This window comes from Tepidimonas sp., assembly GCF_036825565.1.
Taxonomy (GTDB): Bacteria; Pseudomonadota; Gammaproteobacteria; order Burkholderiales; family Burkholderiaceae_C; genus Tepidimonas.
Genome location: NZ_DAISXZ010000002.1, coordinates 1 through 101,582 on the forward strand (window position 1 = coordinate 1; position 101,582 = coordinate 101,582).

General features: G+C 68.9%; 85 protein-coding genes and 3 pseudogenes. 20 read left to right on the plus strand and 68 right to left on the minus strand.

The genetic code is table 11. The annotated features are described in order from the left end of the window. A pseudogene (locus tag V7026_RS00535) lies at positions 1-142 on the minus strand (microcin ABC transporter permease); the annotation flags it as partial. Positions 143-156: 14 nt separating this feature from the next. Further along, positions 157-1,956, minus strand: coding sequence for an extracellular solute-binding protein (locus V7026_RS00540; RefSeq protein ID WP_334153377.1), 1,800 nt, complete (start codon positions 1,954-1,956; stop codon positions 157-159). 220 nt (positions 1,957-2,176) lie between these two features. Between V7026_RS00540 and fabI the strand changes: the two genes are divergently transcribed. Continuing rightward, positions 2,177-2,983, plus strand: a complete 807-nt coding sequence (gene fabI, locus V7026_RS00545) for an enoyl-ACP reductase FabI (RefSeq protein ID WP_334153297.1) — start codon at positions 2,177-2,179, stop codon at positions 2,981-2,983. 16 nt (positions 2,984-2,999) lie between these two features. Here fabI and V7026_RS00550 read toward each other — a convergent pair whose 3' ends face one another. The 4 genes from V7026_RS00550 to aceE form a co-directional block, all read right to left on the minus strand. Next, positions 3,000-3,626: a c-type cytochrome gene (locus tag V7026_RS00550; RefSeq protein WP_334153298.1), complete on the minus strand. Its 627-nt coding sequence runs from the start codon at positions 3,624-3,626 to the stop codon at positions 3,000-3,002. Between the two features lie 179 nt (positions 3,627-3,805). Further along, complete coding sequence (lpdA, locus tag V7026_RS00555) at positions 3,806-5,560, minus strand: dihydrolipoyl dehydrogenase (RefSeq protein ID WP_334153299.1); 1,755 nt, start codon at positions 5,558-5,560, stop codon at positions 3,806-3,808. Between the two features lie 13 nt (positions 5,561-5,573). Continuing rightward, positions 5,574-6,941 carry a dihydrolipoyllysine-residue acetyltransferase gene (gene aceF / locus V7026_RS00560; protein WP_334153300.1) on the minus strand — a complete coding sequence of 456 codons (1,368 nt, stop codon included), beginning with the start codon at positions 6,939-6,941 and terminating at the stop codon, positions 5,574-5,576. Positions 6,942-6,959: 18 nt separating this feature from the next. Continuing rightward, positions 6,960-9,680, minus strand: a complete 2,721-nt coding sequence (aceE, locus tag V7026_RS00565) for a pyruvate dehydrogenase (acetyl-transferring), homodimeric type (RefSeq protein ID WP_334153301.1) — start codon at positions 9,678-9,680, stop codon at positions 6,960-6,962. Between the two features lie 168 nt (positions 9,681-9,848). Between aceE and V7026_RS00570 the strand changes: the two genes are divergently transcribed. From V7026_RS00570 to folD, 3 genes are read left to right on the plus strand one after another with little or no spacing between them, the layout of a single operon-like run. Next, on the plus strand, positions 9,849-12,422 hold the full coding sequence (locus V7026_RS00570; RefSeq protein ID WP_334153302.1) for a PAS domain-containing sensor histidine kinase: 2,574 nt from the start codon (positions 9,849-9,851) through the stop codon (positions 12,420-12,422). Continuing rightward, positions 12,419-13,048: a response regulator transcription factor gene (locus V7026_RS00575; protein WP_334153303.1), complete on the plus strand. Its 630-nt coding sequence runs from the start codon at positions 12,419-12,421 to the stop codon at positions 13,046-13,048. Before V7026_RS00570 ends, V7026_RS00575 begins: the two co-directional genes overlap by 4 nt. 7 nt (positions 13,049-13,055) lie before the next feature. Further along, positions 13,056-13,952 (plus strand): bifunctional methylenetetrahydrofolate dehydrogenase/methenyltetrahydrofolate cyclohydrolase FolD, encoded by an 897-nt coding sequence (folD, locus tag V7026_RS00580; RefSeq protein ID WP_334153304.1) that lies wholly within the window; start codon positions 13,056-13,058, stop codon positions 13,950-13,952. On the opposite strand, the gene V7026_RS00585 is transcribed toward folD, so the two are convergent. From V7026_RS00585 to rpsB, 21 genes and pseudogenes are all read right to left on the minus strand, one after another. After that, complete coding sequence (locus V7026_RS00585; RefSeq protein ID WP_334153305.1) at positions 13,932-14,414, minus strand: DUF4149 domain-containing protein; 483 nt, start codon at positions 14,412-14,414, stop codon at positions 13,932-13,934. The two genes, folD and V7026_RS00585, sit on opposite strands and share 21 nt — an antisense overlap. A gap of 11 nt (positions 14,415-14,425) precedes the next feature. Next, entirely contained in the window at positions 14,426-14,902 is a 477-nt protein-coding gene (gene greA, locus V7026_RS00590) for a transcription elongation factor GreA (RefSeq protein WP_334153306.1), read from the minus strand. After that, positions 14,884-15,009 (minus strand): annotated as a pseudogene (locus V7026_RS11415) (hypothetical protein); the annotation flags it as partial. The pseudogene V7026_RS11415 and the gene greA, both read right to left, overlap by 19 nt. Positions 15,010-15,041: 32 nt before the next feature. Then, positions 15,042-18,308 carry a carbamoyl-phosphate synthase large subunit gene (carB, locus tag V7026_RS00595; RefSeq protein ID WP_334153307.1) on the minus strand — a complete coding sequence of 1,089 codons (3,267 nt, stop codon included), beginning with the start codon at positions 18,306-18,308 and terminating at the stop codon, positions 15,042-15,044. Positions 18,309-18,312: 4 nt separating this feature from the next. Then, positions 18,313-19,485, minus strand: a complete 1,173-nt coding sequence (gene carA / locus V7026_RS00600) for a glutamine-hydrolyzing carbamoyl-phosphate synthase small subunit (RefSeq protein WP_334153308.1) — start codon at positions 19,483-19,485, stop codon at positions 18,313-18,315. Positions 19,486-19,623: 138 nt separating this feature from the next. Next, a complete protein-coding gene (locus tag V7026_RS00605) occupies positions 19,624-20,427 on the minus strand; it encodes a TrmH family RNA methyltransferase (protein WP_334153309.1) in 804 nt (267 codons plus the stop codon). Next, complete coding sequence (rnhB, locus tag V7026_RS00610; RefSeq protein WP_334153310.1) at positions 20,424-21,125, minus strand: ribonuclease HII; 702 nt, start codon at positions 21,123-21,125, stop codon at positions 20,424-20,426. The genes V7026_RS00605 and rnhB overlap by 4 nt, the downstream gene beginning before the upstream one ends. Next, positions 21,122-22,318: a lipid-A-disaccharide synthase gene (gene lpxB / locus V7026_RS00615; protein WP_334153311.1), complete on the minus strand. Its 1,197-nt coding sequence runs from the start codon at positions 22,316-22,318 to the stop codon at positions 21,122-21,124. Before lpxB ends, rnhB begins: the two co-directional genes overlap by 4 nt. A gap of 15 nt (positions 22,319-22,333) precedes the next feature. Beyond that, the gene (lpxA, locus tag V7026_RS00620) at positions 22,334-23,146 is read right to left on the minus strand and encodes an acyl-ACP--UDP-N-acetylglucosamine O-acyltransferase (protein ID WP_068606335.1); all 813 of its coding nucleotides are present in this window, start codon (positions 23,144-23,146) and stop codon (positions 22,334-22,336) included. A gap of 17 nt (positions 23,147-23,163) precedes the next feature. Continuing rightward, positions 23,164-23,607, minus strand: coding sequence for a 3-hydroxyacyl-ACP dehydratase FabZ (fabZ, locus tag V7026_RS00625; RefSeq protein ID WP_334153312.1), 444 nt, complete (start codon positions 23,605-23,607; stop codon positions 23,164-23,166). After that, positions 23,604-24,674, minus strand: coding sequence for a UDP-3-O-(3-hydroxymyristoyl)glucosamine N-acyltransferase (gene lpxD / locus V7026_RS00630; protein ID WP_334153313.1), 1,071 nt, complete (start codon positions 24,672-24,674; stop codon positions 23,604-23,606). The genes fabZ and lpxD overlap by 4 nt, the downstream gene beginning before the upstream one ends. Continuing rightward, entirely contained in the window at positions 24,671-25,189 is a 519-nt protein-coding gene (locus V7026_RS00635) for an OmpH family outer membrane protein (protein ID WP_334153314.1), read from the minus strand. The genes lpxD and V7026_RS00635 overlap by 4 nt, the downstream gene beginning before the upstream one ends. Next, the gene (gene bamA / locus V7026_RS00640) at positions 25,189-27,501 is read right to left on the minus strand and encodes an outer membrane protein assembly factor BamA (RefSeq protein WP_334153315.1); all 2,313 of its coding nucleotides are present in this window, start codon (positions 27,499-27,501) and stop codon (positions 25,189-25,191) included. Before bamA ends, V7026_RS00635 begins: the two co-directional genes overlap by 1 nt. Positions 27,502-27,522: 21 nt before the next feature. Then, positions 27,523-28,884: an RIP metalloprotease RseP gene (gene rseP / locus V7026_RS00645; protein WP_334153316.1), complete on the minus strand. Its 1,362-nt coding sequence runs from the start codon at positions 28,882-28,884 to the stop codon at positions 27,523-27,525. Positions 28,885-28,922: 38 nt separating this feature from the next. Then, complete coding sequence (locus V7026_RS00650; RefSeq protein ID WP_334153317.1) at positions 28,923-30,134, minus strand: 1-deoxy-D-xylulose-5-phosphate reductoisomerase; 1,212 nt, start codon at positions 30,132-30,134, stop codon at positions 28,923-28,925. 67 nt (positions 30,135-30,201) lie between these two features. Next, on the minus strand, positions 30,202-31,041 hold the full coding sequence (locus V7026_RS00655) for a phosphatidate cytidylyltransferase (RefSeq protein WP_334153318.1): 840 nt from the start codon (positions 31,039-31,041) through the stop codon (positions 30,202-30,204). A 35-nt stretch (positions 31,042-31,076) separates the two neighbouring features. Beyond that, positions 31,077-31,832 (minus strand): polyprenyl diphosphate synthase, encoded by a 756-nt coding sequence (gene uppS / locus V7026_RS00660; protein ID WP_334153319.1) that lies wholly within the window; start codon positions 31,830-31,832, stop codon positions 31,077-31,079. Positions 31,833-31,842: 10 nt separating this feature from the next. Continuing rightward, positions 31,843-32,406 (minus strand): ribosome recycling factor, encoded by a 564-nt coding sequence (gene frr, locus V7026_RS00665; RefSeq protein WP_334153320.1) that lies wholly within the window; start codon positions 32,404-32,406, stop codon positions 31,843-31,845. Between the two features lie 19 nt (positions 32,407-32,425). Beyond that, positions 32,426-33,136 (minus strand): UMP kinase, encoded by a 711-nt coding sequence (gene pyrH / locus V7026_RS00670; RefSeq protein ID WP_334153321.1) that lies wholly within the window; start codon positions 33,134-33,136, stop codon positions 32,426-32,428. Positions 33,137-33,264: 128 nt separating this feature from the next. Then, positions 33,265-34,161, minus strand: coding sequence for a translation elongation factor Ts (tsf, locus tag V7026_RS00675; protein ID WP_334153322.1), 897 nt, complete (start codon positions 34,159-34,161; stop codon positions 33,265-33,267). 110 nt (positions 34,162-34,271) lie between these two features. Further along, the gene (gene rpsB, locus V7026_RS00680) at positions 34,272-35,015 is read right to left on the minus strand and encodes a 30S ribosomal protein S2 (RefSeq protein ID WP_334153323.1); all 744 of its coding nucleotides are present in this window, start codon (positions 35,013-35,015) and stop codon (positions 34,272-34,274) included. A 215-nt stretch (positions 35,016-35,230) separates the two neighbouring features. Between rpsB and V7026_RS00685 the strand changes: the two genes are divergently transcribed. Further along, the gene (locus V7026_RS00685; protein ID WP_334153324.1) at positions 35,231-36,832 is read left to right on the plus strand and encodes an NAD(P)H-hydrate dehydratase; all 1,602 of its coding nucleotides are present in this window, start codon (positions 35,231-35,233) and stop codon (positions 36,830-36,832) included. Between the two features lie 23 nt (positions 36,833-36,855). After that, entirely contained in the window at positions 36,856-38,511 is a 1,656-nt protein-coding gene (locus V7026_RS00690; protein ID WP_334153325.1) for an acyl-CoA synthetase, read from the plus strand. A gap of 12 nt (positions 38,512-38,523) precedes the next feature. Here V7026_RS00690 and V7026_RS00695 read toward each other — a convergent pair whose 3' ends face one another. Further along, positions 38,524-39,120: a thermonuclease family protein gene (locus V7026_RS00695; RefSeq protein WP_334153326.1), complete on the minus strand. Its 597-nt coding sequence runs from the start codon at positions 39,118-39,120 to the stop codon at positions 38,524-38,526. Then, positions 39,117-39,959, minus strand: a complete 843-nt coding sequence (locus tag V7026_RS00700) for an IclR family transcriptional regulator domain-containing protein (RefSeq protein WP_334153327.1) — start codon at positions 39,957-39,959, stop codon at positions 39,117-39,119. Before V7026_RS00700 ends, V7026_RS00695 begins: the two co-directional genes overlap by 4 nt. Positions 39,960-40,117: 158 nt before the next feature. Between V7026_RS00700 and pobA the strand changes: the two genes are divergently transcribed. Then, positions 40,118-41,311: a 4-hydroxybenzoate 3-monooxygenase gene (gene pobA, locus V7026_RS00705; protein ID WP_334153328.1), complete on the plus strand. Its 1,194-nt coding sequence runs from the start codon at positions 40,118-40,120 to the stop codon at positions 41,309-41,311. On the opposite strand, the gene V7026_RS00710 is transcribed toward pobA, so the two are convergent. From V7026_RS00710 to V7026_RS00730, 5 genes and pseudogenes are all read right to left on the minus strand, one after another. Beyond that, entirely contained in the window at positions 41,269-43,653 is a 2,385-nt protein-coding gene (locus V7026_RS00710) for a YgiQ family radical SAM protein (RefSeq protein ID WP_334153329.1), read from the minus strand. The genes pobA and V7026_RS00710 overlap by 43 nt on opposite strands. Positions 43,654-43,739: 86 nt before the next feature. Further along, the gene (locus V7026_RS00715; protein ID WP_334153330.1) at positions 43,740-44,240 is read right to left on the minus strand and encodes a MaoC family dehydratase; all 501 of its coding nucleotides are present in this window, start codon (positions 44,238-44,240) and stop codon (positions 43,740-43,742) included. A 48-nt stretch (positions 44,241-44,288) separates the two neighbouring features. Then, complete coding sequence (locus V7026_RS00720) at positions 44,289-44,426, minus strand: DUF2783 domain-containing protein (protein WP_443082293.1); 138 nt, start codon at positions 44,424-44,426, stop codon at positions 44,289-44,291. 136 nt (positions 44,427-44,562) lie between these two features. Further along, a pseudogene (locus V7026_RS00725) lies at positions 44,563-45,391 on the minus strand (FAD-dependent monooxygenase); the annotation flags it as partial. Positions 45,392-45,410: 19 nt separating this feature from the next. After that, positions 45,411-46,382 (minus strand): alpha/beta hydrolase, encoded by a 972-nt coding sequence (locus tag V7026_RS00730; protein ID WP_334153331.1) that lies wholly within the window; start codon positions 46,380-46,382, stop codon positions 45,411-45,413. A 96-nt stretch (positions 46,383-46,478) separates the two neighbouring features. Between V7026_RS00730 and V7026_RS00735 the strand changes: the two genes are divergently transcribed. Next, entirely contained in the window at positions 46,479-47,627 is a 1,149-nt protein-coding gene (locus tag V7026_RS00735) for an iron-containing alcohol dehydrogenase (RefSeq protein WP_334153332.1), read from the plus strand. Between the two features lie 37 nt (positions 47,628-47,664). Here the strand turns inward: V7026_RS00735 and V7026_RS00740 are convergent, their stop codons facing one another. From V7026_RS00740 to V7026_RS00755, 4 genes are read right to left on the minus strand one after another with little or no spacing between them, the layout of a single operon-like run. Next, positions 47,665-48,765, minus strand: coding sequence for a patatin-like phospholipase family protein (locus V7026_RS00740; RefSeq protein ID WP_334153333.1), 1,101 nt, complete (start codon positions 48,763-48,765; stop codon positions 47,665-47,667). Then, positions 48,762-49,568 carry an HDOD domain-containing protein gene (locus V7026_RS00745; RefSeq protein WP_334153334.1) on the minus strand — a complete coding sequence of 269 codons (807 nt, stop codon included), beginning with the start codon at positions 49,566-49,568 and terminating at the stop codon, positions 48,762-48,764. Before V7026_RS00745 ends, V7026_RS00740 begins: the two co-directional genes overlap by 4 nt. A gap of 8 nt (positions 49,569-49,576) precedes the next feature. Further along, a complete protein-coding gene (locus V7026_RS00750) occupies positions 49,577-50,404 on the minus strand; it encodes an HDOD domain-containing protein (protein WP_334153335.1) in 828 nt (275 codons plus the stop codon). A gap of 12 nt (positions 50,405-50,416) precedes the next feature. After that, complete coding sequence (locus V7026_RS00755; RefSeq protein WP_334153336.1) at positions 50,417-52,783, minus strand: Tex family protein; 2,367 nt, start codon at positions 52,781-52,783, stop codon at positions 50,417-50,419. 110 nt (positions 52,784-52,893) lie between these two features. On the opposite strand from V7026_RS00755, the gene V7026_RS00760 reads away from it, so the two are divergent. Beyond that, the gene (locus V7026_RS00760; protein ID WP_334153337.1) at positions 52,894-55,434 is read left to right on the plus strand and encodes a chemotaxis protein CheW; all 2,541 of its coding nucleotides are present in this window, start codon (positions 52,894-52,896) and stop codon (positions 55,432-55,434) included. Here V7026_RS00760 and V7026_RS00765 read toward each other — a convergent pair. From V7026_RS00765 to V7026_RS00825, 13 genes are all read right to left on the minus strand, one after another. Further along, the gene (locus V7026_RS00765; protein WP_334153338.1) at positions 55,423-56,331 is read right to left on the minus strand and encodes an SDR family oxidoreductase; all 909 of its coding nucleotides are present in this window, start codon (positions 56,329-56,331) and stop codon (positions 55,423-55,425) included. The genes V7026_RS00760 and V7026_RS00765 overlap by 12 nt on opposite strands. A 17-nt stretch (positions 56,332-56,348) precedes the next feature. Then, positions 56,349-57,368, minus strand: a complete 1,020-nt coding sequence (locus V7026_RS00770; protein WP_334153339.1) for an NADP-dependent oxidoreductase — start codon at positions 57,366-57,368, stop codon at positions 56,349-56,351. A gap of 38 nt (positions 57,369-57,406) precedes the next feature. Next, complete coding sequence (locus V7026_RS00775) at positions 57,407-57,877, minus strand: PaaI family thioesterase (RefSeq protein WP_334153340.1); 471 nt, start codon at positions 57,875-57,877, stop codon at positions 57,407-57,409. Beyond that, positions 57,858-58,649, minus strand: a complete 792-nt coding sequence (locus tag V7026_RS00780; protein WP_334153341.1) for an SDR family oxidoreductase — start codon at positions 58,647-58,649, stop codon at positions 57,858-57,860. The genes V7026_RS00775 and V7026_RS00780 overlap by 20 nt, the downstream gene beginning before the upstream one ends. Before the next feature lie 59 nt (positions 58,650-58,708). After that, on the minus strand, positions 58,709-60,553 hold the full coding sequence (locus tag V7026_RS00785; protein ID WP_334153342.1) for an acyl-CoA dehydrogenase: 1,845 nt from the start codon (positions 60,551-60,553) through the stop codon (positions 58,709-58,711). After that, the gene (locus V7026_RS00790; RefSeq protein ID WP_334153343.1) at positions 60,553-61,728 is read right to left on the minus strand and encodes an acetyl-CoA C-acyltransferase; all 1,176 of its coding nucleotides are present in this window, start codon (positions 61,726-61,728) and stop codon (positions 60,553-60,555) included. Before V7026_RS00790 ends, V7026_RS00785 begins: the two co-directional genes overlap by 1 nt. Positions 61,729-61,757: 29 nt before the next feature. Beyond that, a complete protein-coding gene (locus tag V7026_RS00795; protein WP_334153344.1) occupies positions 61,758-63,875 on the minus strand; it encodes a 3-hydroxyacyl-CoA dehydrogenase NAD-binding domain-containing protein in 2,118 nt (705 codons plus the stop codon). Between the two features lie 123 nt (positions 63,876-63,998). Next, complete coding sequence (locus V7026_RS00800; protein ID WP_334153345.1) at positions 63,999-64,697, minus strand: ABC transporter ATP-binding protein; 699 nt, start codon at positions 64,695-64,697, stop codon at positions 63,999-64,001. Positions 64,698-64,733: 36 nt separating this feature from the next. Further along, positions 64,734-65,534, minus strand: coding sequence for an ABC transporter ATP-binding protein (locus V7026_RS00805; RefSeq protein WP_334153346.1), 801 nt, complete (start codon positions 65,532-65,534; stop codon positions 64,734-64,736). 1 nt (position 65,535) lies between these two features. Beyond that, on the minus strand, positions 65,536-66,828 hold the full coding sequence (locus V7026_RS00810) for a branched-chain amino acid ABC transporter permease (RefSeq protein ID WP_334153347.1): 1,293 nt from the start codon (positions 66,826-66,828) through the stop codon (positions 65,536-65,538). A gap of 19 nt (positions 66,829-66,847) precedes the next feature. Next, complete coding sequence (locus tag V7026_RS00815; protein ID WP_334153348.1) at positions 66,848-67,864, minus strand: branched-chain amino acid ABC transporter permease; 1,017 nt, start codon at positions 67,862-67,864, stop codon at positions 66,848-66,850. 150 nt (positions 67,865-68,014) lie between these two features. Beyond that, positions 68,015-69,316, minus strand: coding sequence for a branched-chain amino acid ABC transporter substrate-binding protein (locus V7026_RS00820; protein WP_334153349.1), 1,302 nt, complete (start codon positions 69,314-69,316; stop codon positions 68,015-68,017). Between the two features lie 142 nt (positions 69,317-69,458). Beyond that, positions 69,459-71,096 (minus strand): 3-(methylthio)propionyl-CoA ligase, encoded by a 1,638-nt coding sequence (locus V7026_RS00825; RefSeq protein WP_334153350.1) that lies wholly within the window; start codon positions 71,094-71,096, stop codon positions 69,459-69,461. A 182-nt stretch (positions 71,097-71,278) separates the two neighbouring features. Here V7026_RS00825 and V7026_RS00830 point away from each other — a divergent pair, with 182 nt between their 5' ends. Genes V7026_RS00830 through V7026_RS00855 form a run of 6 tightly spaced genes read left to right on the plus strand, consistent with a single transcriptional unit; the run spans position 71,279 to position 75,694 of the window. Beyond that, a complete protein-coding gene (locus tag V7026_RS00830; protein ID WP_334153351.1) occupies positions 71,279-71,962 on the plus strand; it encodes a Crp/Fnr family transcriptional regulator in 684 nt (227 codons plus the stop codon). Positions 71,963-72,008: 46 nt separating this feature from the next. Then, positions 72,009-73,574 (plus strand): protein adenylyltransferase SelO, encoded by a 1,566-nt coding sequence (locus V7026_RS00835; RefSeq protein WP_334153352.1) that lies wholly within the window; start codon positions 72,009-72,011, stop codon positions 73,572-73,574. 9 nt (positions 73,575-73,583) lie between these two features. After that, positions 73,584-74,003 (plus strand): peptide-methionine (R)-S-oxide reductase MsrB, encoded by a 420-nt coding sequence (msrB, locus tag V7026_RS00840; RefSeq protein WP_334153353.1) that lies wholly within the window; start codon positions 73,584-73,586, stop codon positions 74,001-74,003. A gap of 39 nt (positions 74,004-74,042) precedes the next feature. Beyond that, positions 74,043-74,576 (plus strand): septation protein A, encoded by a 534-nt coding sequence (locus V7026_RS00845; RefSeq protein WP_334153354.1) that lies wholly within the window; start codon positions 74,043-74,045, stop codon positions 74,574-74,576. After that, positions 74,573-74,854, plus strand: coding sequence for a BolA family protein (locus tag V7026_RS00850; protein ID WP_334153355.1), 282 nt, complete (start codon positions 74,573-74,575; stop codon positions 74,852-74,854). The genes V7026_RS00845 and V7026_RS00850 overlap by 4 nt, the downstream gene beginning before the upstream one ends. A 57-nt stretch (positions 74,855-74,911) precedes the next feature. Next, positions 74,912-75,694: a peptidylprolyl isomerase gene (locus V7026_RS00855; protein ID WP_334153356.1), complete on the plus strand. Its 783-nt coding sequence runs from the start codon at positions 74,912-74,914 to the stop codon at positions 75,692-75,694. Between the two features lie 25 nt (positions 75,695-75,719). Here V7026_RS00855 and V7026_RS00860 read toward each other — a convergent pair whose 3' ends face one another. After that, a complete protein-coding gene (locus V7026_RS00860) occupies positions 75,720-76,670 on the minus strand; it encodes a lysylphosphatidylglycerol synthase transmembrane domain-containing protein (RefSeq protein WP_334153357.1) in 951 nt (316 codons plus the stop codon). Positions 76,671-76,720: 50 nt separating this feature from the next. After that, a complete protein-coding gene (locus V7026_RS00865) occupies positions 76,721-77,743 on the minus strand; it encodes a glycosyltransferase family 2 protein (protein WP_334153358.1) in 1,023 nt (340 codons plus the stop codon). A gap of 223 nt (positions 77,744-77,966) precedes the next feature. On the opposite strand from V7026_RS00865, the gene V7026_RS00870 reads away from it, so the two are divergent. Then, positions 77,967-79,169, plus strand: a complete 1,203-nt coding sequence (locus tag V7026_RS00870) for a nucleotide sugar dehydrogenase (RefSeq protein WP_334153379.1) — start codon at positions 77,967-77,969, stop codon at positions 79,167-79,169. Then, positions 79,166-80,191, plus strand: coding sequence for an NAD-dependent epimerase/dehydratase family protein (locus tag V7026_RS00875; RefSeq protein WP_334153359.1), 1,026 nt, complete (start codon positions 79,166-79,168; stop codon positions 80,189-80,191). Before V7026_RS00870 ends, V7026_RS00875 begins: the two co-directional genes overlap by 4 nt. Positions 80,192-80,277: 86 nt before the next feature. Here the strand turns inward: V7026_RS00875 and clpB are convergent, their stop codons facing one another. The 7 genes from clpB to V7026_RS00910 form a co-directional block, all read right to left on the minus strand. Further along, positions 80,278-82,881, minus strand: a complete 2,604-nt coding sequence (clpB, locus tag V7026_RS00880) for an ATP-dependent chaperone ClpB (RefSeq protein WP_334153360.1) — start codon at positions 82,879-82,881, stop codon at positions 80,278-80,280. Between the two features lie 114 nt (positions 82,882-82,995). After that, positions 82,996-83,478: a molybdenum cofactor biosynthesis protein MoaE gene (locus V7026_RS00885; RefSeq protein WP_334153361.1), complete on the minus strand. Its 483-nt coding sequence runs from the start codon at positions 83,476-83,478 to the stop codon at positions 82,996-82,998. A 4-nt stretch (positions 83,479-83,482) separates the two neighbouring features. After that, a complete protein-coding gene (moaD, locus tag V7026_RS00890) occupies positions 83,483-83,734 on the minus strand; it encodes a molybdopterin converting factor subunit 1 (protein ID WP_334153362.1) in 252 nt (83 codons plus the stop codon). 78 nt (positions 83,735-83,812) lie between these two features. Further along, positions 83,813-85,147 carry a molybdopterin molybdotransferase MoeA gene (locus V7026_RS00895; protein ID WP_334153363.1) on the minus strand — a complete coding sequence of 445 codons (1,335 nt, stop codon included), beginning with the start codon at positions 85,145-85,147 and terminating at the stop codon, positions 83,813-83,815. Between the two features lie 11 nt (positions 85,148-85,158). Next, positions 85,159-86,589, minus strand: coding sequence for a threonine synthase (thrC, locus tag V7026_RS00900; RefSeq protein ID WP_334153364.1), 1,431 nt, complete (start codon positions 86,587-86,589; stop codon positions 85,159-85,161). Then, on the minus strand, positions 86,589-87,920 hold the full coding sequence (locus V7026_RS00905; RefSeq protein WP_334153365.1) for a homoserine dehydrogenase: 1,332 nt from the start codon (positions 87,918-87,920) through the stop codon (positions 86,589-86,591). Before V7026_RS00905 ends, thrC begins: the two co-directional genes overlap by 1 nt. A gap of 44 nt (positions 87,921-87,964) precedes the next feature. Beyond that, positions 87,965-89,200: a pyridoxal phosphate-dependent aminotransferase gene (locus V7026_RS00910; RefSeq protein WP_334153366.1), complete on the minus strand. Its 1,236-nt coding sequence runs from the start codon at positions 89,198-89,200 to the stop codon at positions 87,965-87,967. 104 nt (positions 89,201-89,304) lie between these two features. On the opposite strand from V7026_RS00910, the gene V7026_RS00915 reads away from it, so the two are divergent. The 3 genes from V7026_RS00915 (at position 89,305) to V7026_RS00925 (ending at position 92,033) form a co-directional block, all read left to right on the plus strand. Then, positions 89,305-89,688, plus strand: coding sequence for an Mth938-like domain-containing protein (locus tag V7026_RS00915; RefSeq protein WP_334153367.1), 384 nt, complete (start codon positions 89,305-89,307; stop codon positions 89,686-89,688). Positions 89,689-89,777: 89 nt separating this feature from the next. Then, positions 89,778-90,254 (plus strand): peroxiredoxin, encoded by a 477-nt coding sequence (locus V7026_RS00920; protein ID WP_334153368.1) that lies wholly within the window; start codon positions 89,778-89,780, stop codon positions 90,252-90,254. Between the two features lie 81 nt (positions 90,255-90,335). Further along, positions 90,336-92,033: a PhoH family protein gene (locus V7026_RS00925; protein WP_334153369.1), complete on the plus strand. Its 1,698-nt coding sequence runs from the start codon at positions 90,336-90,338 to the stop codon at positions 92,031-92,033. Positions 92,034-92,286: 253 nt separating this feature from the next. Here the strand turns inward: V7026_RS00925 and V7026_RS00930 are convergent, their stop codons facing one another. The 8 genes from V7026_RS00930 to V7026_RS00965 all read right to left on the minus strand — a co-directional run. Next, the gene (locus V7026_RS00930) at positions 92,287-95,364 is read right to left on the minus strand and encodes an efflux RND transporter permease subunit (RefSeq protein ID WP_334153370.1); all 3,078 of its coding nucleotides are present in this window, start codon (positions 95,362-95,364) and stop codon (positions 92,287-92,289) included. 21 nt (positions 95,365-95,385) lie between these two features. Then, positions 95,386-96,351, minus strand: coding sequence for an efflux RND transporter periplasmic adaptor subunit (locus V7026_RS00935; RefSeq protein WP_334153371.1), 966 nt, complete (start codon positions 96,349-96,351; stop codon positions 95,386-95,388). A 336-nt stretch (positions 96,352-96,687) separates the two neighbouring features. Beyond that, complete coding sequence (rnhA, locus tag V7026_RS00940; protein WP_334153372.1) at positions 96,688-97,125, minus strand: ribonuclease HI; 438 nt, start codon at positions 97,123-97,125, stop codon at positions 96,688-96,690. Beyond that, the gene (locus tag V7026_RS00945; protein ID WP_334153380.1) at positions 97,122-97,943 is read right to left on the minus strand and encodes a class I SAM-dependent methyltransferase; all 822 of its coding nucleotides are present in this window, start codon (positions 97,941-97,943) and stop codon (positions 97,122-97,124) included. The genes rnhA and V7026_RS00945 overlap by 4 nt, the downstream gene beginning before the upstream one ends. An 84-nt stretch (positions 97,944-98,027) precedes the next feature. Beyond that, a complete protein-coding gene (locus V7026_RS00950; protein ID WP_334153373.1) occupies positions 98,028-98,975 on the minus strand; it encodes a hypothetical protein in 948 nt (315 codons plus the stop codon). A gap of 106 nt (positions 98,976-99,081) precedes the next feature. Beyond that, the gene (locus tag V7026_RS00955) at positions 99,082-99,864 is read right to left on the minus strand and encodes a hypothetical protein (protein ID WP_334153374.1); all 783 of its coding nucleotides are present in this window, start codon (positions 99,862-99,864) and stop codon (positions 99,082-99,084) included. After that, entirely contained in the window at positions 99,861-100,853 is a 993-nt protein-coding gene (locus V7026_RS00960) for an MlaD family protein (RefSeq protein ID WP_334153375.1), read from the minus strand. The genes V7026_RS00955 and V7026_RS00960 overlap by 4 nt, the downstream gene beginning before the upstream one ends. A 3-nt stretch (positions 100,854-100,856) precedes the next feature. Continuing rightward, positions 100,857-101,582, minus strand: a 726-nt coding sequence (locus V7026_RS00965) for an MlaE family ABC transporter permease (protein WP_334153376.1), incomplete at its 5' end; no start/stop codon positions are given.

The following is a 101,582-nucleotide window of genomic DNA, read 5'->3' on the forward strand; positions in this document are numbered from 1 at the left end:
CCCCCAGCCCGGCACGGGCCTCGGCCAGATACTGATCCACCGGCCCACCGGGCACGAACTGGATCACCACGAACGTCAGCAACAACACCCCGAACAGCGTGGGAATCATCAGCAGCAAGCGCTTGAGAATGTAAGCCCACATGGATACAGCTCCCGTCAGCGCGCGGCCGGGGCGGCCGATGTCGCCCACCAGGTTTCGATCGCCCAGCCCTCGCCGCCGGCGTATGGGGGCATGTCGGCGGGGCGCGCCAACCGCCAGGCGTTGTAGGCCATGCGGTGCGTGGGCGCGGACCATTGGGGAATCAGCACCTGGCTGTGCGCCACCACACGCTCCAACGCCCGGCAGGCCGCCAAGAACGCGGGCTCGGTGTCCGCCTGCACCATGCGCGCAATCACATCGTCCACCGCCGGGCTGGCCAGTCCGCTGAAATTGCCGGAACCCTCGGTGCGGGCGGCCGCGCTACCAAACAGGTCCGCATACTCCGCACCCGGGCTGTGCGTACCCTGGAACGCCAGCGAAATCATGTCGAAGTCGAAGGTGCGCAGCCGCTGCTGGTACAGCGCAAAGTCCACCGGGCGGAAACGCAGCTCGATGCCGAGCCGCGCCAGGTTGAGCGCCCACGGCGTGACGACGCGCGCGCCGGCCTCGTTGCTATCTAGATACTCCAGCACCAGAGGCTGCCCTTGAGCGTTGCGCAGCGCCCCTTCGCGGTAGGTCCAGCCAGCCTGGCGCAGCAGCGCCTGCGCCAGGCGCAGGTTGGCGCGCAGCCGCTCGGGCGTGCCGGCCACCGGCGGCTCATACATCGGCCCGAACACCTCCGGCGGCAGCTGCGCGCGCCACGGCTGCAGCAGCTGGCGCTGCGCCGCATCCGGCTCGCCCTGCGCGGCGCAGGCGGTGTTGCCAAACAGCCCGCGCACGCGCTCGTAGCTGCCGTAGAACAGACGCTCGTTCATCCACTCGAAGTCCAGCGCCAGCGCCAGCGCCTGTCGCACGCGTCGGTCGTCGAGCGGTGGCCGGCGGGTGTTGAGCACGTAGCTTTGAAACCCCGTCGGCAGCCGGTGGCGGAACTCGGCCTTGACCAGCTCGCCGCTGTCGAAGCGCCGACCCTTGACGCGCCGCGCCCAGTCGCCGGCGGAAAAGAAGCGCATCAGATCGAACTCACCGGCCTTGAGCGCCTCCAGCCGCGCGGTGTTGTCCTTATAGATCTTGACCGTGATGCGGTCGAAGTTGAACGTGCCACGGCGCACCGGCAGGTCGCGCGCCCAGTAATCCGGGTCGCGCACATAGGTGATATCCTTGCCGAACTTGACCGGCCCGATGCGGTAGGGGCCGCTGCCGATCGGGGTGTCCATCACCACTTCGTTGAACGGCTTGCGCCGGCCGGTGGCCGGATCCACGCCCCAGTCGCGGCTGAAGATCGGAATGCCGCCCACCGTCAACGGCAGCTCGCGGTTGGGGCGCTTGAAACGAAAGCGCACCGTGCGCGCGTCCAGCACGTCCACGCCGTCCAGGTCGGCCAGGTCGGCCAGGATCGTCTTGTACACCGGCGAGGTGTGCGGTCCGAGCAGCGTCTCGAAGGTGTCGCGCACGTCCTCGGCCAGCACCGGTTTGCCGTGGTGAAAACGCGCCTCGGCCCGCAGCCGGAAGGTAGCGCTCAGCCGGTCCGGCGCCACCTGCACGTCCTGCGCCAGTAACCCGTAAGCGGCGCCAACCTCGTCGGCCGCGCCGCTCAACAGGCTGTCGAACAGCAGATCGGCCAAGTAAGCCGGGGCGCTGCCGCGCAGCGTGAACGGGTTGTATTTGTCGAACGTGGAGGTGCGCAGGTTGCTGACCAGCCGCAGCTCACCACCCTTGGGCGCGTCCGGGTTGACGTAGTCGAAGTGCGCGAAGCCCGGCGGATACTTCAGGTGCCCCCACAGCGCATAGCCGTGCGCGGCCCAGGCGGGGGCGCACATCCCCAACACCAGCGCCGCCAGCAGCCCCCCCACCGCACGGCCTACAGCGGCGGCTGCCCACAGGCCGCAGCGCCACGGGCCGCCCGACGTGCCCCCGGCCCCCACCCCGCCGCCATCGCAGCGAGGGGCGCGAGGGACGCGCGGAAGGCTCGGCGAATGGGGCCAGTCGTGCATGCGACAATTCTGCAGGATTTTTTCCGCACCACGAGGAGCACGAACAATGGGTTTTCTGGCCGGCAAAAAGCTGCTGATCACTGGGGTTTTGTCCAACCGCTCGATCGCCTACGGCATCGCGCGCGCCTGCCGCGCCCAGGGGGCGGAGCTGGCCTTCAGCTACGTCGGCGAGCGCTTCAAGGACCGCATCACGGAGTTCGCCGCCGAGTTCGGCTCCAACCTCGTGTTCGAGTGCGACGTCTCCGACGACGCCAACATCGAGCGCCTGTTCCGCGAACTGTCGGCCCACTGGCCGACGTTCGACGGCTTCGTGCACAGCATCGGCTACGCGCCGCGCGAGGCCATCGCCGGCGACTTCCTCGACGGCCTGTCGCGCGAGGCCTACCGCACCGCACACGAGATCAGCGCCTACAGCTTTCCCGCCATGGCCAAGGCGGCGCGCCCATACCTGAACGACCACGCCGCGCTGCTGACGCTGACCTACCTCGGCAGCGTGCGCATGGTGCCGGCCTACAACACGATGGGGCTGGCCAAGGCCAGCCTGGAGGCCAGTGTCCGTTACCTGGCCGAGTCGCTTGGCAGCCAACGGCGCGGCTGGCGTGTAAATGGCATATCGGCCGGTCCGATCAAGACCTTGGCCGCCAGCGGCATCAAAGGCTTCGGCAAGATCCTCGGCGTCGTGGAGCAAAACGCCCCGATCCGGCGCAACGTCACGATCGACGACGTCGGCCATACGGCGGCCTTTCTGCTCAGCGATCTGGCGGCCGGTATCAGCGCCGAGGTGATCTACGTCGACGGTGGCTTCAGCCAGGTGATGGGCGGGCTGGCGGCGGACGCCGCCGCCGAGGCGTGAACCGCACCGCGGGCAATCACTTGAGGTTGCCCAGATAGGCCGCCACCGCCTCGAGCTCCAGGTCGCTCAGGCGGTGCGACATCACGCGCATGATGGCGTTGTCGCGGCTCCCCGTGCGCTCCCTGAACGCCAGCACCTGACGAACGATGTACTGCGGGTGCTGGCCTGCCAAGCGCGGCAGTTCGGTGGTGCCGGTCGCGCCGGGCCCGTGGCAGGTGGCGCACGGCGGCAGGCCCGTGTGGCGGTTGCCTCGATCGTAGATGTAGCGACCCACCGCCAACAGCAGCTCGTCACCGCTGGGGGTGTGCCCCGGCCTCTGGCGCGCGTAGTACTCGGCCACCGCTTCGATGTCGCCGGGGCTCAGGCCCTTGACCTTCTCGGTCATCGCGGTGTCCTTGCGCTCGCCGCTGACAAAGGCCTGGAGTTGACGCGCCAAGTACTGGGTATTCTGGCCCGCCAGGCGGGGGAAGTTGGGCGCCACGCTCTGCCCGCACGGACCGTGGCAGACCGCACAGCGGTCCCGGGCAATGACCTCACCGATCACCAGCGGATCGGCGGACTGGGCCTGCGCCCCCCAAGCCGCCATACCCATGCCCACCGCCGCGATCGTGCGGCGCAGCGCCGTCTGCCAAGTCTTGCTCATGTGTTCCTCCAGGGATGAATACCGGGTCGCCAACGACCCCTGTCACCATCCTAGAGAAACCCCACAACGGGACTTTGACGCGCGTCAACGTGGCTGCATCGGCATGCAACGATGCGCGGATGCGTGCGGACGACGCGCAACGGGGCGCCTCGTCCCCCGCGCGTGGCCCCACCCAAGCCTCAGCGCGGCGGCGGCAGATCGGTGCAACTGCCGTGCGCCGCCTCCGCCGCCATGCCGATGCTCTCGCCGAGTGTGGGGTGCGGATGGATGGTCTTGCCGATGTCAACCGCGTCGGCGCCCATCTCGATGGCCAACGCGATCTCGCCGATCATGTCGCCCGCGTGCGTACCCACGATGCCGCCGCCCAGGATCTTGCCGTGGCCATGCGCCTCGGGGCGGTCGTCGAACAGCAGCTTGGTAAAGCCTTCGTCGCGACCATTGGCAATGGCGCGGCCCGAAGCCGTCCAGGGGAACAAGCCTTTCTTGACGGGGATGCCCTGCGCCTTGGCCTGGTCTTCGGTCAGACCCACCCAAGCCACCTCGGGGTCGGTGTAGGCCACACTGGGAATGACCCGCGCATTGAACGCACTGCGGGCCAGGGCGGCATCCCCGAGCAGTTCGCCAGCGATCACCTCCGCCGCCACATGGCCTTCATGCACGGCCTTGTGCGCCAGCATGGGCTGGGCGACGATGTCGCCGATGGCAAAGATGTGCGGCACGTTGGTGCGCATCTGGACATCGACGTTGATGAAGCCGCGGTCCGTCACGGCCACGCCGGCCTTGTCGGCAGCAATCTTCTTGCCATTCGGCGCGCGGCCCACGGCCTGTAGCACTAGGTCGTACAGGCCCTCGCTCTTGGTGCCGTCCAGCCCCTCGAACTGCACCTTGATGCCTTCGGGCGTGGCTTCGGCCCCCACCGTCTTGGTCTTGAGCATGATGTTGTCAAAACGGTGGGCGTTCATCTTTTGCCACACCTTGACCAGATCCCGGTCGGCACCGGGCATCAGGCCGTCCATCATTTCGACCACATCCAGCCGTGCGCCCAGGGTGGAATATACGGTGCCCATCTCCAGCCCGATGATGCCGCCGCCGATGATGAGCATCTTTTTCGGCACTTCCTCGAGCGCCAGAGCACCCGTGCTGTCCACCACGCGCGGGTCGTCGGGCAAAAACGGCAGCCGCACGGCCTGCGAACCCGCCGCGATGATGCACCGCTTGAACGCCACCACTGTCTTGCTACCGGTCTTGTCTTGGCCGCTGCCAGTGGTTTCTTCCACTTCGACGTGGTTGGGGCCGACAAAGGCCCCGTAACCACGCACCACCGTGACCTTGCGCATCTTGGCCATGGCGGCCAGCCCACGCGTGAGCTTGCCGATGACCTTTTCCTTGTGGCCGCGCAGCTTGTCGAGGTTGACGCTGGGGGCGCCAAAATCCACGCCCAGATCGGCCAGGTGGCGGACTTCGTCCATCACGGCGGCCACGTGCAGCAGTGCCTTGGACGGGATGCAGCCCACGTTGAGGCACACGCCACCGAGCGTGGCGTAACGCTCCACGATCACCACTTTCAGCCCTAGGTCGGCGGCGCGGAACGCGGCGGAATAGCCGCCCGGCCCCCCGCCCAACACCACCACGTCGCACGCCAGGTCGGCGCTGCCGCCGAAGCTGGCCGCTGTCGGCGCCGCCGCGGCCGCGTCACCCGCCACCTCCAGCGACAGGATGACCGCCCCCTCGCTGACCTTGTCGCCCAGCTTGACTTTGAGTTCCTTCACCACACCCGCGTGGCTGGACGGGATCTCCATCGACGCCTTGTCGGACTCCACCGTGATGAGCGACTGATCCACCTGGACCGTGTCGCCCGGCTTGACCAGCAGTTCGATGACCGCCACGTCCTTGAAGTCGCCGATATCGGGAACCTGGATATCGATCAGTGCCATGGTCGGACTCCCTTCACAGCAACACGCGGCGGAAGTCCGCCAGGATCTGGCCCAGATAGGCGTTGAAGCGCGCAGCGGCCGCACCGTCGATCACGCGGTGGTCCCACGTCAGCGACAGCGGCAGCATCAGGCGCGGCACGAACTGCTTGCCATCCCACTTCGGTTCCATCTGGCTCTTGCACACCCCCAGAATGGCCACCTCTGGCGCGTTGATGATGGGCGTGAAATAGCGCCCGCCAATACCGCCCAGGCTGGAAATGGTGAAGGTGGCGCCGCTCATGTCGGCGGGGCCCAGCTTGCCTTCGCGCGCCTTCTTGGCCAGATCGGCCATCTCTTGACTGATCTGCAGGATGCCCTTCTGGTCGGCGTCCTTGATCACGGGCACGACCAGGCCGTTGGGCGTGTCGGCGGCAAAGCCGATGTGCCAGTAGTGCTTGTAAATCAGCGCGTCGCCGTCCAGCGAGCTGTTGAACTCGGGAAATTTCTTGAGCGCGGCCACACAGGCTTTGATGAGGAAAGCCAGCATCGTGACCTTGATGCCGCTTTTCTCGTGCTCCTTGTTGAGCTGCACCCGGAAGGCTTCCAGTTCGGTGATGTCGGCATCGTCGTGGTTGGTGACGGCCGGGATCATCACGGCATTGCGCATCAGGTTGGCACCGCTGATCTTCTTGATGCGGCCCAGCTCTTTGCGCTCGATGGGACCAAACTTGGCAAAGTCCACCTTGGGCCAGGGCAGCAGATCCAGCCCGACGCTGGTGCCGGCGGCAGGCGACGGCGCTTGGGCGGCTTGGGCCTGCGTCTGCAAGGTGCCCGCCATGACGGCTTTGGTGAAGGCCTGCACATCTTCCAGTGTGATGCGGCCCTTGGGCCCCGAGCCTTTGACCTCGGCCAGCGGTACGCCCAGTTCCCGGGCGAATTTGCGCACCGACGGGGAGGCGTGCGGCAAACCAAGCACCGGGGCGGATGCGGGTTGGTGCGGCGCAACCGGCGACGGGGCAGCGGCAGGCGCCACCGTGGGCACCGGCGCTACGACCGGTGTGGGCGCTGGCGCGGGGGCAGGCACCGCAGTGGCCACCGGCGCGGCCACGGCAGGGGCAGCCACCGGCGCGGGAGCGGGCTCCGGGACGGCAGCGGCGGCGGCGCCTTCGGCCTCCAGCGTCAGCACCACCGAGCCCTCGCTGACCTTGTCGCCGAGTTGCACTTTCAGTTCTTTGACCACGCCGGCGTGACTGGAGGGGATCTCCATCGACGCCTTGTCGCTCTCCACCGTGATCAGCGACTGATCCACCGCCACCCGGTCACCGGGCTTGACCAGCAGTTCGATCACCGCCACGTCCTTGAAATCCCCGATGTCCGGGACCTTCACATCGATCACTGCCATTTCATCGTCTCCGGCCCATCAGGCGTACAGGGGGTTGAGCTTCTCGGTGTCGATGCCGTATTTGGCGATGGCCTCGGCCACCTTGGCTGCCGGCACGGTGCCTTCTTCGGCCAAGGCCTTGAGCGCGGCCACCACGATGTAGTGGCGGTTGACCTCGAAATGCTGGCGCAGCTTGCTGCGGAAGTCGCTGCGGCCAAAGCCGTCGGTGCCCAGCACCTTGTAGCTGCGCCCCTTGGGGATGAAGGCGCGGATCTGATCGGCATAGGCCTTCATGTAGTCGGTCGAGGCCACCACGGGGCCGGTGTGCTTGTCCAGCTGCTGGGTGACGAAGGGCACGCGCGGCGCCTCCGTCGGGTGCAGCAGGTTCCAGCGCTCGCAGTCCTGCCCCTCGCGGGCCAGTTCGTTGAAGCTCGGGCAGCTCCACACATTGGCGGCCACGCCCCAGTCTTTTTCCAACAGTTCCTGCGCAAACAGGCTTTCGCGCAGGATGGAGCCAGAGCCAAGCAACTGCACCCGCGGCGTGAGCTTCGCGCCTTCCTTGAACAGATACATCCCTTTGATGATCTGCTCCTCCGTGCCGGGGGTCAGGCCCGGCATGGCGTAGTTCTCGTTGAGCAGGGTGATGTAGAAGAACACGTTGTCCTGCTTTTCCACCATGCGCTTCAAGCCATGGTGGATGATGACCGCCACCTCGTGCGCGAAGGTGGGGTCATAGCTGATGCAGTTGGGAATGGTGCCCGCCAGGATATGGCTGTGACCGTCCTCGTGCTGCAGGCCCTCGCCATTGAGTGTGGTGCGCCCCGAGGTGCCACCCAGCAAGAAGCCGCGCGCTTGCATGTCGCCCGCCGCCCAGGCCAAATCCCCGATGCGCTGGAAGCCAAACATCGAGTAATAAATGTAGAACGGCACCATGATGCGGTTGTTGGTGCTGTACGACGTGGCGGCCGCGATCCAGCTGGCCATGCCGCCCGCCTCGTTGATGCCCTCTTGCAGAATCTGGCCGGCCTTGTCCTCGCGGTAGTACATCACCTGGTCTTTGTCCACAGGGGTGTAGAGCTGGCCCTTGGGGTTGTAGATGCCGATCTGGCGGAACAGCCCCTCCATGCCGAAGGTGCGGGCCTCGTCCACCAAAATGGGCACGACGCGCGGACCCAGGGCTTGGTCGCGCAGCAGCTGCGTCAAAAAGCGCACATAGGCCTGCGTGGTGGAGATTTCGCGCCCTTCGGGCGTGGGCTCCAGCACGGCCTTGAACGTTTCGAGCGACGGCACGGTGAACTGTTCATCGCTCTTGACCCGGCGCTTGGGCAAATAGCCGCCCAGCGCCTTGCGCCGCTCGTGCAGGTACTTCATCTCCGGCGTGTCGTCGGCCGGCTTGTAGAACGGGATCTTGGGCAGCTCGCTGTCCGGAATGGGAATGTTGAAGCGGTCGCGGAAGTAACGGATGTCCTCATCCGACAGTTTCTTGGTTTGGTGCGCGGTGTTCTTGCCCTCACCGGCGCGCCCCATACCGTAGCCCTTGACGGTCTTGACCAGTAGCACGGTCGGCTGGCCGGTGGTGTTGTAGTGCGCGCGGTGGAAGGCGGCGTACACCTTTTGCGCATCGTGGCCGCCGCGGCGCAGCGCCCAGATGTCCTCGTCGCTCATCTTGGCCACGAGCTCCAACGCCTTGGGATGGCGGCCAAAAAAGTTCTTGCGCACGAAGGCGCCATCGTTGGCTTTGAACGCCTGATAGTCGCCGTCGAGCGTGTCGAGCATGATCTTGCGCAGCACGCCGTCCTTGTCCCGCGCCAGCAGCGGGTCCCAGTTGCTGCCCCACAGCAGCTTGATCACATTCCAACCGGCGCCACGGAACTCGCCCTCCAGTTCCTGGATGATCTTGCCGTTGCCTCGCACCGGGCCGTCGAGCCGCTGCAGGTTGCAGTTGACGACGAAGATCAGGTTGTCCAGCCCCTCGCGCGCCGCCAGGCCGATGGCGCCCAGGCTCTCGGGCTCGTCCATTTCGCCGTCGCCGCAGAACACCCACACCTTGCGCTGGCTGGTGTCGGCAATGCCACGCGCGTGCAGATACTTCAGAAAGCGCGCCTGATAGATGGCCATCAGCGGCCCCAGCCCCATCGACACGGTGGGGAACTGCCAGAACTCCGGCATCAGCTTGGGGTGAGGGTAACTGGACAGTCCCTTGCCATCCACTTCTTGGCGGAAGTTCAGTAACTGATCTTCGGTCAGGCGGCCCTCCATGAAGGCACGGGCGTAGATGCCCGGGGCGCTGTGACCCTGGATGTAAATCAGATCGCCGCCGTGCGTGCCCCCCTGGTCGGTGTCGTCGGCGTGCCAAAAGTGGTTGAAGCCGCAGGCAAACATGTGCGCCAGCGACTGGAAGGAGCTGATGTGCCCGCCCAGGTCGCCGCCGTCGGGCGGGTCGAGCCGGTTGGCCTTGACCACCATGGCCATCGCGTTCCAACGCATGTAGGCGCGCAGACGGCCTTCGATTTCCAGGTTGCCGGGGCTGCGCTCCTCCTCATCCGGCTCGATGGTGTTGACGTAGCCGGTGGTGGCGGAAAACGGCAGGTCGATGCTGTGCTCGCGCGCTTCTTCGAGCAACTGTTCCAGCAGAAAGTGCGCGCGCTCGGGGCCCGAACGTTCGATGACGGCATCCAGGGCGTCGAGCCACTCGCGCGTCTCTTGCGGATCGGCGTCGGGGGCTACGAGCGGGGAAATCGGTGTGGTGGTTTGGGACATGGTGTCATCTCCTCGTTGGCACGAAAAAGGTACGGCGAAGGCGCTTTCGTGTCCACGAAGTTTCGCACGAAATCGGCCAATTTCCAAACTACGGTTATGCGTTTCACATCGCGAATTTTTGAAAGGTGACGGCATGGCGACGCTGCGGGTTTGCCCTAAACTGCCGGCATGGCCAGCCCGACATCCGACGCCCACGCCCCGCGCGGCCCCCGCTGGTGGGTGGCGCCGCGCCACTGGTGGCGCCAGTGGTGGGACCGGCTGCCGCCCAGCCGGCAGGACCGGCTCGCCGTCCTGGGGCCGCTGCTGTCCGTCCTGCTGTTTCTGACGGCGATCTTTTCGGCTCTGGCCTACTTCACCGATCAGGAGGCCAACCGCGAGCAGGAAGCCGTGATGCGCGACACCGAGTACGCGCAACAGCGTCTGCGCCTGCGCTTGCTGGAGCGGCAGGAACAGCTCATGCGCCTGGCGCGCGACATCGCCAACCGCTCGGTCGAGGAGACGGAGTTCGTCTTTCAGGCCGAGGCGTTGGTGATGCAAAACCCCGAACTGCTGTCGGTGCACTGGATCGGCCCGTTCCGGGAGGTGGTGACGGGCTACGCCTCGCCCAGCACGCCGGCGCACGCGCAGCGCCGCGCGGGCGATCTGCTGCCGCCCAACAGCACCGATGGCGCGTTCGAGCTGGCCCGCGACCTGCACCAACCGATCTACTCACGCCCCCTGCGCTGGCCCGACAGCGGCAGTACCATCGTGCTGCTGGTGCCCTTCGAAGACCGGCGCCGCTTTGGCGGCGCGGTGTTGGCGGAATATTCCGTCGAGGGGCTGCTGCGCTATGGCGTGCCGGCCGAGGTGCTGGCGCGCTACGCCGTCACGTTCGTCGGCGAAGACGGTACCTTGCACGCGGGCACGCCGCTCAAGCCCATCAAGACCCCGCTGTCGCGCCTGCCCTGGGCGGCGCAGGCACAGCGGCACGAACTGCCGATTTCTCCCATCGGCAACAGCCTGCTGGTGCGCGCCGAAGGCCTGCGCGCCGACCGTGACGCGGGCAGCGAAGCGTTTTTCTGGATCGTCGGCGCGATGAGCGTGGCGACGATCTGGATGCTGCTGGGCAATATGCGCCACACGCGCCGGCGCCTGCAAGCCCAGCGCGCGCTGGTGGCAGAGACCAACTTCCGCCGGGCCATGGAAAACTCCATGCTTACCGGGATGCGCGCTCTGGACATGGAGGGCCGCATCACCTATGTCAACCGCGCCTTCTGCAACATGACAGGCTGGAGCGAGGCCGAGCTGATCGGGACCACCGCCCCCTTCCCTTACTGGCCCGAAGCGGAACACGACACCCTGATGGCCCGCCTGCAGGACGAGATCGCCGGCCGCAACGCCCCGGGCGGCTTCGAGGTGCCCGTCAAGCGCAAAAACGGCAGCATCTTCTACGCGCGCATGTACGTCTCGCCGCTGGTCGACGCGCAGGGGCGGCAGACGGGCTGGATGACGTCGATGACCGACATCACCGAGCCCAAGCGCATCCGCGAAGAGCTGACGGCCTCGTACGACCGCTTTGCGACCGTGCTGGACAGCCTGGACGAGGCCATCTCGGTCGCGCCGCTGCACAGCAGCGAACTGCTGTTTGCCAACCACATGTACCAGCGCTGGTTTGGTCAGGGCGCGGCGGGCCACGAACGGATGCTGGAGCTGTGCGCTTCCGTCCCGGTGCTGCCGCCGCAGGACCACACCGACCACGTGGACAGTCTGGTCGGCCTGCCCGCCGATGCGCTGGTGGAGGCCATCGCCGAGCACACGCAGATCCTGGTGCCGGAGTTGGGCAAGTGGCTGGAGGTGCGCACCCGCTACCTGACCTGGGTGGACGGGCGGCTGGTGCAGATGCTGATCGCCAGCGACATCACCGCGCGCCGCCATGCGGAAGAACAAGCCGCCTTGCAAGCCGAGCGCGCAGAGACCGCCAGCCGCCTGATCACGATGGGCGAGATGGCCTCCAGCGTCGCGCACGAACTCAATCAGCCGCTGACCGCCATCAGCAACTACGCCAGCGGCATGATCAGCCGGCTGCAAAAAGGCCAAATGGGCCCCGAGGATCTGCTCGGCACGCTGGAAAAGACGGTGCGGCAGGCACAGCGTGCGGGCAACATCATTCAGCGCATCCGCGCCTTCGTCAAAAAAAGCGAGCCCAACCCGACGCTGTCCGACGTCGCGCAAATGGTGGCCAACGCCACTGAGCTGGCCGACATCGAGCTGCGCCGCCACATGGTGCGCCTCAACATCTACGTCGCGGCGCGCCTGCCGCGTTTGATGGTGGACCCCATTCTGATCGAACAGGTGCTGATCAACCTGCTGAAAAACGCGGGCGAGTCCATCCAGCATGCCCAGCGGCCGCCCGGCCAACGCCATGTGGAGTTGCAGGTCGTGCCGCGCACCGTCGAGGGCCGCGACGTGGTGGCGTTCACCGTCCGCGACAGCGGCAGCGGCATTCCGCAAGACCGCCTCGACCGCATCTTCGAAGCTTTCTACAGCACCAAGGCCGAAGGCATGGGCATCGGCCTGAAGCTGTGCCGCTCGATCATCGAATCCCACCACGGCCGGCTGCATGCGCGCAACCTCTACAATGGCAGCGAGGTCGCGGGCTGCGAGTTCACCTTCTGGATCCCGGTGTCGCCCCAGGACGCCGCGGAGTCCCGTGTTCATCCATCCTCTGTCAACGAAGCGCAGACGCCCGAAGGACAACGATGAGCTTGATCCCCAAACGCGGAACCGTGTACGTGGTTGACGACGACGAAGCCGTGCGCGACTCGCTGCAATGGCTGCTGGAGGGCAAGGAGTACCGGGTGCGATGTTTCGAGTCGGCCGAGGCGTTCCTGGCGCGTTACGACCCGCGCGAAGTCGCCTGCCTGATCGCCGACATCCGCATGGGCGGCATGAGCGGCATGGAACTGCAGGACCGGCTGCTGGAGCGTCACTCGCCGCTGCCGATCTGCTTCATCACCGGCCACGGCGATGTGCCGATGGCGGTGGAGTCCATGAAGAAAGGCGCGCTGGACTTCATCCAGAAGCCCTTTGACGAAAGCCAGCTCGTGGCACTGGTCGAGAAAATGCTCGACGTCGCGCGCGAGACGTTTGCCGTGCACCAGCAGGCCGCCACGCGCGAGGCGTTGCTGGCCAAGCTGACGACGCGCGAATCGCAAGTGCTCGAGCGCATCGTCGCCGGGCGGCTCAACAAGCAAATCGCCGACGACCTCGGCATCAGCATCAAAACGGTGGAGGCGCACCGCGCCAACATCATGGAAAAGCTCGGCGCCAACACCGTGGCCGATCTGCTCAAGATCGCGCTGGCGCCGATTCCCCCCTCCAAAGTCTGACCCCCTCATGACTGCCCAACTGATCGACGGCGTGGCGCTGGCGCGCCACTGGCGCCAGCGCGTGGCCGAACGCGCCGCCGCGCTGGCGGCCCGCGGCCACCGGCCGGGCCTTGCGGTGATCCTGGTCGGCGACGACCCCGCCAGCCAGGTCTACGTGCGCAACAAGGTCAAGGCCTGCGGCGAGGCCGGCATCCACTCGTTGCTGGAAACCTACCCCGCCACCCTGACCGAAGACGAACTGCTGGCGCGCATCGCCGCGCTCAACGCCGACCCTGCCATCCACGGCATCCTGGTGCAACTACCGCTGCCGGCGCATCTGAACGCCCAACGCGTCATCGAGGCCATCGCACCGGAGAAGGACGTCGATGGCTTTCACGTCGCCAACGCCGGGGCGCTGCTGGTCGGCCAACCCGCCTTCCGGCCGTGCACGCCCTACGGCTGTATGAAGATGCTGGAGCACATCGGCCGCACCGACCTGCGCGGTCAGCACGCCATCGTGGTGGGCCGCAGCAACATCGTCGGCAAGCCGATGGCGCTGCTGCTGCTGCAGGCCGGCGCCACGGTGACGATCTGCCACAGCGGCACCGCCGACCTGGCCCACCACACGCGCCAGGCCGATGTCCTGGTCGCGGCGGTGGGCAAGCCGCGCATGATCGGCGCCGACATGGTCAAGCCCGGTGCCGTCGTGCTCGACGTCGGCATCAACCGGCTACCCGACGGCAAACTGTGCGGCGACGTCGACTTCGACGCCGTGCGCGAGGTGGCCGGCTGGATCACCCCGGTGCCCGGCGGTGTGGGGCCGATGACGATTGCGATGCTGCTGCTGAATACGGTCGAGGCAGCGCAACGCACGGTTGGCAGACCCCCTTCAGCCGTTGGCGCCTCAGCGACCGTCCGACCCTGAGGCGTGTTGGCCCCGCCCGGCCAGCCACCACAGGCTGCGCAGTGCGCACAGCCACTGCAGCGCCACCAGCACCGTGCCCAAACCGTGCCACAGCGCCAGATTGGCGCCGGTCTGGCGGGCGGTGAGGATACGCTGGGCGACGCCAAACTCCTGCACCAAGCCGGCGAGCGCCCCGAGCAGCAGCCACGGCAACAGCGCCCAGCTCGCATCCCCGGCTTGCCCGCGGCCACGCTGCGCACGCCCCCACAGCAGCAGCGCCAACGCCGCAGCGACGCTCACCCACGACTGCACCTGAAACAGCCGCGCGGCCATGCCACCGGCCACCGCCGGGTTGTAGAAGTGCGAAAACAGCAGCGGCACGGCGACGAAGCTCCACGCCGTCACCGCGCCCCACCACAGCGCCGCCACCAGCAGCGGCCAGCGCTGCGTCCAGGCTGACCAGATTGGCCCGAGGGCTCGCACCGGCTGCGCCCTCACTCGTAGCGCACGGCCACGATCTCGTAGCGGCGCACGCCGTTGGGCGCCTGCACCTCGGCGATGTCGCCCTCCTCCTTGCCGATCAGCGCACGCGCGATCGGGCTGGAGACGTTGATCAGCCCGAGCTTGAGGTCGGCCTCGTCCTCGCCGACGATCTGGTAGGTGACGGTCTCACCGGTGGCCTCATCCTCCAGCTCGACGGTGGCGCCGAACACCACTTTACCGCCGGCGTCGAGCTGCGCCGGGTCGATGATCTGGGCCGCGGCGAGCTTGCCCTCGATCTCCTTGATGCGGCCTTCGATGAAGCCCTGGCGGTCCTTGGCGGCGTCGTATTCAGCGTTCTCGCTCAGGTCACCCTGCGCACGCGCCTCGGCGATGGCCTGGATGACGGCGGGGCGCTCGACAGTCTTCAGGCGGTGCAGCTCCTCCTTGAGCTTGTCGGCACCGCGCTTGGTCAGCGGAATGGTGGGCATGGAAGCAATCCTTGTCGCACAAAAGCAAACCGCCGAGCGTTGCCGTTCGGCGGTGTCGTATCGCTTGTAATGATAACCGGTTTACCGCGCAACCACCCAGCCGGACACGCCGCCCGGCGGGTGGTCGGTGGTCACCGCATCACACCAGTTGGGCGTGCAGCTCCGCCAGCGCGTACACCGGCAGGTCGTCCATCACCTTCATGCCCTCCACCGCGGCCTCGGCGCCGAAGATCGTCGTGAAGGTGGTCACGCGGTGGGCCAGCGACGCCACGCGGATGTAGCGCGAATCGGCGATGGCGTTGCGGCGTTCCTCCACCGTGTTGATGACCATGGCGATCTCGCCGTTTTTGATCATGTCGACGATGTTGGGCCGGCCCTCGGTGACCTTGTTGACCACGGCGCACGGCACGCCGGCGGCCTGGATCGCCGCGGCGGTGCCGCGCGTGGCCACGAGCTCGAAGCCCATCGCCGCCAGATCGCGCGCGATCGGCACCACGCGCGCCTTGTCGCCGGGCTTGACCGACAGGAAGATCTTGCGCACCGCGTCGGTGGGCCGCGGCAGGCGCACGCCGGCGCCGAGCTGGCTCTTGACGAACGCCTCGCCGAAGCTGCGGCCCACGCCCATCACCTCGCCGGTGGACTTCATCTCCGGCCCCAGGATGGTGTCCACGCCCGGGAACTTGACGAACGGAAAGACCGCCTCCTTGACGCTGAAGTACGGCGGGGTGACCTCGCGCGTGACCCCTTGTTCGGCCAGCGTCCTGCCGGCCATGCAACGCGCCGCGACCTTGGCCAGCGGGATGCTGGTGGCCTTGGAGACGAACGGCACGGTGCGGCTGGCGCGCGGGTTGACCTCCAGCACATAGATCACGTCGCGCTTGGCGCCGCCGTCCTCCACCTCCTGAATCGCGAACTGCACATTCATCAGGCCGACAACCTGCAGCGCCTCGGCCAGCGCCGCGGTCTGGCGCTTGATCTCGGCCACGGTGGCCGACGCCAGGTAATACGGCGGCAGCGAGCAGGCCGAGTCGCCGGAGTGCACGCCCGCCTGCTCGATGTGCTCCATCACGCCGCCAATCAGCACCTGGCCGCTCGCGTCGCGGATGCAGTCGACGTCGCACTCGATGGCGTCGTTGAGGAAGCGGTCCAGCAGCACCGGCGAGTCGTTGCTGACCTTGACCGCCTCACGCATGTAACGCTCCAGATCGCGCGGCTCGTGCACGATCTCCATCGCGCGCCCGCCCAGCACGTAGCTCGGCCGCACGACGAGCGGGTAGCCCAGCTCGGCGGCCTTCTCCATCGCCTCGGCCTCGGCGCGCGCAGTGGCGTTGGGCGGCTGCTTCAGGCCAAACCGGTGCAGCATCTGCTGGAAGCGCTCGCGGTCCTCGGCGGCGTCGATCATGTCGGGCGAGGTGCCGATGATCGGCACGCCAGCACGCTCCAGCCCCAGCGCCAGCTTCAGCGGCGTCTGGCCGCCGTACTGCACGATGACGCCCTCGGGCTGCTCCACCGCGACAATCTCCAGTACGTCCTCCAGCGTCAGCGGCTCGAAGTAGAGCCGGTCGCTGGTGTCGTAGTCGGTGGAGACGGTCTCCGGGTTGCAGTTGACCATGATGGTCTCGAAGCCGTCCTCGCGCAAGGCCAGCGCCGCGTGCACGCAGCAGTAATCGAACTCGATGCCCTGGCCGATGCGGTTGGGGCCGCCGCCGAGCACGATGATCTTGCGCCGATCGCTCGGCGCGGCCTCGCACTCCTGCTCGTAGGTGGAGTAGAGGTAGGCGGTGTGGCTGGCGAACTCGGCCGCGCAGGTGTCGACGCGCTTGTACACCGGCCGCACGCCCAGCGCGTGGCGGCGCGCGCGCACCTCGCCTTCGGTGGTGGCCAGCAACTTGGCCAGCCGCCGGTCCGAGAAGCCCTTGCGCTTGAGCGTGCGCAGCGTCGCGGCGTCCAGCGCCTCCAGCGCCCGCGCGCCGTGCTGCGCCGTGTGGCGGTCCAGCGCCAGCTCGATCTGCACGATCTCCTGGATCTGCACCAGGAACCACTTGTCGATCTTGGTGAAGTGGTGCACTTCCTCCAGCGACCAGCCCGCCGCGAACGCATCGCCGACGTACCAGATGCGCTCCGGCCCCGGCTCGCCGAGCTCGCGCTCCAGCGTCTCGCGGTCCTGGGTCTTTTCGTTCATGCCGTCGACGCCGACTTCCAGCCCGCGCAGCGCCTTTTGGAAGCTTTCCTGGAAGGTGCGGCCGATGGCCATCACCTCGCCGACCGACTTCATCTGCGTCGTCAGGCGGTCGTTGGCCTGCGGAAACTTCTCGAACGCAAAGCGCGGGATCTTGGTGACGACGTAGTCGATGGTCGGCTCGAACGACGCGGGCGTGGCCCCGCCGGTGATGTCGTTGCGCAGCTCGTCCAGCGTGTAGCCGACCGCGAGCTTGGCCGCCACCTTGGCGATCGGAAAACCGGTGGCCTTGGACGCCAGGGCGGACGAGCGGCTCACGCGCGGGTTCATCTCGATGACGATCATGCGCCCGTCGGCCGGGTTGATCGCGAACTGCACGTTGGAGCCGCCGGTGTCCACGCCGATTTCGCGCAGCACGGCGATGGAGGCATCGCGTATGCGCTGGTATTCCTTGTCGGTCAGCGTCTGCGCCGGCGCCACGGTGATCGAATCACCGGTGTGCACGCCCATCGGATCGAGGTTTTCGATCGAGCAGACGATGATGCAGTTGTCGGCCCGGTCGCGCACCACCTCCATCTCGAACTCTTTCCAGCCGACCAGCGATTCCTCGATCAGCAACTCCGAGGTCGGCGAGGCCTCCAGCCCGCGCTTGCAGATGGTCTCGAACTCCTCCGGGTTGTAGGCGATGCCGCCACCCGTGCCGCCGAGCGTGAAGCTGGGCCGGATCACCGCCGGAAAGCCCACCGTGCGCTGCACGGCCCAGGCCTCGTCCATGCTGTGCGCGATGCCCGAGCGCGCCGACTCCAGCCCGATGCGCGTCATCGCCTCCTTGAACTTCTGGCGGTCCTCGGCCTTGTCGATGGCTTCGGGGCGGGCGCCGATCAGCTCGCAGCCGTAGCGCGCCAGCACGCCGTGGCGCCACAGGTCCAGCGCGCAGTTGAGCGCGGTCTGGCCGCCCATGGTCGGCAGGATGGCATCCGGACGCTCCTTGGCGATGATTCTCTCGACCGTCTGCCAGGTGATCGGCTCGATGTAGACCGCATCCGCCGTGGCTGGATCGGTCATGATCGTCGCGGGGTTGCTGTTGATGAGGATGACGCGGTAGCCCTCCTCGCGCAGCGCCTTGCAGGCCTGCACGCCGGAGTAGTCGAATTCGCACGCCTGGCCGATGACGATGGGCCCGGCGCCGATGATGAGGATGCTATGAAGGTCGGTGCGCTTGGGCATGGAATCACTTTCCGGCAGCGGCCATCAGGGCCGTGAAGCGGTCGAACAGATAGGCGATGTCATGCGGGCCCGGGCTGGCCTCCGGGTGACCCTGGAAGCCGAACGCCGGGCGGTCGGTGCGCGCGATGCCCTGCAGCGTGCCGTCGAACAAGCTCACGTGCGTGGCGCGCAGCGTCGCGGGCAGGCTGGCCTCGTCGACCGCAAAACCGTGGTTCTGGCTCGTGATGCTGACGCGCCCGGTGTCGAGGTCCTTGACCGGGTGGTTGGCGCCGTGGTGGCCAAATTTCATCTTGAACGTGCGCGCGCCGCTGGCCAACGCCAGGATCTGGTGGCCTAGGCAGATGCCAAACGTCGGTACACCGCGCTCGATGACGGTGGCCGCGGCCGCGATCGCGTAGTCGCATGGCTCGGGGTCGCCGGGGCCATTGGAAAGGAATACGCCATCCGGGCGCAGCGCCAGCACCTCGGCCGCCGGGGTGCGCGCCGGCACCACGGTGACGCGGCAGCCGCGCTCGGCCAGCATGCGCAAGATGTTGCGCTTGACGCCGAAGTCGTAGGCGACGACGTGAAAGCGCGGCTGGGCCAGGCGCCCATAGCCGCGCGTGCCGTCCTCGCGCTGCAGCCGCCACTCGGTCTCGCTCCACTCATAGGGCTGCGCGGTGGTGACGGCCTGGGCCAGATCCAGCCCGGCCATGCTCGGCGCGCCACGCGCGGCAGCCACGGCCTCCGCACGCACGGTGTCGGTGAGGGTCTCGCCCTCGCGCAACGCAACGATGGCACCGTTTTGCGCGCCGTGCTCGCGCAGACGGCGCGTCAGCGCGCGCGTGTCCAGGCCCGCGATGGCGACGATGCCCTCGCGGCGCAGATAGTCGCCCAGGGACTGACCGGCGCGGAAGTTGGAATGGAGCTGGGGCAGGTCCTTGATGATCAGGCCAGCGGCCTGGACGGCGCCGGATTCGATGTCCTCGCCGTTGACCCCGACGTTTCCGATGTGCGGATACGTGAGGGTCACGATCTGCTGGCGGTAGCTGGGGTCGGTGAGGATTTCCTGATAACCGGTGAGGGCGGTGTTGAACACCACCTCACCCACGGTCTGGCCGGTCGAACCGATGGCCACACCTTCAAAGACCGTGCCGTCTGCGAGCGCAAGGATGGCGGGTGCAAGGACGGGAAACACGGACACTCTCCAGGAAGGTTTGGACGCACCCGCACCCACCTGGCCCCGTCCGCCGCAGCGCCCGGCGACCACGGGGCGGTCGGGAGGCTCGCAGGACAGTCACCGGGTGGACACGGACGGTCTGGGTAAACCTTGGAATTATAGCCCGCCAAACACCGCCGCCGCGCTAGCGTGCAGACAGATCGCAGCAGCGGCGGCCACGTTGAGCGACTCTTCGCCGCCGGGCTGGATGACCCGCACCGTCTGGGCGGCCTGCGCCATCAAGTCCGAACGAACACCCTGCCCTTCGTGGCCCAGCAACCAGGCGCACGGCCAGGGCAGGCGGGTCTCGTGCAACCAGTCCCCGTGGTGGGAACTGGTCGCGAGCAGCGGCACCTGCAAGTCGGCAAGGCAGGAGACATCCACCGCCTCCACCAGCGCGAGGCCGAAATGGGCCCCCATGCCGGCACGCAGCACCTTCGGCGACCACAGCGCCGCCGTACCGCGCAGCGCCACCACTTGGCGGAAGCCGAAGGCCGCCGCGCTGCGCAGGATGGAGCCGACGTTGCCCGGGTCCTGCAGCCGGTCCAACACCACGGTGGGTACGCCGGCCTGCACGGCCTGAGTGGGCGGCACGGGCGCCAGACAGCCGACGCGGGCGGACGACGACTCCAGCGGGCTGAGCTGCGCCATCAGCGCCTCGGTCAGCAGCCACACCGGCACATCGGGCGCCAGCGCCCCGGTCCGCTGCCACGTCTGCACCCACGCCAGGCCTGCGGGGCTGGCTACTACCGCCTCGGGCCGCCACCCGCGGGTCAGCAGGGCACGGCACAAATGGTCGCCTTCGACCCAGACGACGCCCTCGCGCCGGTAGGCGCCGCCATCCTGCACCAAGCGTCGCAGGCGTTTGACGCGCGGATTGTCGCGCGAGGCAATCGGCTCGGGTGGACGCTGCGGGGTCATGGGACGCCCCTGATGGTCGATGCGCGCAGCGCCTCGGCCACGGGCGCGAAGCTGCGCCGGTGCCACGGCGTGGGGCCATGCTGCCGCAAGGCGTGCAGGTGCTGCGCCGTGCCATAGCCGCGGTGCCGGTCGAAGCCGTATGCCGGGTGGGCAGCATGCGCCTCGTCCATCAGGCGATCGCGCGTCACCTTGGCCACGATCGAGGCAGCGGCAATGGCCGCCACGGTCGCATCGCCGCGCACCACGGCTTCGGCCCGCATCTCCAGCACCGGCAGCCGGTTGCCGTCCACCAGCACCAACGAGGGACGCAGCCGAAGCCCGGCCACCGCGCGCCGCATGGCCAGCAACGTCGCCTGCAGAATGTTCAACCGGTCGATCTCTTCCACACTGGCGGTACCGACCCCCAGGCACAGGGCGCGCGCCCGTATGGCGTCAAAAAGCGCCTCGCGCCGGGCGGCACTCAGGGTCTTGGAATCGGCCACGCCGTCGATCGGGTCCTGATCGTCCAGGATGACGGCAGCCGCCACGACGGGCCCGGCCAGCGACCCCCGGCCGGCCTCGTCCACGCCGGCCACCAGGCCCCCATCGCCCCAGTCGAAAGCGTATTGTTGGACTGCAGCCCGGCCATAGGCCAGCGGCACCCGGGCGCGGCGGTCGGGACGGGCAGATGTCGGACGAGACGTCGGGCCCGTCTTCATGGTGCCCCCCCGCGCTCGAGCAGCGGCGCGATCGCCTGCACCGCCAGCGCCGCGGTGTCGCGTCGCAGCTCGGCGTGCAGCGCGTCAAAGCGCGCCACCAGGCGCTCGCGCCGCGCGTGCGCGGCGGCGTCGTCGGCCAGCCACGCCAGCGTCGCCTCCGCCAGCGCCTGCGGGGTGGCCGCGTCCTGCAGCAGCTCCGGCACGACGAACTCCCCGCACAAGATGTTGGGCAGCCCGACCCACGGCTGGCGCATCTTGCGCCGCGTCAGCCACCACGACAGCGGATGCATGTGGTAAGCGATCACCATCGGGCGCTTGAACAGCGCCGCCTCCAGCGTCGCGGTGCCGCTGGCCACGAGCACGACGTCACAGGCGGCCAGCGCCGCGTGCGACTGCCCGCGCAGCACGGTGATCGCCGCGGCGTGGGGGCTCGCGGCCACCCGGGTGCGGATGAGCCCCTCCAGCGCCGGCACCGCCGGCAGCACGAAGCGCAGCCGCGGCCGCTCGGCACGCAGGATCGCCACCGCGGCCAGGAAGCGCGGCAGCAGATGGTCGATCTCGGCGCGGCGGCTGCCGGGCAGCAGCGCCACCAGCGGCTGCGCGTCGTCGATGCCCAGCGTCGCGCGCGCGCCGGCGCGGTCCGGCCGCAGCGGGATGACGCCGGCCAGCGGATGGCCGACGTAGGTGGCGGCGATGCCGTGCGGGGCCAGCAGCGCCGGCTCGAACGGAAAGATGCACAGCACATGGTCGCAGGCGCGGCGGATCAGCTCGACGCGCTCCGGGCGCCACGCCCAGACGGCCGGCGCCACGAAGTGCACCGTCGGGATGCCCGCCGCACGCAGGTCGGCCTCCAGCGCCAGGTTGAAGTCCGGCGCATCGACGCCGACGAACAGCGCCGGCGGCTCGGCCAGCAGCCGCGCGCGCAGGTGGCGGCGGATGCCGACGATCTCGCGGTAGTGGCGCAGCACCTCGACGTAGCCGCGCACCGCGAGCTTCTCGCTCGGCCACCAGGCGTCGAACCCCTGCGCCTGCAGCGCCGGGCCGCCGATGCCGGCGGCCCGCAGCTTGGGCCAGCGCGCGCGCAGCCCCTGCAGCAGCTGCGCCGCCAGCACGTCGCCCGAGGCCTCGCCCGCCACCAGCGCCAGCCGAGGCGCGGCGGCACCCGTGGCAGCATCCCGAGACGGGTGGCTCATTTCACCCCGCTGCCGTCAAGCCTCGCCGCGGCGCGCGCGCACGATGCCGCGCTGCGCATCGACGCCGGCCAGAAAGTCGCGCATCAGCGCCACGTCCGCCGCGGCCTCCGGGTGGGTCTGCGCCAGCGCCTCGATGCGCTCGACTGCCTGCACGAGCGTCAGCCCTTCGCGGTAGAGCGCTTTGTGCATGGCCTTGACCGCGGCGATGCGCTGCGCGGAAAACCCACGCCGGCGCAGCCCCTCGAAGTTCATCGAGCGCGCCTGCGCCGGCTGGCCCTGCGCCATCACGAACGGCGGCACGTCCGCAAACAGCAGCGCGCACATCGCCGTCATCGCGTGCGCGCCGATGCGCACGAACTGGTGCACGACCGTGAAGCCCCCCAGGATCGCCCAGTCGCCCACCTGCACGTGGCCCGCCAGCTGCGCGTTGTTGGCAAAGATCGTGTGGCTGCCGACCATGCAGTCGTGCGCCAGGTGGGTGTAGGCCATCATCCAGTTGTCGTCGCCCAGGCGCGTCACGCCCCCGCCCTGCACCGTGCCAACGTGGTAGGTGCTGTATTCGCGGATGGTGTTGCGCTCGCCGATGACGAGCTGGCACGGCTCGCCGCGGTATTTCTTGTCCTGGTTCGGCAGGCCGAGGCTGACGAACGGGTAGATGCGGTTGTCGCGCCCGATCGTCGTGTGGCCGTCGAGCACGCAGTGCGCGCCGACCGTCGTGCCGGCGCCGATGCGCACGTGCGGGCCGACGACGGTGTAGGGGCCGATCTCGACGTCGGCGTCGAGCTCGGCCTTCGGATCGACCAGCGCGGTCGGATGGATGCGGGCCATTGCGGGCTCGGTCGGCTTCAGCCGGCGATGCGGCGCATCGTGCACATCAGCTCGGCCTCGCAGGCCACTTGATCGCCGACACGCGCCACGCCCTTGAACTTGAAGATGCCGGCCTTCATGCGCTCCAGCGTCACATCCATGACGAGCTGGTCGCCCGGCTCCACCGGGCGCTTGAAGCGCGCGCCATCGATGCCGGCGAAGTAGTACACCGTTTGCTCGTCCGGCGTCACCCCCAGCGTGTCGAACGCCAGCAGCGCCGCCGTCTGCGCCAGCGCCTCCAGCATCAGCACGCCCGGAAATACCGGCCGGTGCGGAAAGTGCCCGGTGAACACCGGCTCGTTGATGGAGACGTTCTTCAACGCGCGGATCGAGGCGCCTTTGTGCAGCTCCAGCACCCGGTCCACCAGCAGGATCGGGTAGCGGTGCGGCAGTTGCTTGAGAATTTGGTGGATGTCCATCATGAGGTCGTGCGTCGTTCCAGAGCCTTGAGGCGCTCGCGCAGCGCGTGCAGCTGGCGCAGCGTCGCGGCGTTCTTCTCCCAGGCGCGATTGTCGTCGATCGGAAAGATGCCGCTGTACTGCCCCGGCCGCAGGATCGAGCGCATCACCACCGACGCCGCCGAGATGTGCACGTGATCAGCAAGCTCCAGGTGACCGAGCACGATGGCCCCGCCGCCCAGCGTGCAAAAAGCCCCGATGCGCGCCGAGCCGGCGATGCCGACGCAGCCGGCCATCGCGGTGTGGCGGCCCACGTGCACGTTGTGGCCGATCTGGATCAGGTTGTCGAGCTTGACGCCGTCTTCCAGCACCGTGTCGCCGAGCGCGCCGCGGTCGATGCAGCAGTTGGCGCCAATCTCCACGTCGTCGCCGATGCGCACGGCGCCGAGCTGCTCGATCTTCTCCCAGCGGCGCCCCGACCCGTCGGGCAGCGGCACCGGCGCGAAACCGAAGCCGTCGGCGCCGATCACCGTGCCGCCGTGCACCAGGCCGCGCGCGCCGATGCGGCAGTCGTAGCCGAGCACAACGTGGGCCCCGAGCCGCGTGCCAGCCCCGACGTGCGCGCGCGCCTGCACCACCGCATGCGCGCCGAGCTCCGCACCCTCCTCGACCACCGCGCCGTCCTCCACCACCGCGAAGGGGCCGAGCCGCGCCGTCGGATGCACGCGCGCGCCCTGCGCCACCCAGGCAGTGGGGTGAACACCGGCCGGCGCCGGCCGCGGCTGCACGTGCTGGCGCCACCATTGGGTCAACCGGGCGAAAGTCCCGTAGGGGTCTGGGCTCTCCCAGCACGCCCAGCCGCCTGCGGGCGGCTCGGCGCGGGCCAGCACATCGGCCACCAAATCGGGCGGCGCGATCACCACTCCGGCCCGCGACCCAGCCAGCGCCGCGCGGTAACGCGGATGGGCGACGAAGGCTACCGCGTCCTCCCCGGCCTCGGCCAGAGGCGCGATGCGCACCACGACCCGATCGCCCGCGCCATGCAAAACGCCGCCCAGGGCGGCGTGCAGGTCGGACAGGCGAGCGCTCACTTGGCGTTGTTCAGCCCCGAAATCACCTTGTCGGTGATGTCGTGGCGCGGGGCGATATAGACCGCTTCCTGCAGGATCAGGTCGTACTTTTCGGTCTCGGCGATCTGCTTGATCACACGGTTGGCGCGCTCGATGACCTGTTGCAGCTCTTCGTTGCGGCGCTGGGCGAGATCCTCTTGGAACTCACGCCGGCGACGTTGAAAGTCGCGGTCCAGTTCGGCGAGCTGGCGCTGGCGCGTCGCGCGCTGGGATTCGGACAGCGTCGGCGCGTCTTTTTCGAGTTTTTCGGTCGCCTGGCGCAACTGGTTGCCTAGGGCGTCGATCTCGCGCTCCCGGCGGGAGAACTCCTGCTCCAGGCGGGTTTGGGCGGCCTTGGCTGCGTTGGAATCGCGCAGAATGCGCTCGGTGCTCACGAAGCCGATCTTGAGATCCTGGGCCAGCGCCACGGTGGAGGCAGCGGCGACGGCTGCCGCCAACACCCAGCGGGCGCCCCAGGTCCGGGTCATGTGTTTCATCAGAAAGCGGTACCGATCGAGAATTGGACGGTTTGCGTCTTGTCGCCAGTCTGCTTGCGCAGCGGCTTGGCGAAGGCGATTCTAAGCGGGCCGACCGGCGAGATCCAGCTCACGCCGATGCCGGAGGAAGCGCGCAGATCGGACAGGGAGAACTTCTGATCCGGCGCATAGACGTTGCCGACATCGAAAAAGCCGAACATACGCAAGGTGCGGTCGTTACCCGCGCCAGGGAAGGGCGTGATCAGCTCGGTGTTGAGCAGCACCATCTTGTTGCCGCCCAGATAGGCCTTGTCGGTGCTGTTGGTCAGCGCGCTCTGCAGGCCCAGCGTGCCCTGTTCGAAGCCACGCACCGAGCCTAGCCCCCCGCCGTAGAAGTGCTTGAACAGCGGCACCGGCTTGCCGCCCAGGCCCTTGGCCCAGCCGGCCTCTGCATTGAAAGCCAGGGTGAACTTGCGGTTCAGCGGGATGTACTGCTGGTATTGGGCGCTGGCTTTGACGTAGCGGGTGTCGCCGGCGATGCCCAATTCGCCGTTGATGCGCTTGAGGGCGCCCTGGGTGGGCACGAGTGCACTGTCGCGTTCGTCGCGCGCCCAGCCCACCGTCAGCGGCACCGACAGCGGCGCGTCACCGAAGCGCGCGATGAAGTCGTTGTAGGCCTCCGGCATGCGGTTGCCTGGCTCGATCTTCGTCTGCTCGATGCCGATGCCGAAGAACACCGTGTCGGTCTCGGTGAACGGTACGCCGAAGCGGATGCTCGCGCCCGGCGTCACCAGGCGGTAGTCGCCCTCCTGGGCATCGAACGGACGGGTCGTGCGGTAGTACACATCCAGCGTGCGCGAGATGCCGTCCTCGGTAAAGTACGGGTTGGTCGTGCTGAGCACGAACTGCCGGTTGAATTTGCTGGTGTTGACGTTGAGCCCGAGGTAGTTGCCCGTGCCAAAGACGTTTTCCTGTTGGATGCCAGCGAGCAGCGAGAGCTTTTCGGCCTGCGAGTAGCCAGCGCCTACCGTGAGGTTGCCGGTCGGCTTTTCGGTCACCGTCAGGACGAGGTCCACCTGATCCGGCGCGCCCGGCACCTCTTGGGTGTCGATGCGCACGTCGGTGAAAAAGCCCAAGCGGTCCACCCGGTCGCGCGACAGGCGAATTTTGTCGCTGTCGTACCAGGACGATTCGAGCTGGCGAAACTCGCGCCGGATGACTTCGTCGCGGGTGCGGTTGTTGCCTTCGATTTGGATGCGGCGCACATAAGCGCGCCGCGACGGCTGGCCGCGCAGCACGAGGGCGACGCGGTTGCGCTCGCGGTCGATCTCGGGCACGGCCTCAACGCGTGCAAACGCATAGCCGAACGCCCCGTAGTAGTCGGTGAAGGCCTTGACGGTCTCGGCCACCTGCTCGGCGTTGTAGGCCTGCCCGGGCTGGATGCGGACGAGTGACCGGAACTCGGCTTCCTTGCCCAGGTAGTCCCCTTCCAGCCGCACGGCGGACACGGCGTAGCGCTGGCCTTCGGTGATGTTGATGGTAAGCGTCAGCGTGGACTTGTCCGGCGACAGCGCCACCTGGGTGGAGTCGATGTTGAACTCCAGGTAGCCGCGCGTCAGGTAGTACGACCGCAGCGACTCTAGATCGGCATTGAGCTTGGCGCGCGAGTAACGGTCGCTCTTGGTGTACCAGCTCAGCCACCCGCCGGTGTCGAGGTCGAACAGATCCAGCAGCGTCTTTTCCGGGAAGGCCTGCGCGCCGACGATGCGGATCTCGCGGATCTTGGTGACGGCGCCCTCGACGACATTGAAGTTGAGGTTGACGCGGTTGCGCTCGATCGGCGTGACGGTGGTGGTGACCTGCACCGCGTACATGCTGCGGTTGAGGTATTGGCGCTTGAGCTCCTGCTCGGCGCGGTCGGCCAGCGCCCGGTCGAACGGCCGCCCCTCGGTCAGCCCGATGTCGCGCAGCGCCTTGCGCAGCACCTCGTTGTCAAACTCCTTGACCCCCGTGAAGCTGACGTCGGCCACCGTCGGGCGCTCCTCGACGATGACGACCAGCACGTCGCCATCCACCTGCAGGCGCACATCCGAAAACAGCCCCAAACCGAACAGCGCGCGGATCGCCGCGGCGCCCTGCTCGTCCGAGTAGGTGTCGCCCACGCGGAAAGGCAGCGAAGCGAACACCGTACCGGGCTCGACCCGTTGCAGGCCTTCGACTCGAATGTCGCGGACGGTGAAGGGGTTGACGGCCCAGGCCGGCAGGGCGGTGGCCAGCGTCGCCAGCAGGACGCCGGCGCGCACGCGCCAGGAGCGCTCGTGAGAAGGTTTCATGCGGTGCGGGTCTGCCCGGGGTCAGCCGAGCAATCGGGCAAGATCGTTGAAGATGGCCAGCGACATCAGGGCGACGAGCAAGGCCACGCCCCCTCGCTGCAGCCGGTCCATCCACACCTCGGACAGCGGCCGGCCGGCCACCGCCTCCCAAAGATAATACATCAGGTGCCCCCCATCCAAGACGGGCAGCGGTAGCAGGTTGAGCACGCCCAGGCTGACGCTCACCAAGGCCAAAAACGTCAGAAACGGGATCCAGCCCAGGCTGGCGGACTGCCCGGCGTAGTCGGCAATCGTCAGGGGGCCGCTCAGGTTGCGCAGCGAGGCCTCGCCGATCAGCATCTTGCCCAGCATCTGCAACGACAGGATGGACACCTCCCAGGTGCGGCGCAGCCCCTCGCCCAGGGCGTCCACGACGCCGTGCTCGACCACCGTCATCGCAGGGGTCGCGCCGACCATGGCACCGACCCGGCCGACCCAGGCGTCGCCCTGCGGCTGCGGACGCGGCGTGACCACCACCTCCTGTACCGACCCGTCCCGCTCGACGCGCCAGCGCTGGGGCCGGGCCTGGCCGCGCTCGTCCACGGCGGCGCGGATGCGCGCGCGCAGTTGCTGGGCATCGACGATGGCCTCGCCATCGACCGCCAGCACGCGATCGCCCGCTCGCAGGCCCGCTGCGGCGGCCGCGCCATCCGGCATCACCTCGCCAAGTTGCGGTGCCGACCACGGGGCCACGATGCCGATGCGCTCGAACAGTTGGGCGTCGACATCGCGGACCTCCAGCGCGGACAGGGGCAGCGTGACCTCCCGCCCCGGGGACTGCGATCCGTCGCCGAGCCAAAGTCGCAGATCCTGCCCCTCCAACGCCGCCTGTGTCAGCCGCCAGCGCAATTCGTCGAAGGACCGCACCGGCTGCGGGGCCTGGTCGGCCGTCGCCGCAGCGCTCACCCATTCGCCGCCGCGGATGCCGGCCCGCTCGGCCAGCGAAGCCGCGGTCGGGCTGGCGAGCACGGGCTGCGCCTGCGGTATCCCCCACCACGCCACGAAGGCATAGAGCGCGACTGCCAACAACAAATTGGCGGCCGGCCCCGCCGCCACGATGGCTGCTCGGCGACGCAGCGGCTGCGCGTTGAAGGCCAGGTGCCGCTGCGCGGCCGCCACCGGCGCCTCCCGCTCGTCGAGCATGCGCACGTAGCCGCCCAGCGGCAGGGCCGCCACGACGAATTCGGTACCCCGGCGGTTGCGCCACGTCAACAGCGGCCGGCCCAAGCCGATCGAAAACCGCAGCACCGGCACCCCGCAGGCTACCGCCATGCGGTAGTGCCCCCACTCGTGAACGGCGATCAGGACGGCGATCGCGACCAGAAACGACAAAACGGTGATCATCGGGTGCCTTCCATGGGGTCGCGCGGGCGGTCAGGCACTCAGCCCCGCGCCAGCCCCCGAACGCGCTCGCCGGCCCGCGCCCGCGCCTCGCGGTCGATGGCCAGCAGATCGTCCAGCGACCCCGGTTTGGAGGGGACGAAGGCCTCCAGCGTTCCGCGGTTGACCGCGTGGATGTGGTCAAAGCGCAGCCGCCCGGACAAGAAGGCATCGACCGCCACCTCGTTGGCTGCATTGAGCACGGCGGTCGTGCCAATTGGGGCGCGCAACGCCTCCCAGGCCAGGAACAGGCCGGGAAAGCGCCGCGGGTCGGGCGGCTCGAAGGTCAACGCCCCCAGGGTCGCAAAATCGAGCGGCTCGGCCCCCGAGGCGATGCGCTCTGGCCAGCTCAGCCCGTAGGCGATGGGCACGCGCATGTCCGGTGTCCCAAGCTGCGCCACGACGGAGCGGTCCCGGTACTGAACCATCGAGTGCACCACGCTCTGCGGATGGATCACCACGTCGATCTGCTCCGGCGCAAAGCCGAACAGGTAGCGCGCCTCGATGACTTCCAACGCCTTGTTCATCATCGTCGCCGAATCGACCGAAATCTTGCGCCCCATGACCCAGTTGGGGTGGGCGCAGGCCTCCTGCGGCGTGACGGTGGCCAGCGTCGCAGGATCGCGCTGCCGAAACGGCCCGCCCGAGGCGGTCAGCACGATTTTCTCGACCCGCGCGGCCCAGGTCTCGGGGTCCTCGGGCAGGGCCTGGAAGATGGCGGAATGCTCGCTGTCGATGGGCAGCAAGCGTGCTCCGCCGGCGCGCACGGCGGCCAGAAATACCTCGCCGCCGACGACCAGCGCCTCTTTGTTGGCCAGCAGCAAGCGCTTGCCCGCATGGGCCGCCGCCAGACAGGGGGCAAGCCCCGCCGCGCCGACGATGGCCGCCATAACGGTATCCACCTCGGGGTGCGCGGCCAGCTCGGTCAGCCCGGCGGGCCCGCCCAGGGCCTGTGTGGGCAGGCCGCGTTGGCGCAGACCGGTCGCCAGTTCGTCACGCCGCGACGCGCCGATCACCGCCCAGCGGGGGCGGAAGCGTTCGCACAACGCCAGCAGCGCATCGACCTGCCGCTCGGCACTCAGGGCCACCACCTCGAAGCGATCCGGATGGCGGGCCACCACATCGAGCGTGCTGGTACCGATCGAGCCCGTCGCGCCGAGCACCGCGATGCGCTGGCGGGGGGACGAGGCCTCGGTGGGGATGACGGAGGTCATGCGGAACGATCCAAGGGGCCGAACACGAAGGACGTTGGGGGCGGATTGGGGTTGGAACGGGGTCGGGTCACGCCGCGCCCGCCAGCAGCGCCATCACCGCCGGCAACACCGGCAGCAGCGCATCGACGCGGTCGAGCACCCCCCCATGACCGGGCAGCAGCGCGCTGGAATCCTTGACCCCGGCGCTGCGCTTGACGAGCGATTCGAACAGATCTCCGGCGACGCTGGCGGCCGTCAACAGCAACAGCGCCGGAATCGCCACCACCATCCCCCGCTCAACCAGGATGGGGTACAGCGCCTGTGTCGCCGGCGCCCAAACGCCAGCCACGGCCGTCCAGGCGCAGGCCAGCACCAGGACGGCCAGCGTTCCGCTGACGACCCCCTCCCAGCTCTTGCCCGGACTGATGCGCGGGGCGAGTTTGCGCCGACCAAACGCCTTGCCGCCAAAGTACGCCGCGATGTCCGCCACCCACACCAGCAGCAGTGCACTCAGCAGCACACCCAGGCCGCGGGCGTGCAGGCTGACGAGCGCCCACCACGCGCCCGCCAGCGCCAACCAGCCGAAGGGCAGCCGCAGCGCAACGGGCCAACGCCCCCAGGCCTCCACCCCTTGCCGCAACGCCAGCACCAGCACGGCGGCCCACAGCGCGGTGATGCCCCACCAGACCATCGCCGGCCAGGGCGCATCGCCCCACGCCCCCCACGCCAACCCGAGCACGCCCATCAGCCCCAGACCGCTGACGAGGGCCCCCTTGGGGCCACAGCCGTTCAGCCGGGACCACTCCCATCCGGCCGCCCCCATCAACACGCCGGTGACGGCCGCAAACGGCAGCGGCCCGGCATACACCATCGCGGGCAACAGCACCAGCAGCAGCGCCACTGCCGTGATCACGCGTTGCAGCAACATGGGGCGTCTTGTCGTGCCGTGCGGGTGGCCAGACCTCAGGCCGCGCGCGAAGCCTGCACCTGCTCAGGGGTGCGCCCAAAGCGCCGCTGGCGCTGCGCATACGCCGCCAAGGCGCGGTCGTACTCCGGCTCGTCAAAGTCGGGCCAGAGGCGGTCGGTGAAAAACAGCTCGCTGTAGGCGATCTGCCAGAGCAGAAAATTGCTGATGCGCTGCTCCCCCCCCGTGCGGATCACCAAATCCGGATCCGGCACATGGGCCAAGGCCAGGTTTGCCGACAGGGAGGATTCCGTGATCGGCTCGCCGTGCGCTGCCAGCACCTGCGCGGCCTGCACGATGTCCCACCGCCCACCGTAGTTGAAGCACACATTGAGCACCAGCCGATCGTTGCCGGCCGTGCGGCGCTCGGCCTCGGCGATACCGTCCACCAACGCGGAAGGCAGCCCTTCGGGCGAACCGGGCACATGCAGCCGCACCCCGGCCTCTTCCAACCGGGGAACCTCATCCATCAGGGCCTGGACCATCAGGCGCAGAATCGCGCCGACCTCGTCCTGGGGACGATTCCAGTTTTCCGACGAGAACGCGAACACCGTCAGCACCCGGACACCGCGCTGCACGCTCCAGCCGATGACGCGGCGCAGCGTCCCCATACCCGCGCGGTGTCCGGCCACGCGGGGCAGCAGCCGCTGGCGTGCCCAGCGGCCATTGCCGTCCATGACGATGGCCACGTGGTGCGGCACCCGACCCGCGACGTCGGGGACGGCGCCAGGGGCCGCATCGGGGGTGACGGACATGCAGCCCGCCTCAGATGGCCATGATGTCGGCTTCCTTGGCCGCCACCATCTTGTCGACCTCGGCGATCATGCGGTCGGTCAGCTTTTGGATGTCGTCCTGTGCGCGGCGCTCGTCGTCCTCGGAGGCGAGCTTGTCCTTGACCAGACGCTTGACGTGCTCGTTGGCGTCGCGGCGCAGGTTGCGGATCGCCACCTTGGCGTGCTCGCCCTCGGCCTTGACGACCTTGGTCAGCTCGCGGCGGCGCTCCTCGGTCATCGGCGGGATCGGCACGCGGATCAGGTCGCCGTGCGAGGCGGGATTGAGCCCCAGGTCGGACTCGCGGATCGCCTTCTCGATCTTGGCGCCCATCCCCTTTTCCCACGGCGCCACGCCGATGGTGCGCGCATCCAGCAGCGACAGGTTGGCCACCTGGCTGATCGGCAGCATGCTGCCGTAATACTCGACCTGCACGGTGTCCAGCAACGCCGGGTTGGCGCGACCGGTGCGCACCTTGGCCAGGCCGCTGCGCAGCGCCTCCAGCGACTGCTGCATCTTTTGTTCGGCGGTTTTCTTGATGTCGGGGATGCTGCTCATCGAATGGCCTCTCGTTGTCTCAAACGTGCACCAGCGTGCCCTCGTCCTCGCCCTGCACCACGCGCTTGAGCGCGCCGGGCTTGAAGATCGAGAACACGCGCACCGGCAGGTTCTGGTCGCGGCACAGCGCAAAGGCCGTCGCGTCCATCACCTGCAGTTGGCGCACCATGGCTTCGTCGAAGCTGATGCGCTGGTAGCGGGTGGCGTTCGGGTCTTTTTTGGGGTCGGCGGTGTAGACACCGTCCACCTTGGTGGCCTTGAGCACGATCTCGGCGCCGATTTCGGCGCCGCGCAGGGCCGCGGCGGTGTCGGTGGTGAAGAAGGGGTTGCCGGTGCCGGCGGCGAAGACCACCACCTTGCCCTCTTCCAGATACTGCAGCGCCTTGGGACGCACATAGGGCTCGACCACCTGGTCGATCGCGATGGCCGACATGACGCGCGCCTTGGTGCCGCTGCGATCCAGCGCGTCGCCAATGGCCAGCGCATTCATGACCGTGGCCAGCATGCCCATGTAATCGGCCGTGGCACGGTGCATGCCCACCGCCCCGCCGGCGACGCCGCGGAACAGGTTGCCACCGCCGATCACGATGGCCACCTGCACGCCCAGGCGGCTGACCTCGGTGACCTCGGCTACGATGCGCTCGATCGTTCCGCGGTGGATGCCGAAGGCCTCATCGCCCATCAGGGCTTCACCGGAGAGCTTGAGGAGGATGCGCTGCAAAGCGGGCATGGCGGGTCTCGTTACCTTTTGAGAATTGTACGGGGGACAGGGTACCGGGGACGGGTTGCGACGAGGCAGGCTGCAAAAACGGCCGACCCCTGGGCAGGAGCCGGCCGTCTGGAAAGGGGAAACGTTGGTCAGGCCTTTTGCGCCGCGGCGACCTGGGCCGCCACTTCGGCCGCGAAGTCGTCCTGCTTCTTCTCGATGCCCTCACCCACCACGTACAGCGTGAAGGCCTTGACGGCGGTGTTGGTGCCCTTGAGGTACTGGGCCACGGTCTGCTTGCCATCGGCGGCCTTGACGAACACCTGATCCAGCAGGGACACTTCCTTGAGGTACTTCTGGACGGCGCCCTCCACCATCTTGGCGATGATGTCGGCGGGCTTGCCCGACTCGGCGGCCTTTTGTTCGGCGATCGAGCGCTCCTTGGCCACCAGCTCGGCCGGCACGTCGGCCGACGAGGTCGCCACCGGCTTCATCGCGGCGATGTGCATGGCCACGTCTTTGGCCGCCACGGCATCGCCGTCGAACTCGACCATCACACCGATGCGCACACCGTGCAGGTAGGCGGCCAGTTGACCGCCGCCGGCGTAGCGCTTGAAGCGGCGGATCGTCATGTTCTCGCCGATCTTGCCGATGAGACCCTTGCGCACGTCCTCGACGGTCGGCCCAAATCCTTCCATCGACAACGGCAGGGCGGACAGCGCCGCCACGTCGGCCGGATCGTTCTCGGCCACCAGCTTGGCCAGCGCCGCGCAGAAGCCGGCGAACAGCTCGTTCTTGGACACGAAGTCTGTCTCGCAGTTGACCTCGATCAGCGCGCCGGTGTTGCCAGCGATGTGCGAGGCGACCACGCCTTCGGCGGTGATGCGGCTGGCGGCCTTGCCGGCCTTGTTGCCCAGCTTGACGCGCAGGATTTCCTCGGCCTTCTCCATGTTGCCGTCGGCCTCGGTCAGGGCCTTCTTGCACTCCATCATTGGGGCGTCGGTCTTGGCGCGGAGTTCCGCGACCATGCTAGCGGTGATAGCTGCCATCGTATTGCTCCTGTGGGCGGCGCGCGCCGCCCGAATGTAATCTCGGGGATGTGTCCACACGGTGACAAAAAAGGGGCACGCAGCCCCTTCGTTCACCGCGCGGCTGCGGCTCAGGCTTCCTCGACCTCGACGAACTCGTCGTCACCGGCGCGCGCAGCCTGCACGGCGTTGTTCACGGCGGCGTTGCGGCCTTCCAGCACGGCATCGGCAATGCCGCGGGCATAGATGGCGACCGCCTTGGCGGAGTCGTCGTTGCCCGGGATCACGTAATCGATGCCTTCCGGCGAGTGGTTGGTGTCCACCACGCCGATCACGGGGATGCCCAGCTTCTTGGCTTCGGCCACGGCGATCTTGTGGTAGCCGACGTCGATCACGAAGATCGCATCCGGCAGCGCCGTCATGTCCTGGATGCCGCCGATGTCCTTCTCGAGCTTTTCGATCTCGCGGTTGAACAGCAGTTGCTCTTTCTTGGACATGCTGTCCAGACCGGCTTCTTTTTGGGCCTGCATGTCCTTCAGGCGCTTGATGGAGGCCTTGACCGTCTTGAAGTTGGTCAGCATGCCGCCCAGCCAGCGCTGCTCGACGTACGGCATACCGGCGCGGCGCGCCTCGGCCGCCACCAGATCACGCGACTGGCGCTTGGTGCCCACCATCAGCACCGTGCCGCCATTGGCGGTGAGCTGACGCACAAATTTGCGGGCTTCCTCGAACAGCGGAACCGTCTTTTCGAGGTTGATGATGTGAATCTTGTTGCGATGGCCGAAAATGAAAGGGGCCATCTTGGGGTTCCAGAAGCGCGTCTGGTGCCCGAAGTGGACACCGGCTTCCAGCATTTCGCGCATGGAAATGGACATGATCGTCTTTCGTTCCTGAGGTTGGGTCTAAAGCCGGCCCGGATCGGCTGGCGGGATACCCCGCCACGACCGACACCTGGAAGGACCGTCTCGCGATTGGTTTTGCACACGTCCCCGGCGAGAGGCGCGATTTGCAAAACCTGAGGATTATAGCCCGACGCCGGGTCCGCCGCCCGACTGCTCTGTCAGACCCATCCCCCCTATACTGCGGGCGCATGGAGCGCATCGTACCCATCGGCGACGGCACCGAGGTCGCGGCGCCGGGCGCGGCCCGCCGCTGGCCGCTGTACGGCAGCGCCGCGTCGCGGGCGATCGAGCGGCAGGCCGCCGAGGGACTGCCCCCGCACGCGCTGATGCAACGCGCTGGCCAGGCGGTGACGCGGCTAGCGCGCGCTTGGCACCCCCACGCACGGCGCGTGCTGGTGGTCACGGGGGGCGGGAACAACGGCGGGGACGGGTGGCTGGCCGCCGCCCTGCTGCAGCGCCATCTGCGCGGCATCCCAGGCGCCAGCGTGCAGGTCTGGCCGCTGGGCCCCACCGCCCGAATGCCGGACGATGCCCGCTGGGCGTGGGCCGAGGCCCGCGCCGCCGGGGTCGACGTGATCGAAGCCCCCACCCCGCCGGCCACGCCGGCCACGCCGGCCGATTTGATCATCGACGCGGTCTTTGGCCTGGGGCTGTCGCGCCCCGTGGACGGCCCGGCGCGGGATGCCCTGCGCTGGTTGCACGGCTGCCCAGTGCCCACCCTGTGTGTGGACCTGCCCAGCGGGCTGGATGCGGATACCGGGCACTGGTGGATCGATGCGCCGCCGCAGCCCGGCGGGCCCCGCATCACCCTGTCGCTGCTGACGCTCAAATCCGGGTTGTTCACGGGGCTGGGCCGCGCTTGTGCGGGCGAGGCGATCTGGTTTGACGACCTGGGCGTGGCCCCGGCCCCGCAGCACGCCCCCGATGCCTGGCTGGCGACGCCCTCCCGCTGGCCCGATGTGCCGGCATTGCGCCGGGCGCACGCCAGCCACAAAGGCAGCCGGGGGGACGTCGTCGTGGTGGGCGGCCAGTTGCCGAGCGCCAGCGACGGCGTCGGCATGGCCGGTGCCGCAGTGCTGGCGGCGCGCGCCGCCTTGCGCGCGGGTGCTGGACGGGTGTACGTGGGGCTGCTGAATGGCGAAGCCACCCTGCCGCCGTGGGATGGCGGTCAACCCGCGCTGATGCTGCGCACCGCCCAGGCCGTGCTGGCATCCGCGCTGCCGGAGCAGGCGGTGGTGGTGGCCGGCTGCGGCGGCGGCGCATCGATGGCCGAGGTGCTGCCCGCGCTGCTGGCCCGCGCGCCGCGTCTGGTGCTCGACGCCGACGCGCTCAACGCCCTTGGCCCCGCGGCACGCGAGGGCGCCCGCAGCCCGGCGGCACCCGGCGACCCCTGGGCGCTTCGGCGTGCCGCGGGCTGGCGCACCGTCCTGACCCCCCACCCGCTGGAGGCCGCCCGTCTGCTCGGCACCGATGTGGCAGGCGTGCAGGCCGACCGATTGGGCGCGGCCCGGGCACTGGCGCACCGGCTCGGCGCCACGATCGTGCTCAAGGGCAGCGGGACGGTCATCGCCGCGCCGGACGGGGCCCCCATCGTCAATGCCAGTGGCGACGGCCTGCTGGCCAGCGCGGGCACCGGGGATGTGCTGGCGGGCCTGATCGGGGCCCGGCTGGCTCACGGTGACGCGAACGACCTGCCCGCCGCCATCGCCGAGGCGGTGGCCGCCCACGGCCGGCTGACCCAGCGCTGGACGGGCGCATGGCCCCCAACCGCCACCGATCTGCTCGACTGAACGACACCCGGAGACGCCACACCATGCCCATCGACGACCGTAACCTGCCCCGCTGCGAGGCCAACCATGTGCCGCTGACGCCGCTGTCATTCCTGGATCGCACGGCGGAGCTGTATCCCGATCGGCTGGCCATCGTGCACGGGCTGGGCGAGACGGCGCTGCGCCAGACCTGGAACGAGACGCGCATCCGCTGCCGCCGGCTGGCCAGCGCCCTGCGCCAAACCGGCATCGACCGCCAGGACACGGTGGCGGCCCTGCTGCCCAACACGCCGCCCATGGTCGAAGCCCACTTTGGCGTGCCGATGGCGGGCGCGGTGCTCAACACCCTCAACACCCGCCTGGACCCGGAAGCCATCGCCTTCATGCTCGACCACGGCGAGGCGCGCGCGGTGCTGGTCGACCCGGAGTTTGCCGCGCTGCTGGCGCGCGCCCTGCCCTTGCGCCAACGGAGCGATCCGCTGTTGGTGATCCAGACGCAGGACGCGGGGTTTGGCGCGCCGACGGCTGTACTGGAGGCCGTGGACTACGAGGCCTTCCTGGCCGGGGGCGACCCGGACTTTGCGGGGGTGGTGCCGCTCGACGAGTGGGATGCGATCGCCCTCAACTACACCAGCGGCACCACGGGCAACCCCAAGGGCGTGCTCTACCACCACCGGGGGGCGGCGCTCAATGCGCTGTCCAACATCCTGGAGTGGGACATGCCCAAGCACCCCGTCTATTTGTGGACGCTGCCGCTGTTTCACTGCAATGGCTGGTGCTTCCCCTGGACGCTGGCGGCGCGCGCAGGCGTCAACGTCTGCCTGCGCCGCGTGGAGGCGGCGACGGTATTCGACCTGATGCGGGCGCACGGCGTGACCCATTACTGCGGCGCACCGATCGTGCACGCCATGCTGGCCAACGCCCCCGAGGCGCTCAAAGCCGGGCTGCAGCGCGGCATCCGGGGCATGGTCGCCGCATCGGCGCCCCCGGCGGCCTTGCTGGAAGCGATGGAGAGCATGGGCATCGAGCTGACCCACGTGTACGGCCTGACCGAGGTGTATGGCCCCGCCACCGTCTGCGCACCGCAGGCGGGCTGGGCCGAGCTGCCCGTCGAGGAGCGGGCCCGCCTGAACGCGCGCCAAGGCGTGCGCTACCACCTGCAGCACGAGGCGCGCGTGCTCGATCCGGACACCCTGCAGCCCGTGCCCTGGGACGGTGAAACCATGGGCGAAATCATGTTCCGCGGCAACATCGTCATGAAGGGCTATCTCAAGAACCCGCAGGCGACGGCACAAGCCTTCGCGGGCGGCTGGTTCCACACGGGCGATCTGGCGGTGCAGTACCCGGACGGCTACATCAAGATCAAGGATCGCAGCAAGGACATCATCATCTCGGGCGGCGAGAATATCTCGTCCATCGAGGTGGAGGACGTGCTCTACCGCCACCCCGCGGTGCAGGCGGCGGCCGTCGTGGCCAAGCCCGATCCCCGCTGGGGCGAGACGCCCTGCGCTTTCGTCGAGCTCAAGGACGGCGCCGATGTCACGGCCGAGGCCATCATCGCGCACTGCCGAGCGCATCTGGCCGGCTTCAAGGTCCCGCGGGCAGTGGTGTTTGGCGAACTGCCCAAGACCAGCACCGGCAAGATCCAGAAATTCGAGCTGCGCAAGCGGGCCGGGTCGGTGCAGGCGATCGACGTCTGAACCCGGCCCCGCTCAGGGATCCGGCACCCTGGAGAGGCGGTTTGCCCTCCCCTCCCCCACGGACTGCGGGGCGGGGCTGCTTCTCCGCTCGCGCCGCCACGCCCAGGGGGGCTGCGGATCGGGTTGCGCCCACAACCCCAGCCGACTCGTGCGGGCCAGGGTTTCGGCCATCGCATAGCGCCAACGCTCGGTCAGGGGTTGTTCCCGCGCGTGGGCCGTGTAGTGCCAGGCCAGGCCCTGCTCCACGACCCACAGGGCAAGGTCCTGCGGCTGGGCCTCGCCGGGCAGCCACAGCACGGCCAGGGTGCGGCCATACCGGTCGCGGCCGCGGGGCTCCAGGGTTACCGCGCGGCCCAGCGCGCGTTCGCGGACGGCCTCGCGCGCCTGCGGGCCGTACGGCTGCTCCAGTTCCGGCGCATCGATGGTGGCCAGCCGCACCGCGTACACCCGGCCTCTGGCATCGCGCACGCGCACCGTGTCGCCGTCGTGCACCGACACCACCGTCACGGCGCGCGCGGCGGCTTCGGACGGCGGACCGGACGGCCCGGGGCCACCGCAGGCGGCCAGCCCCAGCGCGAAGGCCACCGCCAGCCACAGGCGCTTCGTCATAGCTGGGGCCGCAGTTCGAGCGCCGCCTCGTGCAGCAGCGGCAGCAGTTCCCGCTCCACGGCGCCGTCACGCAGGCGGCTCTGGGACAGCACGGCGTTGAGGGCGGCGACGGTGCGGCCCTGCATGTCGCGCAGGGGCACCGCGACGGCGTGCACGCCCAGCTCGTGCTCCTCGCTGCAGACGCAATGGTCTGCCTGCCGCACCTGCTGCAGGATGCGCCGCAACGCCTCCGGTTCGGTCACGGTGTAGGGGGTCAGGCGCGGCAGACTGCCGGTGGCTGCGGTGCGTTCGGCCAGCCGTTGCGCCAAGGCGGGCCGCGCCAGGGCCGCAAGCAGCACACGGCCGGTGGACGTGGCGTGGGCAGGCAGGCGCGCGCCCAGGTGCAGCCCATGCGCCGTCCAGCGTGCCCGGGCCCGGACCGCAGACGGATCCCCCAGCGACGCCCCTTGCCAGTCGCCGCCGCCCTCGGCCGGGGGCGCAACGCTGCGGGCCACGACGACCACCGCGTCGCCGTCGAGCACGGCCACCGAAAAGGACTCGCGCGCCTGCGCCGCCAGCCGGTTGAGCACCGGCTGCACCGCACGCGGCAGGCGCGCCGACGCCAGATAGCTGCCGGACAAGCGCAGCACCTTGGGCGAGAGCCAGAAGTAGTGCCCATCGGTCTCCAGATAACCCAGATGGGCCAGCGTGAGCAGATGGCGGCGGGCGGCCGCGCGCGTCAGGCCGACGCGCTGCGCGGCCAGGGTGGCGTTGAGGCGCTGGCGCTCGGTGTCGAAACTCTCCAGCACCGCCAGGCCCTTGGCCAGGCCGGCGATGTAGTCCGCAGCGGCGATGTCCATGGCGCAACCATACCCGATTCGCCCGCTGGATGCGGAATATTGCGCGGTGATCGCGCAACCCGCACGATCACCGCGCAATCGATGCACGGCAAGACCACGCGGGCCGTGCGCGGCCCCTAGCATGGCCGCGTCATCGATTCCTCGAGGAGACTCTCCCCATGCGCACCCAAGTCGTCATCGTCGGCGCCGGCCCGTCCGGGCTGCTGCTGGGCCAATTGCTGCACAAAGCCGGCATCGACAACGTCATTGTCGAGCGCCAAAGCGCCGACTATGTGCTCGGCCGCATCCGCGCCGGCGTGCTGGAGCAGGTGGCGGTGGACGTGCTCGACGAGGCCGGGGTTGGCCAACGCATGCACGCCGAGGGCCTGCCGCACGAAGGCTTCGATCTGCTGTTCAAAGGGGCGCGCCATCGCATCGACTTGGCGGGCCTGACCGGTGGCAGAAAGGCGCTGGTCTATGGCCAGACCGAGGTGACGCGCGACCTGATGGCCGCGCGCGCCGCCAGCGGACAGACCACTGTGTACGAGGCCGCCCACGTCGCCATCCACGGCTTCGACGGCGCACACCCCCATGTGACCTACGAAAAGAACGGGCAGACCCTGCGCATCGACGCCGACTTCATCGCCGGCTGCGACGGCTTTCACGGCGTGTGTCGCGCCAGCGTGCCGGGCAGCGCCATCACCGAGTACGAGAAGGTCTACCCCTTTGGCTGGCTGGGCCTGTTGTCCGACACGCCGCCGGTGCACGAGGAGCTGATCTACGTCAACAGCCCGCGTGGGTTTGCGCTGTGCTCCATGCGCAGCCGCACGCGCAGCCGCTACTACCTGCAGGTGCCGCTGTCGGACACGGTGGACAGTTGGTCGGACCAGGCGTTTTGGGACGAGCTGCGCCGCCGCCTCGACCCCGCCGCGGCCGAGACGCTGGTCACCGGCCCGTCGATCGAAAAGAGCATCGCCCCGCTGCGCAGCTTCGTCAGCGAGCCGATGCGCTTTGGCCGGCTGCTGCTGGCGGGCGACGCGGCCCACATCGTGCCGCCAACGGGGGCCAAGGGACTCAATCTTGCTGCCACCGACGTCAAGTACCTGGCCGATGCGCTGATCGAACATTTCCGGGAGCGCTCGGACACCGGAATCGACGGCTATTCGGAGCGCTGCCTCAAGCGCATTTGGCGCGCGGAGCGGTTCTCGTGGTGGTTCACCAGCCTGATGCACCGCTTTCCGGGTGAGGGCGAGATCGCGCAGAAATTCCAAGAAGCCGAGCTGGACTACCTGATCCACAGCGAGGCCGGCGCGCGCACCATCGCCGAAAACTACGTCGGTCTGCCGCTGGACTTTGGCTTGCGGCGCGCCTGACGCCCCACCGCCGCCGCGCCCCCGGGCGCGGATGCCCCTCCGGACTCGCCCCCCGTGACCCGTGGGGGCAAGCCAGTGTGCTGGGTCAGCAGCCGGCCTTTGGCCGGCTGGGAGGTGCGGCTCGGCGCCGCCTCCCGCAGCCGCCCCCCGGGCGGGGTGGAGTTGGCCCGCCGTGGGCTCTGATAGCCCCCGTCCGTCATGGGCTGGTAGCTGGGAACGAGGTGATGCTTGCCGTTGCCGATCAGGTCGGCGCGGCCCATGCGCTTGAGCGCCTCGCGCAGCAGCGGCCAGTTGTTGGGGTCGTGGTAGCGCAAAAACGCCTTGTGCAGGCGGCGGCGGCGCTCGCCTTTGACGACGTCCACCGCCTCGGCCCGCTCGTCGCGGTGAATGCCTTTGAGCGGGTTGAGCCCCGTGTGGTACATGGCCGTGGCCGTCGCCATGGGGCTGGGGTAGAAGGTCTGCACCTGATCGGCGCGAAAGCCGTTTTTCTTCAGCCACAGCGCCAGGTGCATCATGTCCTCGTCGCTGGTGCCAGGGTGCGCGGCGATGAAGTACGGAATCAGGTATTGCTCTTTGCCCGCTTCGGTGCTGAACCGGTCGAACAACTGCTTGAAGCGGTCGTAGCTGCCGATGCCCGGCTTCATCATCTTGGACAGCGGGCCGGGCTCGGTGTGCTCGGGCGCGATCTTGAGGTAGCCGCCCACGTGGTGCTGCACCAGTTCTCGGACGTACTCGGGGCTTTTCACCGCCAGGTCGTAGCGCAGGCCGGAGCCGATCAGGATTTTCTTGATGCCGGGCAACGAGCGGGCGCGGCGATAGATGCGGATCAGGGGGCCGTGGTCGGTGGTGAGGTTGGCGCAGATGCCCGGATAGACGCAGCTCGGCTTGCGGCAGGCGGCCTCGATTTCCGGGCTTTTGCAGCCCAGGCGATACATGTTGGCCGTGGGCCCGCCCAAGTCGGAGATGACGCCGGTGAAGCCCGCGACCTTGTCGCGAATCTCCTCTACCTCTTTGATGATGGAGTCCTCGGAGCGGCTCTGGATGATGCGGCCCTCGTGCTCGGTGATGGAGCAGAAAGTGCAGCCGCCAAAGCAGCCGCGCATGATGTTGACCGAGAAGCGAATCATCTCCCAGGCCGGGATCTTGGTCGGGCCGTCGTGTCGGCCGCGCTCGTCGGCGTAAGCGGGGTGCGGGCTGCGGGCGTAGGGCAAGCCAAACACCCAGTCCATCTCGGCCGTGGTCAGCGGGATGGGCGGTGGGTTGATCCACACGTCGCGGGCGGCCGGACCACTGCCGTGGGCCTGCACCAGGGCACGGGCGTTGCCGGGGTTGGTCTCCAGATGCAACACGCGGTTGGCATGGGCATAGAGCACCGGGTCGGCCTTGACCTGCTCGTAGCTCGGCAATCGGATGACGGTGCGCTCGCGCGGCGGCCGGCCCCGGTGCGGCAAGGCCGGATTGGCCATGAAGCGCAGGGGTTGCATCCGCTCTGCTTGCGCGGTCTGCGCTTCTTCTTCCCGGGCACAGGTCTGTCCCTGGGCCTTGGCCTGCTCCGAGACCATCCGGTACGGATTGACATGCGCATCCACCCGTCCGGGCTGGTCCACTTCGGTGGAGTCGATCTCGAACCAGCCCTCGGGCGTGCTGCGCCGCACGAAGGCGGTGCCGCGCACGTCGGTGATGGACTCGATCGGCTCGCGCCGGGCCAGGCGGTGGGCCACCTCCACCAGGGCACGCTCGGCGTTGCCGTACAGCAGCAGGTCGCATTTGCTGTCGAGCACGATGGAGCGGCGCACCGTCTCGCTCCAATAGTCGTAGTGGGCGATGCGGCGCAGGCTGCCCTCGATGCCGCCCAGGATGATGGGCACGTCTTTGTACGCCTCGCGGCAGCGCTGGCTGTAGACGATGGCGGCGCGGTCCGGCCGGCGGCCGCCCTGCCCGCCCGGGGTGTAGGCGTCGTCGGAGCGGATCTTGCGGTCGGCCGTGTAGCGGTTGATCATGGAATCCATGTTGCCCGCCGTCACGCCCCAGAACAGGTTGGGACGGCCCAGGGCCTTGAAGGCCTCGGCGCTGTGCCAGTCCGGCTGGGCGATGATGCCGACGCGAAAGCCTTGCGCCTCCAGCACGCGGCCGATCACGGCCATGCCAAAGCTCGGGTGGTCCACATAGGCGTCGCCGGTGACCAGGATGACATCGCACGAGTCCCAGTCCAGCGTCTCCATCTCGGCGCGGCTCATGGGCAGGAAGGGGGCCACCCCGAAGCGCTTGGCCCAGTACGGTTTGTAGCTGGTCAGCGGCTTGGCGTGGCGCGGGAAGAAAGAGACGTCGACCGGGGCGTTCATGGGGGCAGGCGTCCACAGCAAAACCGCGCAGTGTACGCCGGCGGGCCGAGCACCGTACCCCGCTGCGACGAGCGGCCCCGTTTCGATCAGGGGGACTGCGGCGGTGCGCCCGGCTCGCGGCGCCGGAACATGCCCCACCCTTCCATGTGCAGCACCTGTTCGCTACGCTGGTTGAACAGCGCCCACACGGTGCGCACCAGGCCGACGTCGGGCCGCTTGCCCATCGGGCGCTTGTCGATGACGGTGTGGCGCAGTCGCAATTCGTCACCGGGAAAGACGGGCTTGAGCCATTTCAGGCTCTCCAGCCCCGGCGAGCCCAGGCTCGACGACTCGTGCAGAAAGTTCGTCACCATCAGTCGCATGGCCAGTGCGCAGGTGTGCCAGCCGCTGGCGCACAAGGCGCCGAACACCGAGTGGCGCGCGGCTTCGGGGTCCAAGTGAAACGGTTGCGGATCGTACTGGCGGGCGAACGCGACGATCTCTTCCTCGGTCACGGTCAAGCTGCCCAGGTCGCGCGATTCGCCGACGGCGAGGTCTTCCCACCAGACGCGGATGTGGGGGCTGGATACGGGGTCGATGGCGGTCATGGCGTGTCCTCCTGCCGCTACCATAGCCGCGCGGGCCGGCCCCTGCCGTCACAGATCGGACAAGGCGACTTGCTCCTGTCGTTCGAAGCGCGCGGCGTCCCCCAGGTCATGGGCTTGCAACAGGGCCAGCTTAACCAGAAAGCGCTCCGCATGCTCCGGGCCTGCGCGGTCGATGGCCGTGGCCAACGTGCCATAGACGGTCTCCAGACCGGCGATGTCGAGGCCGGCGCGGGGCTGCTCGGTGGGGGGTCAAGCGGTCGATGGGGTCATCGCGGATTCCGGCGTGGGGCGTGGGACAGGGCGCGTAGCGGGCGGGGAGCCATCAGCGGGACGACAAGGTCTGTTGCAGCCCCGCGTGCAGGCGGGTGGCGCCCAGCGCGAGCCAGCGCGCGCAGACGTGCTGGTCGGACAGCGTCTGGTCGCCCCCTTGCACCGGGGCGGCTGCGCCAATGGCGGTAACGCGCAGCGCCACGCCCCGCGCGCGCCAGGTCTGGACGGCATCCATCAGGGCCGGCGGCACCTGCGTACCGGTCGTGAAATACAGCAGGTCGAACCCGCCGCCCAGATGGTCCGGGGGGTAGTCGTTCGGCCCCTGCCGAACGTTGCGCGGCGGCACCCCGTGCGCCGGCCCGGCGTGGAACAGCGCGTCGTCGTCGCCCGGGCTGTTGAGCGCCGAATGCGTGTATTCGTGCGGTCGCGAGGTGCGCCAGTGGTAGAGCGGCCGCACGAAGTCCTGGCTGAGCGACAGCGACAGCACCGCATCGCGCAGCAGGCGAAAGCCGCGCGTGGGCGGCGTCATGAAGCGCGTGCTCTTGCCGGCCTCATGGATGATCTCGCGCGCCGCGCCGACGCGCTCGGCACTGTAGTTGGCCATCAAGCGGGGGCCGGCCAGTCCCTTGACGGTGTAGGCCAGGTGCCAGCCCAGGGACTGCGCATCCTGGAAGGCCGTGTTGGCGCCCCGCACGCCAAAGATGGGGAGCAGGTGCGCGGCGTGCCGCCGAAGCCGATCATCTCCAGCGGGGCGTCGATGCGCGCGCGCAGCGATGCCGGCCGCAGCGCCTGCTCGGGTGTTTCGCCCGCGGGCAACTGTGGTCCACCCGCCAGATGCCCTGCAGCTGCCGGTGCATCAGGATGGTGTTGCCCGGGTTCCACACCACTGCCGCCCGGCGGTCATGCGCCGGCGTCCCCGAACGCGTGCCGCAGGGCGCGCGCGGCATCCTGGTGCGCGCGCAGCGCCTCCGGGAGGATGCGCCCCATCTTGATGAACTCGTGCGTCACGCCGCGGTAGATCTCCAGGTCCACGGCGACGCCAGCCATGCGCAGGGCATCGGCGAGCAGAATGCCTTCATCGAAAAGGGGGTCGCACTCCGCTAGACCGATCCAGGTGGGCGCCACATGGTCGAAGTCGGGGGCGAGCAACGGGGCAAAACGCCAGTCCTCGCGCTGGCTGTCGTCGATGTAGTGCTGGAAGAACCACTGGATGGTCTCGGCCTCCAGCAAAAAGCCGTGCCCAAAGCGACGGTGCGACGCCGTGTCCTGCCACGCCGAGCACCCCGGATAGAACAGCAGTTGCAGCGCCAGCGGCCAGCCGGCGTCGCGCGCCTGCAGGGCGGTCACCACCGCCAGGGTGCCACCGGCGCTGTCACCCCCGACAGCGATGCGCCCTGGATCCAGCCCTAGCCCCGGAGCGGCCCCGCGCAGCCAGGCCAGGGCATCGAAGGCGTCGTGCACCGCCGTGGGGAAGCGATGTTCCGGCGCTAGGCGGTAATCCAGCGACAGCACGGCGCAGCCGGCCAGATGCGCTAGGTGCCGGCACAGGGGGGCGTGCGTGCGCACACTGCCCACCGTAAAGCCCCCACCATGCAGATAGAGCAGCACCGGCGGCGGCGTGGCATGCGGTGGCCGATGCGGCACAACGAGTTCGGCCGCCAGCCGCGCACCGTCGCGGGCGGGGATGGCGATCGCCTCCACCCGCACCATGCGGTGCGGCGGCAGATCCAGCACATTGGCGCCCGCCTCGTAAAAGGCCCGCGCCTGCTCGGGCGTCAGGGCATGCATGGGGGGGCGCCCCGCGCGGACCATGCGATCCAACACCCCGCGCATGGCGGGGGTCAGCAATTGGCGGGGGTGGGTGTGGGTCATGGGACGGATTGTCGCGCGCGAGCCAGCCCGTCAACGCTGCCGCGCGCTACAGTGCGCCCCAGCACCCGACCATCCCCACATCAGGAGACTCCACCCGTGGCCGAAATCCGCTACCTCACCACCATCCAGATCGAATCCGGTGCGCTGCGCCTGTTGCGCAGCGAGTGCGCTCGTGTGGAGATCGCCCGCCCGCTGATCGTGACCGATGCCGGCGTGCGCGCGGCCGGCCTGCTGGAGCGCGCGGTGGCCGCCCTGGGGGACGGCAGTTCCACCTTGCCCCACGCTGTGTACGACGGCACGCCGTCCAATCCGACCGAGGCGGCCGTGCGTGCGGCCGCCTCGGTCTATCGCGAGGCGGGCTGTGACGGGTTGATCGCGCTGGGTGGCGGCAGCGCTATTGACTGCGCCAAAGGCGTGGCCATCGCCGTGGCGCACGACGGGCCGCTCAAGGCCTACGCCACCATCGAGGGCGGCTCGCCGCGCATCACGGACCGGGTGCCGCCCCTGATCGCGGTGCCGACGACAGCGGGCACCGGCAGCGAGGTGGCGCGCGGCGCGATCCTGATCGTCGACGATGGGCGCAAACTCGGCTTTCACAGTTGGCACCTGCTGCCCCGCGCCGCCATCCTGGACCCGGACCTGACGCTGGGCCTACCGCCGCGGCTGACCGCGGCCACGGGCATGGACGCCATTGCGCACTGCATCGAGACCTTCCTGACCCCGGCCTTCAATCCGCCGGCGGACGGCATCGCCCTGGACGGGCTGGAGCGTGGCTGGGCCCACATCGAGCGCGCCACGCGCGACGGCCAGGACCGCGAGGCACGGTTGCAGATGCTGAGCGCCAGCATGCAAGGCGCCATGGCGTTCCAGAAGGGGCTGGGCTGCGTGCATTCGCTCAGCCACAGCCTGGGAGGCCTGATCCCCACCCTGCACCACGGCACGCTCAATGCCGTTTTTCTGCCGGCAGTGATCGCCTTCAACGCCGGGGCCGAGAGCGTGCAGCGCGAGCGCCGGCTGCAGCGCATGGCGCGTGTGATGGGACTGGCGGGCCCGGACGACATCGGTCCGGCGATCCGCGCGCTCAACGCCCGGCTGGGCCTGCCCGCCGGGCTGGCCGACTTGGGCGTGACGCCGTTAATGTTCGAGCGCATCATCGACGGGGCGATGGCCGACCACTGCCACAAGACCAACCCGCGGCTGGCCACCCGCGACGACTACCGCGCGATGCTCGAAGCGTCGCTGTGACCGGCTCCCAGAGCTACGGTCAACGGCCGCAGCCCGATCAGAGCGGCTCGACACGGGCCGGATCGGGCCGCTGCAGCCAGGCGGCAAATTCGTCCGCCAGGCGCTGCGCCTCGCGCACGGCGGTCTGCCACGCCTGCATGCGCTCGGCCAGCCGATGGCCGTAGCGCGGAAAGTCGGTCCGATCGGGCAATTTGCCATTGGGCAACCGCCGCACCCAGTCCGGATCGGGCGACAGCACGATGGTGTGGTCCAGCGCGGCCGTGGGGCGGTGGCGCCAACGCAGACCCTTGTCCAGCCAGCCTGGGATGACCTGCCGCTGGAAATGCGGGTACAGCACCAGCCCGCGCGCCGGGCGCCAGCGCAGGTGCAAGTGGTAGTCGGTGATGCCGCCGTCCCAGTACGCGCCGGGCGGGGCGGCCGGAATGTGGTGCACCGCCTGGAGCACGAACGGGATCGAGCAGCTCGCTTGCAGCGCGGGCATGAAGTTGTCCGCCTGCAGCGGCACCTGGCGCGTGCGGTAGTCCGTGGGGTCGAACGGCAGTTCCGGCAGGCCGCCGCCCCGTTCGGGGCCGGCTGCCGGGGCGGAGAACACCACCCGCTCCAGCCAGGCCCCCATGGCGCGGCGGCGCAGCGCATTGGTCAGAAAAGCGCCCGCGTACCCCAACGGCGTGCGCCAACGCCCCTCGTGGCCCAGCAAATGGCGCCCCCGCGATGTGACGATGTGGAGCCGGTAGCGCGGATGGTGCAGCACTTCGCCCAAGCGCCCCCCAAAAAAGTCGCGCAGATTGCGCGCAAACGAGGCGCTGACGTGCTCCGGCGTGGGGCGGCTGCGCCCAGGCTCGACTTCGTAGTCCTGGGCGATGTAGTCCCGCTCCAGCCGCTCGAAGGCCGCCACGGGGTCGTCCAAACAGGCGGTGGCCATGCGCCAGGCCCCGATCGATGCCCCGACCAGATCCACCGCATGCCCCCCCTGAGGCAGCCACTCGCCAAACAAAAAACGGTCCAAGGGCCCCAGAATCAAACCCTTGGGCCCGCCGGCGGCACCGGGAATGACGCCGACCGCCGCCGGTTGCAACCCATCGCGGCACAGATGCGCGAGCGCCGCTGGGCCCGCATGGATGCGCAGCGCCCGGGTCATGCCCCGCCCTCGACGTCCACCCCGCCGGGATCGACCAGGGTGTCGGGATCCAGTTGCAGCAGCTCGCCCACCGCGTCGGGGTAGGTGTGGATCAGGGCATCGCGCTGGTTGCCCAACGTCCACAGGCGGGCGCGCCACGCCGCCATGTGGACGACGGCGGCCAGCGGATCGGCCGATTCGCGGTGCAGCGGGTCGACGTGGTGCTCGATGGCCTGCACCAGCACCCGCGGCAAGCGCCAGTGCTGCGCGAGCGCCGCGCCCACCTCGGCGTAGGAGTAGCCCAGCGCCTGGTACTCCGCACCGGCGCGCTCCAGGGCAAACCACGGCCGCTCATGGTCCAGGTCGCGCATCACCTCGGGCAGGGCCTGATGCATGACGAGTTCGCCCACGGCGTGCAGCAGCGCGGCGGTAAAGGCCACGTTATCGTCCAGTCGGCGCGGGGCGCACACCCGGCGGGCCACCGACGCCGCCACGAAACTGTACGCCCAAAACCGCTCCAGATCGATACCCGGGGGGGCCGGAAAGCGGCTTTGCACCGCAGCGGCCAGCACCAGCGCCCGCACCCGATGCAGCCCGAGCACCGTGACCGCATCGCGCACGCTGTGCACGGGCCGCAACAGCCGCAGAAAGGCCGAGTTGGCCTGCTGCAACAGCCGGGCCACGAGGACGGGGTCGCGCTCGACGTCGGCGGTCACGGCGTTGAGGTCGACCTCGTCAAGCCCAAAGGTGGCGATCAAGCGTGCGGCCACCTCGGGCACCACGGGCAGCGCATCTGGTCGCTGAAGCAGGGCCTGCAATCGCATCGTGGCCCTCAATGCAAAAAGGCAGCCAGTTCACCGGCCGAGGTCCATTCCTGCGGATCCTTGTCGAGCACGGTTTCCAGGCTCAGGCCAAGCAAAATCGCTACCACGTCCGGGAAGGTCGCGGCCATCGCAGCGCGATCCAGGTTCATTTCCTGCGCACGCGCGCGCCACGATGCCATGTGGATGACCCCGGCCAGCGGCTCGTAGATATCGCCTTCGAACGGGACGAGCTGATGGCGCAGCGCCTTGACGATGACTTCGGGGAAGTCCCAGCGCTGCGCGAAGGCCGCGCCCACGTCGGCGTAGGTGTAGCCCAGAACCGATCGTTCGACCTCGGCGCGCTTCATGTCGAACGGCGAGACACGCCAGTCGATCTTGGCGACGACGTCGGGCATGCCGATGTGCATCACCAGGTCGCCGACGGCGTGCACTAGACCGGCCGTGAAGGCGGCTCCCTCCGGCAAGCGCAGGCTGCGCGCCAGCGGCCGGCAGATTTTGGCCGTGTTGAGGCTGTAGCGCCAAAACTGCTCCAAATTGACGCCCGGCACGGTCTTGAAGCTGCTGCCCAGCGCCACCGCCTGAACCAGCGTGCGCAGGTGGTTGAAGCCCAGCACCGTGATCGCCTCGCCGACGCTGTCGATCTGCCGTGTCAACCCGAAAAAGGCCGAATTGGCCAGCTTGAGAAGGCGCGCCGTCAGCCCCGGATCGGTGGCGACCAGATCGGCGATGTGGCGCGGATCAGGATCGTCGCGGTCGAGTTCCGCCGTGACCTCCGAGACCACACGCGGGATGCTCGGGATCGCCTTGGCCTGATTGAGCAGTTCGTCGAGCGTCATGCCAGCGTGCGATTATCCGCGCTGCCGCAGCCCCTGCAGCTTGGCAAACGCCGATGCCATGGCCGTGGCGACCGGCTCGGCCGGCCGGGCGCGCGCGCGGGCGCCGGCGGTCCCGTTCCCGGCCCCGCCGGCGCTGCGCGCCGACACCGTCTGCCCCGGCTGCGCGTCCAGCCTCATGGTCAGCGCGATGCGCCGGCGCGGCAAGTCCACCTCGAGCACCTTGACGCGCACGATGTCGCCGGCCTTGACCACCTCGCGCGCATCGGCCACATACCGGTTGGCCAGTTGGCTGACGTGTACCAGACCGTCCTGGTGCACGCCGACGTCCACGAACGCGCCGAACTGCGCCACATTGGTCACCGTGCCCTCCAGCACCATGCCGGGCTCGAGGTCCTTCATATCCTGCACCGTGTCGTCGAAGCGCGCAACCCGGAAATCCGGCCGCGGGTCGCGCCCGGGTTTTTCCAGCTCGCTCAGGATGTCGCGCACCGTCACCACCCCGAAGCGGTCGTCGGCAAAGGCCTCGGGCTTGAGCGCGCGCAACACCTCGGCCTTGCCCATCACGGCCTCGATGGGGCGGCCCGCCGCAGCCAGGATGCGCTCGACGACGGGATAAGTCTCTGGGTGCACACCGGTCATGTCCAGCGGGTTGTCCCCGCCGCGGATGCGCAGGAAGCCCGCGCACTGCTCGAAGGTCTTGGGCCCCAGGCCCGTCACCTGCAACAGTTGCTGCCGGTGGCGGAAGGCCCCGTGCACGTCGCGCCAGCGCACCACGGCGCGCGCCGTCGCCGCGGAAAGGCCAGAGACGCGCGCGAGCAACGGCACGCTGGCCGTGTTCAGGTCCACCCCCACGCCGTTGACGCAGTCTTCCACCACGGCATCCAGCGTGCGCGCCAGGGCCGCCTGGTTGACGTCGTGCTGGTACTGGCCAACGCCAATGCTCTTGGGGTCGATCTTGACCAGCTCGGCCAGCGGATCCTGCAACCGGCGCGCGATGCTGACGGCGCCGCGCAGGCTCACGTCGAGTTCGGGCAGCTCCTGCGCCGCCAGCTCGCTGGCGCTGTAGACCGAGGCGCCGGCCTCGCTGACGACCACCTTCTGCGGCAGCGGGCCCGCCCCGCCCTGGCGCAGGCGCTGCAGCAGCTCGGCCACCAGTCGGTCGGTCTCGCGGCTGGCGGTGCCGTTGCCGATGGCGATCAGCTCCACGCCGTGGCGCCGCACCAGCGCGGCCAACGCCGTCAGCGCCCCTTCGACATCGCGCCGGGGCTCGAACGGATAGACCGTGGCAGTGTCCACCACCTTGCCGGTGGCATCCACCACCGCCACCTTGACGCCGGTGCGGATGCCGGGGTCCAGCCCCATCGTCGGGCGCGCGCCGGCCGGTGCAGCCAGCAGCAGGTCGCGCAGGTTGGCGCCGAACACCTGGATCGCCACCGCCTCGGCCTGCTCGCGCAGGCGGGCGAACAGGTCGCGTTCGATCGACAGGCTCAGCTTCACACGCCACGTCCAGGCCACGCAGCGGCGCAGCAGGTCGTCGGCGGCGCGGCCCTGGTGGCTCCAGCCCAGCAACCGGGCCAGGCGTCCCTCGGCCACCGAGGGCTGGCCAGCCGGCGCCTCTTGCGGCTGAGCCAGGCGCAGATCCAGCACCTCCTGCGCGCGGCCGCGCAGCATCGCCAGCGCCCGGTGCGACGGCACGCGCGCGATCGGCTCGTCGTGCTCGAAGTAGTCGCGAAACTTGGCCACCTCCGGGTCGTCGGGATTGCGCGCCTCGATGCGGCGGCTGCGCAGCAGCCCCTCGGTCCACAGCCACTCGCGCAGCGGCTGCACGAGGGTGGCGTCCTCGGCCCAGCGCTCGCTCAGGATGTCACGCACGCCGTCCAGCACCGCGGCCACGGTGGTGAAGTCGCTGCCGTCCTCGCTCTTGGCTTCCTTCACGTAAGGCTGGGCGGCGGCGTGCGGATCCAGCGTCGGGTCGGCCCAGAGCGCATCCGCGAGCGGCTCCAGCCCCGCCTCGCGCGCGATCTGGCCCTTGGTGCGGCGCTTGGGTTTGTACGGCAGGTAGAGATCTTCCAGATCCTGCTTGGTCGCCGCGGCCTGCAGCGCCGCGCGCAGCTCGGGCGTGAGCTTGCCTTGCTCCTCGATGCTGCGCAGGATGGCGGCGCGGCGCTCTTCCAGCTCGCGCAGGTAGGTCAGACGCTGCTCCAACTGGCGCAGCTGGGTGTCATCGAGGCCCCCGGTGGCCTCTTTGCGGTAGCGGGCGATGAAGGGGACGGTGGCGCCGCCGTCCAGCAGGTCCACGGCGGCCTGCACCTGGGCGGCGCGCACGCCGAGCTCGTCGGCGAGGCGGTCAACGATCGTCGTGCTCACGGTCGATGGCATGGGGTGGTTCGATACGAAAGTCGCCAAGTGTGCCACGGTGCCCCCCCCTGCACGCCGTTTGCTCACCGGTCCGTCGTGATCATTCATCACCTTCCGCATCGCGCTCACCCATGAGCCCATCCGCAGTCCCCATCGACAACTACCTGCCCTACATGCCCGACGTCACGCGCTGCGAGACGTCGCTGCGCGAGCTGAACCTAATGTGGCGCCTGATCGAGTCCACCGCGCGCATGGTTTGCCCGCAGGAGGCGCAGGCCATCCTGCCGACGATTGCCGCCACGCGCGCTGGCTTCGACCGCTTGGAGCGTGAGCTGGTGCGCAGCCTGGTGGCCGAAAAAATCGAGCATGTAATGGCGGCGCTGGGCACGCGCGCCGGCTACGTGATCGACATCATCGTGCGCAACCTGTACGAGCGCACGGCCGACGTCGGCTTTTTGGCCACCGACCGCGTGCTGTGCGAGTTCGTCGCCGGGCTGAGGCGCGACGTCGATGCCGTGCGCGCGCGGCTGCTGTCGTACCGGCGCAAATACACGGTCTACGACGAGATCCTGCTGCTGGACCTGCAGGGCAACGTGCTGGTGCAGACCGACCCCGAGCACGCGCTGGAGGGCACGCAGGACCCGCTGCTCGGGCAGGCGTTTGCCGCGGACGGCTACGTGCAGATCTTTCGCCCGACCGACCTGCGCCCCGGGTTGGGGGCCTGCCTCATCTACGCCCAGCGCATGCTGCACCCGACGACACGCCAACCGGTGGGGGTGCTGTGCCTGGTGTTTGGCTTCGAGGCCGAGATGGCCGGTATCTTCCGCTCACACGGCGACCCGGCCGGCCGCTCCATCCTGCTGCTGCTGGACGCTCAGGCGCGCGTCATCGCCAGCTCCGACGAGCACTGGATCGGGCGCGGCGCGCGCGTGCCGGTCAATCCCGACGGCGCGCCGCGCCTGCTGCTGCACGCCGGGCGCGAGTACCTGGTCTGCACGCGCCGCGCCGAGGGCTACCAGGGCTACCTGGGCCCGGAGGGCTGGCAGGGGCAGGTGATGGTGCCGGTGGACCTGGCCTTCACACGCGACGAGGGCAGCGCGCTGGAGGCGCTGGACCCCGGCACCGCCGCCGGCCTGCTGTCGCACGCGCGCAGCTTCAGCACGCCGCTGTACGAGGTGATCCGCGCCACCGAGTCGATCCGCCGCGTGGTGTGGAACGGCCAGGTCGTCACCGCCGGGCGCGACATCGACCGCCAGCGCCTCAAGACCATCCTCGACCAGATCAGCGAGACCGGCGCGCGCAGCAACACGCTGTTCGCGCAGTCGGTGCGCGACCTCTACGACACCGTGCTGGCCTCCGGCCTGCAGCGCGTCGGCTTCGTCGCCCACCTGGCGGTGGACCTGCTGGACCGCAACCTATACGAGCGCGCGGACGACTGTCGCTGGTGGGCGATGACACCGGGGCTGCGCACCATTCTGGCGCAAGAGGCGCCCCAACCCGGTGCCATGGAGACGATGGCCGGCATCCTGCGCTACATCCACTCGCTCTACACGGTCTACACGCGGCTGTTCGTCTACGACCGCGGCGGCCGCATCGTCGCACAGTCGCACGACGGTGGCGATGACGGTCTGGTGAGCCGCCGTGTTGACGACGCCACGCTGCAGGCGGTGCTGGCACTGCCGGACGAGCGGTGCTACCACGTCTCGCCGTTCCAGGTGGAGCCGTGGACCGACGCACGCCCGACCTACACCTACCACGCCGCGATCCGCCACCCGGAGGACGGCCACGTCGTCGGCGGCATCGGCATCGTCTTCCACGCCGAGCGCGAGCTGCTGGCGATGCTGCGCGGCGCCGTCGGCCAGCGGCCGGACGCGCGCGCCTACCTGACCGACCGGCAGGGCCGCGTCATCGCCAGCACCGACCCGGCCACGCCGGTAGGGACGGTGCTGGCGGCCGCCGGGCCGTGGCTGGAGCTGCCCAACGGCGCCACCGCCAGCCGCGTCATCGAGCACGAGGGGCGCTACGTGCTGCTGGGCGCCTCGGCCTCGGCCGGCTACCGCGAGTTCAAGACCAGCGACGGCTACCGCGACGACGTGCTGGCCTTCGTGATCGAGACGCTGGGCCCGGTGCGGCGCGCCAGCGCCCGAGTCGGCGGCGGCCATGACGACGGCTGGACGCACGGCACGGCGCGCGGCGGGCAGGAATACGCCACCTTCTACCGCGGCACTGACCTGTTGGCGCTGGATGCGGCGTGCGTGCGCGAGGCGGTGCCGGCCGAACGCATGACCGGCGCCCCCACCAGCGGCCACCCCGCGCGCATTGGCCTGCTGCCGCCGACCGACAACACCGCCGTGCGCCACTTCCTGTGGGTGTACGACCTCGGCCGCCTGCTCGGCGTCGCCGCCCCGGCGGACACCGCCGTGCAGGGCCGCCAGATCATCCTGGTGGAGCACGGCGGCCAGACCGCCGGCCTGCTGGTCGACGAGCTGCACGCCGTGCCGGAGTTCGCGCCGAACGAGATCATCGAGGCGCCGTTCGGCGGTGCCGCGCGGCGGCTGATCGACCGCCTGATCCGCGCCCGTGGCGGCGAGGTGCTGATCCCGGTGGTGGACACCGTGCGGCTGTTCGCCGCCCTGCGGCAGGGCGAGGAGCGGCTGGCTTCAGCCGCCTGAACGCAGCGCCGCGCGCAACTGCGCGCCGACCTCCGGCCGGTCGGCGAACGGGTCGGGCGGGTTGCGGCCCTCGACGATCGCCTGCAGGCGCTGCGCCACCGGTGCCAGGGCATGCGGGTGGCTGTAGATGTAGAAGCGGTCCTGCCCCATCGCCTGGAACACCTGCCACGCCACTTCGGCTGCGGTCACCTTGCCGCTGCTGACCGCCTTCTCGCTCATGGCCTGCCCGATGAGCTGGCTGCGCGTCGGGGCAGCCGAGGGTAGGTCCGCCGGGCGGTTGCGCTGGCTTTGGCTGATGCCGGTCGGCACGAAGTACGGGCACAGGACGCTCGCGCCGACCTGGTCCGTGACCAGCCGCAGGTCCTGATACAAGGTCTCGGTCAGCGCCACCACCGCGTGCTTGCTGACGTTGTAGACCCCCATGTTGGGCGGCGTCAGCAGCCCGGCCATGCTGGCGGTGTTGACGATGTGGCCGCGCCAGGCGGGATCGGCCTGCGCCGCGGCCAGCATCATCGGCGTAAAGACACGCACACCGTGGATCACGCCCCACAGGTTGACGCCCAGCACCCACTGCCAGTCGGCGACGGTGTTTTCCCACACCAGCCCGCCGGCGGCCACGCCGGCGTTGTTGAAGACGAAGTGCGGCGCGCCGAAGCGGGCCTGCACGGCCTGGCCCAGATCGTCCATCTGGGCCGCGTCGGCCACGTCGACGCGCCGCGCCAGCACCGGCACGCCGGCCGCCTCCGCCTCAGCGCGGGCGCGCTCCAGCGCATCGGGCTGTACGTCCACCAGCACCAGGTTCATGCGGCGCTGCATCGCGATGCGCGCCACCTCCAACCCGAAGCCGGAGCCGGCCCCGGTGATGACGGCCGTGCGGCCGGCGAAGTCGGTGATCATGGGCGGGCCCTCGCGGTTCAATCCACCAGCTTGACGAGCTGCTTGCCGAAATTGCGGCCCTTGAGCAGCCCCAAAAACGCCTCGGGTGCCGACTCGATGCCGTGCGCCACGGTCTCGCGCGGGCGGAAACGCCCGCTGCCGACCAGCTCGCCCAGCTCCGCCAGCGCCTGCAGCCACACCTCCATGTGTTCGCTGACGATGAAGCCCTCGATGCGCATGCGGTTGATGAGGATCAGCGACGGGTTGAGCATCGGCAGCGGCTGGCCGTCGTAGCCGGCGATCATGCCGCACAGCGCCACGCGCGAGAACGCATTCGCGCGCAGCATCACCGCATCCAGCACGGTGCCGCCGACGTTTTCGAAGTGACCATCGATGCCGTTCGGACAGGCGGCCTTCAGCGCACGCGCCAGCGCGCCCAGATCGCGGTGCTCCCTGTAGTCGATGCAGTCGTCAAAGCCCAGCTCGTCGCGCACATAGGCGCATTTGTCGGGCCCGCCGGCGATGCCGACCACGCGGCAGCCGCGCTGCTTGGCCAGCACGCCAACCGCGCTGCCGACGGCCCCGCTGGCCGCACTGACGGTCACCGTCTGGCCCGGCTTGGGGTCGATGATCTTGACCAGCCCATACCAGGCCGTCACCCCCGGCATCCCCACCGCGCCCAGGTAATGGCTGGGCGGCACGCGCGAGACGTCCACCTTGCGCAGCAGCCCCGGCTGTTCGGCATCGACCACGCTGTACTGCTGCCAGCCGCCCATGCCGACGACCCAGTCACCGGGCGCATAGCGCGGGTGGCGGCTGTCCACCACCTGGCCGACGGTGCCGCCGATCATCACTTCGTTCAGCGGCTGTGGCGCGGCGTAGCTCTTGCTGTCGTTCATGCGGCCGCGCATGTACGGGTCCAGGCTCAGATAGTGGTGGCGCACCAGCACCTGGCCGTCGGCCAGCGCGGGGGTTTGCGTCTCCACCAGGCGGAAGTTGTCGACGGTGGCCTCGCCCTGGGGGCGGCTGACCAAAAGGATCTGCTTGTTCAGCGGCATGGAACACGACTCCAAAAAAAGCTGCGGGCTGGCCGCGGTCAGTCGGTGGGGACGACGCCCGCCTCAGTCGCGGGGCCGTTCAGATCGCGAACGTCCCGCCCCGGGGCGGGCAAGCGACGCACGTAGCGAAAGGTGCCGGTGGCGTGGGCGCACAGACGCCCTGCCGCGTCGCGGATCTCGCCATCGGTGAAGGCCATCGTCGCCGTGCGGTGCAACAGCCGCGCACGCGCCACCAGCGACCCCTGCGCCGCCTGCATGAAGCTGGTTTTCATCTCGATGGTCACGACTCCCATGTCGCGCCGCACACTGCGCGCGGCATGCGCCATCACCACGTCGAGCAGCGTCATGCTCGCCCCGCCGTGCACCACGTCGAACGAATTCAGGTGCTCGGCACCGGGGACGAAGGCGATTTCCGCCTCCCCCTCCGCCCAGCGCCGCAGCCGAAAACCCAGCAGCTCGACGAAGGGGATGCGGACGCTGAAGGGCAGATCAGCCGCCGGTGACGACACTGACGCCCCCGTCCACGGCTAGCCATTGCCCGGTGATGTGTTTGCCCGCGTCGGACGCGAACAGCACCACCGTGCCCTTGAGGTCCTCGTCGTCGCCCAGGCGCTGCAGAGGTGCGTGCGAGGCCAGGCGTTCCTCGCCCATGGCCTGCAGCGTCCCACGGGTCATTTTGCTGGGGAAGAAGCCCGGGCAGATGGCGTTGACGCGAATGCCGTAGCGCCCCCACTCCGCCGCCAGCGCGCGGGTGAAGTTGATCACTGCGCCCTTGGAGGTGTTGTAGGCGATGGTCTTCATGTCCGGCGGGTTGCCACCCAAGCCGGCGATGGAGGCAACGTTGACGATGCTGCCGCGGCGGCGCGGGATCATGCTGTGCTTGCCCACGTACTGGCTGAGGATAAAGTAGCCGCGGATGTTCAGGTTCATCACCTTGTCCCAAGCCTCCAGGGGATGTTCCTCGGCCGGCGCGCCCCAGGCGGCGCCCGCGTTGTTGACCAGGATGTCGATGTCACCCAGGCGCTGCAGCGTCTCGGCGGCCAGCCGATGGATGTCGTCCTCGCGGGCACAGTCGGCGGCGATCCAGCGCGCATCGATGCCTTGCGACTGAAGCTGAGCCGCGGCCTCCTCCAGCTCGTCGGCCTTGCGGGCGGTCAGCATCACCTTGGCGCCGGCCTCGCCCAGCGCTTGCGCCAGTTGCAGGCCCAGGCCGCGCGAGCCGCCGGTGACGAGGGCCGTGCGGCCACTCAGGTCGAACAATTGCGCAATCGTGCGGGTCATCTCGGGGTCTCCTCGGGGTGTTCGGATTCGGACGGACAATCGCTCAAACGGGCCAACGCTCAAAAAGCGTCTTCGGGCATCTCGGCGCAGGTCAGATCGCGCTCGCGCACGACCTGCAGCCACGCCGTGGTCTTGGGCAGTTCGTAGTGGAAGAAATACCGGCAGGCCTGCAGGCGACCGCGGTTGGCGGCATCGTCCCGGCCGGCGGCGGCCAGCGCCACGTCGAGCCAGATCCAGGCAAGCACGGTATGGCCAAAGGCCTGCAGATACGGCACCGCATTGGCCAGGGCCGGCAACGGGTCGCCGTCCGCCCAGGCCGCCTGCGTGGCGGCACGGACGGCGCCCCAGGCACCGTACAGCGCATCCGCATGCGCGGCCAGGACTGGCACCCCGCGGGCGCGCTCGATGGTGGCGGCGATGCGCACACCCAGCAACTGCATGCCCCGCCCCTCGTCCATCAGCACCTTGCGGCCCAGCAGGTCGAGCGCCTGGATGCCGTGCGTGCCTTCGTGAATCATGTTGAGGCGGTTGTCGCGCCAGTACTGCTCGACGGGAAAGTCGCGTGTATAGCCGTAGCCGCCGTGCACCTGGATGGCCAGACTGTTGGCCTCCAGGCACCATTCGCTGGGCCAGCTCTTGGCAATCGGGGTCAGCACCTCCAGCAGCAGGCGTGCCTCGTCGGCCGCTGCGGCGTCGCCGGTGTGCTGCTCGTCCACCAGGCGCGCGCAATACAGCTCCAGCGCCAACGCGCCTTCGCAGTAGGCCTTCTGGGCCAGCAGCATGCGCTTGACGTCGGCGTGCTCGATGATGCGCACGGGCGGCTGCGCCGGGTCTTTGCCCGCCGGGCCGATCGGGCGCCCCTGCGGGCGGTTGCGTGCGTAGTCCAGACTCGCCAGATAACCGGCCATGCCGAGCATGGTGGCGGCCATCCCGACCCCGATGCGCGCCTCGTTCATCATGTGGAACATGTAGCGCAGGCCCTGCCCCGGCTCGCCGACGCGGTAGCCGATGGCACCGGCGCCCCGACCGTCCAAGCCCGGGGCACGCACCGGGTAGCGGCCTTCGCCAAAATTGAGCAGGGTGTTGGTCGTGCCACGCCAGCCGCATTTGTGGTTCAGACCGGCCAGGGCCACGTCGTTGCGCTCGCCAGTCAACCGGCCCTCCGCATCCACCAGCTTCTTGGGCACGATGAACAGCGAAATCCCCTTCACCCCCGGCGGCAGCCGGCCGTCGGGGCCGGGAATCTTGGCCAGCACCAGGTGCACGATGTTCTCGGTCAGCTCGTGCTCGCCGGCCGAAATCCACATCTTGTTGCCGCGCAGCCGGTAGCGCGGCCCCAGCGGGTCGGCCTCGTAATCATCGCCGTCGGGCACCGCCCGCGTGGCGATGTCGCTGAGGCTGGAGCCGGCTTGCGGCTCGCTCAGGCACATGGTGCCGGAAAAGCGCCCGGCAAACTCGTGCAGCGCGAAGGCGCGGCGCTGCGCCTCGGTCCCGTGCGCCATCAGCAGATTGGCGTTGCCCACCGTCAGCATGCCGGCCCCGATGCTGACCGAGGCCGCCGCGAAGAACGCATTGCCCGCCGCCTCCACCGTGTAGGGCAATTGCATGCCGCCGATGGCGTAGTCCTGCGCGGCACTGAGCATGCCGCTGTCGGCGTAGGCCTTCCACGCCTCGTGCGTGGCGGCCGGCAGGATCACCCGCTCGCCGTCGAAGCGGGGCTCCTCCGTGTCCACCAGCCGGTTGAAGGGCGCGTATTTTTCGCGCGCGATGCGCTCGCAGGTGTCGAGCACCGCGTCGAACGTCTCGCGCGAGTGATCGGCGAAACGCGCCCGAGTGGCGAGGGTCTGCGCCTGCAGCCACTCGTACAACAAAAAGTCGATGGCTGCGCGCAGACCCTGGGCCATCACAGCACCTCGAACACGCCGGCCGCGCCCATACCGCCGCCGATGCACATGGTCACACAGACGCGCTTGGCGCCGCGGCGTTTGCCCTCGATGAGCGCGTGGCCGGTCAGGCGCTGCCCCGACACCCCGTACGGGTGGCCGATGGCGATGGCACCGCCGTTGACGTTGAGGCGATCGGCCGGAATGCCCAGGCGATCGCGGCAGTACAGCACCTGCACCGCGAAGGCCTCGTTGAGCTCCCACAGATCGATGTCGCCCACCGACAGGCCCAGCCGGCCCAGCACCTTGGGCACGGCAAAAACGGGGCCGATACCCATCTCATCCGGCTCACAACCGGCCACCGCAAAGCCGAGGAAGCGCCCGAGCGGCTGCAGCCCCTTGCGCTCGGCCACCTTCTCATCCATCACCACGCATGCGCCCGCGCCGTCGGAGAACTGGCTGGCGTTGCCCGCCGCCACCACGCCGCCGGGCAGTGCCGGCTTGATGTTGGCAATCGCCTCCACAGTCGTGCCCTCGCGCAGCCCCTCGTCTCGGGAGACCGTGACCTCGCGCGTAACCAGGCCGCGCTGCTTGTCGTACACCCCCGCGGTGACGGTGATGGGAACGATCTCGTCGTCGAATTTGCCCGCGGCGGCGGCGGCGCACGCCTTTTGCTGGCTCGCCGCGCCGTACTCATCCATCTGCTCGCGCGTGATGCCATAGCGCTTGGCCACCTGCTCGGCCGTCTGCAGCATGGTCCAGTAGATTTCGGGCTTGCGGGCTGCCAGCGCGGGGTCGAACAGCATATGCTTGTTCATCTCGTTTTGCACGCACGAGATGCTCTCCACCCCACCGGCCACATAAATCTCGCCCTCGCCCGCGACGATGCGCTGCGCGGCCAGGGCGATGGTCTGCAGCCCGGAGGAGCAGAACCGGTTGACCGTGAGGCCCGAGACGCTGACCGGGCAGCCGGCGGCCAGCGCGATCTGGCGCGCGATGTTCATGCCCGTCGCCCCCTCGGGGTTGGCGCAGCCCATGATGACGTCCTCGACCTCGGCGGCGTCGAGGCGCGCGCGCTCGATGGCCGCGCGCACCACGTGTCCACCCAGGGTGGCCCCATGGGTCATGTTGAAGGAGCCTTTCCAGCTCTTGGCCAGCGGCGTGCGGGCGGTCGAAACGATAACGGCGTTGCTCATGTTCGGTTCTCCGGAAATATCGGCCGGCGTCAGGCGGCGGCAAAACCCTTGCCTTCGGCAACCAGGCGTGCGATCAGCGGCGCGGGCTGCCAGAAAGCGGCATCGTCGTGCGGGTTCTTGGCAAAGCGCTTCATCGCCTGCATCACGTTGAACAGGCCGAACTGCTCGGCGTAGTGCATCGGTCCGCCGCGCCAAACCGGAAAGCCGTATCCGGTCAGGTACACCATGTCGATGTCGCTGGCGCGCGCGGCGATTTTTTCCTCCAGGATGTGCGCGCCCTCGTTGACCAGCGCGAACACCAGCCGCTGCACGATCTCCTCGTCGCTGATCTTGCGCGGGGTGATCCCCAGCTCCTTGCGGTAGTCCTCGATCATTTGGTTGACGACCGGGCTGGGGATGGCGTCGCGCTTGCCCGGTTGGTAGTCGTACCAGCCCGCGCCGGTCTTCTGGCCAAAGCGGCCCATCTCGCACAGCCGGTCGGCCGTCTTGCTGTAGCGCAGATGGGGCTTTTCCACATAGCGGCGCTTTCGGATGTACCAGCCCACGTCGTTGCCAGCCAGGTCGCCCATGCGGAATGGCCCCATCGCAAAGCCAAACTTCTCGATCGCGCGGTCCACCTGCTCGGGCGTGCAGCCCTCCTCTAGCAAAAACCCGGCCTGGCGGCTGTATTGCTCGATCATGCGGTTGCCGATGAAGCCATCGCACACGCCGCTGACGACGCAGGTCTTTTTGATCTTCTTGCCCAGGGCCATGACGGTGGCCAACACATCCTTCGCGGTGGCCGCCCCGCGCACCACCTCCAGCAGCTTCATGACGTTGGCCGGGCTGAAGAAGTGCGTGCCGATCACGTCCTGCGGCCGTTTGGTGAAGGCGGCGATCTTGTTGACGTCCAGCGTCGAGGTGTTGGTGGCCAGGATGGCACCGGGCTTCATCACCGCGTCGAGCCGCTCGAACACCTGACGCTTGACCTCCAGGTCCTCGAACACCGCCTCGATAACGATGTCGGCATCGCGGATGTCGTCGTACGACAGCGTGGTGCGCAACAGGCCCAGGCGCTGCTCGGCCTGCTCGGGCTTGAGCTTGTCCTTCTTGATCTGCCCTTCGTACACCGACCGGATGTGGGCCACGCCGCGATCAAGCGCCTCCTGCTTGGTCTCCAGAATCGTCACTGGCAGCCCGATGTTCAGGAAGTTGATCGAAATGCCGCTGCCCATAGTGCCCGCCCCGATCACGGCGACCTGACGGATCTCGCGCAGCGGCGTGTCCTCGGGCACGTCGGCAATCTTGCTGGCGGCACGCTCGGCGACGAACAGGTGGCGCAGCGCCATGCACACCGGGGTGTTCATCAGGTTGACGAAGATCTCGCGCTCATACGCCAGCCCATCGTCGAACCGTTTGGTCGTGGCCGCCTGCACGGCGTCGATGCACTTGAGCGGCGCCGGGTAGTGCTTGGCCTGCGCACCGACCATGTTGCGCGCGAACTGGAAATAGGCGTCGCCCTGCGGATGCCGGCACGGCAGGTGGCGCACCAGCGGCAGCGGCGCGCCGGCGGCATGCTGCGCCGCCACCTCGCGCGCCAGCGCCAGCGCCTCGTCCAGCAGCGACGCCGCCGAGGTCGCCATGCGGTCGAACAGCTTCTGCCCCGGCAGGCTCGCCAGCAGCTCGCTCGCCACCGGCTCGCCGCTGACGATCATGTTGAGCGCCGCCTCCACCCCAATGACGCGCGGCAGGCGCTGCGTGCCGCCCGCGCCGGGGATCAGGCCGAGCTTCACCTCCGGCAGCGCCACCTTGGTGCCGGGCGCGGCGATGCGGTAGTGCGCCCCCAGCGCCAGCTCCAGCCCGCCGCCCATACAGACGGTGTGGATGGCGGCCACGACCGGCTTGGCCGAGTGCTCAAGCGCAAGGATCACGCTCAGCAGGTTCGGATCCTGGTAGGCCTTGGGTGAACCAAACTCTTTAATGTCCGCCCCGCCCGAGAAGGCCTTGCCGGCCCCGGTCAGCACGATGGCGCGCACGGCGGTGTCCTCGTTCGCCCGGTCCAGCCCCTGGGCGATGGCCTGGCGGGTGGACAAGCCCAGCCCGTTGACGGGCGGGTTGTCCAGGGTGATGACGGCCACGTCGCCGTGGACCTGGTAATGAGCGGTCATGGTGCCTCCTCGAAAGCGATGACGGACAAAACTGAACGGTCGTTCGGTTTTGAAGAAATTCTAGGTCGACAGCGGTTCGTCGCCCACCGCCGGGTGTCGCGCGTTTGTCTGCCGGCGGCGGGCTTAGCCCACCTCCAGCCACTCCTTGCGCACGTAGGGGTTGGCCTTGAGCTCCTCCGGCGTGCCGTCGAAGACGATGCTGCCGTGCCCCATGACCAGTGCCCGATCCGAAATCTGCAGGGCGATCGTCAACTTCTGCTCGATCAGCAGCACCGACACCCCCTTGGCCTTGAGCGTGCGCAGGTACTCGGCGACCAGCTCGACGATCTTGGGCGCCAGCCCTTCGGTGGGTTCGTCGATGATGATCAGGTCCGGATCCCCCATCAGCGTGCGGCAAAGGGTGAGCATCTGCTGCTCGCCGCCGGACATCACTCCCGCCTCGGTGTGCTGACGCTCCTTGAGGCGTGGGAACATCGCGTACATGTCGTCGAAGCTCCAGCGCCCGCCCGTGCCCGCACGCTTCTGCCCGAGCATCAGGTTTTGATGCACCGTCAGTTTGGGGAAGATGTCGCGGCTCTCGGGCACGTAACCGATGCCCAGGTGGGCCACTTCGTAAGGCTTGAGGCCGGTGATGCGCTGGCCCTTCCAGCGGATGTCGCCCTCGGCGTCCGCCAGGCCCATGATGGCCTTGGCCGTGGTCGAGCGGCCCGAGCCGTTGCGCCCCAGCAGCGCCACGATCTCGCCGGGCGCCACCTTGAAATGCACACCGTGGAGCACGTGGCTCTTGCCGTAGAAGGCGTGGAGGTTGTCGATTTCGAGCATGGTGAGGCAAATGGGGTTGCGTCGCCGCGTCGCGGCTCAGTGCGCGGCCTCGGCGGCCTGCTGCTCGGCCAGCACCGAGCCCAGGTACGCCTCCTGCACGCGCGGATTGTTCTTGACCGCCTCGGGCGTGTCGAAGGCGATCACCTCGCCATACACGACGACGGCGATGCGGTCGGCCAAGCCGAACACGACGCCCATGTCATGTTCCACGGTCAGCAGCGTCTTGCCCACCGTCACCTCGCGGATGAGCTCGATGAAGCGCTTCGTCTCGCTCTTGCTCATACCCGCGGTGGGCTCGTCGAGCAGGATCACGTTGGCTCCGCCGGCGATGGTGATGCCGATCTCCAGCGCGCGCTGCTCGGCGTAGGTCAGGTTCATCGCCAGGGTGTCGCGTTTTTTGTGCAGCCCGATGCGGTCCAGCAGTTCCTCGGCGCGCTCGTTGACATCGTCCAGGTCGGCCAGAAACTTCAGAAAGGTGTAGCGGTAGCCCAGGCTCCACAGCACTCCGCAGCGCAGGTTCTCGAAGACGCTGAGCTTGGGGAAGATGTTGGTGATCTGAAAGCTCCGACTCAGCCCCAGTCGATTGATCTGAAACGGCTTTTTGCCGTCGATGCGCTGGCCGTTGAGCAGAATCTCGCCGCTGGAGGGCTCGAAGCGCCCGCTGATCAGGTTGAACAGCGTGGACTTGCCGGCGCCGTTGGGCCCGATGACGGCGACGCGCTCGCCGGCGCGCACCGCCAGGTTGGCGCCGCGGATGATTTCGGTCTTGCCAAAGCGCTTCCAGACGTCGCGCAACTCCAGCGCGGGGGTGTCCGAGGGGTTGGGGGTGGTGTGCATGTCAGGCCATCTCCCGCCGTTTGATTTCCTTTTCGATGTCGATCTGGATCTCGCTCCAGTGCTCGCGGAAGCGCCGGCGCGTCACCTCGAACAGGCCGATGCCGGTCAACATCACGAACACCGAGCCAAACCAGCTCTCGACCGCACGGGTGTCGAGCGTCGCGCCCAGGTACTGCACCTCGGGGCCGATCGCCGCATTGAGCTGCAGGTGGTACACCATCTCGATGACGCCGCCCGCCCCCAGCAGGGCCACCAACCCCGTCACGGCCAGGGCCAGGTAGCTGCCCCACAGCTCGCGCAGCCGGCCGAACGCCGCCACCCGCAGGTTCATCATGATCAGGCCGGCGATGCCACCCGGCGCATACATCACCATGAACAGGAACACCAGCCCCAGGTACAGCAGCCACGCCTTCGTCAGCTCGGACAGCAGCACGAGCGCCAGCACCATCAGCACACCGCCGATGATGGGCCCGAAAAAGAACGTCGCCCCACCCAGAAAGGTGAACAGCAGGTAGGCGCCCGAGCGCAGTGGCCCGACCACCTCGGCCGTGACGATCTCGAACTGGATCGCGCCCAGCCCGCCCGCGATGCCGGCGAAAAATCCCGAAATCATGAACGCCAGATAGCGCACGACCTGGGTGTTGTAGCCGACGAACTCCACCCGCTCCGGGTTGTCGCGCACGGCATTCAGAATGCGCCCGAGCGGCGTGCGGGTGAAGGCGTACATGGCCGCCACGCAGACGAAGGTGTAGAGGGCGATCAGGTAGTACACCTGCACCGCTGGACCGAAGGTGATGCCCAGCACCGGGTCGCCGACCACGCGGTTGGCGCTGATGCCCGCCTCGCCGCCGAAGAAGTCCGAAACCATCAGCGACAGCGCGAACACCAGCTCGCCGACACCGAGCGTGATCATGGCAAACGGGGTGCCCGACTTCTTGGTGGTGACGTAGCCAAACAGGATGGCGAAGAAAAAGCCTGCCACGCCCCCGATCAGCGGTATCAGCGACACTGGCACCGCCAACGTCCCCGCAGACACCTTGAGCAGCGTGTGGATGGCCACGTACGAGCCCAGCCCGCTGTAGACCGCATGGCCGAAGCTGAGCATGCCGCCCTGGCCGAGCAGCAAGTTGTACGACAGGCAGGCGATGATGGCGATGCCCATCTGCGCCAGCATGCTGATCGACAGGTTGCTGGTGAACACCTGCGGCGCCAGCAGCAGCACCAGCGCAAACAGCGTCCAGATGATCCAGCGCCCGACGTTGTAGGGCTCGAACTGGTAATAAGCCTTGCTCATGGTTCTCGTCTCGCAGGGATCAGTGGTCGCGCGTGCCCAGCAACCCCTTGGGGCGGAAGATCAGAATCAGCACGAGGAACAGGTAGGGCAGCACCGGCGCCACCTGCGACAGGGTCAGCCTCAGGAAATCCTTGTTGCGCATCGATTCCGACAGCGCCAAGCCCAGCCCCTCCAGCAGCGATCCGATGGAGTGATCCATCGCCACCGCGAAGGTCTGAATCACGCCAATCAGCAGGGACGCGAGGAATGCCCCGGGCAGCGACCCCAGACCGCCGATCACCACCACCGCGAACACCAGCGAACCCAGCGTCGCCGCCATGGCCGGCTCCGTCACGAAGGTGCTGCCACCGATCACGCCGGCCAGACCCGCCAGCCCCGTGCCGACCCCGAACACCATCATGAACACGCGCGGCACGTTGTGCCCCAGCGCTTCCACCATGTGCGGGTGACTCAGCGCCGCTTGGATGACCAGACCCACGCGGGTACGGGTGATGAGCAGCCACAGGCCAACCAGCATCAACACCGCCACCAGCATCATGAACGCGCGCGTGGCCGGAAACGGCGTGCACACCGCGCCTTGGCACAACTCTGCGGCCGCGCGGCCCCAGGTGAATGCCATCGTGTCCTGCGCGGTGTGGATCAGGGTAAACGCCGGCCCTTGCAGCAGCTCCGGCGGACGGAAGTTGACCGCCGTGCGACCCCAGACGAGCTGCACCAGCTCCAACACCACATACGACAGGCCAAAGGTGATCAACAGCTCTGGCACGTGGCCAAACTTGTGGACCTTGCGCAGGCTGTACTTCTCGAACAGCGCCCCGGCCACCCCGACCAGCACGGGGGCAATCAGCAGCGCCGGCCAGAAGCCGACGATGCCGGACATGGCATAGGCGAAGTACGCCCCCAGCATGTAGAAGCTCGCATGGGCGAAGTTGAGCACCCCCATCATGGAGAAGATGAGAGTCAGCCCGGAGCTGAGCATGAACAGCAACAGCCCGTAGCTCACACCGTTGAGCAGCGAGACGATGACGAATTCCATGGCGGGGCGTCACGCGAAAGGATCGAAGAAAACCGACGGTGGGCAAAGGCCTGCCCCATCCGGACACAACCGACTAGTCGGCGTGCCCGGATCGTCGAGGCGGCGGAGAAAAAGCCCTGCGACACGAGGGGCAAAGCCCTCCGCTCCGCATCAGTTGGGCCGCTGCATGGCGCAGCTGGTGGGCGTGCTGGACACGTAGGACGGGAATTCACGCACCAAGGCAAACGTCATGCCGGTGTTTTCCACGCTGTAGGTGAACTTGTTGTCCGTCTTTTGCCAGCGCGACAGATACAGCGGCTGCTGCAGTTGGTGGTCGGTCTTGCGCATCTCGACCTCGCCGTTGTAGCTGGTGAACTTCAGGCCCTCCAGCTCCTTGGCGACCTTGACCGGATCCGTGGACTTTGCCCGGGCCATCGCCTCGCTCAGCCCGCGGTAGATGTGGATGACCGAGCCCGTATAGAAGTCGGCGTTGAACTTCTGCTGGAACTCGTTTTGCCACTGCGAGTACTCGCCACCCATGTGGTAGTGGTTGTACGAGACCTGATACACCTTGCCCGCGGCGGTCTGCCCCAGCGCCGTCGGCGTGCCGGTGCCACCGGCGTAGTAGGTGTAGAACTTGCCGTTGTAGCCCCCTTCGACCGCGGCCTTGACCAGCAGCGCCAGGTCCGAGCCCCAGTTGCCGGTGATCACCGCGTCGGCGCCAGAGGCCTTGATCTTGGCGATATAGGGCGCAAAGTCGCGCACCTGCGCCAGCGGGTGCAGGTCCTCGCCGACCACCTGGATGTCGGGCCGCTTGCGCGCCAGCAACTCCTTCGCGAACTTGGCCACCTGATGGCCGTGCGAATAGTTCTGGTTGAGCAGATAGACCTTCTTGACGTCGGTTTCGTCCTTCATGAAGGTGGTCAGTGCCTCCATCTTCATCGAGGTATCCGCGTCGAAGCGGAAGTGCCAGTAATTGCACTTGCTGTTGGTGAAATCCGGATCCACCGCCGAGTGGTTCAGGAACACGACCTCTTTGCCCGGATTGCGCGCATTGTGGCGCGCCACGGCCTCGATCAGCGCACCGGCCACCGACGAGCCATTGCCCTGCGTGATGTAGCGGATGCCCTGGTCGATGGCGGACTGCAGCGCCGTCAGACTCTCGGCCGGGCTGAGCTTGTTGTCGAACGGCACCACCTCCCACTTGACGCCAGCGGGGTTGTGCTTGTTGGGGCCGCTGAACTTCTCGGCGAAGAACTGAAAGCTCTTGACCTGGTTCGAGCCGACCGGCGCCATCAGGCCCGACAGCGGGTCGATCCAGGCGATTTTGACGGTCTGTCCCGCCAGCGGGGCGTTCGCGGCGGCGGACGCCTGCTCACGTTTGGCCTGACGCGCATTTTGCGCTTGCGCCACGCTGGTCAGCGCCAGACCAACCATGGCGGCCACCGCGAGGGTCTTGAATGCGAACTTCATGCGCTTGTCTCCTTTTATGGGTGGTGGAACGGAATCGAGCTTAGCCATCTGTTGCGGTGCAGCGATCAGGGAAACCCCGCAGAGTTATCACCTTGGCGACTGTCCTTGGGGTGACATTTTTCGTCGAGGCGCGGCCCGCGACTCAAAGCCCCGGAAGGCGGTAGTCGGCCAGCATTTCGCGCAGCTTGACCTTTTGCATCTTGCCGGTGGCGCCCAGCGGGATCGCATCGACGAACACCACGTCGTCGGGGATCTGCCACTTGGCGAGTTTGCCCTCGTAAAACGCCAGCAGTTCCTCGCGCGTGACCTCGGCATCCGGCTTTTTGACCACGACGACGATCGGTCGTTCGTCCCACTTGGGGTGTTTGACACCGATGCAGGCCGCCATCAGGATCGCCCGGTGGGCCATGGCGATGTTCTCGACGTCGATGGAGCTGATCCATTCGCCGCCCGACTTGATGACGTCCTTGCTGCGGTCGGTGATCTGCATGTACCCGTCGGCGTCGATGGTGGCCACATCGCCGGTCGGAAACCACCCGTCCACCAGCGGGCTGGGCTTGTCGCTGCGGTAGTAGTCGCGGATCACCCAGGGGCCCCGAACCATCAGTTCGCCCTGGGTCACACCGTCCCAAGGCAGCTCACGCCCGTCCGTATCGACGATCTTCATATCGATGCCAAAGATCGCCCGCCCCTGCTTGAGGCGGATCTTCATCTGCTCTTCCTCGGGCAGCGCCAGGTGCTTGTTCTTGAGCGTGCACAGCGTGCCCAGCGGGCTCAACTCCGTCATGCCCCAAGCGTGCAGCACCTCCACCCCGTACTGCTCGCGGAAGGCGGTGATCATCGCCGGCGGGCAGGCCGAGCCACCGATGACCGTGCGCTTGAGCGCCGGCAAGCGCAACCCATTCGCCCCCATGTGGGCCAGCAGCATCTGCCAGACGGTCGGCACGCCGGCGGCAAACGTCACCCACTCGGACGCCAACAGTTCGTAGACCGATTTGCCGTCGAGCTGCCCGCCGGGGAACACCAGCTTGCACCCGATGGCCGCCGCCGAATACGGGAGACCCCAGGCATTGACGTGGAACATCGGCACCACGGGCAACACGGCGTCGCGCGCGCTCAGGCACATCACGTCCGGCAGCGCCGCGGCGTAGGCGTGCAGGATGGTGGACTTGTGGCTGTAGAGCGCCGCCTTCGGGTGCCCGGTGGTGCCGCTCGTGTAGCACATGCTGCTTGCCGTATCGTCGGAAAAGCGCGGCCAGTCGTAGGTGGCCGGATGGGCGCCGATCCACGACTCGTAGCTCACCAGATTGGGCACCGTGCCGTCGGCCGTCAGCCGCGCCAGGTGCGCGTCGTCGCACAGCGCCACCCAGCGCTGGACGGTCGGACATTTGTCGTGGATGCCCTTGACGATGGGCCAGAACGTCATGTCGAACGCCAGGACGCGGTCCTCGGCGTGGTTGACGATCCAGGCGATCTGCTCGGGCAGCAGGCGCGGGTTGATGGTGTGCAGCACGCGGCCGGAGCCGCTGACGCCAAAGTACATCTCGAAGTGGCGATAGCCGTTCCAGGCCAGGGTGGCCACCCGCTCGCCCAGGCCGATGTCCATCGCGTCCAGCGCACGCGCGAGTTGGCGGGCACGTCCGGCGGCCTCGCCATAGGTGGTGCGGTGGATGTCGCCCTCGACGCGGCGCGAGACGATCTCGACGTCGCCATGGTGGCGCGCGGCGTGTTCGATCAGGTCAGAAATGAGCAAGGGGCGGTCTTGCATCAAGCCCAGCATGGAAGGCTCTCCTCGTGGTAGGGGGTGGTTTGGAGCGGCACCGAAATCGGCACCGGCTCCGTTAAGCTTACGACTATTGCAAGGTCGCCTCGCCCCCGTCATCCTGACAAACCCGCGGACGGCGCGCGATTTGTCGCCTCTTCGACAGCTTCCGATACGCTGGCCCCCAACCGCTGCCCGCCATGACCCTTGACGCCCGCAGTCCCGCCCGCGTATTTCTGTCCCAGCAGCCGTGGTTCGCGTCGCTTGACGGCGGCATGCGGCAGACGCTGATCGACGCCATGCTCATGCAGCGGGCCGGCCGGGGCGAGTTGCTGGTCCGTCGGGGCACGCCGGTGGATGCCTGGTGGGCGGTGCTGTCGGGCATGGCCAAATTGCAGACCGAAGGTCCCGACGGTCGCGTATCGGCCTTTCTGGGCGTGCCCGCGGGTGATTGGTTTGGCGAGGGTACGGTGCTCAACGGCGGTCTGTGGCGCTACGACGTGGTGGCGCTGCGCGACACCACCCTGATCGGGCTGCCGTTGCCCCATTTTCAGACCCTCTACCGCACCAGCCTGCCGTTCAACCATTACCTCATCCAACGCCTGAACCTGCGGCTGGGGCAGGCCATGACCGCCATCGAAGCCGGCCGGCTGCGCTCGCCCGAGGAACGAGTAGCCCAGTACCTGACCATGTTTTGCGGCTCGGGCGTGCGCAAGATCACCCTGTCGCAAGAGGATCTGGGCCACCTCGCCGGTCTGTCGCGGCAGACCACCAACCGGGTGCTCAAGGCATTCGAGGCGAACGGCTGGATTTCGCTGGAATTCAGCCGTGTCGATGTGCTGCAGCCCGAAGCGTTGGAGACGCTGCTGAACGACCGCGGCTGAGGCCCCGCTGCGGGCAAGGTTGCCCGCCGGGCGGGACAATCGCGCCATGGATGCCGATGTCCCCGCGCTCACACTGCAGCCGGCGCGCTTTGCCGCCCTGGGGCCAGCCTACTGCCAAGCCGTCGCGCCGCAGCCTTTGCCGGCACCGGCCTGGGTTGGCATCAGCCCCCCGGCTGCGCGTGCGCTGGGCCTGCCCCAGGGCTGGACCGACGAACGCCATCTGCACGCGCTCAGCGGCAACGGCCTGCTGCCCGGGGCCGTGCCCGTGGCCACGGTCTACAGCGGACACCAGTTTGGCGTCTGGGCCGGCCAACTCGGCGACGGGCGGGCGCTGCTGCTCGGGGATCGGGCGGGGCCCGACGGCGTGTGGGAGGTTCAGCTCAAAGGCAGCGGCCGCACGCCCTACTCGCGCATGGGCGACGGCCGCGCGGTGCTGCGCAGCTCGATCCGGGAGTTTTTGGCGTCGGAGGCCATGCACGCCCTGGGCATCCCGACCACGCGCGCGCTGTGCGTGACCGGCTCGCCCGCCCCGGTGTGGCGGGAGACGGTCGAGACCGCGGCCGTCGTGACCCGCCTCGCACCAAGCTTCGTGCGGTTCGGGCATTTCGAGCACTTCGCCAGTCTGCGGGACGAGGCCGGACTGCGGGCGCTGGCCGACTTCGTCATCGACCACTTTTACCCCGGCTGCCGCCAACCCGAGGGCCCTGCGGACACGGCACCGTGGCACGACCCCGCCCTGGACGGCCCGTCCCTGCCCTGGGCGACCGAGGGCTGCGCCAACCCGTATGCCCGACTGCTGGAAGCGGTGGTGCGCCGCACCGCGACACTGCTGGCCGCGTGGCAGGCCGTCGGTTTTTGCCACGGGGTGATGAACACCGACAACATGAGCATCCTGGGACTGACGCTGGACTACGGCCCGTACCAGTTTCTGGATGCGTTTGATTCGCGGCACATCTGCAACCATTCGGATCACGGCGGGCGCTACGCCTACGCACGCCAGCCGCAGGTGGCCTACTGGAATCTGCACTGTCTGGCGCAGGCGCTGGTGCCCCTGCTCGACGATACCGAGCAGGCGCTGGCGGCGCTCACTCCCTACCGGGGAACTTTCCTCAACGCTCTGCACCGGCGCATGAACGCCAAGCTTGGCCTGGGCGCGCTACAGGGGGGCGACGCCGATCGGGTGGAGGCGCTGCTGCGCCTGATGGAGGTTGACCGGGTGGACTACCCCATCTTCTGGCGACGCTTGACCGATGCCGTGGCCGAGGGCGCACTGGCCCACAAGGCCGGGGTCGCCATCGGTGCGCTCGGCCCGGTGCGCGACCTGTTCCTGCAGCGCGATGCCTTTGACGCCTGGGCCGCCGAATGGCGGACCCGTGCCCAGACCGAAGGGCGCGACGCCACCCTACAGCGCATGCGCCGGGCCAACCCGCGGGTGGTGCTGCGCAACCACTTGGCCCAACTGGCCATCGAGCGCGCACAGGCGGGCGACCCGAGCGGCGTGGCCGAACTGCTCGACGCCCTGCTCCACCCCGACGCCGACCCCGACCACCCCGCGCTGACCGACTTTCCGCCCGAATGGGCCAGCCGGCTGTGCATCAGTTGCTCCTCCTGACCCACGACCATGGTATACCCCCTGGCAAAGACCGACGACGAGTGGCGCGAGGTGCTGCGCGTCAAGATCGACCGCGGCGAGGCCGAGCCGCTGGCTTTCGAGGTGACGCGCCGCGCCGCGACGGAGCGCCCCTTCAGCGGCCGCTACGAGACCTGGTGGCAACCGGGCCGCTACCACTGCGTGGCCTGCGGCACCCACCTGTTCGACAGCGACACCAAGTTCGATGCCGGCTGCGGCTGGCCCAGCTTTTGGCAGGCCCGCCCGGGCGCGATCGTGCAACGGCTGGACCGCAGCCACGGCATGGTCCGCACCGAAACGCTGTGCGCCGGCTGCGGCGCCCACCTCGGCCATGTGTTCGACGACGGTCCTCCGCCGACGGGCCTGCGCTTCTGCATGAACTCGGCTGCGCTGCATTGGCAGCCGCTGTAATCCGGCGCTCCCGCCCGTCAGCCGCGATAATCCCTGTCCATGCGTTTGCTGATCGACTTTTTCCCGATCGCGCTCTTCTTCGTCGCCTACAAGTGGCACGGCATCTACGCGGCCACCGCCGTGCTGATGGTCGCCACGGCGGTGCAAATGGGCCTGATCTACGCCATCGACCGCCGCCTGCAAACCGTGCAGAAGGTTACCCTGCTGCTGGTGCTGGTGTTTGGCGCGCTCACCCTGACGCTGCAGGACGAGCGCTTCATCAAATGGAAGCCGACCGTGCTCTACGGTGCGATGGCGCTGGCGCTGGCAGCAGCCTTGTGGGGCTGGAAAAAAAACATCTTGCAGGTGCTGCTGGGCAGCCAGCTCAAGCTGCCGGCGCCGGTGTGGTTGCGCCTTGCGGTGGCCTGGATTGGCTACTGCGCTTTCATGGCGGCACTGAATGCCTACGTGGCGGCCTATTTTTCCACCGACGCATGGGTGGACTTCAAGCTCTGGGGCTATGTGTTCCCGGTGCTGTTCCTGGTTGGACAGGGGCTGTACGTCGCCCGCCATCTCAAGGATGACCCCGCATGAACAGCGACCACCCCTGGCCCACCGCCGACGGCCTGGAGCAGGCCCTGCGCGCGGCCCTCTCCCCCACGCGCCTGGAGGTCATCGACGAAAGCGCGGCGCACGCCGGCCACGCGGGGGCCAATGGCCAGGGCCATGGCACGCATTTTCGGGTGCGCATCGCGGCCCCAGCCCTGGCCGGGCTGAACCGGGTAGCCGCCCACCGGCTTGTGTATGATGCGCTGCAGCCCGCATTCGCGGCCGGGCTGCACGCGCTGGCCATCGAGGTGCTGCGCGATTGATGGCCAGCGCCGCGACGCCGGTTTTTTCCGACCTTCCCTCTCTCGGACACTCCTCCCATGAACAACGTATTGTCGCGCGTGGCCGTCGCCACGTGCCTGGCGGCCGGGCTGGCCATGCCGGCCCTGGCCCAGAACGTCGCCATCGTCAACGGCAAGCCCGTGCCCATGGCGCGGCTCAAGGCGCTCGAACAGCAAATGGCCCGCTCGGGCCGCCCGGTGGACGATGCCGTGCGCCAGCAGTTGCGCGAAGAAGCCATCCTACGCGAAATCTTCGTGCAAGAGGCCGACAAGCGCGGCCTGCGCAGCTCGCCCGAGGTCAAGGCCCAGCTCGAACTGGCCACGCAGACCATTCTGATTCGCGAACTGTTCGCCGACTACCAGCGTCGCCACCCTGTGACGGACGCCGACCTGAAGGCCGAATACGACCGCCTCAACGCCACCAGCGGGCAGGAATACCGCGCCCGACACATCCTGCTCGCCAGCGAGGATGAGGCCAAAGCCATCATCGCGGAGCTGGGCAAAGGCGCGCGCTTCGAGGAGCTGGCCAAGCAACGCTCGAAGGACCCGGGCTCTGGGGCCAACGGCGGGGATCTCGATTGGGCCACGCCGGACGTGTTCGTGCCGGAGTTCTCGCAAGCCATGGTCAAGCTGGGCAAGGGCCAAACGACCTCGGCCCCGGTCAAAACGCCGTTTGGCTGGCACGTGATCCGCGTCGATGACGTGCGCAAGGCGCAACTGCCCCCTCTGGACGATATCAAGCCGCAGCTCCAGCAGCAATTGCAGCAGCAGCGCCTGGCCGAGTTCCAGGAATCGCTGCGCAGCAAGGCCAAGGTGCAATAAGGCCCCTGACCCGCCGCCGCGGGGGTCAATCCCCGCGGTGCGCGGGCGCCTGGCCCACCTGCGGCACCGGCCACAGCGCCAGGGCGGAATGGGCCAAGGGATACAGGCCGTACAGCACCGACACGGCCACGGCAGACGAGGCGTCGTACCCCAACGGGGCCAAGGCAGCGATGGCCGCCGCCTCCCGCGTGCCCCAGCCGCCAAATCCCACGGGCACCGTGGCCAACACAAAGATGGGGACGGCGGCCACGGCCAACGCCTCCCAGGGCAGCGGGGCGCCGATGGCTCGCGCGCCACAATACAGGGCCGTCACCGACGCGGTCTGCACGACCAACGATCCCGCCATCTGACGCGCACAGTGCCACCCTGGCTGGTGACTCGCCAGCCGGTGCCACCACCGCAACGCCGGCCGCCGCAGCAACGCCCAGCCCGCCAGCCACCGGGGTGTCACGCGCAGGGCGGCATACGGCAAAACCGCCATCCCGACCGCCGCGCCGACGGCCAGCAGGGCCAGCCACCCAGCCGACACCGCCCCCAGCCGTTGAACGACCGCCGGCCAGCCCGTCGCGGGCGCCCACCACAACCCCGCGCCCAGGGCCAGAGACCCCAGAATCACCAGCCCCCACAGGCCGCTCACACGGTCCAGCACCACGGACACGCCGGCCTCCAGCACGGGCATGCCGCGCCGGTGCAGGCCCCAGGCCCGCAGCATGTCGCCGCCCACCACCGCCCCTGGCAGCACGACATTGGCCGCCACCCCCCGAAAATACACCGGCACGATCCACGACAGCGGGGCCGGGTGCCCCAGCCATGCCGCCAGATCGCGCCAGCGCCAGGCCGACGCCACATTGCCCAACAGGCTGCTCAGCAAACCCGCGAGCACCCAGCCGGGATCCGCCTGGGCCAGAATCGACAGCACCCGATCGGGCTGCACCCAGGCCAGAATGGCCCCGAGCAGCGCGAGCGCGACCGCCACGCGCCACAACCGTCGCCAGCGCGGCGCCGGGTTGGCGGGCGCCACACCGGTCATGCGCGACGGCCGCCGGCGGCCGGCTCGGGCAGATCGCGCGTGTGGTACTGCGGCCGCCCGGAGCCCTCGTGATAGACGCGGATCAGCAACTCCCCAGTCAGGCCGGCGACGATCAGCTGCGCTCCCATGAGGACGGCCATCACCCCCACCATCAACAGCGGCCGCGCGCCGATATCCTCGCCGCTGAGCTTGACCGCAAACAGGTAGAGCAGAATCAGCAGCCCCGGAGTCAACAGCCACAACCCCAGCCCGCCAAACGCGTGCAGCGGCCGCTGCCGGTAGCGCAGAAAGAACACGATCAGCACCAGATCCAGAATGACGCGGAAGGTGCGGTCGATGCCGTACTTGGACTGACCGCGCGTGCGCGCATGGTGGCGCACCGGCATTTCTTCGATCCGGGCGCCCACCTCCCGGGCCAGGGACGGGATGAAGCGGTGCAACTCGCCATACAGGTGGATGCGCTCGATGATCTCGCGCCGGTAAGCCTTCAGCGCGCAGCCGTAGTCGTGCAGGCGCACGTCCGTCGCCCACGAGATCAGCCGGTTGGCCAGCACCGACGGCAGGCGCCGCGACAGCGCCTTGTCCTGGCGCTGATGGCGCCAGCCCGAGATCATGTCCACGGAGGGGTCGGTCTCGAGACGTTCGATCATCGCCGGAATGTCCAGCGGGTCGTTCTGCAGATCGCCATCCAGCGTCACGATGTAGCGCCCGCGCGCGCGCTCGAAACCGGCCTGCAGCGCGGTCGACTGGCCATAGTTGCGCGCCAGGGCCACGGGCCGCAGCCATGGGCGGTCGGCAGCCAGTTCGGCCAGGATCTGCGGGCTGCCGTCGCGCGAGCCATCGTCCACGCAAATCAGCTCGAAGGACCAGCGGGTGGCCTCCAGAGCCTCCCCCACCCGGGCCACCAGGTCATGCAGGTTCTCCCGCTCGTGGTAAACGGGGATCACCACGGAAATGTCGGGCGCGGCATCGCCGGGGTGAGGGGACGGGGGGATGCTGGGGCGGCTGTCGATCGGCATGCGGCGGCGCAATCGGGGTGAAACGGTGGAATCGACGCGACGGCGCGGTGCCCGGCACGTCGCCCTGTTCGCCGCATTGTAGTCACCGGTGTCTATACTGCACCCCGTTTGGCGCCCCATTCGATCCGGCACGGCCGACCGCGGCAGCCGTCCGCCGCTGGCACGGGCTCACCCTCTCCGCTTTCGTTCCATGTCCGCCTCCGCTCTCCCCTCCCCCGCCCCCGTGCGCATCACCGTCGCCGGCGCCGGCTACGTCGGCCTGGCCAACGCGCTGTTGCTGGCGCAGCACCACCCGGTGACGGTGCTGGACATCGACCCGCGGCGCGTGGCGGCGCTGCAGGCGCGCCGCCCCACCGTCCACGACGCGCTGGCGGAGCAATGGCTGCGCGAGCGCGCCGACCTGCAGCTGGCCGCCACCACCGACGCGGCGCAGGCGCTGGCCGGCGCCGACGTCGTCGTCATCGCCACCCCCACCGACTACGACCCCGTCACCAACGCGTTCGACACCTCCAGCGTCGAGGCGGTGGCGGCGCAGGCGCTGGCCGCCCACCCGGGCAGCACGCTCGTCATCAAGTCCACCGTGCCGGTGGGCTTCACCGCGCGGCTGCGCCAGCGCCACGGCACCGACCGCATCGTCTTCTCGCCCGAATTCCTGCGCGAGGGCCGCGCGCTGGAGGACAACCTCGCCCCCAGCCGCATCGTCGTCGGCGACCGCGGCCCGCGCGGGCAGCTCGTCGCCGAGCTGCTGCGCCAGGGCTGCCGCGCGCCCGAGCGCGTGCCGGTGCTGCTGACCGACCCGACCGAGGCCGAGGCGATCAAGCTGTTCGCCAACACGTATCTGGCCATGCGCGTGGCGTTCTTCAACGAGCTGGACACCTACGCCGCCACGCACGGGCTGGACACCCGCCAGATCATCGACGGCGTGTGCCTGGACCCGCGCATCGGCGCCGGCTACAACAACCCCAGCTTCGGCTACGGTGGCTACTGCCTGCCGAAGGACACCAAACAGCTGCTGGCCAACTACCGCGACGTGCCGCAGAACCTGATCGCCGCCATCGTCTCGGCCAACGCCACGCGCAAGGACTTCATCGCCGACGACGTGCTGCGCCGGCTGCAGACGCTGCCCACCCCCGGCGGGCGCGCCCCGGTGGTCGGCGTCTACCGCCTCGTCATGAAGCAGGGCTCGGACAACTTCCGCGCCTCGGCCATCCAGGGCGTCATGAAGCGCCTGAAAGCCAAGGGCGTGCCGGTGATCGTCTACGAGCCGGCCTACGACGGCGACGACTTCTTCCGCTCGCCGGTGCTGAAGGACCTGGCGGCCTTCAAGGCGCAGGCCGACCTGATCCTGGCCAACCGCCACTACCCGGACCTGGACGACGTCGCCGCCCGCGTCTACACGCGCGACCTGTTCGGGGGCGACGCATGAGGGTGTTCATCACCGGCACCGCCGGCTTCATAGGCTTTCACCTGGCGCGGCGGCTGCTGGAGGAAGGCCACGCCGTGCACGGCTTCGATGGCCTGACCGACTACTACGACGTGCGGCTCAAGCACCGCCGCCACGCGCTGCTGCGCGAACACCCCGGATTTGCCGCCACCGAGGCGATGCTGGAAGACCTGCCGGCGCTTGAGGCCGCCGCGCGCGCCGCGCAGCCCGACGTCATCGTCCACCTGGCCGCGCAGGCCGGCGTGCGCTACAGCCTGGAAAACCCGCGCGCTTATGTGGATGCCAACCTCATCGGCACCTTCCACGTGCTGGAGGTGGCTCGAGCACTCAAGCCGCGCCACCTGCTGATGGCCTCCACCAGCAGCGTCTATGGCGCCAACGACACCCTGCCGTTTGACGAGCAACAGAAGACCGACTGGCCGCTGACCTTGTATGCCGCCACCAAGAAGGCCAACGAGGCGATGAGCCACGCCTGGGCGCACATCCACGGCGTGCCGACGACGATGTTTCGCTTCTTCACCGTCTATGGCCCGTGGGGGCGGCCGGATATGGCGCTGTTCAAGTTCACCCGCGGGATTCTGGAGGGCACGCCGATCGACATCTACAACCACGGCGAGATGTGGCGCGACTTCACCTACGTGGACGACCTCGTGCACGCGATCCGGCTGCTGATCGATGCGGTGCCGCCGGTGCTGGATGCGCGCACGCCGCAGCACGGCTGGCAGCCGGTGGAGGGCGACACGCTCAGCCCCGCCGCGCCGTGGCGCGTCGTCAACATCGGCAACTCCGACAAGGTGCGGCTGCTGGACTTCGTCGAAGCGATCGAAGCCGAAGTGGGCCGCCCTGCGCAGCGCCGTTATCTGCCGATGCAGACCGGGGACGTGCCGGCCACCTGGGCCGATTGCACGCTGCTCAAGCGCCTGACCGGCTACGCGCCGCGCACGCCATTCCGCGAGGGCGTGGCGCGGTTCGTGCGGTGGTATCGGGAATACCACGGCCTCTGAGCCCCCGCAACGGCGCAAGCCCCCGCCGGCGAAGCGGCAGGGGCGAGGCCGAATCCGCAGGCGGGGCCAGGGGCCCCGCGCGGCTTTCAGTGCACCGTGTGCCCGAACAGGAACTGCCCCGGCGCACGCACCGGATCCACGTCCACCGGGATCTCGCTCTTGGGCGGGAAGCGCCCCTCGAGGATCAGCTTGGACAGCGGGTTCTCGATGCGCTGCTGGATCGCGCGCTTCAGCGGCCGCGCGCCGAACACCGGGTCGTAGCCGACCTTGGCCAGCTCCTCCAGCGCCGCGTCGGTGAACGTCAGCGTCAGGTCCAGCTTGGCCAGCCGCTCCTGCAGCGTGCGCAGCTGGATGCGGGCGATGTTCTTGATGTGCTCGCTGCCGAGCGGGTGGAACACCACCGTCTCGTCGATGCGGTTAAGGAACTCGGGGCGGAAGTGCGCCTTGAGCTCCTCCCACACCGCGTCCTTGATGTCCTCCATGTCGTGGCCCTGCTGCGCCAGCTGCTGGATGCGCTGCGAGCCAATGTTGGAGGTCATCACGATGACGGTGTTCTTGAAGTCCACCGTGCGGCCCTGGCCGTCAGTCAGCCGGCCGTCGTCGAGCACCTGCAGCAGCACGTTGAACACGTCCGGATGGGCCTTTTCGACCTCGTCGAGCAGCACGACGCTGTAGGGCTTGCGCCGCACCGCCTCGGTCAGGTAGCCTCCCTCCTCGTAGCCGACGTAGCCCGGCGGCGCGCCGATCAGGCGGCTGACGGAATGCTTCTCCATGAACTCGCTCATGTCGATGCGGATCATGTGCTGCTCGCTGTCGAACAGGAAGGCCGCCAGCGCCTTGCACAGCTCGGTCTTGCCAACCCCCGTCGGCCCAAGGAACAGGAAGCTGCCCAGCGGCCGGTTCGGGTCGCTCAAGCCCGCGCGGGCGCGGCGGATGGCGTTGGAGACGGCAGCGATCGCCTCGTCCTGGCCGACCACGCGCTCGTGCAGCCGCGCCTCCATCTGCAGCAGCTTGTCACGCTCGCCCTGCATCAGCTTGCTGACCGGAATGCCGGTGGCACGCGAGACCACCTCGGCGATTTCCTCGGCACCGACCTGCGTGCGCAGCAGTTTGAAGCCCTTGGCGCCGTCCTTGCCGGCCTCGCGCGCCTGCGCCTCCTGCAGCCGGCGCTCCAGCTCCGGCAGGCGGCCGTACTGCAGCTCGGCGACTTTGTTGAAGTCGCCCTTGCGCTTGAGCTCCTCGATCTGAAAGCGGATGCGGTCGATTTCCTCCTTGATCTGCGCCGAGCCCTGCACCTGCGCTTTCTCGGCCTTCCAGACCTCTTCCAGATCCGCGTACTCACGCTCCAGCCGCGCGATCTCCTCCTCGATCAGCTCCAGCCGTTTGCGCGAGGCCTCGTCGGTCTCCTTACGCACCGCCTCGCGCTCGATCTTAAGCTGGATCAGGCGCCGCTCCAGCCGGTCCATCGCCTCCGGCTTGGAGTCGATCTCCATCTTGATGCGCGCGGCGGCCTCGTCGATCAGGTCGATGGCCTTGTCCGGCAGGAAGCGGTCGGTGATGTAGCGGTGCGACAGCTCCGCCGCAGCGACGATGGCCGGGTCGGTGATCTCCACGCCGTGGTGCAGCTCGTATTTCTCTTGCAGGCCGCGCAGGATGGCGATAGTAGCCTCGACGCTGGGCTCATCGACAAGCACCTTCTGGAAGCGCCGCTCCAGCGCGGCGTCCTGCTCGATGTACTTGCGGTATTCGTCCAGCGTGGTGGCACCGATGCAGTGCAGCTCGCCACGCGCCAAGGCGGGCTTGAGCATGTTGCCGGCGTCCATCGCGCCCTCGGCCTTGCCGGCGCCAACCATGGTGTGGATCTCGTCGATGAAGAGGATGATGCGCCCTTCCTCGGCGGCGATCTCCTTCAGCACCGCCTTCAAGCGCTCCTCGAACTCGCCGCGGTACTTGGCCCCGGCCAGCAGCCCCGCCATGTCCAGCGCCAGCACGCGCTTGTTCTTCAGCGTCTCCGGCACCTCGCCGTTGACGATGCGCTGCGCCAGGCCCTCGACGATGGCGGTCTTGCCGACCCCCGGCTCGCCGATCAGGACGGGGTTGTTCTTGCTGCGCCGCTGCAGGATCTGGATGGTGCGGCGAATCTCGTCGTCGCGGCCGATCACGGGATCGAGCTTGCCCTGGCGGGCGCGCTCGGTCAGATCCAGCGTGTATTTCTTCAGCGCCTCGCGCTGGTTCTCGGCTTCGGGGCTGTTCACGGCTTGTCCTCCTCGCACGGCATCGATGGCGGCCTCCAGCGCCTTGCGGTTGAGGCCCGCGGCGCGCGCGGCGTCGGCCAGCATGATTTTGCTGTCGGCCAGCGCCAGCACAAACAGCTCGCTGGCGATGAACTGGTCGCCGCGCTTCAAGGCTTCCTTCTCGGCGGCCTGCAGCAGCGTGACCGTGTCACGGCCGACCTGCACCTGCTCCTGGCCCTGCACCTGCGGCAGGCGCTGCACGGCGTCGTCGGCGGCCTTCTTCAGCTGCGCGACGTTGACGCCGGCGCGCTGCAGCAGCGCCGGCGGGCCGTCCTGCTGCAGCAGCGCCGCCAGCACGTGCGCCGGCTCGATGTAGGCGTGGTCCTTGGCCAGCGCCATCGATTGCGCTTCGGCCAGGGCCTCCTGGAGCGAGGTGGTGAATTTGTCGGCTCGCATGCAATGGGCTCCGAAAGGGTTGACTGTCGACCCATGTGGGGCGACTGTGCGGTGCTTTCAAGCCCTGCGTGGTGGACGCAAGTCCAACGCCGGCGCGGGCAGCGACCGCGCGCCTCAGGCGTTCTTTGCCTCGATGCCCCAGCGCGCCAACGCCGCGTCGTCGCTGAGGCGCGCATCCACCCAGCGCGCGCCCTGGGGCGTGTGCTCCTTCTTCCAGAACGGCGCCTGGGTCTTGAGATAGTCCATCAGGAACTCGCACGCCTGAAACGCCTGGCCTCGGTGCGCCGAGGTCACCGCCACCAGCACGATCGGATCCTGCGGCTGCAGCACCCCGACGCGGTGGATGACGCGCACACCACGGATGTCGAAGCGCCGAGCCGCCTCGTCGATCATCGCCTCGATGGCGCGCTCGGTCATGCCGGGGTAGTGCTCCAGCTCGAGGGTGGCCACCGCCTCGCCGTCGTTGACGTCGCGCACGGTACCGAGGAACGCGCACACCGCGCCGACGCCGGCATCACCGGCGCGCAGCGCCGCCACCTCGGTGCCGAGGTCGAACGGCCCGGTCTGAATCGTCACGCTGCGCCGCTGGAGGGCCATGGCCTCACCCTCCGGTGACGGGGGGAAAAAACGCCACCTCGGCGCCGTGGTGCAGCGGCGCGGCCTCGTCGGCCATGACCTGATCGACCGACATGCGCAGCGCTCGCCCCCGCGCCAAGGCCTCCGCCCACCCCCCACCGCGGGCGATCAGCTCATCACGCAAGGCGCCCAAGGTCGCCGCGGACGTATCCACCTCGGTACTGGCAACGCCAATGGCCTCTCGAACGGCGGCAAAAAAACGGAGCTGGACTTTCATGTAACGCACGCTTGCGGTCAGGTCGAACGCGGCTACCATCATACCCGCGCCCTGCGCGCAGGCGACGGCATCGGCCCGTCAGTCCAGAAAGCCAGACAGCGGCAGGTAGCGCACGGTGTCGCCATGCGCGATCACGCTGCCGGCGGGGTTGTCCACCAGCCCATCGGCCCAGGCCACCGAGGTCAGTACCGACGAACTCTGGTTCGGGAACAGGTCCAGCCCGCCCACGCAATTGCGCCGCACTCGCAGGAATTCCCGGCGCTTATCGGCGCGCGGCAGATCGAAGTGCGCCACCATCGGCAGTGCGGGGGGCAGCGTCGGCGCGACCGTCGCCCCACCCAGGCGCAGCAAAAACGGCCGGGCCAACAGCACAAAGGTCACAAAGCTGGACACCGGGTTGCCCGGCAACCCCAGCACATGGCAGCGGCCTCGCCCGCCGGCGTGGGCGCGGTCGATCCACCCATGGGCAAACGGCTTGCCCGGCTTCATGGCAATCTGCCACAGGTCCAGCGCGCCCAGGGCCTGCACCACAGGCTTGACGTGGTCCTCCTCGCCCACCGACACCCCGCCGGTGGTGAGGATGACGTCGTGGTCGCGGGCGGCTTCGGTCAAGGCGGCTTGCGTCGCGGCCCGATCATCCGGGATGCGGCCCAGCACCGTCACCTCGCACCCCAAGCGCAGCAGCAGCGGCTCCAGAAAATAGCGGTTGGAGTTGTAAATCGCCCCCGGGGGCAGACGGTCGGCCGGCAGCTCGCCCGGCTGGATCAACTCATCCCCGGTGGAGGCCAGCGCCACCCGCACGCGGCGATGCACCCGCAGATTCGCGCTGCCGATGGAGGCCGCCAGGCCCAGATCGGCGGCCGACAGGCGTGTACCCGCCGCCAGCACCACCGCGCCCGCACGCACATCCTCGCCACGGCGGCGCACCCACTGACCCTCGGCCGGAACGGTGCCCAACCGCACCCAACCGTAGACGGCCTGGGCCTCCGCCGCATGCGCATCGGCCGGGGGCTGGGTAGGCGTCGCGTCCTCCTGCATCACCACGGCATCGGCCCCCGCCGGCATGGGTGCGCCGGTAAAGATGCGGGCCACCGTGCCCGGGGCCAGCTCGCAGCCAAAGTGCCCAGCCGGGATGCGCTGCGCCACCGGCAACGCCCGCCCCTCGGCCACGGCCCGGGCGATGTCCTCGCGTCGCACGGCATAGCCGTCCATCTGGCTGTTGTCAAACCCTGGCACATCCAGCGGCGATGCCAGATCGTGCGCCAGCACACGGCCGGCCGCCGCGGCGGTGGGGACCGTCTCCACCCCCGCCACAGGTTCGATGCTGGCCAGTAGGCGTTGCAGCGCGTCCTCCAGTCCCATCAGACCCGGACGGGCAGGCGCTGTGGCAGGCGATGCGGGGTTTGCAGCCATCCGCGCGCTCCTCAGTCACGGCCGGCGGCGACGATGCACGCCTTGACGCGCTCGACGTCTGCCGGCAACACCTGCACCCGCTTGGGCAATGCCTCGATGCCGGCAAACCGCGCCGGTCGCTCGGGCTCGCGCCCGATCGCCTCGACGATGGTGGCGGCAAACTTGATGGGCAGCGCCGTCTCCAGCACGATCATCGGCACGCCCGGCTGCAGGTGCTCGCGCGCCACCTTGACGCCGTCGGCGGTGTGCGGATCGATCAGCATGGCGTGGCGCTGCCAGACGTCGCGGATGGTGGCCAGCCGGTGGGCGTGCGTGCTGCGCCCGCTGGCAAAGCCGAACGCCTCGCGCGCGCGCGGGAAGGTCGGGTGCGCCGACAGGTCGAAGCGCCCGTGCCGCGCCAGCTCCTCGGCGAACAGCCGGCGCGTGGCCTCGGCGTCGCGCCCCAGCAGGTCGAAGACGAAGCGCTCGAAGTTGCTCGCCTTGCTGATGTCCATCGAGGGGCTGGAGGTCTCGTAGGTGTCGGCGCTGCCGCGCACGCGATAGACCCCGGTGCGGAAGAACTCGTCCAGCACGTCGTTCTCGTTGGTGGCCACCACCAGCCGCTCGATCGGCAGCCCCATCATGCGCGCGATGTGGCCGGCGCAGACGTTACCGAAGTTGCCGCTCGGCACGGTAAAACTCACGTGCTCGTCGTCGCGCTCGGTGGCCTGGATCCAGCCGGCGAAGTAGTACACCACCTGCGCCAGCAGCCGCGCCCAGTTGATCGAGTTGACGGTACCGATGCGGTAGCGGCGCTTGAACTCGAGGTCGGCGCTGACCGCCTTGACGATGTCCTGGCAGTCGTCGAACACGCCTTCGATGGCGAGATTGTGGATGTTGGGGTCCTGCAGGCTGTACATCTGCGCCTGCTGGAACGGGCTCATGCGGCCGTGGGGGCTCAGCATGAAGACGCGGATGCCGCGCTTGCCGCGCATCGCGTATTCGGCGGCGCTGCCGGTGTCGCCGCTGGTGGCACCCAGGATGTTGAGCGTTGCGCCGCGGCGCGCGAGTTCGTATTCGAACAGCTGGCCGAGCAGCTGCATCGCCATGTCCTTGAAGGCCAGCGTCGGGCCGTTGGACAGCGCCTCCAGCCACAGGCCGTTTTCCAGATGGCGCAGCGGCACGATCTCGCCGGTGCCGAACACCTCGGCGGTGTAGGTGCGCCGCAGCAGCGCACGCAGGTCGTCGGCCGGGATGTCGTCGATGTAGAGGCGCAGGATCTCGAACGCCAGCTCGGCGTAGCCCTGCTCGTGGTAGATGCGGCGCAGGCGCGCCAGATCCGCCGCCTCCAGACGGGGGTAGCGCTCGGGCAGGTACAGGCCGCCGTCCGGCGCCAAGCCCTCCAGCAGGATGTCGCTGAAGCGGCGGCGCTCGGGGTGGCCGCGCGTGGAGAGGTAGAGCATCAGGCCAGCTCCTCCTTGCGGATGCGCACGATCGGCGCCAGCACCGTCGCCAGCGCTTGCATCGCCGCCAGCGCTGCGTTCATCGTGCCTTCGGCGGTCTCGTGCGTCAGGATGATCAGGTCGGTCTGCGTGCTGCCCTCGCCGCCGACCTCGTCGGCCTCGCGCTGCAGCACGGCGTCGATGCTGATGCCGGCGCGCGCCAAAATGCCTGTCACCTCGGCCAGCACCCCCGGCTGGTCCGCTACCCGCAGGCGCAGGTAGTAGCCCGTCACCACGCGCTCCATCGGCGCGACGGCCAGATCGCTCATCGCATGCGGCTGGAACGCCAGGTGCGGCACGCGGTGCTGCGGGTCGGCGGTGTGCAGGCGCGTCACGTCCACCAGGTCGGCGATCACGGCGCTGGCGGTCGGCTCGCTGCCGGCGCCCTTGCCATAGTAGAGCGTGGTGCCGACCGCATCGCCCTGCACGACGACCGCGTTCATCGCGCCTTCGACGTTGGCGATCAGGCGCTTGGCCGGCACCAGCGTCGGGTGCACGCGCAGCTCCACGCCGCCGTCCACCCGCTTGGTGATGCCCAACAGCTTGATGCGGTAGCCCAGTTGCTCGGCGTAGCGGATGTCGGCGGCCTGCAGCTTTGTGATGCCCTCGACGTAGGCCTTGTCGAACTGCACCGGGATGCCAAACGCCAGCGCGCTCATCAGCGTGGCCTTGTGCGCGGCGTCGATGCCCTCGATGTCGAAGGTAGGGTCGGCCTCGGCGTAGCCCAGGCGCTGCGCCTCCTTCAGCACGACGTCGAAGTCCAGCCCCTTGTCGCGCATCTCCGACAGGATGAAGTTGGTGGTGCCGTTGATGATCCCGGCCACCCACTGGATGCGGTTAGCCGTCAGGCCCTCGCGCAGCGCCTTGATGATCGGGACACCCCCGGCCACCGCGGCCTCGAACGCCACCATCACGCCTTTGGCCTGCGCGGCGGCGAAGATCTCGGTGCCGTGCACCGCCAGCAGCGCCTTGTTGGCGGTGACGACGTGCTTGCCGGCGGCGATCGCCTCCATCACCAGCTGGCGCGCGATGCCGTAGCCGCCGATCAGCTCGACGACGATGTCGATCGCGGGGTTGGCGATCACCGCGCGCGCGTCCGCCACCACCTGCGCCGCATCGCCGACGATGGCGCGCGCGCGCTCGGTGTCCAGGTCGGCCACCATCGTGATCGCGATGCCGCGGCCGGCGCGGCGGCGGATCTCCTCCTGGTTGCGCAGCAGCACGCGGAAGACGCCGCTGCCGACGGTGCCGATGCCCAGCAGGCCGACTTGGATGGGGGGAAGGCTGCTCATGGTCGCGGTTGCCAAAGTCATGAAAATCCGGGGGTTGCCAAAAATCACTCGGTGCCACAGCGCCGCCGCAGGTGGCCCAGGAAGCGCGCGATGCGCCCGATCGCCTCGGCCAGATCATCCTCGTGCGGCAGGAATACCAGCCGGAAGTGGTCCGGCGTCGGGTAGTTGAAGCCGGTGCCCTGCACGATCAGCACCTTCTCCTCGGCCAACAGGTCATAGGCGAACTGCTGGTCGTCCTCGATCGGGTAGACCTTCGGGTCCAGGCGCGGGAACATGTACAGCGCGGCCTTGGGCTTGACGCAGCTCACGCCCGGGATCTCGGTCAGCAGCCGGTGCGCCAGGTCGCGCTGGCGGCACAGCCGTCCGCCTGGCGCCACCAGGTCGTTGATGCTCTGGTAGCCGCCCAGCGCCGTCTGGATCGCCAGCTGCCCGGGCGTGTTGGCGCACAGCCGCATCGAGGCCAGCATGTTCAGCCCCTCGATGTAGTCCTTGGCGCGGCGCTTGTCGCCGGAGACGATCATCCACCCGGCGCGGTAGCCGCACGAGCGGTAGTTCTTGCTCAGGCCGTTGAAGGTGACGAACAGGATGTCGTCGGCCAGCGACGCAATCGAGGTGTGCACGTGGCCGTCGTAGAGCACCTTGTCGTAGATCTCGTCGGCAAAGATGATCAGCCCGTGCTTGCGCGCCAGCTCGACGATGGCCTGCAGCACCTCCACCGGGTACAGCGCGCCGGTGGGGTTGTTGGGGTTGATGACGACGAGCCCCTTAGTGCGCGGCGTGATCTTGCGCGCCATGTCGTCCAGGTCCGGAATCCAGCCGCTTGCTTCGTCGCACAGGTAGTGCACCGGTGTGCCACCCGACAACGACACCGAGGCCGTCCACAGCGGGTAGTCCGGCGCCGGCACCAGGACCTCGTCGCCGGCGTTGAGCAGGGCGTTCATGCTCATCGTGATGAGTTCGCTGGCGCCATTGCCAAGGTAGACGTCGTCCACCGTCACGCCGGCGATGCGCTTTTCCTGCGTGTAGTGCACGATCGCCTTGCGCGGCGCGAACAGCCCCTTGCTGTCGGTGTAGCCCGCCGCCTGCGGCAGGTTGCGGATCATGTCCTGCACTATCTCGTCGGGCGGCTCCAGCCCGAACACCGCCAGGTTGCCGATGTTGAGCTTGATGATCTTGTGCCCGTCCTCCTCCATCTGGCGGGCCTTCTCGAGCACAGGACCGCGGATGTCGTAGCAGACGTTGGCCAGTTTGGCGGACTTGTGGATGACGGTGGAGGACATGGCGCGTGGGTCGAGGTCAGGGCAGCGCAAGCACCGCTCCGACAGGGGTGGAGCCTATAATTTCACCACAGTTTGCCGGCGATTTCCGGTCGGCCACGCCCGCCATGAAGTTTCAGCCCGACCGCATCGACACCCTGTCCATACAGACCCACGGCCCCGGCTGGGTGATGGTCGGCGGCCAGCGGTACGACAGCAGCATCGTCGTCAGCGCCAGCGGCCGACTGCAGGCGTGGGACTGCAGCCGCCACGCGGAACTGACGGCCCAGCACTTCGACCAGTTGGCCGACGATGCACCGGAGGTCGTCCTCTTTGGCAGCGGGCAGCGGCTGCGGTTCGTGCCGCCGTCCCTGCTGCGGGGCCTGATCGAACGCGGCATCGGCGTGGAGACCATGGACACCATGGCCGCGGCCCGCACCTACAACATTCTGGCCGGCGAAGGCCGGCGGGTGGTCGCCGCGCTGTTGATCGAGACCACCGACGCCGCCTGAGGCCCTGCGCAAATGCGCTAAAATATCAAGATTTTCGGCGGTTCTTCCCGGACCAATTCGACCATCCAAACACGCAGGGGATTTGCTCCATGGCCGTCGTCGTCAACAAACCGATTCCCGAGTTCGAAGCCCAAGCGACCGGCGGCATCAAAGTCACCCACCACTCCCACCTCGGCCAAACGCTGATCCTGTACTTCTACCCCAAGGACCACACGCCCGGCTGCACGACCGAGGCCATGCAGTTCCGGGACCAGTACCAGGAGTTCATTGGCGCGGGCGCGCAGGTGTTTGGCGTCTCGCGCGACAACCTCAAGTCGCACGAGGACTTCAAGGCCAAGCTGGAGCTACCGTTTGAACTGATCGCCGACACCGAAGAAAAGATGTGCCACATGTTCGGCGTCGTTAAGAACAAGATCATGTACGGCAAAAAGGTCAAGGGCATCGAGCGCAGCACCTTTCTGATCAGCCCCGAGGGCATTCTGCTGCAGGAGTGGCGCGGCATCAAAGTGCCGGGCCACGTGGATGAAGTCCTCAAGGCCGTGAAGATGCTCAAGAAAGTGGCTTGAAGCCCACACGCCGAGCGCCCTGCCCACCCCACCGACCAGCCGCCCCATGGGCGGCTGCGGTTTTTCTGGCATGATGATCTCATGCCACTGCCTCCGCCCCCCAGCCGCAAGGCCGATCGCGTCAATCTCAAAAAATCCCCCCGCAGCACCTCGGCCCAACCGACCGAGCCCACGACGGACATCGTCGCGCCAGCCGTCGCGCCCGCCCCTGCGCCCGCGGCCTCCAGCGCTGCCGTTCCTGCCGCTACTTCCCCATCGCGCAGCCGACGCACCGGGCAGCGCAAAGGCGCGCCCCCCGCCCCCGTGACCGAGGTGTCTGCGGTCAGCGCGCCGACCCCGCTCACCGCAGCAACTAAGCCCACGCCACGGCGCCGGTCCGCGCACACAGGCCAAAAACGCCTGTTCGTGCTCGACACCAACGTGCTGATGCACGACCCCAGTTGCCTGTTCCGCTTCGAGGAGCACGACATCTTCCTGCCGATGATCGTGCTGGAAGAGCTGGACAACAACAAAAAGGGCATGAGCGAGGTCGCGCGCAACGCGCGCCAAGCCAGCCGTACCCTCGACGCGCTGGCCGCCTGCGCCAACGGGGACATCCGCCAAGGACTCCCGCTCGCCGCCCTGGGCAACGGCGAAGCCACCGGAACCCTGTTCTTCCAGACCGAGCTGCTGCCACACGCGCTGCCCGACGACCTACCGCAGGGCAAGGCCGACAACCAAATCCTGTCGGTGGTGCAGGCCCTCAAAGCCCGCCACCCGGACCGCGACGTCGTGTTGGTGTCCAAAGACATCAACATGCGCATCAAGGCACGCGCGCTGGGCCTGGCCGCCGAGGACTACGAAAACGACAAAACCCTTGACGACGCCGACATGCTCTACACGGGGGCGCTGGCGCTACCCTCGGACTTCTGGACGCGCCAGAACAAAACCGTGGAGAGCTGGCAACAGGGCGGCCACACGTTTTACCGCATCGGCGGTGCCATCGTCGAGCAGCTGCTGCTCAACCAGGTCGTCTATTACGAGGCACCGGGCGAGCCGCCGCTGTACGCCCGGGTGGTGGAGCTGCGCGGCAAGACCGCCGTGCTGCGCACGCTGAAGGACTACACACACCTGAAGAACGCCGTCTGGGGCGTGGCGGCGCGCAACCGCGAGCAAAATTTCGCGCTCAACCTGCTGATGGACCCGGACATCGACTTCGTCACACTGGCCGGCACCGCCGGCACCGGCAAGACGCTGATGGCGCTGGCCGCGGGGTTGACGCAGGTGCTGGACGAGCGCCGCTACAGCGAGATCATCATGACGCGCGCCACCGTCAGCGTCGGCGAGGACATCGGCTTTCTGCCCGGCACCGAGGAAGAGAAGATGGGCCCGTGGATGGGCGCGCTGGATGACAACCTGGAGTTCCTAGCCCAAGGCGCGCGCAACAGCGCCGGTGAGTGGGGGCGCGCCGCCACCAACGACCTGATCCGTAGCCGCGTCAAGATCAAGAGCATGAACTTCATGCGCGGCCGCACCTTCCTCAACAAATACGTCATCATCGACGAGGCCCAGAACCTCACACCCAAGCAGATGAAGACGCTGATCACCCGGGCCGGCCCCGGCACCAAGCTGGTCTGCATGGGCAACCTGGCGCAGATCGACACCCCGTACCTGACCGAGGGCTCCTCCGGCCTGACCTACGTGGTGGACCGCTTCAAGGGCTGGCCGCACGGCGGCCACGTCACCCTGGCGCGCGGCGAGCGGTCACGGCTGGCGGATTTTGCAAGCGAGGTGTTGTGAGCGGGGTTGACCGGCACCCGCCAATCCCTGGGCAACGTCATCCGGTGCTACCCTCGGTTGGACAGCGACGACATCGACCTTCTGCCGCCTGGCCGGCCGGCACGCTGTCCAATCCTTCCTGACGCTGGGTGAGCCGCGCACCGGCATCGACGGTCTGCCGCACCGCGAAAGCACCCATCGGCTCACCGACCGGACTGACCGAACGCTGGTTTGTGATGCCCCCGGGATTACACTTCCCCGACCGCAGGGGAAATCAGGCGACGCCAACACGCCCCTCCACCGCCGTCCGATCCGGCCCCGGCACGCGGCGGCGTGCCAGCATCAAGTACATCGTCGGCACGACGAAAATGGTCAGCAGCGTGCCCACGCTCATCCCGCCGACGATGACCCAGCCGATCTGCTGGCGGCTTTCCGCCCCGGCGCCGGTGGCCAGAGCCAGGGGGATCGCGCCCAGCACCATCGCGCCGGTGGTCATCAGGATCGGGCGCAGCCGCAGCTCGGCGGCGCGGCGCACGGCGGCCAGCGTCTGCAGCCCCTGCTGGCGCAGCTGGTTGGCAAATTCCACGATCAGGATGCCGTGCTTGGTGATCAGGCCCACCAGCGTGACGAGACCGATCTGGCTGAAGACGTTGAGCGTGCCGCCGGTCCACTTCAGCGCCGCCAGCGCCCCCAGCATCGACAGCGGCACCGACAGCATGATGATGAACGGGTCGACAAAGCTTTCGAACTGCGCGGCCAGCACCAGGTAGATGAACAGCAGCGCCAGCACGAACACCAGCGCCAGCGCGCCGGAGGCGGCGCGGAACTCGCGGCTCTGGCCGTTGAGGTCCGTGGTGTAGCCCTCTGGCAGCACCTCGCGCGCGATCTGGTCCATCGTTGCCAGCGCCTCGCCGAGCGCGAAGTCCGGTGCCAGGTTGGCGGTGAGGGAGGCGCTGCGCCGCTGCGCGAAGTGGTTCAGCTCGCGCGGCGCCACCACCTCCTGCACCTTGACCAGGGCCGACAGCGGCATCATCGCGTCGTTGCGCCCGCGCACGTAAAGGCGCTCGATGTCCTGCGGCACGCTGCGGTCGCTGGCCGCGGTCTGCACGATGACATCGTACTGCTCGCCCTCGCGCTTGTAGCGGCCGACGACGCGGCCGCCCAGCATCGTCTCCACCGTGCGCGCCACCGCGTCGACGCTGACGCCCAGCGCCGCGGCGCGCTCGCGGTCCACCTCCAGCCGCAGCTCGGGCTTGTTCATCCGCAGGTCGGTGTCCACCTGCAGAAAGCCCGGATACTGCGCCATGCGGCGCTGGAACTCGCCAACCACGCGCGCCAGGTTGGCGTAACTGTCGTTGGTGGTGATGACGTAGTTGAGCGGCCGCTCGCGAAAACCCTGACCCAGCGACGGCGGCGTGATCGGAAACGCCGTCACGCCCGGCAGGCCGGCGACTTTCGGCGCAATCTCGCGCGCCAGCTCCAGCGTCGAGCGCTGGCGCTCCTCCCACGGCTTGGCGCGGAAAAAGACGGTCGCCTGCGACACGGTGGGGTTGCCGACCAGCGCGAAGATGCGGTCGAACTCCTCGTACTGCGCGCCGATGCGCTCGATGGCGGCGGCGTAGCGCGAGGTGTAGGCCGCGGTGGCACCATCCGGCGCGTTGACGATGTTGTGGATGACGCCGCGGTCCTCCAGCGGTGCGAGCTCCTGCTTGGTGGTGCGCAGCATCCACCCGCTCGCCGCCGCGCTGGCCAGCATAAGCAGCACCACGGCCCAGCGCCAGCGCCAGCGCAGCGCCACCGCCAGCGCCGCGCCGTAGCCGCGCGTCAGCGCCTGCAGCGCGCGCTCCATCGTGCGGTCGAACCAGCCCGGCTGCGCCTGGTGGCGCAGCAGCTTGGCGCACATCATCGGCGAGAGCGTCAGCGCCACGAACCCCGACACCAGCACGGCCCCGGCCAGCGCCAGCGCGAACTCCGCGAACAGCCGCCCGGTACGCCCCGGCGTGAAGGCCAGCGGAGCGTACACCGCCGCCAGCGTCAGCGTCATCGCCACCACCGCAAACGCGATCTCGCGCGCGCCCTGGATCGCCGCAGCCAGCGGCGTCATGCCCTCCTCGATGTGGCGGTGGATGTTTTCCAGCACGACGATGGCGTCGTCCACCACCAGCCCGATGGCCAGCACCAGCGCCAGCAGCGTCAGCGTGTTGATGGTGAAGCCAAACAGCGCCATCAGCGCGAACGCCCCGATGAGGCTGACCGGGATCGTCACCAGCGGGATGATGGAAGCGCGCGCGCTGCGCAAAAACAGCACGATGACCAGCGTTACCAGCACCACCGCCTCCAGGATCGTGGCGTAGACGGCCTTGATCGAGCGGTCGATGAAAACCGAGTTGTCGTTGGCCACCTGCGCATCGATGCCGGGGGGCAGGTCGGCGCGCACCTTGTCCAGCAGAGCGCGCACCGCCGCGGACATCTCCAGCGGGTTGGCCGTGGCCTGGCGAATCACGCCCAGCGACACGGTGTCGCGGCCATTCAAGCGCACGGAGGAGCGCTCGTCGGCCGCGCCCTGCTCCACGCGCGCGACGTCGCCGACGCGGATCGGCAGGCCGCCGACCTGACGGATGACGACGGCGCGGAACTGCTCCGGCGTCTGCAGGTCGGTGGCGGCGGTGACGTTGAATTCGCGCAGGCGGCTCTCGACGCGGCCGGCCGGCACCTCCAGGTTGGCGCGACGCAGCGCGTCCTCCAGGTCCTGCACCGTCAGGCCGTGGGCCGCCAGGCGATCCGGGTCCGGCCACAGCCGCATCGAAAAGCGCCGCTCGCCGAAGATGCGCACCTCGGCCACGCCGGTGGCGGTCTGCAGCACCGGCTTGGCGATGCGGTTGGCCAGATCCGTCAGCTCCAGCGGGCTGTAGCGATCGGACGACAGCGCGATCCAGATGACCGGAAAGGCATCCGCCTCCACCTTGGCCACCACCGGCTCGTCGACCGTCTGCGGCAAGCGGCCGCGCACGCGCGCGACCTTGTCGCGCACCTCGGCCGCAGCGGCGTCGGGGTCGCGCTCCAGCCGGAAGCGCACCGTGATCTGGCTCTGCTCCGGCCGGCTGATCGAGGTGATGACGTCCACCCCCTCGATGCCGGCCAGCGAGTCTTCCAGCGGCTTGGTGACGGTCGATTCGATCACCTCGCTGGAGGCACCGGCCAGCCGCGTGGTGACGGTGACGACCGACTCGTCGATCTTGGGGTACTCGCGCACCGGCAACTGCTGGAACGAGACCCAGCCGACCAGCACGATCAGCAGCGACAGCACGGTGGCGAACACCGGTCGGCGAATGGCGATTTCGGGCAACTGCATGGGGCCGATCCTCGCGCCGCGTCAGGAGCGGGGCCGGTTCGGGTCAATGATGCGCACCGGCGTGCCATCGCGCTGCAGGCGCTGCTGGCCGGCAACGACGATCGTCTCACCCGCCTGCAGGCCCTGAGTAACCTGCACCTTGCCGTCACGGCGCAGTCCCAGCCGCACGGCGACGCGCTCGACCTCCGGCGGAGCTTCCCCTGCCGCCGGGCGCAGCCGCCAGACGAAGAACTGCTGCCCCTGCGGCACGATGGCCTCCTCCGGCACCAGCAGCGCCGCGTCGTCGCGGCCCAGCTCCAGCGCCACGCGCACGAACATGCCGGGCTGCAGGCCGTGGCGGCCACCGTCCAGCGCCGCGCGCACCACCAGCGCCCGCCCGTCGGCGTCCAGCGCCGGGTCGATGGCCACGATGCGCGCCGGCACGCTCTGTCCCGGGCGCGCGTCCACCTGCAGCCGCAGCGGCTGGCCGCCGCGCACGCGCGGCTGCAGCCGCTCGGGCAGGCGAAAGTCCACCACCAGTTGCGACAAATCCTCCAGATGCACGAGCTCCGCGCCGTCCTTCACGTATTCACCGACGTGCACGGCGCGGATGCCGGCCACGCCGTCGAACGGCGCCACGATGCGCATGCGCGCCAGCCGCGCCTGCGCCAGATCGACCTGCGCTTGCGCCACCTGCACGGCGGCGCGGCTTTCGTCCAGCACGCGCTGCGCGACGAAGCCCTGTGCCACCAGCTCCTCGTGACGGCGCAGGTTGGCCTGCTGCACAGCCAGCTGCGCCTGCGCCTGGGCGAGCTCCGCGCGTGGCAGCGCGTCGTCGAGCTGCACCAGCAGTTGCCCGTTCCGCACCGGGGCACCATCGGTAAAACCAATGGCGACGATGCGCCCGGCCACCTCAGGCCGCACCACGACGCGCTGGCGCGCCATCAACGTGCCCACGGCCTGCGCTTCCTCGACGATCGGGCCGGTCTCGACCGGCGCCACTTCCACCGCCGGCGGGCCACCGCGGCCGGGGCCGCCCGCTCCCGCCGCGCCGGGACCTCCCGGGCGCCCGCTAGGTGCCCCGCCCGCCGGTACCGCCCCTGGACCGGCCGGCGCACCAGTGGCGGCCACGGCGGTAGCAGACCCTGGGCCAGCGCCCGCCGGCGCCGGCCGCTGCCACCACCAGGCACCCGCGGCCAAGGCGATCAATGCGGCCACCGCCAGCCATGCCACCGGTCTGTTGCCTAAAGCCATGCCATGTCCCCGTCGTGGTCGTCGATGGACATGCACTGTAGCGGAAGCGCGTTTCCGCCGTGTAAACGCGGGCGACGGCCCCGCCGCGAATCAGCGCCCGGGCACGCCGCGGTTGGCCAACGCGTCGGCGCGCTCGTTGCCAGGGTCGCCGCTGTGGCCCCGCACCCAGTGCCAGTGGATCTCGTGGCCGCGCCCGTGCACCAGTTCATCCAGCCGGTGCCACAGGTCGTCGTTCTTGACCGGTTTACGCTCGGCGGTCTTCCAGCCGCGCGCCTTCCAGGCGGGCAACCATTCGGTGATGCCCTTGCGCACATACTCGCTGTCGAGGTACAGGTGCACGCGGCACGGGCGCTTGAGCGCCGCCAGCGCCTCGATCACCGCGGTCAGCTCCATGCGGTTGTTGGTGGTCTGCGGCTCGCCGCCCCAGAGTTCTTTTTCGGCCTGGCCGGCGCGCAGCAGCGCGCCCCAGCCACCGGGCCCGGGGTTGCCCTTGCAGGCCCCGTCGGTGTAGATGGTGACGTCGGTCATGGTCGGGAGGGATCACCGTCGCGGCGCGCCACGACGGCCGGGGCGGCGGCGGCACGCGTCGGCCGCCAAGCCGGCCCGAGCAGATGCATGCCGCGCACGCGCTTGACGGCAACGATGAAATACACGGCGCCCAGCGGCGCCCAAGCCCACGGGCCCCAACGGTCCATCCAAGCCCAGCGCTGCAGCCAGCGTTCGCTGCGCACCGCGGGGCGGTAGCAACCGTAGGCGAGCTGCTCGACCTCCAGGCTCAGCAGCCGCAGCCAGTCCTGCAGCCGCCACGACCCGATGAAGGCGCCGGCCTCTGGCAGGTACAGCCGCGCCAGCCGCGTTCGCCCTAGGCCGATGCGCGCCATCCAGTGCGCGCGGTGTTGGCGCAGCCCCCACCAACTGGCGGGGTTGAGGCCGGTGATGACCACCCGTCCGTTGGGCACGAGCACACGCTCCACCTCCCGCAAGACGGCATGCGGATCGGCGCTCAGCTCCAGCGTGTGGGGCAGCAGCACCAAATCCAGGCTGGCGGCAGGAAACGGCAGCGCCGCCGCATGGCTCACAAGGTCCACCCGCCGCCCTAGAGGGGTGAGCGCGAGGGGAAATGCGGCGTTGGACGTGTCCGGTGAATCAGGCGCATGAGGCGAGCCTGGCACCTCGGGCAGGGCCAGCCAGCGGTGCGGCATGCGGTTGCCCGCCAGGGCATCGAGTTGGGGCAGGCCCAACTGCAGGGCGTGGTAGCCAAAAGCGTCGGCGACGGCTTCGGCAAACCGCGTCCGCTCCCAGTCCAGCAAATACCGGCCCGGCGGAGTCTGGAACCACGCGGCCAGCTCCCACCCCAGGGTGGACGGGGCCCGTGCTCGGGCGTCGGTGGGGGGGGCGCCGTGCAGCGGTCCGCTCACGATCGGGGACGATCAGTCGGGGGCCACATCCACCGCGGCGGGTGCGTGAGCCTCGCCCAGGACGGTGGCGCGCACCATTTCGCGCATCAGACGCTTCTCCGGGAAGCTCAGGTTGCGGCCCAGCTCGCGCCGGATCTGCATCAGGATACGCCGGTCGGTTTCCGGCGGCACGCCGTGCTGGCTGCGCATGGCGTCGGCCAAATCCAGGCGGTCGTCTTCCGGCTCGTCGGTCCACCAGTCCTGGATGATGCGTCCGACCTGCGCGCGCCATTGCTCGTCGGGTTCGGCCTGGGCATCAGGGGGCGGCGCACCAGCGCCGTCCGGCTCGCCACCCTCGGCTTGACCAGCGCGCTGGGCATAGTAACCTGCGCCCGGTGTGGTCAGCGAATCCCACGCCCCCACCGGCACGGCCACGCGCCGGTCGGCCTGCATCAGCAGGCGGGCCCAGCTCGGGTCGTCGGCGGCCAGCCGGCCAAAGTCGTGCACCGCGTCGTCGGCCACCAACACCACGCGCGCACCGCGTGCCTGGGCCTCGTCGATGTAGGGGATCAGCCGCTCGTCGTCGCTGGCCACGAGCAGCCAGGCCGCCCCGTGGCGGGCCAGTTGGACCAAATCCTGGCCCAGGGCGCGGAACAGGCTCAGGCCACCATCCGTGGCATGCGGCGGCACCAGGCGCAGCACCACATCGTCGTACAAATCGGTGGGCGCAGCATCGGTGTAGAGCACCGTGCGCAGCAGCGGGGACTCGGCCCCGGCCAACCGCGCCAGATGGGCCAGTACCGCCGACAGCGGGGCGCGCTGGATGGCCGTGCGCGGATTGCCCGTGACTTGCGAGGCCAGCCACGCCAGATAACGTTCGTCGACCAGCGCGACGACGGACCCACCCCCCGGTTGGGGCTGTGCGCCCGCACTGCTATGGCGGCCAGGGGAACGTTTGTTGAGGTGAAATTTGGTTTTCATACGCAGGGATACTCCGGCTAAAGGCCGGGGGCGGCCAGGGCTGCCCCAAAAATCGATGCGGTAATGACGTGTCCGTAGCCGCATTGTGCCGCAAGCGCGCGGGCCGTCACGGCGCGCCCGCGGAAGCTGGCCCCATCACCCAGTCCAGCCGGCGCCGGGCGCGCGTGGCGGCATCGGTGTCACCGGCGGCCTCGGCCAGTCGCGCCTGCACGCCCAGCCACACCGCGAGTGGCCGCCGCCACCCCTGCTGCGACGCGGTGTCGACCATCAGCGACACGCCCGCAGCATCCAGACGGCCCACCTGCCAGACCACCCCACCGGCCACCAACCGCGCCAGGGGATCCTCGATGGCCGCGAGCAGCCGCGCCAGTTCGGCTGGGGTGGCACCGGCTTCCAGAGCGCGGGCCACGGCTTGATGCGGGCCGGGCAGGTCGCTGGGCGTCGGACGGGCGGGGGATGCGGCCCCCTCGCCCGCCTGCGCGAGCCCCAGGTAGGCGGCATACGCCCGTTCTTGGGGGCCGGCATCGGCCAGATAGCGCTGGGCGGCCGCGCAGGCGTCGCGCGTCAAGGCAGCCTGCTCCACGGCGCAGCGCGCCAGCGCGACACGCGCCAGTACGTCGGCCCGACCGGCGCTGGCCGCGGCCTCGTGCGCCGTGCGCCACTGCTGTTGGGCCGCACGGGTACGGCCGGTGAGCGTGGAGGCCACCGCCTGCTCGACGGCGCGGCTGGCCTCGATGCGCCAGACCGGCATGGCTGGCGCAGCGCATCCGGCCAGGGCCGCCGCCACGGCGGCCAAGGCCACCATCGCGGCCATCCGGAACGCTGCGGACACCCCCGCAAACGACCGCTCGGCCCCGCTCCCCCAGAAGGACCACCCGCGCCAGCTCATGGCAGCTTCACCTCGGTGTCGCGGCTGAAGGGCCAACGGCGCTGGATGTCGAGGAGCATGCCGTCGACGCGGCGCAGCGTCGCTTCCACCTCGACGCGCAGGGCGTCGAGGTCCTGCGTCGCGGTCCGGGTGTTGACCGCAATGCCATGCACCTCCGCCAGTACGCCGTCCACCCGCTGCAGGGTCGCGCGCAGGCCAACGAGCAGGTCACGGGCCTCGCGTGCGCCGGCCTGCACATCGTCAGCCAGCCCTTGCGCGCCGAACACGCGCTGGTCGGCGCGCTGGACCAGCGCATCGGCGCGGTCGGCCACGCCCTGCAGGCGCTGCAGCAGGCGGCGCGCATCGTCCAGCGCGACCGTGATGCGCGCCCGGTCGGCGTCGTTGCCCATGAGCGCACCGAGCACGCCGTCGCGCCCGTTCGCCTTTTGCAGGAGCTGGCGCACCTCGCGCAGGCTGGCGTTGAGCGGAGCGTCGGGGTCGATCATGGACTTGAGCTGCTCCAACAGCTCGCGCGCGGCATTGACCATGCGCGGCAGGTCCGCCAGCGCGTCGCCGCGCAGCACCTGGCGCTGGGCACCGTCGGGCAGCAGCGGCCCGTCCAGCACACCGGTGTAGGCGCGCAGGCGGGTGCCACCGACCAAGCCCCGCTCCATGGTAAAGACGCTGCTTTCGCGCAGCCAGTGGGCATCGCGCCGCGCCACATCCACCAGGATACGGGCGTAGCCGTCCCCGCCCAGCTCGATGCGCCGCACACGCCCGATGGGAAAACCGGAAAACGTCAAATCCATGCCGACGCTCACCCCCTCGGCGTCATCGGCCACCAACACCAGGGTCTGCGTGGACTCGAACACCCCACGGGCGTACAGCAGATAGGCGGCCGAAGCGACCAGCAGCCCGGCCAGCAGCACCAACAGCCAGCGGGCGCGGCGCTCTATACCGGACGCACTCGCCTCGGCAGCCTTGGGGGGAAGATCGGACGCGTTGCGCATGCCTCAATAGTAGTTGCCGATGAGGGCCGCGAGTTCCACGAGCAGCAGCACCGCCGCGGTGCGCACCAGGGCCCGGACCTCGCCCTGCGGCGCCGGCTCGAAGGCGGCGGCCATCGGCATGAGGGAGACGGCCAGCGCACACCCCAGGGTCTTGAGGGCAAAGATCAATGTGACCGCCGGGTCGAATATCTGCCCCACGGCACGCGTATAGTTCCCCAGCGCCCAAGGGGTGAAGCCGTACAGATTAAGATACGCGAGAACCAGCGCCAGCACACAGCTCAGCACCACCAGCAACAGGGTCGCAAACACCCCGGCCAACACGCGGGGCAGCGCCAATTCGCGCATGGGGTCGCCTCCCGCCCGGCGGACGTCGTCAAAAGTGCCCTCGTCGCGCAGCCGCTGCAGGGCCAGGCCGTGCCCCAGGGTGACCCGCAGCAGCACGAAGAACGCCGCGGTCAGCGGGATCAGCTCCAGCACCAGCACGCGCACCACCATCTCGACCGCATACTGGGTGAGCCCATAGCCGATGGCGGTGACGACGACGATGCGAATCAGCACCTGCCCGAACAAAGCGGACAGCACCGCGTACCACCAAACCGTCGGGACGGCGGCGGCCACGAGTTGCTCGGCCAGCGCCTGCCAGCGCGCGCCGCGGTAGCTGGAGCGCATACAGGCCCATGCCAACACCCGCCCCGTCAGCCGCAACATCGCCCCCCAGTGCCCCCAGTG

What these genes read in the sequence shown, in the direction of transcription:
- V7026_RS00540 (WP_334153377.1), bottom strand. Translation starts at nt 1,956, where the DNA reads ATGTGCGCCCCCGCCTGGGCCGCGCACGGCTATGCGCTGTGGGGGCAC.
- fabI (WP_334153297.1), top strand. Translation starts at nt 2,177, where the DNA reads ATGGGTTTTCTGGCCGGCAAAAAGCTGCTGATCACTGGGGTTTTGTCC.
- V7026_RS00550 (WP_334153298.1), bottom strand. Translation starts at nt 3,626, where the DNA reads ATGAGCAAGACTTGGCAGACGGCGCTGCGCCGCACGATCGCGGCGGTG.
- lpdA (WP_334153299.1), bottom strand. Translation starts at nt 5,560, where the DNA reads ATGGCACTGATCGATATCCAGGTTCCCGATATCGGCGACTTCAAGGAC.
- aceF (WP_334153300.1), bottom strand. Translation starts at nt 6,941, where the DNA reads ATGGCAGTGATCGATGTGAAGGTCCCGGACATCGGGGATTTCAAGGAC.
- aceE (WP_334153301.1), bottom strand. Translation starts at nt 9,680, where the DNA reads ATGTCCCAAACCACCACACCGATTTCCCCGCTCGTAGCCCCCGACGCC.
- V7026_RS00570 (WP_334153302.1), top strand. Translation starts at nt 9,849, where the DNA reads ATGGCCAGCCCGACATCCGACGCCCACGCCCCGCGCGGCCCCCGCTGG.
- V7026_RS00575 (WP_334153303.1), top strand. Translation starts at nt 12,419, where the DNA reads ATGAGCTTGATCCCCAAACGCGGAACCGTGTACGTGGTTGACGACGAC.
- folD (WP_334153304.1), top strand. Translation starts at nt 13,056, where the DNA reads ATGACTGCCCAACTGATCGACGGCGTGGCGCTGGCGCGCCACTGGCGC.
- greA (WP_334153306.1), bottom strand. Translation starts at nt 14,902, where the DNA reads ATGCCCACCATTCCGCTGACCAAGCGCGGTGCCGACAAGCTCAAGGAG.
- carB (WP_334153307.1), bottom strand. Translation starts at nt 18,308, where the DNA reads ATGCCCAAGCGCACCGACCTTCATAGCATCCTCATCATCGGCGCCGGG.
- V7026_RS00605 (WP_334153309.1), bottom strand. Translation starts at nt 20,427, where the DNA reads ATGACCCCGCAGCGTCCACCCGAGCCGATTGCCTCGCGCGACAATCCG.
- rnhB (WP_334153310.1), bottom strand. Translation starts at nt 21,125, where the DNA reads ATGAAGACGGGCCCGACGTCTCGTCCGACATCTGCCCGTCCCGACCGC.
- lpxB (WP_334153311.1), bottom strand. Translation starts at nt 22,318, where the DNA reads ATGAGCCACCCGTCTCGGGATGCTGCCACGGGTGCCGCCGCGCCTCGG.
- lpxA (WP_068606335.1), bottom strand. Translation starts at nt 23,146, where the DNA reads ATGGCCCGCATCCATCCGACCGCGCTGGTCGATCCGAAGGCCGAGCTC.
- fabZ (WP_334153312.1), bottom strand. Translation starts at nt 23,607, where the DNA reads ATGATGGACATCCACCAAATTCTCAAGCAACTGCCGCACCGCTACCCG.
- V7026_RS00635 (WP_334153314.1), bottom strand. Translation starts at nt 25,189, where the DNA reads ATGAAACACATGACCCGGACCTGGGGCGCCCGCTGGGTGTTGGCGGCA.
- bamA (WP_334153315.1), bottom strand. Translation starts at nt 27,501, where the DNA reads ATGAAACCTTCTCACGAGCGCTCCTGGCGCGTGCGCGCCGGCGTCCTG.
- rseP (WP_334153316.1), bottom strand. Translation starts at nt 28,884, where the DNA reads ATGATCACCGTTTTGTCGTTTCTGGTCGCGATCGCCGTCCTGATCGCC.
- V7026_RS00650 (WP_334153317.1), bottom strand. Translation starts at nt 30,134, where the DNA reads ATGACCTCCGTCATCCCCACCGAGGCCTCGTCCCCCCGCCAGCGCATC.
- V7026_RS00655 (WP_334153318.1), bottom strand. Translation starts at nt 31,041, where the DNA reads ATGTTGCTGCAACGCGTGATCACGGCAGTGGCGCTGCTGCTGGTGCTG.
- uppS (WP_334153319.1), bottom strand. Translation starts at nt 31,832, where the DNA reads ATGTCCGTCACCCCCGATGCGGCCCCTGGCGCCGTCCCCGACGTCGCG.
- frr (WP_334153320.1), bottom strand. Translation starts at nt 32,406, where the DNA reads ATGAGCAGCATCCCCGACATCAAGAAAACCGCCGAACAAAAGATGCAG.
- pyrH (WP_334153321.1), bottom strand. Translation starts at nt 33,136, where the DNA reads ATGCCCGCTTTGCAGCGCATCCTCCTCAAGCTCTCCGGTGAAGCCCTG.
- tsf (WP_334153322.1), bottom strand. Translation starts at nt 34,161, where the DNA reads ATGGCAGCTATCACCGCTAGCATGGTCGCGGAACTCCGCGCCAAGACC.
- rpsB (WP_334153323.1), bottom strand. Translation starts at nt 35,015, where the DNA reads ATGTCCATTTCCATGCGCGAAATGCTGGAAGCCGGTGTCCACTTCGGG.
- V7026_RS00685 (WP_334153324.1), top strand. Translation starts at nt 35,231, where the DNA reads ATGGAGCGCATCGTACCCATCGGCGACGGCACCGAGGTCGCGGCGCCG.
- V7026_RS00690 (WP_334153325.1), top strand. Translation starts at nt 36,856, where the DNA reads ATGCCCATCGACGACCGTAACCTGCCCCGCTGCGAGGCCAACCATGTG.
- V7026_RS00695 (WP_334153326.1), bottom strand. Translation starts at nt 39,120, where the DNA reads ATGACGAAGCGCCTGTGGCTGGCGGTGGCCTTCGCGCTGGGGCTGGCC.
- V7026_RS00700 (WP_334153327.1), bottom strand. Translation starts at nt 39,959, where the DNA reads ATGGACATCGCCGCTGCGGACTACATCGCCGGCCTGGCCAAGGGCCTG.
- pobA (WP_334153328.1), top strand. Translation starts at nt 40,118, where the DNA reads ATGCGCACCCAAGTCGTCATCGTCGGCGCCGGCCCGTCCGGGCTGCTG.
- V7026_RS00710 (WP_334153329.1), bottom strand. Translation starts at nt 43,653, where the DNA reads ATGAACGCCCCGGTCGACGTCTCTTTCTTCCCGCGCCACGCCAAGCCG.
- V7026_RS00715 (WP_334153330.1), bottom strand. Translation starts at nt 44,240, where the DNA reads ATGACCGCCATCGACCCCGTATCCAGCCCCCACATCCGCGTCTGGTGG.
- V7026_RS00730 (WP_334153331.1), bottom strand. Translation starts at nt 46,382, where the DNA reads ATGACCCACACCCACCCCCGCCAATTGCTGACCCCCGCCATGCGCGGG.
- V7026_RS00740 (WP_334153333.1), bottom strand. Translation starts at nt 48,765, where the DNA reads ATGACCCGGGCGCTGCGCATCCATGCGGGCCCAGCGGCGCTCGCGCAT.
- V7026_RS00745 (WP_334153334.1), bottom strand. Translation starts at nt 49,568, where the DNA reads ATGCGATTGCAGGCCCTGCTTCAGCGACCAGATGCGCTGCCCGTGGTG.
- V7026_RS00750 (WP_334153335.1), bottom strand. Translation starts at nt 50,404, where the DNA reads ATGACGCTCGACGAACTGCTCAATCAGGCCAAGGCGATCCCGAGCATC.
- V7026_RS00755 (WP_334153336.1), bottom strand. Translation starts at nt 52,783, where the DNA reads ATGCCATCGACCGTGAGCACGACGATCGTTGACCGCCTCGCCGACGAG.
- V7026_RS00760 (WP_334153337.1), top strand. Translation starts at nt 52,894, where the DNA reads ATGAGCCCATCCGCAGTCCCCATCGACAACTACCTGCCCTACATGCCC.
- V7026_RS00765 (WP_334153338.1), bottom strand. Translation starts at nt 56,331, where the DNA reads ATGATCACCGACTTCGCCGGCCGCACGGCCGTCATCACCGGGGCCGGC.
- V7026_RS00770 (WP_334153339.1), bottom strand. Translation starts at nt 57,368, where the DNA reads ATGCCGCTGAACAAGCAGATCCTTTTGGTCAGCCGCCCCCAGGGCGAG.
- V7026_RS00780 (WP_334153341.1), bottom strand. Translation starts at nt 58,649, where the DNA reads ATGACCCGCACGATTGCGCAATTGTTCGACCTGAGTGGCCGCACGGCC.
- V7026_RS00785 (WP_334153342.1), bottom strand. Translation starts at nt 60,553, where the DNA reads ATGGCCCAGGGTCTGCGCGCAGCCATCGACTTTTTGTTGTACGAGTGG.
- V7026_RS00790 (WP_334153343.1), bottom strand. Translation starts at nt 61,728, where the DNA reads ATGAGCAACGCCGTTATCGTTTCGACCGCCCGCACGCCGCTGGCCAAG.
- V7026_RS00795 (WP_334153344.1), bottom strand. Translation starts at nt 63,875, where the DNA reads ATGACCGCTCATTACCAGGTCCACGGCGACGTGGCCGTCATCACCCTG.
- V7026_RS00800 (WP_334153345.1), bottom strand. Translation starts at nt 64,697, where the DNA reads ATGCTCGAAATCGACAACCTCCACGCCTTCTACGGCAAGAGCCACGTG.
- V7026_RS00805 (WP_334153346.1), bottom strand. Translation starts at nt 65,534, where the DNA reads ATGCACACCACCCCCAACCCCTCGGACACCCCCGCGCTGGAGTTGCGC.
- V7026_RS00810 (WP_334153347.1), bottom strand. Translation starts at nt 66,828, where the DNA reads ATGAGCAAGGCTTATTACCAGTTCGAGCCCTACAACGTCGGGCGCTGG.
- V7026_RS00815 (WP_334153348.1), bottom strand. Translation starts at nt 67,864, where the DNA reads ATGGAATTCGTCATCGTCTCGCTGCTCAACGGTGTGAGCTACGGGCTG.
- V7026_RS00820 (WP_334153349.1), bottom strand. Translation starts at nt 69,316, where the DNA reads ATGAAGTTCGCATTCAAGACCCTCGCGGTGGCCGCCATGGTTGGTCTG.
- V7026_RS00825 (WP_334153350.1), bottom strand. Translation starts at nt 71,096, where the DNA reads ATGCTGGGCTTGATGCAAGACCGCCCCTTGCTCATTTCTGACCTGATC.
- V7026_RS00830 (WP_334153351.1), top strand. Translation starts at nt 71,279, where the DNA reads ATGACCCTTGACGCCCGCAGTCCCGCCCGCGTATTTCTGTCCCAGCAG.
- V7026_RS00835 (WP_334153352.1), top strand. Translation starts at nt 72,009, where the DNA reads ATGGATGCCGATGTCCCCGCGCTCACACTGCAGCCGGCGCGCTTTGCC.
- msrB (WP_334153353.1), top strand. Translation starts at nt 73,584, where the DNA reads ATGGTATACCCCCTGGCAAAGACCGACGACGAGTGGCGCGAGGTGCTG.
- V7026_RS00845 (WP_334153354.1), top strand. Translation starts at nt 74,043, where the DNA reads ATGCGTTTGCTGATCGACTTTTTCCCGATCGCGCTCTTCTTCGTCGCC.
- V7026_RS00850 (WP_334153355.1), top strand. Translation starts at nt 74,573, where the DNA reads ATGAACAGCGACCACCCCTGGCCCACCGCCGACGGCCTGGAGCAGGCC.
- V7026_RS00855 (WP_334153356.1), top strand. Translation starts at nt 74,912, where the DNA reads ATGAACAACGTATTGTCGCGCGTGGCCGTCGCCACGTGCCTGGCGGCC.
- V7026_RS00865 (WP_334153358.1), bottom strand. Translation starts at nt 77,743, where the DNA reads ATGCCGATCGACAGCCGCCCCAGCATCCCCCCGTCCCCTCACCCCGGC.
- V7026_RS00875 (WP_334153359.1), top strand. Translation starts at nt 79,166, where the DNA reads ATGAGGGTGTTCATCACCGGCACCGCCGGCTTCATAGGCTTTCACCTG.
- clpB (WP_334153360.1), bottom strand. Translation starts at nt 82,881, where the DNA reads ATGCGAGCCGACAAATTCACCACCTCGCTCCAGGAGGCCCTGGCCGAA.
- V7026_RS00885 (WP_334153361.1), bottom strand. Translation starts at nt 83,478, where the DNA reads ATGGCCCTCCAGCGGCGCAGCGTGACGATTCAGACCGGGCCGTTCGAC.
- moaD (WP_334153362.1), bottom strand. Translation starts at nt 83,734, where the DNA reads ATGAAAGTCCAGCTCCGTTTTTTTGCCGCCGTTCGAGAGGCCATTGGC.
- V7026_RS00895 (WP_334153363.1), bottom strand. Translation starts at nt 85,147, where the DNA reads ATGGCTGCAAACCCCGCATCGCCTGCCACAGCGCCTGCCCGTCCGGGT.
- thrC (WP_334153364.1), bottom strand. Translation starts at nt 86,589, where the DNA reads ATGCTCTACCTCTCCACGCGCGGCCACCCCGAGCGCCGCCGCTTCAGC.
- V7026_RS00905 (WP_334153365.1), bottom strand. Translation starts at nt 87,920, where the DNA reads ATGAGCAGCCTTCCCCCCATCCAAGTCGGCCTGCTGGGCATCGGCACC.
- V7026_RS00910 (WP_334153366.1), bottom strand. Translation starts at nt 89,200, where the DNA reads ATGTCCTCCACCGTCATCCACAAGTCCGCCAAACTGGCCAACGTCTGC.
- V7026_RS00915 (WP_334153367.1), top strand. Translation starts at nt 89,305, where the DNA reads ATGAAGTTTCAGCCCGACCGCATCGACACCCTGTCCATACAGACCCAC.
- V7026_RS00920 (WP_334153368.1), top strand. Translation starts at nt 89,778, where the DNA reads ATGGCCGTCGTCGTCAACAAACCGATTCCCGAGTTCGAAGCCCAAGCG.
- V7026_RS00925 (WP_334153369.1), top strand. Translation starts at nt 90,336, where the DNA reads ATGCCACTGCCTCCGCCCCCCAGCCGCAAGGCCGATCGCGTCAATCTC.
- V7026_RS00930 (WP_334153370.1), bottom strand. Translation starts at nt 95,364, where the DNA reads ATGCAGTTGCCCGAAATCGCCATTCGCCGACCGGTGTTCGCCACCGTG.
- rnhA (WP_334153372.1), bottom strand. Translation starts at nt 97,125, where the DNA reads ATGACCGACGTCACCATCTACACCGACGGGGCCTGCAAGGGCAACCCC.
- V7026_RS00950 (WP_334153373.1), bottom strand. Translation starts at nt 98,975, where the DNA reads ATGAAAACCAAATTTCACCTCAACAAACGTTCCCCTGGCCGCCATAGC.
- V7026_RS00955 (WP_334153374.1), bottom strand. Translation starts at nt 99,864, where the DNA reads ATGAGCTGGCGCGGGTGGTCCTTCTGGGGGAGCGGGGCCGAGCGGTCG.
- V7026_RS00960 (WP_334153375.1), bottom strand. Translation starts at nt 100,853, where the DNA reads ATGCGCAACGCGTCCGATCTTCCCCCCAAGGCTGCCGAGGCGAGTGCG.